This window comes from Ruegeria sp. YTSA108 (genome assembly GCF_059610185.1).
Map to the genome: position 1 here is coordinate 55,933 of NZ_JBXWND010000001.1, position 112,087 is coordinate 168,019.

The 112,087-nt window shown below is 55.1% G+C and carries 116 protein-coding genes and 3 tRNA genes (2 of these 119 running past the window's edge); 68 read left to right on the top strand and 51 right to left on the bottom strand.

Annotation, left to right across the window (positions count from 1 at the left end; genetic code table 11):
• Positions 1-561 carry the 5' portion of an ABC transporter ATP-binding protein gene (locus tag AC2FHW_RS00280; RefSeq protein ID WP_496704569.1) on the bottom strand. The gene continues 87 nt to the left of window position 1, outside the view, so 561 of the gene's 648 nt are visible here — the first part of the coding sequence; the start codon lies at positions 559-561; its stop codon lies beyond the left edge, outside the window.
• Positions 562-721: 160 nt separating this feature from the next.
• On the opposite strand from AC2FHW_RS00280, the gene AC2FHW_RS00285 reads away from it, so the two are divergent.
• Positions 722-1,156 (top strand): ion channel, encoded by a 435-nt coding sequence (locus AC2FHW_RS00285; RefSeq protein ID WP_271947221.1) that lies wholly within the window; start codon positions 722-724, stop codon positions 1,154-1,156.
• Here the strand turns inward: AC2FHW_RS00285 and cls are convergent.
• Positions 1,153-2,565, bottom strand: a complete 1,413-nt coding sequence (gene cls / locus AC2FHW_RS00290; RefSeq protein ID WP_496821294.1) for a cardiolipin synthase — start codon at positions 2,563-2,565, stop codon at positions 1,153-1,155. The two genes, AC2FHW_RS00285 and cls, sit on opposite strands and share 4 nt — an antisense overlap.
• A 59-nt stretch (positions 2,566-2,624) precedes the next feature.
• Positions 2,625-3,713, bottom strand: coding sequence for an AI-2E family transporter (locus AC2FHW_RS00295; protein ID WP_496691208.1), 1,089 nt, complete (start codon positions 3,711-3,713; stop codon positions 2,625-2,627).
• Positions 3,714-3,860: 147 nt separating this feature from the next.
• On the opposite strand from AC2FHW_RS00295, the gene AC2FHW_RS00300 reads away from it, so the two are divergent.
• Together AC2FHW_RS00300 and AC2FHW_RS00305 are read left to right on the top strand one after the other, a co-directional pair.
• The gene (locus AC2FHW_RS00300) at positions 3,861-4,724 is read left to right on the top strand and encodes a YihY/virulence factor BrkB family protein (protein WP_496821295.1); all 864 of its coding nucleotides are present in this window, start codon (positions 3,861-3,863) and stop codon (positions 4,722-4,724) included.
• A 120-nt stretch (positions 4,725-4,844) separates the two neighbouring features.
• Positions 4,845-5,030, top strand: coding sequence for a hypothetical protein (locus AC2FHW_RS00305; protein WP_142633690.1), 186 nt, complete (start codon positions 4,845-4,847; stop codon positions 5,028-5,030).
• Positions 5,031-5,032: 2 nt separating this feature from the next.
• Here AC2FHW_RS00305 and AC2FHW_RS00310 read toward each other — a convergent pair whose 3' ends face one another.
• Positions 5,033-5,749, bottom strand: a complete 717-nt coding sequence (locus AC2FHW_RS00310) for an RlmE family RNA methyltransferase (protein ID WP_142633692.1) — start codon at positions 5,747-5,749, stop codon at positions 5,033-5,035.
• Positions 5,749-6,861, bottom strand: coding sequence for a Ppx/GppA phosphatase family protein (locus tag AC2FHW_RS00315; RefSeq protein WP_142633694.1), 1,113 nt, complete (start codon positions 6,859-6,861; stop codon positions 5,749-5,751). Before AC2FHW_RS00315 ends, AC2FHW_RS00310 begins: the two co-directional genes overlap by 1 nt.
• Positions 6,862-7,102: 241 nt before the next feature.
• Here AC2FHW_RS00315 and AC2FHW_RS00320 point away from each other — a divergent pair, with 241 nt between their 5' ends.
• From AC2FHW_RS00320 to AC2FHW_RS00335, 4 genes are all read left to right on the top strand, one after another.
• Positions 7,103-7,399: a virulence factor gene (locus AC2FHW_RS00320; RefSeq protein WP_496728273.1), complete on the top strand. Its 297-nt coding sequence runs from the start codon at positions 7,103-7,105 to the stop codon at positions 7,397-7,399.
• A 26-nt stretch (positions 7,400-7,425) separates the two neighbouring features.
• Positions 7,426-8,352 carry a methylenetetrahydrofolate reductase gene (locus AC2FHW_RS00325; RefSeq protein ID WP_142635118.1) on the top strand — a complete coding sequence of 309 codons (927 nt, stop codon included), beginning with the start codon at positions 7,426-7,428 and terminating at the stop codon, positions 8,350-8,352.
• Between the two features lie 9 nt (positions 8,353-8,361).
• The gene (locus AC2FHW_RS00330; RefSeq protein ID WP_271947214.1) at positions 8,362-9,423 is read left to right on the top strand and encodes a methyltetrahydrofolate cobalamin methyltransferase; all 1,062 of its coding nucleotides are present in this window, start codon (positions 8,362-8,364) and stop codon (positions 9,421-9,423) included.
• A gap of 132 nt (positions 9,424-9,555) precedes the next feature.
• Positions 9,556-9,629, top strand: a tRNA-Gly gene (locus AC2FHW_RS00335).
• Position 9,630: 1 nt separating this feature from the next.
• On the opposite strand, the gene AC2FHW_RS00340 is transcribed toward AC2FHW_RS00335, so the two are convergent.
• Both AC2FHW_RS00340 and AC2FHW_RS00345 read right to left on the bottom strand, forming a co-directional pair.
• Complete coding sequence (locus tag AC2FHW_RS00340) at positions 9,631-10,488, bottom strand: class I SAM-dependent methyltransferase (protein WP_271947212.1); 858 nt, start codon at positions 10,486-10,488, stop codon at positions 9,631-9,633.
• A gap of 24 nt (positions 10,489-10,512) precedes the next feature.
• On the bottom strand, positions 10,513-12,558 hold the full coding sequence (locus AC2FHW_RS00345; RefSeq protein WP_496821296.1) for an ASKHA domain-containing protein: 2,046 nt from the start codon (positions 12,556-12,558) through the stop codon (positions 10,513-10,515).
• A 217-nt stretch (positions 12,559-12,775) separates the two neighbouring features.
• Here AC2FHW_RS00345 and guaB point away from each other — a divergent pair, with 217 nt between their 5' ends.
• The 3 genes from guaB (at position 12,776) to AC2FHW_RS00360 (ending at position 17,858) form a co-directional block, all read left to right on the top strand.
• Positions 12,776-14,224, top strand: coding sequence for an IMP dehydrogenase (gene guaB / locus AC2FHW_RS00350; protein ID WP_496821297.1), 1,449 nt, complete (start codon positions 12,776-12,778; stop codon positions 14,222-14,224).
• 78 nt (positions 14,225-14,302) lie between these two features.
• On the top strand, positions 14,303-15,460 hold the full coding sequence (locus AC2FHW_RS00355) for an RsmB/NOP family class I SAM-dependent RNA methyltransferase (RefSeq protein WP_142633706.1): 1,158 nt from the start codon (positions 14,303-14,305) through the stop codon (positions 15,458-15,460).
• Between the two features lie 106 nt (positions 15,461-15,566).
• Positions 15,567-17,858, top strand: coding sequence for a hybrid sensor histidine kinase/response regulator (locus AC2FHW_RS00360; RefSeq protein WP_271947207.1), 2,292 nt, complete (start codon positions 15,567-15,569; stop codon positions 17,856-17,858).
• Between the two features lie 4 nt (positions 17,859-17,862).
• Here the strand turns inward: AC2FHW_RS00360 and AC2FHW_RS00365 are convergent, their stop codons facing one another.
• Positions 17,863-18,456, bottom strand: coding sequence for a sulfotransferase family 2 domain-containing protein (locus AC2FHW_RS00365; RefSeq protein ID WP_271947185.1), 594 nt, complete (start codon positions 18,454-18,456; stop codon positions 17,863-17,865).
• Positions 18,457-18,648: 192 nt separating this feature from the next.
• Between AC2FHW_RS00365 and recA the strand changes: the two genes are divergently transcribed.
• The 6 genes from recA to AC2FHW_RS00395 all read left to right on the top strand — a co-directional run bounded on the left by recA (position 18,649) and on the right by AC2FHW_RS00395 (position 24,811).
• The gene (recA, locus tag AC2FHW_RS00370) at positions 18,649-19,713 is read left to right on the top strand and encodes a recombinase RecA (protein WP_142633714.1); all 1,065 of its coding nucleotides are present in this window, start codon (positions 18,649-18,651) and stop codon (positions 19,711-19,713) included.
• 175 nt (positions 19,714-19,888) lie between these two features.
• A complete protein-coding gene (gene alaS, locus AC2FHW_RS00375; protein ID WP_271947183.1) occupies positions 19,889-22,561 on the top strand; it encodes an alanine--tRNA ligase in 2,673 nt (890 codons plus the stop codon).
• A gap of 4 nt (positions 22,562-22,565) precedes the next feature.
• The gene (locus AC2FHW_RS00380; RefSeq protein WP_142633718.1) at positions 22,566-22,853 is read left to right on the top strand and encodes a DUF1330 domain-containing protein; all 288 of its coding nucleotides are present in this window, start codon (positions 22,566-22,568) and stop codon (positions 22,851-22,853) included.
• A 469-nt stretch (positions 22,854-23,322) separates the two neighbouring features.
• Positions 23,323-23,844 carry a transglutaminase-like cysteine peptidase gene (locus AC2FHW_RS00385; protein WP_246097162.1) on the top strand — a complete coding sequence of 174 codons (522 nt, stop codon included), beginning with the start codon at positions 23,323-23,325 and terminating at the stop codon, positions 23,842-23,844.
• Positions 23,845-23,967: 123 nt separating this feature from the next.
• The gene (locus tag AC2FHW_RS00390) at positions 23,968-24,438 is read left to right on the top strand and encodes a hypothetical protein (protein ID WP_496821298.1); all 471 of its coding nucleotides are present in this window, start codon (positions 23,968-23,970) and stop codon (positions 24,436-24,438) included.
• 202 nt (positions 24,439-24,640) lie between these two features.
• The gene (locus AC2FHW_RS00395) at positions 24,641-24,811 is read left to right on the top strand and encodes a hypothetical protein (protein ID WP_185956608.1); all 171 of its coding nucleotides are present in this window, start codon (positions 24,641-24,643) and stop codon (positions 24,809-24,811) included.
• 190 nt (positions 24,812-25,001) lie between these two features.
• Here AC2FHW_RS00395 and typA read toward each other — a convergent pair whose 3' ends face one another.
• Together typA and AC2FHW_RS00405 are read right to left on the bottom strand one after the other, a co-directional pair.
• Entirely contained in the window at positions 25,002-26,819 is a 1,818-nt protein-coding gene (gene typA, locus AC2FHW_RS00400) for a translational GTPase TypA (protein WP_271947178.1), read from the bottom strand.
• A gap of 76 nt (positions 26,820-26,895) precedes the next feature.
• Complete coding sequence (locus AC2FHW_RS00405) at positions 26,896-27,231, bottom strand: DMT family transporter (RefSeq protein WP_142633723.1); 336 nt, start codon at positions 27,229-27,231, stop codon at positions 26,896-26,898.
• 175 nt (positions 27,232-27,406) lie between these two features.
• On the opposite strand from AC2FHW_RS00405, the gene AC2FHW_RS00410 reads away from it, so the two are divergent.
• Complete coding sequence (locus tag AC2FHW_RS00410) at positions 27,407-27,538, top strand: hypothetical protein (protein WP_496675658.1); 132 nt, start codon at positions 27,407-27,409, stop codon at positions 27,536-27,538.
• A 54-nt stretch (positions 27,539-27,592) separates the two neighbouring features.
• Here AC2FHW_RS00410 and AC2FHW_RS00415 read toward each other — a convergent pair whose 3' ends face one another.
• The 3 genes from AC2FHW_RS00415 to AC2FHW_RS00425 are packed head-to-tail and all read right to left on the bottom strand — an operon-like array spanning position 27,593 to position 29,645.
• The gene (locus AC2FHW_RS00415; RefSeq protein WP_496675654.1) at positions 27,593-28,750 is read right to left on the bottom strand and encodes an HD domain-containing protein; all 1,158 of its coding nucleotides are present in this window, start codon (positions 28,748-28,750) and stop codon (positions 27,593-27,595) included.
• On the bottom strand, positions 28,747-28,992 hold the full coding sequence (locus AC2FHW_RS00420) for a hypothetical protein (protein WP_142633727.1): 246 nt from the start codon (positions 28,990-28,992) through the stop codon (positions 28,747-28,749). The genes AC2FHW_RS00415 and AC2FHW_RS00420 overlap by 4 nt, the downstream gene beginning before the upstream one ends.
• Positions 28,992-29,645 carry an alpha/beta hydrolase gene (locus AC2FHW_RS00425; protein ID WP_142633729.1) on the bottom strand — a complete coding sequence of 218 codons (654 nt, stop codon included), beginning with the start codon at positions 29,643-29,645 and terminating at the stop codon, positions 28,992-28,994. Before AC2FHW_RS00425 ends, AC2FHW_RS00420 begins: the two co-directional genes overlap by 1 nt.
• A gap of 178 nt (positions 29,646-29,823) precedes the next feature.
• Between AC2FHW_RS00425 and iscR the strand changes: the two genes are divergently transcribed.
• The 9 genes from iscR (at position 29,824) to AC2FHW_RS00470 (ending at position 37,481) form a co-directional block, all read left to right on the top strand.
• Positions 29,824-30,282 (top strand): Fe-S cluster assembly transcriptional regulator IscR, encoded by a 459-nt coding sequence (iscR, locus tag AC2FHW_RS00430; RefSeq protein WP_142633731.1) that lies wholly within the window; start codon positions 29,824-29,826, stop codon positions 30,280-30,282.
• A gap of 48 nt (positions 30,283-30,330) precedes the next feature.
• A complete protein-coding gene (locus AC2FHW_RS00435; protein ID WP_271947168.1) occupies positions 30,331-31,410 on the top strand; it encodes a cysteine desulfurase family protein in 1,080 nt (359 codons plus the stop codon).
• An 18-nt stretch (positions 31,411-31,428) separates the two neighbouring features.
• Positions 31,429-32,949, top strand: coding sequence for a Fe-S cluster assembly protein SufB (sufB, locus tag AC2FHW_RS00440; protein ID WP_142633735.1), 1,521 nt, complete (start codon positions 31,429-31,431; stop codon positions 32,947-32,949).
• A 70-nt stretch (positions 32,950-33,019) separates the two neighbouring features.
• Positions 33,020-33,775, top strand: coding sequence for a Fe-S cluster assembly ATPase SufC (sufC, locus tag AC2FHW_RS00445; protein ID WP_142633737.1), 756 nt, complete (start codon positions 33,020-33,022; stop codon positions 33,773-33,775).
• Positions 33,775-35,055 carry a Fe-S cluster assembly protein SufD gene (gene sufD / locus AC2FHW_RS00450; protein WP_142633739.1) on the top strand — a complete coding sequence of 427 codons (1,281 nt, stop codon included), beginning with the start codon at positions 33,775-33,777 and terminating at the stop codon, positions 35,053-35,055. The genes sufC and sufD overlap by 1 nt, the downstream gene beginning before the upstream one ends.
• Positions 35,055-35,540: a YIP1 family protein gene (locus tag AC2FHW_RS00455; RefSeq protein ID WP_142633741.1), complete on the top strand. Its 486-nt coding sequence runs from the start codon at positions 35,055-35,057 to the stop codon at positions 35,538-35,540. The genes sufD and AC2FHW_RS00455 overlap by 1 nt, the downstream gene beginning before the upstream one ends.
• Positions 35,537-36,103, top strand: a complete 567-nt coding sequence (locus AC2FHW_RS00460; protein ID WP_496695491.1) for a YIP1 family protein — start codon at positions 35,537-35,539, stop codon at positions 36,101-36,103. Before AC2FHW_RS00455 ends, AC2FHW_RS00460 begins: the two co-directional genes overlap by 4 nt.
• A gap of 14 nt (positions 36,104-36,117) precedes the next feature.
• Positions 36,118-37,338, top strand: a complete 1,221-nt coding sequence (locus AC2FHW_RS00465; protein ID WP_496821299.1) for a cysteine desulfurase — start codon at positions 36,118-36,120, stop codon at positions 37,336-37,338.
• A 66-nt stretch (positions 37,339-37,404) separates the two neighbouring features.
• A tRNA-Arg gene (locus tag AC2FHW_RS00470) sits at positions 37,405-37,481 on the top strand.
• A 165-nt stretch (positions 37,482-37,646) separates the two neighbouring features.
• Here AC2FHW_RS00470 and mepK read toward each other — a convergent pair.
• Entirely contained in the window at positions 37,647-38,216 is a 570-nt protein-coding gene (gene mepK / locus AC2FHW_RS00475; RefSeq protein ID WP_142633747.1) for a peptidoglycan L,D-endopeptidase MepK, read from the bottom strand.
• Between the two features lie 421 nt (positions 38,217-38,637).
• On the opposite strand from mepK, the gene AC2FHW_RS00480 reads away from it, so the two are divergent.
• From AC2FHW_RS00480 to AC2FHW_RS00495, 4 genes are read left to right on the top strand one after another with little or no spacing between them, the layout of a single operon-like run.
• Entirely contained in the window at positions 38,638-40,176 is a 1,539-nt protein-coding gene (locus AC2FHW_RS00480; protein ID WP_496708461.1) for a L,D-transpeptidase family protein, read from the top strand.
• Positions 40,177-40,212: 36 nt separating this feature from the next.
• Positions 40,213-41,304 carry a UDP-3-O-(3-hydroxymyristoyl)glucosamine N-acyltransferase gene (gene lpxD / locus AC2FHW_RS00485; RefSeq protein ID WP_271947158.1) on the top strand — a complete coding sequence of 364 codons (1,092 nt, stop codon included), beginning with the start codon at positions 40,213-40,215 and terminating at the stop codon, positions 41,302-41,304.
• A gap of 32 nt (positions 41,305-41,336) precedes the next feature.
• Positions 41,337-41,594, top strand: a complete 258-nt coding sequence (locus AC2FHW_RS00490) for an acyl carrier protein (protein ID WP_142633752.1) — start codon at positions 41,337-41,339, stop codon at positions 41,592-41,594.
• Positions 41,595-41,603: 9 nt separating this feature from the next.
• Positions 41,604-42,812 (top strand): beta-ketoacyl-[acyl-carrier-protein] synthase family protein, encoded by a 1,209-nt coding sequence (locus tag AC2FHW_RS00495; RefSeq protein ID WP_271947157.1) that lies wholly within the window; start codon positions 41,604-41,606, stop codon positions 42,810-42,812.
• Between the two features lie 40 nt (positions 42,813-42,852).
• Here AC2FHW_RS00495 and AC2FHW_RS00500 read toward each other — a convergent pair whose 3' ends face one another.
• The gene (locus AC2FHW_RS00500; RefSeq protein ID WP_496821300.1) at positions 42,853-43,470 is read right to left on the bottom strand and encodes an invasion associated locus B family protein; all 618 of its coding nucleotides are present in this window, start codon (positions 43,468-43,470) and stop codon (positions 42,853-42,855) included.
• Between the two features lie 433 nt (positions 43,471-43,903).
• Between AC2FHW_RS00500 and AC2FHW_RS00505 the strand changes: the two genes are divergently transcribed.
• Positions 43,904-45,445, top strand: a complete 1,542-nt coding sequence (locus tag AC2FHW_RS00505; RefSeq protein ID WP_496728264.1) for a helicase HerA-like domain-containing protein — start codon at positions 43,904-43,906, stop codon at positions 45,443-45,445.
• A 36-nt stretch (positions 45,446-45,481) separates the two neighbouring features.
• On the opposite strand, the gene AC2FHW_RS00510 is transcribed toward AC2FHW_RS00505, so the two are convergent.
• The 7 genes from AC2FHW_RS00510 to AC2FHW_RS00540 all read right to left on the bottom strand — a co-directional run bounded on the left by AC2FHW_RS00510 (position 45,482) and on the right by AC2FHW_RS00540 (position 51,633).
• A complete protein-coding gene (locus AC2FHW_RS00510) occupies positions 45,482-45,733 on the bottom strand; it encodes a hypothetical protein (protein WP_142633761.1) in 252 nt (83 codons plus the stop codon).
• Between the two features lie 176 nt (positions 45,734-45,909).
• Positions 45,910-47,223 (bottom strand): branched-chain amino acid ABC transporter permease, encoded by a 1,314-nt coding sequence (locus AC2FHW_RS00515; RefSeq protein WP_496821301.1) that lies wholly within the window; start codon positions 47,221-47,223, stop codon positions 45,910-45,912.
• Positions 47,220-48,230, bottom strand: a complete 1,011-nt coding sequence (locus AC2FHW_RS00520; RefSeq protein ID WP_282021241.1) for a branched-chain amino acid ABC transporter permease — start codon at positions 48,228-48,230, stop codon at positions 47,220-47,222. The genes AC2FHW_RS00515 and AC2FHW_RS00520 overlap by 4 nt, the downstream gene beginning before the upstream one ends.
• Entirely contained in the window at positions 48,230-48,607 is a 378-nt protein-coding gene (locus AC2FHW_RS00525) for a hypothetical protein (protein WP_496821302.1), read from the bottom strand. The genes AC2FHW_RS00520 and AC2FHW_RS00525 overlap by 1 nt, the downstream gene beginning before the upstream one ends.
• 98 nt (positions 48,608-48,705) lie before the next feature.
• On the bottom strand, positions 48,706-49,536 hold the full coding sequence (locus tag AC2FHW_RS00530) for an ABC transporter ATP-binding protein (RefSeq protein ID WP_142633769.1): 831 nt from the start codon (positions 49,534-49,536) through the stop codon (positions 48,706-48,708).
• Positions 49,533-50,321: an ABC transporter ATP-binding protein gene (locus tag AC2FHW_RS00535; protein WP_271947144.1), complete on the bottom strand. Its 789-nt coding sequence runs from the start codon at positions 50,319-50,321 to the stop codon at positions 49,533-49,535. The genes AC2FHW_RS00530 and AC2FHW_RS00535 overlap by 4 nt, the downstream gene beginning before the upstream one ends.
• A 130-nt stretch (positions 50,322-50,451) precedes the next feature.
• Entirely contained in the window at positions 50,452-51,633 is a 1,182-nt protein-coding gene (locus AC2FHW_RS00540; protein WP_142633772.1) for an ABC transporter substrate-binding protein, read from the bottom strand.
• A gap of 153 nt (positions 51,634-51,786) precedes the next feature.
• On the opposite strand from AC2FHW_RS00540, the gene AC2FHW_RS00545 reads away from it, so the two are divergent.
• The gene (locus AC2FHW_RS00545; protein WP_496821303.1) at positions 51,787-52,884 is read left to right on the top strand and encodes a PQQ-dependent sugar dehydrogenase; all 1,098 of its coding nucleotides are present in this window, start codon (positions 51,787-51,789) and stop codon (positions 52,882-52,884) included.
• On the opposite strand, the gene AC2FHW_RS00550 is transcribed toward AC2FHW_RS00545, so the two are convergent.
• Complete coding sequence (locus AC2FHW_RS00550; protein ID WP_271947140.1) at positions 52,881-53,885, bottom strand: GlxA family transcriptional regulator; 1,005 nt, start codon at positions 53,883-53,885, stop codon at positions 52,881-52,883. The two genes, AC2FHW_RS00545 and AC2FHW_RS00550, sit on opposite strands and share 4 nt — an antisense overlap.
• A 169-nt stretch (positions 53,886-54,054) precedes the next feature.
• On the opposite strand from AC2FHW_RS00550, the gene AC2FHW_RS00555 reads away from it, so the two are divergent.
• Positions 54,055-55,425 (top strand): class II 3-deoxy-7-phosphoheptulonate synthase, encoded by a 1,371-nt coding sequence (locus AC2FHW_RS00555; protein ID WP_142633778.1) that lies wholly within the window; start codon positions 54,055-54,057, stop codon positions 55,423-55,425.
• Between the two features lie 73 nt (positions 55,426-55,498).
• Here AC2FHW_RS00555 and AC2FHW_RS00560 read toward each other — a convergent pair whose 3' ends face one another.
• Positions 55,499-56,173, bottom strand: coding sequence for a PAS domain-containing protein (locus AC2FHW_RS00560; RefSeq protein ID WP_416383910.1), 675 nt, complete (start codon positions 56,171-56,173; stop codon positions 55,499-55,501).
• 243 nt (positions 56,174-56,416) lie between these two features.
• Here AC2FHW_RS00560 and AC2FHW_RS00565 point away from each other — a divergent pair, with 243 nt between their 5' ends.
• From AC2FHW_RS00565 to AC2FHW_RS00620, 12 genes are all read left to right on the top strand, one after another.
• Positions 56,417-57,307 carry a YicC/YloC family endoribonuclease gene (locus tag AC2FHW_RS00565; protein ID WP_271947135.1) on the top strand — a complete coding sequence of 297 codons (891 nt, stop codon included), beginning with the start codon at positions 56,417-56,419 and terminating at the stop codon, positions 57,305-57,307.
• A 16-nt stretch (positions 57,308-57,323) separates the two neighbouring features.
• Positions 57,324-57,965, top strand: coding sequence for a guanylate kinase (gene gmk, locus AC2FHW_RS00570; RefSeq protein WP_142633784.1), 642 nt, complete (start codon positions 57,324-57,326; stop codon positions 57,963-57,965).
• The gene (locus AC2FHW_RS00575) at positions 57,962-58,486 is read left to right on the top strand and encodes a gamma carbonic anhydrase family protein (RefSeq protein WP_142633786.1); all 525 of its coding nucleotides are present in this window, start codon (positions 57,962-57,964) and stop codon (positions 58,484-58,486) included. Before gmk ends, AC2FHW_RS00575 begins: the two co-directional genes overlap by 4 nt.
• Before the next feature lie 34 nt (positions 58,487-58,520).
• The gene (locus AC2FHW_RS00580) at positions 58,521-59,567 is read left to right on the top strand and encodes a sensor histidine kinase (protein WP_142633788.1); all 1,047 of its coding nucleotides are present in this window, start codon (positions 58,521-58,523) and stop codon (positions 59,565-59,567) included.
• Between the two features lie 195 nt (positions 59,568-59,762).
• A complete protein-coding gene (locus AC2FHW_RS00585) occupies positions 59,763-60,803 on the top strand; it encodes a substrate-binding domain-containing protein (protein WP_496821304.1) in 1,041 nt (346 codons plus the stop codon).
• Positions 60,804-60,881: 78 nt separating this feature from the next.
• Entirely contained in the window at positions 60,882-62,354 is a 1,473-nt protein-coding gene (gene pstC / locus AC2FHW_RS00590) for a phosphate ABC transporter permease subunit PstC (RefSeq protein WP_142633792.1), read from the top strand.
• Positions 62,351-63,712: a phosphate ABC transporter permease PstA gene (gene pstA, locus AC2FHW_RS00595; RefSeq protein ID WP_496821305.1), complete on the top strand. Its 1,362-nt coding sequence runs from the start codon at positions 62,351-62,353 to the stop codon at positions 63,710-63,712. The genes pstC and pstA overlap by 4 nt, the downstream gene beginning before the upstream one ends.
• A 12-nt stretch (positions 63,713-63,724) precedes the next feature.
• Complete coding sequence (gene pstB / locus AC2FHW_RS00600; RefSeq protein WP_142633794.1) at positions 63,725-64,522, top strand: phosphate ABC transporter ATP-binding protein PstB; 798 nt, start codon at positions 63,725-63,727, stop codon at positions 64,520-64,522.
• Between the two features lie 16 nt (positions 64,523-64,538).
• Complete coding sequence (gene phoU / locus AC2FHW_RS00605) at positions 64,539-65,240, top strand: phosphate signaling complex protein PhoU (protein ID WP_271947126.1); 702 nt, start codon at positions 64,539-64,541, stop codon at positions 65,238-65,240.
• A gap of 11 nt (positions 65,241-65,251) precedes the next feature.
• Positions 65,252-65,941 carry a phosphate regulon transcriptional regulator PhoB gene (phoB, locus tag AC2FHW_RS00610; protein ID WP_142633798.1) on the top strand — a complete coding sequence of 230 codons (690 nt, stop codon included), beginning with the start codon at positions 65,252-65,254 and terminating at the stop codon, positions 65,939-65,941.
• A 121-nt stretch (positions 65,942-66,062) separates the two neighbouring features.
• Positions 66,063-67,292, top strand: a complete 1,230-nt coding sequence (locus tag AC2FHW_RS00615) for an acyl-CoA dehydrogenase (protein ID WP_271947124.1) — start codon at positions 66,063-66,065, stop codon at positions 67,290-67,292.
• Positions 67,293-67,413: 121 nt separating this feature from the next.
• Positions 67,414-68,181: an SDR family oxidoreductase gene (locus AC2FHW_RS00620; protein WP_271947122.1), complete on the top strand. Its 768-nt coding sequence runs from the start codon at positions 67,414-67,416 to the stop codon at positions 68,179-68,181.
• On the opposite strand, the gene AC2FHW_RS00625 is transcribed toward AC2FHW_RS00620, so the two are convergent.
• Complete coding sequence (locus tag AC2FHW_RS00625; RefSeq protein ID WP_271947120.1) at positions 68,178-69,047, bottom strand: acyl-CoA thioesterase; 870 nt, start codon at positions 69,045-69,047, stop codon at positions 68,178-68,180. The genes AC2FHW_RS00620 and AC2FHW_RS00625 overlap by 4 nt on opposite strands.
• A 49-nt stretch (positions 69,048-69,096) precedes the next feature.
• Positions 69,097-70,314, bottom strand: a complete 1,218-nt coding sequence (locus AC2FHW_RS00630; protein ID WP_271947118.1) for a serine hydrolase domain-containing protein — start codon at positions 70,312-70,314, stop codon at positions 69,097-69,099.
• Positions 70,315-70,497: 183 nt separating this feature from the next.
• Between AC2FHW_RS00630 and AC2FHW_RS00635 the strand changes: the two genes are divergently transcribed.
• On the top strand, positions 70,498-71,109 hold the full coding sequence (locus tag AC2FHW_RS00635) for a 2-hydroxychromene-2-carboxylate isomerase (protein ID WP_496675600.1): 612 nt from the start codon (positions 70,498-70,500) through the stop codon (positions 71,107-71,109).
• Positions 71,110-71,115: 6 nt separating this feature from the next.
• Here AC2FHW_RS00635 and AC2FHW_RS00640 read toward each other — a convergent pair whose 3' ends face one another.
• Positions 71,116-72,141 (bottom strand): phosphotransferase family protein, encoded by a 1,026-nt coding sequence (locus AC2FHW_RS00640; protein ID WP_271947114.1) that lies wholly within the window; start codon positions 72,139-72,141, stop codon positions 71,116-71,118.
• Between the two features lie 25 nt (positions 72,142-72,166).
• Positions 72,167-72,985, bottom strand: a complete 819-nt coding sequence (locus AC2FHW_RS00645) for an SDR family NAD(P)-dependent oxidoreductase (protein ID WP_271947112.1) — start codon at positions 72,983-72,985, stop codon at positions 72,167-72,169.
• 151 nt (positions 72,986-73,136) lie between these two features.
• Between AC2FHW_RS00645 and AC2FHW_RS00650 the strand changes: the two genes are divergently transcribed.
• The 3 genes from AC2FHW_RS00650 to AC2FHW_RS00660 all read left to right on the top strand — a co-directional run bounded on the left by AC2FHW_RS00650 (position 73,137) and on the right by AC2FHW_RS00660 (position 75,434).
• The gene (locus tag AC2FHW_RS00650; RefSeq protein ID WP_496821306.1) at positions 73,137-74,132 is read left to right on the top strand and encodes an NADPH:quinone oxidoreductase family protein; all 996 of its coding nucleotides are present in this window, start codon (positions 73,137-73,139) and stop codon (positions 74,130-74,132) included.
• A 100-nt stretch (positions 74,133-74,232) separates the two neighbouring features.
• Entirely contained in the window at positions 74,233-74,673 is a 441-nt protein-coding gene (gene aroQ / locus AC2FHW_RS00655; RefSeq protein WP_271947108.1) for a type II 3-dehydroquinate dehydratase, read from the top strand.
• 5 nt (positions 74,674-74,678) lie between these two features.
• Entirely contained in the window at positions 74,679-75,434 is a 756-nt protein-coding gene (locus AC2FHW_RS00660; RefSeq protein ID WP_142633818.1) for a LuxR family transcriptional regulator, read from the top strand.
• 394 nt (positions 75,435-75,828) lie between these two features.
• On the opposite strand, the gene tsf is transcribed toward AC2FHW_RS00660, so the two are convergent.
• The 5 genes from tsf to AC2FHW_RS00685 form a co-directional block, all read right to left on the bottom strand.
• Positions 75,829-76,704 (bottom strand): translation elongation factor Ts, encoded by an 876-nt coding sequence (gene tsf / locus AC2FHW_RS00665; protein WP_142633819.1) that lies wholly within the window; start codon positions 76,702-76,704, stop codon positions 75,829-75,831.
• Between the two features lie 77 nt (positions 76,705-76,781).
• Complete coding sequence (rpsB, locus tag AC2FHW_RS00670; RefSeq protein WP_142633821.1) at positions 76,782-77,573, bottom strand: 30S ribosomal protein S2; 792 nt, start codon at positions 77,571-77,573, stop codon at positions 76,782-76,784.
• Positions 77,574-77,740: 167 nt separating this feature from the next.
• On the bottom strand, positions 77,741-78,577 hold the full coding sequence (gene olsA, locus AC2FHW_RS00675) for a lyso-ornithine lipid O-acyltransferase (RefSeq protein ID WP_496821388.1): 837 nt from the start codon (positions 78,575-78,577) through the stop codon (positions 77,741-77,743).
• A gap of 4 nt (positions 78,578-78,581) precedes the next feature.
• On the bottom strand, positions 78,582-79,337 hold the full coding sequence (olsB, locus tag AC2FHW_RS00680) for an L-ornithine N(alpha)-acyltransferase (protein WP_496675580.1): 756 nt from the start codon (positions 79,335-79,337) through the stop codon (positions 78,582-78,584).
• Between the two features lie 97 nt (positions 79,338-79,434).
• Positions 79,435-79,617 (bottom strand): DUF3553 domain-containing protein, encoded by a 183-nt coding sequence (locus AC2FHW_RS00685; protein ID WP_008756567.1) that lies wholly within the window; start codon positions 79,615-79,617, stop codon positions 79,435-79,437.
• Between the two features lie 42 nt (positions 79,618-79,659).
• Between AC2FHW_RS00685 and AC2FHW_RS00690 the strand changes: the two genes are divergently transcribed.
• Entirely contained in the window at positions 79,660-80,256 is a 597-nt protein-coding gene (locus AC2FHW_RS00690; RefSeq protein ID WP_271947100.1) for a histidine phosphotransferase family protein, read from the top strand.
• Here the strand turns inward: AC2FHW_RS00690 and AC2FHW_RS00695 are convergent.
• From AC2FHW_RS00695 to AC2FHW_RS00735, 9 genes are all read right to left on the bottom strand, one after another.
• The gene (locus AC2FHW_RS00695; RefSeq protein WP_271947099.1) at positions 80,253-81,515 is read right to left on the bottom strand and encodes a glutamate-5-semialdehyde dehydrogenase; all 1,263 of its coding nucleotides are present in this window, start codon (positions 81,513-81,515) and stop codon (positions 80,253-80,255) included. The genes AC2FHW_RS00690 and AC2FHW_RS00695 overlap by 4 nt on opposite strands.
• 25 nt (positions 81,516-81,540) lie before the next feature.
• Positions 81,541-82,647: a glutamate 5-kinase gene (gene proB, locus AC2FHW_RS00700; protein WP_496821307.1), complete on the bottom strand. Its 1,107-nt coding sequence runs from the start codon at positions 82,645-82,647 to the stop codon at positions 81,541-81,543.
• A complete protein-coding gene (gene obgE, locus AC2FHW_RS00705; RefSeq protein WP_496821308.1) occupies positions 82,635-83,669 on the bottom strand; it encodes a GTPase ObgE in 1,035 nt (344 codons plus the stop codon). The genes proB and obgE overlap by 13 nt, the downstream gene beginning before the upstream one ends.
• Before the next feature lie 37 nt (positions 83,670-83,706).
• Positions 83,707-84,243, bottom strand: coding sequence for a GNAT family N-acetyltransferase (locus AC2FHW_RS00710; RefSeq protein WP_142633834.1), 537 nt, complete (start codon positions 84,241-84,243; stop codon positions 83,707-83,709).
• A complete protein-coding gene (locus AC2FHW_RS00715; protein WP_271947094.1) occupies positions 84,240-84,848 on the bottom strand; it encodes a LysE family translocator in 609 nt (202 codons plus the stop codon). Before AC2FHW_RS00715 ends, AC2FHW_RS00710 begins: the two co-directional genes overlap by 4 nt.
• 93 nt (positions 84,849-84,941) lie before the next feature.
• Entirely contained in the window at positions 84,942-85,211 is a 270-nt protein-coding gene (gene rpmA / locus AC2FHW_RS00720; RefSeq protein ID WP_120635433.1) for a 50S ribosomal protein L27, read from the bottom strand.
• 11 nt (positions 85,212-85,222) lie between these two features.
• A complete protein-coding gene (locus AC2FHW_RS00725) occupies positions 85,223-85,840 on the bottom strand; it encodes a 50S ribosomal protein L21 (RefSeq protein ID WP_271947092.1) in 618 nt (205 codons plus the stop codon).
• Positions 85,841-86,049: 209 nt separating this feature from the next.
• Entirely contained in the window at positions 86,050-86,847 is a 798-nt protein-coding gene (locus AC2FHW_RS00730; protein WP_142633840.1) for a DUF2059 domain-containing protein, read from the bottom strand.
• Positions 86,847-87,629 carry a DUF2059 domain-containing protein gene (locus AC2FHW_RS00735; RefSeq protein WP_281972398.1) on the bottom strand — a complete coding sequence of 261 codons (783 nt, stop codon included), beginning with the start codon at positions 87,627-87,629 and terminating at the stop codon, positions 86,847-86,849. Before AC2FHW_RS00735 ends, AC2FHW_RS00730 begins: the two co-directional genes overlap by 1 nt.
• Positions 87,630-87,812: 183 nt before the next feature.
• Between AC2FHW_RS00735 and AC2FHW_RS00740 the strand changes: the two genes are divergently transcribed.
• The 11 genes from AC2FHW_RS00740 to AC2FHW_RS00790 all read left to right on the top strand — a co-directional run bounded on the left by AC2FHW_RS00740 (position 87,813) and on the right by AC2FHW_RS00790 (position 98,714).
• Positions 87,813-87,902 (top strand) — tRNA-Ser (locus tag AC2FHW_RS00740).
• A gap of 344 nt (positions 87,903-88,246) precedes the next feature.
• A complete protein-coding gene (locus AC2FHW_RS00745; protein WP_281972111.1) occupies positions 88,247-88,768 on the top strand; it encodes a hypothetical protein in 522 nt (173 codons plus the stop codon).
• A 201-nt stretch (positions 88,769-88,969) separates the two neighbouring features.
• The gene (locus tag AC2FHW_RS00750; RefSeq protein ID WP_496728242.1) at positions 88,970-89,998 is read left to right on the top strand and encodes a zinc-binding dehydrogenase; all 1,029 of its coding nucleotides are present in this window, start codon (positions 88,970-88,972) and stop codon (positions 89,996-89,998) included.
• Positions 89,999-90,072: 74 nt separating this feature from the next.
• Positions 90,073-90,948 carry a branched-chain amino acid ABC transporter permease gene (locus tag AC2FHW_RS00755; RefSeq protein WP_496821309.1) on the top strand — a complete coding sequence of 292 codons (876 nt, stop codon included), beginning with the start codon at positions 90,073-90,075 and terminating at the stop codon, positions 90,946-90,948.
• Positions 90,949-90,951: 3 nt separating this feature from the next.
• Positions 90,952-92,049 (top strand): branched-chain amino acid ABC transporter permease, encoded by a 1,098-nt coding sequence (locus AC2FHW_RS00760; RefSeq protein WP_142633851.1) that lies wholly within the window; start codon positions 90,952-90,954, stop codon positions 92,047-92,049.
• Positions 92,046-92,810, top strand: coding sequence for an ABC transporter ATP-binding protein (locus tag AC2FHW_RS00765; protein WP_496728238.1), 765 nt, complete (start codon positions 92,046-92,048; stop codon positions 92,808-92,810). Before AC2FHW_RS00760 ends, AC2FHW_RS00765 begins: the two co-directional genes overlap by 4 nt.
• Complete coding sequence (locus tag AC2FHW_RS00770; protein ID WP_271947083.1) at positions 92,807-93,580, top strand: ABC transporter ATP-binding protein; 774 nt, start codon at positions 92,807-92,809, stop codon at positions 93,578-93,580. Before AC2FHW_RS00765 ends, AC2FHW_RS00770 begins: the two co-directional genes overlap by 4 nt.
• 5 nt (positions 93,581-93,585) lie before the next feature.
• Positions 93,586-95,472, top strand: coding sequence for an AMP-dependent synthetase/ligase (locus AC2FHW_RS00775; protein WP_271947081.1), 1,887 nt, complete (start codon positions 93,586-93,588; stop codon positions 95,470-95,472).
• 29 nt (positions 95,473-95,501) lie between these two features.
• The gene (locus tag AC2FHW_RS00780) at positions 95,502-96,662 is read left to right on the top strand and encodes an ABC transporter substrate-binding protein (protein WP_271947079.1); all 1,161 of its coding nucleotides are present in this window, start codon (positions 95,502-95,504) and stop codon (positions 96,660-96,662) included.
• Positions 96,663-96,806: 144 nt separating this feature from the next.
• A complete protein-coding gene (locus tag AC2FHW_RS00785) occupies positions 96,807-97,472 on the top strand; it encodes a YrbL family protein (RefSeq protein WP_271947077.1) in 666 nt (221 codons plus the stop codon).
• Positions 97,473-97,625: 153 nt separating this feature from the next.
• Positions 97,626-98,714, top strand: coding sequence for an SGNH/GDSL hydrolase family protein (locus AC2FHW_RS00790; protein WP_281972116.1), 1,089 nt, complete (start codon positions 97,626-97,628; stop codon positions 98,712-98,714).
• A 103-nt stretch (positions 98,715-98,817) separates the two neighbouring features.
• Here AC2FHW_RS00790 and rpsI read toward each other — a convergent pair whose 3' ends face one another.
• From rpsI to AC2FHW_RS00810, 4 genes are all read right to left on the bottom strand, one after another.
• A complete protein-coding gene (rpsI, locus tag AC2FHW_RS00795; RefSeq protein WP_058271904.1) occupies positions 98,818-99,303 on the bottom strand; it encodes a 30S ribosomal protein S9 in 486 nt (161 codons plus the stop codon).
• A 5-nt stretch (positions 99,304-99,308) separates the two neighbouring features.
• On the bottom strand, positions 99,309-99,767 hold the full coding sequence (gene rplM, locus AC2FHW_RS00800; RefSeq protein ID WP_496722805.1) for a 50S ribosomal protein L13: 459 nt from the start codon (positions 99,765-99,767) through the stop codon (positions 99,309-99,311).
• A gap of 147 nt (positions 99,768-99,914) precedes the next feature.
• Positions 99,915-100,445 carry a GNAT family N-acetyltransferase gene (locus tag AC2FHW_RS00805; RefSeq protein WP_142633867.1) on the bottom strand — a complete coding sequence of 177 codons (531 nt, stop codon included), beginning with the start codon at positions 100,443-100,445 and terminating at the stop codon, positions 99,915-99,917.
• An 11-nt stretch (positions 100,446-100,456) separates the two neighbouring features.
• Positions 100,457-101,860 (bottom strand): aminotransferase-like domain-containing protein, encoded by a 1,404-nt coding sequence (locus AC2FHW_RS00810; protein WP_271947069.1) that lies wholly within the window; start codon positions 101,858-101,860, stop codon positions 100,457-100,459.
• A gap of 99 nt (positions 101,861-101,959) precedes the next feature.
• Between AC2FHW_RS00810 and AC2FHW_RS00815 the strand changes: the two genes are divergently transcribed.
• Positions 101,960-102,187, top strand: coding sequence for a DUF1127 domain-containing protein (locus AC2FHW_RS00815; RefSeq protein ID WP_496675550.1), 228 nt, complete (start codon positions 101,960-101,962; stop codon positions 102,185-102,187).
• A gap of 59 nt (positions 102,188-102,246) precedes the next feature.
• Here AC2FHW_RS00815 and AC2FHW_RS00820 read toward each other — a convergent pair whose 3' ends face one another.
• Positions 102,247-102,690, bottom strand: a complete 444-nt coding sequence (locus AC2FHW_RS00820) for a PaaI family thioesterase (RefSeq protein WP_496675548.1) — start codon at positions 102,688-102,690, stop codon at positions 102,247-102,249.
• Positions 102,691-102,748: 58 nt separating this feature from the next.
• Here AC2FHW_RS00820 and AC2FHW_RS00825 point away from each other — a divergent pair, with 58 nt between their 5' ends.
• The 4 genes from AC2FHW_RS00825 to gluQRS all read left to right on the top strand — a co-directional run bounded on the left by AC2FHW_RS00825 (position 102,749) and on the right by gluQRS (position 106,681).
• Positions 102,749-103,534, top strand: coding sequence for an enoyl-CoA hydratase (locus AC2FHW_RS00825; protein WP_496821310.1), 786 nt, complete (start codon positions 102,749-102,751; stop codon positions 103,532-103,534).
• Between the two features lie 261 nt (positions 103,535-103,795).
• Positions 103,796-105,136: a methylenetetrahydrofolate--tRNA-(uracil(54)-C(5))-methyltransferase (FADH(2)-oxidizing) TrmFO gene (gene trmFO, locus AC2FHW_RS00830; protein ID WP_142633876.1), complete on the top strand. Its 1,341-nt coding sequence runs from the start codon at positions 103,796-103,798 to the stop codon at positions 105,134-105,136.
• A gap of 37 nt (positions 105,137-105,173) precedes the next feature.
• Complete coding sequence (locus tag AC2FHW_RS00835) at positions 105,174-105,788, top strand: class I SAM-dependent DNA methyltransferase (RefSeq protein WP_496821311.1); 615 nt, start codon at positions 105,174-105,176, stop codon at positions 105,786-105,788.
• Positions 105,785-106,681, top strand: a complete 897-nt coding sequence (gene gluQRS / locus AC2FHW_RS00840) for a tRNA glutamyl-Q(34) synthetase GluQRS (RefSeq protein ID WP_496675543.1) — start codon at positions 105,785-105,787, stop codon at positions 106,679-106,681. Before AC2FHW_RS00835 ends, gluQRS begins: the two co-directional genes overlap by 4 nt.
• A 4-nt stretch (positions 106,682-106,685) precedes the next feature.
• Here gluQRS and hisI read toward each other — a convergent pair whose 3' ends face one another.
• Entirely contained in the window at positions 106,686-107,075 is a 390-nt protein-coding gene (hisI, locus tag AC2FHW_RS00845) for a phosphoribosyl-AMP cyclohydrolase (RefSeq protein ID WP_271947063.1), read from the bottom strand.
• Positions 107,076-107,123: 48 nt separating this feature from the next.
• On the opposite strand from hisI, the gene AC2FHW_RS00850 reads away from it, so the two are divergent.
• Both AC2FHW_RS00850 and AC2FHW_RS00855 read left to right on the top strand, forming a co-directional pair.
• Positions 107,124-107,576: an iron-sulfur cluster assembly scaffold protein gene (locus tag AC2FHW_RS00850; protein WP_142633884.1), complete on the top strand. Its 453-nt coding sequence runs from the start codon at positions 107,124-107,126 to the stop codon at positions 107,574-107,576.
• A 60-nt stretch (positions 107,577-107,636) separates the two neighbouring features.
• A complete protein-coding gene (locus tag AC2FHW_RS00855) occupies positions 107,637-108,275 on the top strand; it encodes a MarC family protein (RefSeq protein WP_271947061.1) in 639 nt (212 codons plus the stop codon).
• A 186-nt stretch (positions 108,276-108,461) separates the two neighbouring features.
• Here AC2FHW_RS00855 and AC2FHW_RS00860 read toward each other — a convergent pair whose 3' ends face one another.
• The 3 genes in view from AC2FHW_RS00860 to ligA are tightly spaced (each overlapping or abutting the next) and all read right to left on the bottom strand, a layout consistent with a single transcriptional unit that may run on beyond the window.
• Positions 108,462-108,746: a hypothetical protein gene (locus tag AC2FHW_RS00860; protein WP_142633888.1), complete on the bottom strand. Its 285-nt coding sequence runs from the start codon at positions 108,744-108,746 to the stop codon at positions 108,462-108,464.
• On the bottom strand, positions 108,698-110,788 hold the full coding sequence (recG, locus tag AC2FHW_RS00865) for an ATP-dependent DNA helicase RecG (RefSeq protein ID WP_496821312.1): 2,091 nt from the start codon (positions 110,786-110,788) through the stop codon (positions 108,698-108,700). The genes AC2FHW_RS00860 and recG overlap by 49 nt, the downstream gene beginning before the upstream one ends.
• On the bottom strand, positions 110,785-112,087 hold the 3' portion of the coding sequence (gene ligA / locus AC2FHW_RS00870; protein WP_496728226.1) for an NAD-dependent DNA ligase LigA. Its footprint extends 824 nt past the window's final position; only the last 1,303 of its 2,127 coding nucleotides appear in the window; the start codon falls outside the window, past its right edge — the gene reads right to left on this strand; its stop codon occupies positions 110,785-110,787. The genes recG and ligA overlap by 4 nt, the downstream gene beginning before the upstream one ends.

A 112,087-nucleotide genomic window follows, 5' to 3' on the forward strand; every position in this document is an offset into this window, starting at 1 on the left:
GCTGGTTTCGGCGACCAGCGCAAGCATCAAATCCAATACATTGGTACTTGCGACCTCATCCAGATTTCCTGTTGGTTCATCCGCGAGCAAAAGACTGGGGCGCGGCGCAAGCGCGCGCCCGATGGCAACGCGTTGCTGCTGGCCGCCTGACAGGTTCTCGGGAAAGCGGTCCAGCAGGTCCCGCAATCCCAGTTTGTCAGCAAGATGATCGCACCAGTCCGGATCATGTTTACTGGCAAGCCTGGCATGGAAGGACAGGTTTTGGCCGACCGTCAACGACGGGATCAGATTGAACTGTTGGAATACCAGCGCCACACGCTCGCGCCGAAGGGCTGCGCGCCCGGTATCGTCTAGTGTGGACAGGTTGGTTCCGCCCAGTGAGATTTCGCCCGCATCGAATATGTCCAGCGCACCTGCGAGATTTAGAAGCGTGCTTTTGCCACTGCCACTTTCCCCGGTTAGGGCAAGCGTTTGGCCATGGTCTAACGACAGAGATACTCCGTTCAAAATCGGTCGACCGTTTGCATATGATTTTTGGACATCAGTTATTGTAAGCAGCATTCATAGGCGCCCTGTATTCTGCCACTCACAATTTGCAGCCGACCGAAGCGGTGTCCAGTTCAATGGCGCTATCGTTTCCATTCGTCGCAGACGCAGGGTTGCCCAATCCTGCATTTGAAGCGATTGTGACGAGACTTAAAAACAGAGGGGATGGGCGCCGGTGACCTTATCCGAGCAGATTATCTGGGGAAGCGTTTATTTGGGTATCTGCTTTTTGATCGAAATTGCCCTGCTGACCTGGTGCATGCAGATCATCCGGGTGATGTCGATCAAACTGGAAAAAAGCAAAAGGTTCGTCACCATTGCAAGCCCGCTGACTATCGCGCTGATTTTTATCGTGATGATCCATACCTTTCAGGTCTGGCTTTGGGCGATTGTCTGGGTCTTTGGGGATGTTCTGGCGGACTGGAACTCGGCGCTGTATTTCTCTCTGGTTACGTTCACAACGCTGGGCTACGGCGACATTGTTCTGGACGACGGGCTGCGCATTTTTGGTGCCTTTGCCTCGGTCACCGGGCTTTTGGCATTTGGGCTGTCCACAGCCTTTTTGGTCGCGGTCATGTCGCGGGTGCTGCAGGAAGAGTCGATCCTTTAAAGGATTGGTGCGAACAACCGCGCCAGAGGCGAGCCGAACCGAATATAGGCCGGTTGTTCGGGCAAGGTTTTGTCCAGCTCATAGCTGGATTCAAAGTCCATCAGCAGCATGTTGTGAACCGCATGGGCCGCGTCCTTGTCAAAGAACAGGGCCATCGCCTCAAAATTCAGGCGGAAAGAACGATTGTCCAGATTGGTGGTGCCAACAGCGGTCAGAGTGTCGTCCACCAGAAATACTTTTTGATGCATGAATCCATCAGTGTACCGGTAGACCCGCGCGCCGCATTCCCTGATCTCGTCGAAATAGGCAAAGGCCGCCAGCCAAGGCAAGCGGTGATCAATCACGTCGGGAACCAGAATGCGAACATCTACCCCGCGCATTGCAGCGTGGCGTAGTGCGGTCATGATGTCGATATCAGGAACGAAATAGGGGGATGCGATCCACAATCGTTCCTTTGCTTCCGTGATTGCAGAAAAGAACATCATGGCGCCGGTTTCGGTTTCGTCCCCCGGACCTGTGGCGACGAGAAGGGCGTTCATGTCCTGATCAGATTCCTGACCCGCCCAGGCCAGTTGATCTATCAGGTCTTCTTGATGCGCCCAGTACCAGTCCTCTGTAAAGATCAGTTGTAGTTGGCGCACGATATGTCCAGTCAGCCTTATGTGTGTGTCCCGCCAATGTCCGAACTTTGCGGACTGACCGAGATATTCGTCGCCGACATTGTGGCCGCCGATAAAGCCGATTTCACCGTCTATGATCACCGTTTTCCTGTGATTGCGATAGTTTAGCTGAAATCGCTGTCCTGGATGACGCTTTTCATGCTGACCGGCAACGTGAATTCCCGCCGCGCGCAGCGACGTGATGTAGCTTGTCGGTAGGCCATAACTGCCTACGGCGTCGGTCATAAAGCGAACTAGCACGCCGCGCTCTGCGGCAGCGATCAGTTTGCTTTGCAGTTGCCGCCCCAATCCGTCATCACGCACGATGTAGAACTGGACAAGCACATAGTCCTGAGCCGCGTCGATAGCCTGAAAGATAGCGTCAAAGGTTGCCTGCCCATCGACAAGCAAATCTGCACCGTTGCCGCGTGATATGGGAAGATGCGCAAGCTCTTCGAAAGGGAGCGGATTGATCGTGATCATGCCCGGATCTGGGCGCGAAAAATCCGCAAAGCTTTTTATCCCTTCGACAACAGTCTCAGCGTGCTTTCGGGCCAGGCGATACCCGCGAAAACGATGATGTCCCAGAAACAAGTACAGCGGTACGCCAGCTATCGGCGCCGAGATCAAAAACACCACCCATCCCACGGCACCCTGCGGTGTGCGCGCTGTTTGAGCCGCGCGTATCGAAAAGACCGCGGCAGTCAGGTACAAACATAGGACAAAGAGGGAAACAAAGAGTGTCAGCATGGAGGATTCGATCCTGGCATTTTCCTTAGTGTTTCAAGTTGCATTGGGGATTGGCCTGTTCAGACTGTATTCCCCGATGGCGGCCCTTCGTCGCCGAGTTCACCATTCAGGGACATCAAAATTGCGATCGGGCGCAATGCGGGTATATGGCTGAAGATGATCAGGATGCAGACGGTCAGCGGAACGCTCAGGAAGGCTCCGATCAGACCCCAGACCGTGGTCCAGAACATAAGTGCCAGAATGACCAGAAATGTCGACATGTTCAGCGATCGGCCCAGCATGGCCGGGTCCAGAAAATTACCGATCATGAACTGAAGTGTGCCACAGCCGAAAACTATGATCAGAAACGGCCCGATACTTTCAAATTGAACCAGTGCAATCGCCGCTGGAAACAGAACCGCAATAATTGACCCAATCGAGGGTATGAAATTCAAGGCAAAGGTCAGCACGGCCCATGTCTCGGAATACTCAAGACCAAGGGTTTTGAAGACCACATAGCTGATTCCAGCCGTTATCAGGCTGATAAAGGTCTTCACTCCGACATAACGCTGCAGACTAAAGGAAATCGCGTCCAGAACCAAAGCGAACTCGGCACCGGTTTTAGGGTCACCGGCGGCCATACGGATCTTTTTGCGGAACGCCAGACGTTCGGCCATCAGGAAGGCAACGTAAAGGCTGATGAGGAAAAACTGGTTCAGCAAGGACGTCGCGCTGCCCAGCAACATCCGGGCGACGAAAGACATATCAATGTTGACCAGATTGTCCCGGATGAAGGCCGTGATATCGTTGCCCACAAGGTCGTTTATGCGGTTAACGGCCTCGTCGAACTGGCTTTCGTATGTATTGATCGAGCGTGCAAACTGCGTCGCCTGATTGCCCAGAATATACATGATCATGAACAACCCGACCAAAACCACGGTCACTCCAGCCAGGTTAGCCAACCAGACCGGAGCTTTGGTCAGCGCAATAACCCGGTCACTCAGCGCGATGATCAGGACGTTGATCAGCAAGGCCATGGTCAGCGGGATCAGAAAAGCGGAACCTGCATAAAGCCCCAATACGATCAGTGACACGACAATCGCGGTGTCGCGGACAACCGAAAGGCGCAACCTGTTCGGTATGCTTGGGTTCTGGTCGCTGGTTGGCATTTTTCGCCCGGCTTTGTGTAGGTTCCGTTTCGATCCTGCACGGGACAAAGGGATTATGCAATGCAACCAAACATTTGGAGTTGGTTAATTGCGTCCAGTCGGGTTTTGCCGGTTCTGGTTCGAATACAGTCAGGGTAGAGTTTTCGGATGACGACAAGTTTGATTCCCCTAACTGGAAGAGTAATTCGAGCCCTTTGGCTGGCCTTGGGTCGATTTGGGGCCAAAAACGGCATGGTCATGAGCAGCCACGTTGCCATGTCCCTGATGCTGGCCCTGTTTCCGTTTGTTCTGTTCACTGTGGCACTGGCTGGTACGCTGTCTCAGGATTATGTCACGGACGAGCTGATCGAACTGATCTTTGGCGCCTGGCCAAAAGATGTCGCCGGCCCGATTGTGGGAGAGTTGCGCTCGGTCCTGGCGGAATCAGGTTCGGGGGTAATCACCCTGGGCGGTTTGCTGGCCATTTTCTTTGCCTCAAACGGCGTAGTTGCGGTGCGGGCGGCCATGAACCAGGCCTATCATGATCATGACGCCTGGCCATTCTGGAAGACACGCTTGCTGTGCCTGGGATTGGTGATTGTTGGCGGGGCGGCCATTCTGGCCATCGCCGCCGTCGAAGTCGTCTTGCCGGTCTACACGCGCCTCGTGTCCGAAAAGACGGATGTTAACGTGTCAGACTGGTTGTCTGTGGATCGATTGCGCTGGACCTTTACTGTCGCGGTTCCTGCGGGCACGGTTATCGTTGCACATCTTGTGCTGCCGACGCGCCGCCATCGGCTGTGGCAAATCCTTCCGGGCGTTGTTCTGACACTCGCTCTGTGGGCGTTGGGCGGTTGGGGCTTTTCGATCTATATCGGACAGTTCGCCTCGTACAGCGCTACTTATGCTGGCCTTGCTGGGGCGATGGCTGCGTTGATTTTCCTGTATCTATGCGCGGCCATCCTGATTCTGGGCGCTGAATTCAACGGCGCGCTGATGGATTTGCAGGATCAAAGTAACGGACAAACCTGAAGGGCAGGGTGGCTGGGGCTGTAAAATAGCAATTCAAAGCCCGGTTTACGTCATGAAATCGGCACGTTTCTTACCCAAACTGCATGGACTGTGACCCCATACGCATCAAGGTGAGGCCTCATGACCAAACTGCCCGAAAGCGCGAAATCGCAAAATCCATCGTCGCTGACCCGGCGGATTGAAGAATTACGGGCCAAACCGGCGACGGATATCAGTCACGGTGAAGCATTGTTGTTGCAAGGAAACGCAATATCTTCGCTGCGTGAACAGCGCCTTGCGCGTTCTCTGGCTGACTTCGCAGATTAACTTCAGCCGCGAAATCCTGTTGCCACAACGAATTTTTCCGAACTGTCGGCGCGGGATGCCGGTGGTTTAACATGCGCTACCTTGTCAAACTTCTGTTTCAGTATCTTCTGCAGATCCCCTTCGGCCCCTCCGGCCAGAACCTTGGCGACAAACGTGCCGCCCTGTTCAAGCACATCAAAGGCGAAATAGGCGGCGGTTTCGCACAAGGCCATGATCCGCAAATGGTCGGTTTGTTTATGCCCCGAGGACGCAGCAGCCATATCTGACATCACCACGTCAGCTTTGCCACCCAACCAGTCTTTGACCTTCTGGTCGGCATCGTCCTCCATAAAGTCCAACTGGTGAACCTCGGACCCGGCCACCGGTTCGACCTCTTGTATGTCGACACCCAGAACAGTGCCGATTTTCTTACCGCTTTTCTCACCCAATGCATTAACGCGCTGGACCGCAACCTGCAGCCAGCCGCCTGGGGCGCAACCCAGATCGACGATGCGCGCACCTGGAACCAGGAAGCGGAATTTATCGTCCAGTTCCAATATCTTGAACGCCGCCCGCCCTCGATAGCCTTCGACCTGCGCGCGCTTGACATAGGGGTCATTCAGCTGACGTTCCAACCACCGGGTCGAGCTGATTTTGCGCCCGCGGGCGGTTTTGACCTTAACCTTCAGGTCGCGCTGCCCGCGGCCTGAATTGTTTTTGCCAGTAGGTGTCTTCGCCATCAGAACGGTCCGTCTTCCAATACACCGTCCGCGCTCATCTGCGCATAAAGCAGGCCTTCGCGCAGCCCCCGGTCCGCCACTGAAAGACGGTCGGTTGGCCAACATCGTAACAAAGCCTGCAATATGGCCGAGCCGGACATGATCAGGGCCTGGCGGTCATCGCCGATACGCGGATCTCTCCGCCGCCCCAGTGGGCCGAGTTCTAGATACCCGCGTATCACTTTGTCAATCTGATCGCTTGTCATGCGCAAACCGTCTACCTTGGTCCGGTCATACCGCTTCAATCCCAGATGTGAGGCTGCGACTGTCGTAACCGTGCCACTGGTGCCGACGATCTGAAAACCTTCGCGGGCTTGCTCATCCTTATAAGGCGCAAAATCGGCCAGGTTTTCTTCGAAAAACCAGCTCATCAAAGCAAACCGCGCCGCATCATCTTCGACATCATGGAACTGATCGCGCAGCGTCGCAACGCCGAGGGGAACACTGATCCAATCCACAACCTTGGCTGCAGGAAACGGGCTGTCTGTTGTATGAAATCCATTATGCAGACGCATAATCGCCGCCGGGCGATCCCGACGCGGAAGCGAGGATATGTCGATCCAGACAAGCTCTGTCGAACCGCCGCCAATATCCACAACCAACAACTGTTCTGTCTTAGTGGACACCAGCGGGGCACAGGATATTACGGCCAGGCGCGCTTCTTCCTCGGGCTGGATGATCTCAAGCGTCAACCCTGTTTCACCCTTTACCTGGCGAATGAATTCACGTGAATTTTTTGCACGGCGACAAGCCTCGGTTGCGACTAGACGCATCCGCTTGACCTTGTTGCGTTTCAGCTTTTGCTGGCAAATGCGCAACGCCTGAATGGTGCGCGCCATCGACGACCGAGACAAACGCCCCGTCCGCTCTAAGCCCGCGCCCAACTGCACGGATTTAGAAAAACTGTCCACCACATGAAACCCGCTGCCCTTGGGCTGGGCAATTAACATGCGACAGCTATTTGTTCCCAAATCCAGCGCGGCATAAAGCGCATCAGGATCGGGTCTTGCCGGCGCGGGGCTTTCGACCGCCTTCGGGAACGCGCCCGCACCTTTGGGACGCTTGGGCGCCATCTTCAACGCCCTCCGATTTACGAGTTACCCCGACCATAGGTCGGCCTTTTGGTTCGTGCAAGATACTCATTAAAGTGATGAGAATTTTGAGGTGAGGTTTACAGGAACAATTCGTTACAAGCCGTGTAACCCGTTGTAGGTGAAAACGTCGTTTGAAATGCGCCTTGTGTCGAAAATCGACCGACCTGCGACCACATTGAAGTTTAGAACCGGTCCATCTGGTTAGGAGGAATCAAAGCAGATGCCTGACGTCACCATCGTATACTGGCGCGACATTCCCGCCCAAGTCATCGTCGGCAAGGGCCGCCGGGGCGCAAAACGGCAGTTGGAAGAACGGTTCGAGCAAGCCATTGACCGCGCCGCCATGAAGGTGAACGCCAAGGACAGCGATGCCTATCTGGCCGAATGGCGCAAGGCCGTGCCTTTTGCGGTTGAGGGCGATCCGTCCGAAATTGCCGAACAGCAGGCTGTGCGTTTGGAAACGGAATATGATCAGGACCGTATCAAGGCTCTGATCGCCAATGACGGTTGGGCATGAGCTCGAAATCTATATGGGAGGCCGCTATGGCTTTGCTGAACTTCAAGAAACGTGATGCCGCCGAAAACGGTCCGGTAAGTCCAACCGTCGAAGCCTTCCTGCAGGGCTATTCGATTGAGGTGATGCCGCGCACCGCCGAGAAGGTCGAGGATTTTCGCGCTTTGTTGCCTGAAGGCACACGCGTCTATATTGCCCATATCGAAGGCACTCCGATCGAAGACATGGTCAAGACCGCCAAGCGCATCGCGGCGGACGGCTATCCTGTTATGCCGCATTTCCCGGCGCGGATCATTAAAGACACGGCGACGCTGGAAAACTGGATTTCCATGTACCAGGGTGAAGCAGGTGTGGATCAGGCGCTGCTGCTGGCCGGTGGTGTCGCGAATCCTCATGGTGATTTCGACAGCTCGATGCAGCTGCTGGAATCCGGCATGTTCGACAAAGCGGGCTTCAAGCGTCTGCACGTCGCTGGCCACCCCGAGGGCAACAAGGACATCGATCCCGACGGCTCGACCAAGAATGTCGATGACGCGCTACGCTGGAAACAGAAGTTCTCTGAGACCACAGATGCCGAAATGGCGCTGGCCACTCAGTTTGCCTTTGACGCCAAACCGATCATCGCCTGGGCCGACAGCCTGAAAGAGGCGGGGATCGACATTCCGGTTCATATCGGCATCGCCGGTCCGGCCAAGCTGCAAACGCTGATCAAATTCGCCATCGCTTGCGGCGTTGGCCCGTCACTGAAGGTCCTGCAAAAGCGCGCTATGGATGTGTCCAAGCTGCTGCTGCCTTATGAGCCCACGGATGTGATCACCGAATTGGCCAACCACAAAGCAGCCAACCCTGATTTCAATATCACAAACGTACACTTCTTCCCGCTTGGTGGCATCAAGACAAACGCCAACTGGGCCATCAACAACGGCGGCGCTTCGGCAAAGCCTGTAAACTCCTAAGGATCGGACATGACCCGTACAGTCGTAGAATCAAAAACAAAAACCGCCGTCCTGGGCTTTGACGAACCGTTCTGCGTGATCGGTGAGCGGATTAACCCGACAGGCCGCAAGAAACTGGCGGCGGAACTGGAAGCAGGCGATTTTTCGACCGTTGAAAAGGACGCCATCGCGCAGGTAGCTGCTGGCGCGACCGTTCTGGATATCAACGCGGGCGTTGTCTACAACTCGAACCCCAACCCGAACGAGACCGAACCGCCGCTGATGCGTAAGATCGTTGAAATGGTGCAGGGGCTGGTCGAAGTGCCGCTGTGTATCGATTCATCGGTTCCGGGAGCTCTGGAAGCGGGTCTTGAGGCGGCAGAGGGCCGTCCTCTGTTGAATTCGGTCACGGGTGAAGAAGATCGTCTGGAGCTGGTTCTGCCGCTGGTCAAGAAATACAATGTCCCTGTGGTGGCGATCTCAAATGACGATACGGGGATTTCGGAAGATCCCGATGTGCGGTTCGAAGTGGCCAAAAAGATTGTCGAACGGGCCGCTGATTTCGGCATCCCGGCCCATGACATCGTGGTCGATCCGCTGGTGATGCCTATCGGCGCAATGGCAACTGCCGGTCAGCAGGTGTTTGCTCTGGTTCGTCGTTTGCGTGAGGAACTGGGCGTGAACACCACTTGCGGGGCGTCCAATGTCTCGTTCGGTCTGCCGAACCGCCATGGTATCAACAACGCCTTCCTGCCAATGGCTATGGGCGCCGGCATGACCTCAGCGATCATGAACCCGGTGGCTCTGCCGGTTGGTCCCAAGAAACTGGCCGAGAAGAAGGCTGAAGTTGAAGCAAAGGGCATCATCCTGCCTGCGGACATGGATGATGAGACCTTCTGCCAGCTGTTTGGCCTGGGTTCGACCTTGCCGCGCGCCGGTAAAGAGATGGAGGCCATCCGCGCCGCCAACTTGCTGACCAATAACGATCCGCATGGCGGGGCTTGGATCAAATTCAACAAAGCCCCCAGCGAAGCCGGTGCCGAAGGAACTGGAGGTGGTCGTCGCGGCGGTGGCCGTCGCCGTCGCGCATAAGCGTTATAAAACAACATGCTGGCCGGGTCTTTTGATCCGGCCTTTTTTGTCTTCGCCGTCGCAAATAGCCTGACGGTTTGGATCAAAACCGCTTGAACCTGATCTTGTACCAGTGATATTCAGCTAGCAGCGGCGGGTATGATGTAATGGTAGCCTGTCAGCTTCCCAAGCTGAACGCGCGGGTTCGATTCCCGCTACCCGCTCCATTCAGTTCGATCGACGCGCTTGGTACAGGTTTATCACCGCCGGGATGTGCAGGCCGGTTTCGGATGTGAACTGGGCGAATTCCTGACAGACCTCGTGCTGGATTGCTGCTGCGTCCTGTTCGGTGCCTTCGAAATGCGCGATGGTTCGCGCGGCGGGGCCGACGCGGGTGCACAAGGCGGCTATTTCCTCTGACCCGCCAGCGCCGGGCAGGTTTAGGGAGATGGCTTGGGCCTGAATGTCCGACAGCCCCGCCTGTTGCATCATGCCGGTGACGTGATCCAGATCGTGAAACGCCAGCGGACCCGGCGCATAACGATCTACCCGAGGCGGCTGCCCAAGGCGTTTTACCGCAGCAATATGGGGTATTTTGAACCACGGGTTGTCATCCAATGGCCCCCAAGCTGCAAAGGTCATCTGCCCGCCGGGTTTAAGTGCGCGGGCGATATTGGCGAATGCAGCAACCGTATCGTCAAAGAACATCACGCCGAACCGTGAAATCGCGGAGTCCAACTGATTGGCAGGAAACCCGAATATCTGCGCGTCAGCATGTTGGAAGCTGATGTTGCTCAGCCCGTTTTCCGAGGCTCGGGCGCTGGCACGATCAAGAAACGCTTGCGATATATCGGCGGCCAGAACATCGCCATCCGGCCCGACCAATCGCGCGGCTGCAAGAGAGCTTTCGCCAGTGCCACAGCCGATGTCGAGCACATGCATTCCTAGTTTAAGCTGGGCATTCTCCAGCACAAGGTCCAGAACCGAAGCCATCAGTTGATCCAACTGATCCTGATATGTCAGCCATTTGGCTCCGGATTCGGATTTTCCCCAGTATTCTGCCTGTTCCTCATTCACCGACTGCATCGTACCCCTCCGTGGTTGCCGCGACTATGACCTCCGGCGACGGCGGCGGCCAGAGTTTTCCTGATCTCCACCACCGGTGTTGAACGAGGGCGCGGGCAGGGTCGTCACTTTTGCCAATTCCGGGAATGGATCCGTCTTGTGGGGGATCGCGTTCGCTGCCACGAAATGATCCTGAAACTTGGGCTCGATGGCAGTTTCAACCTTGGTGATTTCGCGTACTACGCGTTCAATTTCACTCCGCGATCCGATATTGCACAGTGCGATCCGGGCACCTGTACCGGCGGCGTTGCCCGCGCTTGAGACCTTGTTCAAGGGCGCATCTGGGATCATTCCCAGAACCATGGCATGTTTGGTCGAGATATGCGCGCCGAAGGCACCAGCAAGAACAATGCGGTCGACAGTATCCACGTTCATTTCGTCCATCAAAAGCCGCGCGCCTGCATAAAGCGCGGATTTTGCCAGTTGAATCGCGCGAATATCGCCCTGAGTGACTGTGATACGTGGGCCGCCTTCGGCGCTTGCGTCGTGGATCAGATAGGAATGGGTGCGCCCCTCGGGGACGTTGCGTGATGTGCCCGTTTGTTCTGCGGATCCGATCAGGCCGCTTTCATCCAGCAAACCCGCCATACGCATTTCCGCCACCGCTTCAATAATGCCTGATCCACAGATGCCGCTGATGCCAGTGGTTGCGATGTCTTGATCAAAACCCTCTTCATCCGACCATTTCTCGGACCCGATGACGCGAAAACGGGGTTCTTTAGTGACAGGATCAATCTCGATCCGTTCAATCGCACCGGGGGCGGCACGCTGACCAGAGCTGATCTGCGCGCCTTCAAAGGCCGGACCAGTCGGTGAGGAGCACGCCAGAACCCGGCTGGTATTGCCCAGCAGAATTTCGGCGTTCGTACCGACATCGACGATCAGAACCAGATCTTCGGATTTACCGGGCTCTTCCGACAAGGCAACCGCCGCACAATCCGCACCCACATGACCCGCAATGCAGGGCAGGATGTAGACCTGCGCACGTGGGTTCATGTTGGTCAGATTCATTTCGCGCGCGGGCAAAGACATGCTTTCGGACGTAGCCAAGGCAAAGGGCGCTTGGCCCAGCTCGACCGGATCCAGCCCAAGCAGCAGATGGTGCATGACCGGGTTACAGACGAACACCGTTTCGACAATCAGGTTGGCGTCAATCCCGGCCTCATCCGCGATGGATGTTGTCAGATCGTTTATCGCTTCTCGAACGGCTCGGGTCATCTCTTTGTCGCCGCCGGGGTTCATCATCGAATAGGACACGCGGCTCATCAGGTCTTCGCCAAAGCGGATTTGGGGGTTCATAAGGCCCGAAGATGCCTTGACCTCGCCTGTGTCCAGATCGGTCAGGTGAGCTGCAATCGTGGTAGAGCCGAGGTCGATGGCCAGACCGAAAAGTCCGTTCTCGTGCAATCCAGGCCAGATTTCCACGATCCGTGCGACATCGTCCTTGTGACCTTTATGCACCGCAACGGTGACCTCCCACTTACCCTTGCGCAATATAGGCTGCAGTTTGGACAACAAGGAAAGATCAGCGGTTACGGCGTCGACGTTCCATTGCTCGCGCAGCGCGCGTTCCAGACGTTCCAGATCGCCGGTTGGTGAATGCATGTCGGGTTCTTCTACCGCAACAAAATACAGCCGGGTGGCCGGATCCATTGTGATGGTGCGTGCTGTGGCGGCCTTGCGTACGACCTGACGGTGCACCTGGCTTTCTGGTGGCACGTCGATCACCACATCCCCCTGAACCGTGGCCTGACATCCAAGACGGCGGCCGGGTTTCAATCCGCGCTTGTCGTCATAGCGCTGTTCAACCGCGTTCCATTCGCTTAGTGCACCGTCGGCTACGGTCACGCCGTGCTTGGGAAACTCGCCATAGCTTGGTGTGATCTGGCATTTCGAACAAATCCCGCGTCCACCGCAAACGGAATCCAGATCCACACCCAGTTGCCGTGCCGCAGTCAGAACCGGAGTGCCTACGGGAAAGTGCCCGCGTTTGCCCGATGGGGTAAAGACAACAAGAGGGTCGGTGGTCATGATTGGCCTGCCTTTTATATTCGCGCCTATGTCGGGCAAGATATGGTTTTGTACGCAAAGGGAAAGGCCATTCAGCGGCACGTTTTGTGTGCGTTGCGTCGTTTTTTGCCGCAGCACCGACCAGCAGGTAAAAACTAGTTTATGTCGGGGGCTTTTCCTTAGATGCAATCCATGCAATAGGGTCACCGTCAAACGGGCTTTTGCATGGGGTTAACAAATGCAGATTCGTGAGGCACTCACCTTTGACGACGTTCTTCTGGTTCCGGGCGCATCTTCTGTGCTGCCGGCCACGGCGGATACGACCACGCGCGTGACGCGGGAAATCACCATGAACATCCCGCTGCTCAGCTCGGCGATGGACACGGTGACCGAGGCGCGCATGGCCATCGCCATGGCGCAGGCGGGCGGCATCGGCGTGGTGCACAAGAACCTGTCGATCGAAGAACAGGCCCGAGAGGTTCGGCGGGTCAAGAGATTTGAATCCGGTATTGTTTACAACCCGGTGACACTGCGGGTGGATCAGACGCTGGCGGACGCCAACGCGTTGGTGCAGCGTTATAACTTCACCGGCTTTCCCGTGGTGGACGAAGAAGGCCGCGTGGTCGGTATTCTGACCAACCGTGATATGCGTTTTGCGACTTCGGATGATACGCCGGTTCACGCGATGATGACCTCGGACAATCTGGCGATGCTTCAGGAACCCGCCGATCTGGAAGAGGCCAAAAGCCTGATGCGCGCGCGTCGGATCGAAAAGCTTCTGGTTGTGGACGGGGCGGGCAAGCTGACGGGTCTGCTGACTTTGAAAGATACCGAACAGGCGGTGCTGAACCCAACGGCCTGCAAGGATCGGCTGGGCCGGTTGCGAGTCGCGGCAGCGACGTCGGTTGGTGACTCTGGTTTCGAACGATCCGAACAACTGGTGGATTCCGGTGTCGACATTATCGTTGTAGACACCGCTCATGGGCATTCTCAAGGGGTGCTGGACGCGGTGAAGCGGGTCAAGACCCTGTCGAACGAGGTGCAGATCATTGCCGGTAACGTCGCCACTGGGGACGCAACCAAGGCGCTGATCGACGCAGGCGCGGATGCCATCAAGGTGGGGATAGGGCCGGGTTCGATCTGTACTACGCGGATGGTTGCCGGTGTGGGCGTGCCGCAGCTGACTGCGATCTTGGATTGCGCCGCGGCCGCCGGCGATGTGCCGGTTATCGCAGATGGTGGTATCAAATTCTCGGGCGATTTTGCCAAGGCGATTGCTGCGGGTGCGTCCTGTGCCATGGTTGGCTCAATGATCGCCGGAACAGATGAAAGCCCGGGCGAAGTGATCCTGTATCAGGGCCGGTCGTTCAAATCTTATCGCGGCATGGGCAGCCTAGGCGCGATGGCACGTGGCTCTGCGGATCGCTATTTCCAGAAGGATGCCGCCAGCGACAAGCTGGTGCCCGAAGGGATCGAAGGGCAGGTGCCTTACAAGGGCTCGGCCAGCGCGGTTGTGCATCAACTGGTCGGCGGCCTGCGCGCAGCCATGGGTTATACCGGCTGCGCCACGGTCGAAGAGATGCGAAAGAACTGCAACTTCGTCAGAATCACAGGGGCTGGCCTGAAGGAGAGCCATGTGCATGACGTGCAAATCACACGCGAAAGCCCGAATTATCGAGTGATGTAAATTGCCGGAACCTGAACTGCGGCGCCCCGGTGAGGGCGCCGCTTTGCGTTTTTGCCCTGCACTATAACGGAGAATGAAATGACCCCCGCCGCACGTGTTCAGGCCTCCATCGAAATTCTTGATCAGATTCTTTCGGGTGCCCCGGTCGAAAAGGCCCTGACCGGTTGGGCGCGGCGCAGCCGTTTCGCCGGTTCCAAAGACAGGGCTGCTATTCGCGACCACGTGTTTGGTGCTTTGCGGTGCAAAAGGTCATTTGCGGCGGCAGGTGGGGTGGAAACCGGTCGGGGGTTGATGATCGGCGCGATGCGCATGCAAGAAGTCGATCTGGATCAGATATTCAATGGCGAAGGGTACGCTCCGGCCAGTTTGGAAGAACACGAACAGGCTAAACCATGTGAATCCGACGCCCAGAAATACGACATACCGGAATGGCTTTGGCCAACCTTTCAAGAGTCTTTGGGTGATTTGACCCTTCCAGTGGCCGAGGCATTGCGAGCTCGGGCCCCGGTTCATTTGCGGGTCAATCTGATTAAGTCGAGTGTCGATCAGGCGGTCTCGGTCTTGCTGGCGGACGGCATCCAAGCGAGGCCACATCCCGCTTGTTCGACCGCACTCGAAGTTGTCGAGGGCGAGCGGAAAATCTCAGGAAGCCGCGCCTATACTGATGGGTTGGTCGAACTGCAGGATGCGGCGAGCCAGGCCGTCGTTGAATCATTGGACCTAAACCCCGGAATACGGGTTCTGGACTATTGTTCCGGCGGCGGCGGCAAAGCCTTGTCCTTGGCCGCGCATCACGGTGTAGATGTTTTCGCGCATGACGTTAATGCGGCGCGAATGCGTGATTTGCCCGCCCGGGCCGAAAGAGCGGGTGCACAGATAACGCTCCTGACCAATGACGAGATCTCTGCGCAGGCCCCATTCGACATTGTGCTGACGGATGCCCCCTGTTCAGGCAGCGGATCCTGGCGTCGCGCCCCGGCGGGAAAATGGTCTCTTACACAAGAAGGACTGAACCGGCTTACGGAAACGCAGCGGACGATCCTTGATGATGTCGCGCCTTTGGTGGGGCCAGCGGGTGTTCTTGCCTATGCAACCTGTTCCATGCTCGAGGTCGAAAACGGTGCAGTGATCGATGCGTTCGTGGCCGCGCACTCCGAATGGACCGAGACGTTTCGCAAAACGTGGTATGTATCACACGGTACTGACGGGTTTTTCACGTCACACTTGACGCGGTAGTCGGCGGACAAATAGCAACCTAAAGGAGAATTGCTCACTTTGTTGGTTAAGTGGGCGTTAACCCTTTTGCGTTGGGTTACACCTAGCCCGGCAAGTTGAGTATTTAATGTCCGATACCGCAGATTTCTATTCTGACCCAAAGTTACGAAATTCACCAAGCGGTTTGCGTCTAGCACCATTGGTTGCGATAGGGGTGTTGCTGTCACTGCTGCCGCTGGCAGAAATCATTCCCCAAGCCTGGAATCTCGGCCTTGTGGTGGCAGGTGTGTCTTTGCTTGCTGCATCACTGTTGGTCGTGGCGAGGGCGCTGATTTCCGACGACTCGGTACGTCGTGAGCTTAGGGTTATGGAGGTTTTTGCCGAAGAAGAGCTGTACCCCTGCGCGATTGCCAATGCACAGGGTGATGTTCTGATTTGCAATTCTCATGCCCGGGCTCAGCTCCATGTTTTTCCCGGCAACCGGCTGGATGAAGGTCTAAAGTCTATTTTTGCGAACCCGTCGGCAATTTTGCTGCGCCTACAGTCTTTGGCCGAGATCCATGGCCGTGCAAGAGAAGACGTTGTCACTTTAGAGACAACCGTACCGATTTCTGTTCTCGGTGTTGGGAAAAACTTTTTCTTTTGGCGGTTTCATCTGGATGGAACAGGTCAGTGGGATGCTGTGCCTGTGCCCATTTTGACTGAAGGCAGAAACGGAGCATTGCTGCGGATCAACGGGGCGGCGGAACAAATCCTGGGGCAACGACCCGACAACCTTGCACAGGTTCTGACTGGCGCGCAGCCCGAATTGGGTGAGGTTGTGCAGGTACAGACGGCACAGGGGCCAATTCCGGCTACGATGGCCGAACTGTCTCGGTCGGGAACCACGCGCGATTTGCTTGTTCTACCGCTTGATCGTGCACAGGAAAGTGGAATTGGCGCGTCATTTGTGGATCTTCCGGTCCCGGTAATGACCCTGTCTCCCGACGGGAGCATCCTTGAGGCCAACAGGCTGGCAACGCGTCTTGTCGGAAACATAGAGCCCGGAGAATCCAATGTTGTGCATATCATGCATGGTCTGGGGTATCCGGTTCTGGACTGGCTGACGCTGGCTTCAAATGAGGGCGCCGTTTCACGATCTGAATTCCTGAGGCTGACACGGGAAGACCGCGAGATATTCGTACAGGTCACATTGAAACGTGTGCTGAGCGAGGGAGAAGTCAGACTGATTGCGGTTCTGAATGATGCTACCGAACTCAAGACTTTAGAGGCGCAATTTGTGCAGGGACAAAAAATGCAAGCCGTTGGCCAACTGGCTGGGGGTGTAGCGCATGATTTCAACAATTTGCTAACGGCGATTTCCGGACATTGCGATCTTCTGCTTTTGCGGCACGACCAGAATGACCCTGACTACGGGGATCTTGTACAAATCAATCAGAACGCAAACCGTGCTGCAGCTTTGGTGAGCCAACTGCTGGCCTTTTCGCGCAAACAGACTTTGCAGCCGGAAATTCTGGATCTCAGAGATACGATCTCAGACCTTATTCATCTGCTAAATCGTCTGGTCGGAGAAAAGATTAAGCTGACACTCAGCCACGATCCCGTTCTGAAAGCGGTTCGTGCGGATAAACGCCAGCTAGAGCAGGTGTTGATGAACCTTGTCGTAAATGCCCGCGATGCAATGCCTGAAGGTGGTGAGGTCAGGATCGAAACCGAAGTGGTCGTGCTGACAGAACGCTTCACAAGGGATCGCGCTACGGTACAACCTGGTGAATACGTCACCGTCAAAGTCATTGATAGCGGAACGGGGATTGCCCCCGATAAGCTACAGAAAGTGTTCGAGCCTTTCTTTACAACCAAACGCACGGGTGAGGGGACAGGTTTGGGCCTGTCGACTGTCTACGGAATTGTAAAGCAAACCGGCGGTTATATTTTTGTCGACAGCATTCAGGGGAGAGGGACCGAGTTTATTATGTACCTGCCGGTTTCAACAGCCCCCAAAAAAACCGAGGCAGCGCCTGTGCAATCCCCTGAGAATCCAACGGTTCGCCAGGGTGAGGGTGTCGTGCTGCTGGTCGAAGACGAAGCCCCGGTTCGGGCCTTTGCTACCCGCGCATTGAGGTTGAAAGGCTACACTGTGCTCGAGGCCGATTCGGGAGAAGAGGCTCTGAGGCTTCTCGAAGATGGCACATTGAATGTTGACGCATTCGTCACCGATGTGGTCATGCCCGGATTGGATGGTCCGACCTGGGTTCGTATGGCTAAGCAGAACAGGCCAGATGTCCGGGTCATATTCATGTCTGGATACACAGAGGGTGCGTTTGGCGATTCCGGACCAGAGATTTCCGATTCAACTTTCCTGCCCAAACCATTTTCACTAAACCAACTGACCGAAGCTGTTTTTCAGCAGATCAATTAGGGTTTCAAAGTGCCGAGGCGTGGCAATCGAATTCCGCGGAGTGTGTGTTGCGGAACTTGGTCAATGTCTCTGCGCCCAGTGTTAGGTCTCGTGTGGGTGACACGTTTTCGCGTTGCAGCCGGATATCCATATTCAAGCGGTTTTGCAGGAAATCGAGAATTTTGTCCTGGTTTTCATATTTGAAGACATGGGTGGCGCCACGCCCGTTGTTGCGGGTGCGAAAAAATTGGCTCTGACTGCCGACATCGGCAAATTCAGGTCGGGGTGTGCGCATATAGGCCTGGATGAAATCATCAAAGCTCAGGTCATGTGTTGAATGCGGGTGGTCAAGACGCTCTTGGCGGCCGCGAAACCTGTACCAACTGCCCAGCCAATCGACCGGTTCACGAACAACCGCCATGATTTCCATCTCAGTATCGTACATTTTACGGAAAATGTTCTGGAAAAACCGATCATACCGGCGGACAGGTACGTGTTTCAGATCTGGCGGATCGGTGACAACCAGATCGGCACGGTCCCGCAAAGCCGTATGATAAGCGGTGCTGCCGGTTTTTGGGACAGCCAGAAACGCAAGGCGTTCTTCATAAAAAACAAGCATTTATTCGTCCATCGGCAGTAATTATCTCCAGCTCAGATTGGCGTAAACGACTCTTTAATACAATTACAGAACAGTAAGTAATGTAAGTTTTAGTTGAAATGTTCTCTTTTTGGTCCCATAAGGAACAAGAGGCGAACAAAGCAGCGATTGCCGCCCGTTCAAGGGTGTGACAAAAGGGAAGGCGACAGGACAATGGCGGATCTTCTGACGATGAGCGACAAGAAAAACGCAGATAAGCAAAAGGCGCTCGACAGCGCGCTGGCACAGATCGAACGGCAGTTCGGCAAAGGCTCGATCATGAAGCTGGGCGAGGATTCCAAGCAGGACATCGACGCCAGTTCGACCGGATCGCTGGGTCTGGATATCGCTCTGGGAATCGGCGGCCTGCCGATGGGCCGGATCGTTGAAATCTATGGCCCGGAAAGTTCAGGCAAAACTACGCTGACACTGCACTGCATCGCAGAACAGCAGAAACATGGCGGTGTATGCGCATTTGTCGATGCGGAACATGCGTTGGACCCGCAATATGCGCGCAAACTGGGCGTCGATCTGGACGAGTTGCTGATTTCGCAACCCGACACTGGCGAACAGGCGCTTGAGATTACCGATACGCTGGTCCGTTCGGGCGCCGTGAACATGGTCGTGGTTGACTCGGTCGCGGCGCTGACGCCGAAATCTGAACTCGAAGGCGATATGGGCGACAGCAGCGTTGGTGTGCAGGCCCGGCTGATGAGCCAGGCAATGCGTAAACTGACGGGTTCGATCAGCCGCTCGAACTGTATGGTGATCTTCATCAACCAAATCCGGATGAAAATCGGCGTGATGTTCGGCAGCCCGGAAACCACCACCGGTGGTAACGCCCTGAAATTCTACAGCTCGGTCCGTTTGGATATTCGTCGGATCGGTGCGATCAAGGACCGGGATGAGGTTGTTGGCAACCAGACCCGTGTGAAGGTCGTTAAAAACAAAGTGGCACCGCCCTTCAAGCAAGTTGAATTCGACATCATGTATGGCGAAGGCATCAGTAAAATGGGCGAGCTGCTGGATCTGGGCGTCAAGGCCGGTGTGGTCGAGAAGTCGGGCTCATGGTTCAGCTATGGTGATGAGCGGATCGGGCAGGGGCGTGAGAATGCCAAGCAGTATCTGCGCGACAACAACCGCATCGCGTTTGAGATCGAGGACAAGATTCGCGCGGCACATGGGCTGGAATTCGATGTGCCGCCCGGCGCGGAAGAGGATGATATCCTCGAGGCATAAGTGGTTCGGGAAGAAAGCGATTTTCGCTGCTCTTTCCTAAGAACGAACCATATTCCGAACAAGGCGGTCCGTCGGGGCCGCCTTGTTCCGTTCTGCGACGCTCGCCTGTGGACTATCCCGGGGGAGGCGGATAAACCCTTTTTGAAACAAACTGATCGCGCGCCGAGAGAGCCCTATGTCAACGTTGAACGAAATCCGATCGACCTTTTTGAACTACTTTGCCAAACAGGGGCACGAAGTAGTGGCATCCAGTCCCCTTGTGCCACGCAACGACCCGACATTGATGTTCGTCAACTCGGGTATGGTGCAGTTCAAAAACCTGTTCACCGGGGTCGAAACCCGTGACTATCAGCGCGCGACGACAGCACAGAAATGTGTTCGGGCCGGTGGCAAGCACAACGACTTGGACAATGTCGGCTATACTGCGCGTCACCACACATTCTTTGAGATGTTGGGCAATTTTTCGTTCGGCGATTACTTCAAGCCCGAAGCAATTCCATTCGCATGGGAATTGATCACCAAGGAATTCGGAGTCGATAAAAACCGCCTTCTGACAACGGTTTACCACACCGATGACGAGGCGTTCGAGATGTGGAAGAAGGTGGGCGTCCCCGAAGATCGGATCATCCGTATCGCAACCAATGACAATTTCTGGCAGATGGGCCCGACCGGCCCGTGCGGTCCCTGCACCGAGATTTTCTACGACCACGGGGATCATATCTGGGGCGGCCCTCCGGGTTCGCCTGAGGAAGACGGTGACCGGTTCATCGAGATCTGGAACATAGTTTTCATGCAGAACGAACAGTTCGAGGACGGCTCGATGGTCGAGCTCGACATGCAGTCTATCGACACCGGGATGGGGCTGGAGCGGATTGGTGCCCTATTGCAAGGAAGCCATGACAATTATGACACCGATCTGTTCAAGACCCTGATCGAGGCCTCGGCGAGTGCCACAAATGTCGATCCCTATGGGGATCAAAACGTACATCACCGCGTGATTGCGGATCACCTGCGGTCGACCTCGTTCCTGATTGCAGACGGGGTAATGCCCAGTAATGACGGGCGCGGCTATGTGCTGCGGCGGATCATGCGTCGTGCGATGCGGCATGCGCATCTGTTGGGTGCGAAGGATCCGGTGATGTATAAGCTGGTGCCGACATTGGTCCAACTGATGGGTGCTCAGTACACCGAACTTGGCCAGGCTCAGTCGCTGATCGAAGAGACGCTGTTGCTGGAAGAAACCCGCTTTAAGCAAACATTGGATCGCGGCCTGAAGTTGTTGGATGACGAGGTCTCTGACCTGCCAGAGGGTGCGGCACTGTCTGGAGAGGCCGCTTTCAAGCTGTATGATACATACGGTTTTCCGCTTGATCTGACACAAGATGCACTGCGTGAAAAAGGCCGGACGGTTGATACCGACGGGTTTGATACGGCGATGGCCGAGCAAAAGGCCAAGGCACGCGCTGCCTGGGCTGGATCAGGGGAAGCAGCGGACCAAGCCGTTTGGTTTGACGTTCTGGATATCGCGGGCGCTACGGATTTTCTTGGATACGATACAGAAAAGGCTGAAGGACAGGTCGCGGCAATGGTCGTGGATGGCGCTTTGGTCGACAAGATCGAGACAGGTTGTTCCGGCTGGGTCGTTGTGAACCAAACCCCGTTTTATGGTGAATCCGGTGGTCAGATAGGAGACACCGGCGAAATTCGTCGTCTGGAAGAGCGTGATGATGTCGCGCGGGTCGAGGACACCCGGAAATTTGCGGATGGCAAAATCTATGCGCATCGGGTCACGGTCGATCACGGTACCTTGTCCAAGGGAGACGCAGTTGAGCTTGAGGTAGACCATGTTCGCCGCACCGCCATCCGGGCCAACCATTCGGCCACACATTTGCTGCACGAAGCATTGCGGGAAACATTGGGTGACCACGTTGCGCAGCGCGGTTCTTTGAATGCGGCTGACCGGCTGCGATTCGACTTTAGCCACGCGAAGGCGATGAGCCCCGAGGAAATTCGGCAAGTTGAACGCTCGGTCAACGCTTTCATCCGCCAGAACTCGAACGTCGAGACCCGGATCATGACACCGGATGATGCCCGGGAACTGGGTGCGCAGGCCCTTTTCGGTGAGAAATACGGCGACGAAGTTCGCGTGGTTTCGATGGGCAAAGCGCCAACCGGCAAAGGCCAGGATGGTGAGACTTGGTCGATCGAACTGTGTGGTGGAACGCATGTTCGCCAGACCGGTGATATTGGCGCGCTTGTTGTATTGGGGGATAGCGCCAGCAGTGCCGGTGTCCGGCGGATCGAAGCGCTTACCGGTGATGAAGCCCTGGTTTACCTGACCGACCAGGACCAACGTTTGGGGCAGATCGCATCTGAACTGAAAGCACAACCGGATGACGTTGTATCTCGTGTCAAAGCTCTGTTGGATGAACGTAAATCCCTTCAAAATGAAGTTGCGCAGCTGCGCCGCGATCTCGCGATGGCTGGTGGTTCAGGGCAGGGCGGTAGCGCTGAGGCCAAAACGGTAAATGGTATAGCGTTCCTGGCTCAGTCCCTTACTGGCGTATCTGGCAAGGACTTACCCGCGCTGATCGACGAACACAAAAGCCGACTTGGATCGGGTGCTGTGTTGCTGATAGCGGATACGGGCGGCAAAGCAGCCGTCGCGGCCGGTGTCACAGCTGATCTGACGGATGCAATCTCGGCCGTGGATCTGGTTCGGGCGGCGGTTGCTGAACTTGGTGGAAAAGGTGGCGGTGGACGCCCTGACATGGCGCAAGGTGGTGGCAAGGACGCTTCGAATGCTGATGCCGCGATCAAGGCTGCAGAGAATATTCTTGGAGGTTAACAAAATGTCCGCACTTTGGATTGCACATGTCAGTGTTACTGACGCCGAATCCTATGGAAAATATGCCGAGCTCGCCGGGCCAGCGATTGCCAAACACGGTGGTGCGTTTATCGCGCGTGCTGCGCGATACGTGCAGTTGGAAGGCAAAGAACGGCCGCGCAACGTTGTCGCCAAATTCCCCTCATTGGAAGCCGCTGTAGAGTGTTATAATTCGGTGGAATATCAGCAAGCACTGGATCACGCGCGTGGTGCAAGTGAGCGGGAATTGGTGGTCGTAGAGATCACAGATTAGAATCACCCCGTGCGATCAAGGATTTAATACCCCTGTCAGCTTATTCATTGGGCGGTTTTCAGCCAAAAGATGGCCGCCCAATTATGACGTTGCGGCAAGCGTCGACCTGAAGTCCCATAAATTTTTTATTTACAAGTAGTTAGCGGGTCTTGATGTCGGGCCTGCCAAGGGGTTCGTGTTTCGAATGTGGCGAGCAGCGCCAGATTCTTACCCAAAAATGCCATTTTCAATGACGGAATTCCGCCTCTTTTAGTTGCAAGATTTGAGACAGATTGCACAATTAGGCGTGTTTACCGATAGTTTCGGAAAACGGAATATGGTCCTGTTTTGCGGCAATCGCAGGGAAAACACGGATCGAGGGACAGGCATGGCGACCATGGGTACGGAATTTAGGGCCGTTAATGCGCGGATCTGGACTGGTTTTGGTAGAACTTTAGGAATCCTCGCATTGGCGTTGGGCTCCTCGGTTATGGCACCAGATGCGCAAGCGCGGGAAGGCAACTTCATCCGCACAGTCGCATCTTCGCCCCCGCCGTCTGGAGCGCGGCAACTGTGCCGTCAATACTCTTGGGCATGTTCCAGCAAGGCTTCGAATTCAATGTCGAGCCAGCAAGAGATGCAGATCATCAAAAAGGTCAACCGGCAGGTAAACGCAACCACCCGCTCGGTTACTGACCAAGCCCAATATAGAACTCGGGAACGTTGGGCACTGCCGACTTCGCGCGGTGGGGATTGCGAAGACTTTGCTCTGCTGAAGAAAAGGGATCTTATCCGTGCGGGCGTCGATCCGAGCAAACTTTTGATCGCAACTGTACTGGATACGCAGCGAAATTCTCATGCGGTTTTGGTTTATCGCTCGGCCAGTGGCGATCTGGTTCTGGATAACTTGACCAACCGCATCAAACCCTGGTCGGCGACGCGATATCTGTTTCTGCGGATGCAGGACCCTCGGCGGCCCAGTAAATGGGTCGGGGTCTTCGGCAGAAGCTGAGGAAAGCTAATCTCAGCTGGTTAGAATGCAAAAATGGCGAAGCAGCAGCTTCGCCATTTTCTGTAGTACTAAATTAGCTTACTTAGGGTTGCCCGGATTGTTGGTACCGTTCGGGTTCTGAGATTGGCCGCCTGGATTGGTTCCGTCGCTATGGCCAGAACGGTTGCCCTTGGGTCCACCGTCACCACCTTCGCCGCCGTCACCACCTTCGCCGCCGTCGCCACCTTCGCCGCCGTCACCACCTTCGCCGCCGTCGCCACCTTCGCCGCCGTCACCGCCTTCGCCGCCGTCACCGCCGTCACCACCTTCGCCGCCGTCGCCGCCGTCGCCACCTTCGCCGCCGTCGCCACCTTCGCCGCCGTCACCACCTTCGCCGCCGTCGCCACCTTCGCCGCCGTCGCCACCTTCGCCGCCGTCACCACCGTCGCCGCCGTCACCACCGTCGTCATCATCGTTGCCGTCACCATTGCCGCCACCGCCGCCGCGGGTATCACCGCCGCCGCCGCCGCCACCGCCGCCGCCGGTACCACCGCCGCCGCCACCGCCGCCGCCGGAACCACCACCGCCATTTTCATCAGCAGCGCCGTCTCCTGATCGTTGCTCATTTCCGAGAATAGATGCGGTTGGAAAGTCAGTCAGAACTGCTGCAAAAGCTGGGCAACTCTCCAATGTACGGGACAAGATGTCCTCGAAATCTGAGCGTCGCTGCAAATAGCGCAGCATCCGGGCGTCTACGACAGAACATGCACAAAGCGTTTCAGTCGATACCGACTGTTTGGCTGTTCGTATTGTACACATGTCTGAAGCTGAAGCGGATACAGCTGAAATAACTGGGAATGTTGCTGAAACAAATACTATTGAAAGTAAGCGAGACTTAATGCGCATGGCGCTACTCCTTGATACTCATTACTCAAAACTTGGCAGGCAAACAGGTGCCATACTTTGGACACAAATACATCCCTTTTGAGCCAGAATTACAAGTTTCCTAAAATTGTGAATGTTAAAAGTGAAACAACTTAAAGAGGAAAGTGTAGGTAAAACAAAAAGAAGGCCCGCTTTGAGAGCGAGCCTTCCAGGATGGGCCTTAATACGCGTGTGCGCAAATATGTCACGATTGTGTTATTGTTTCCAATCTGTGAACTGCATCACTGCAATGATCAGGCAGATCTTGCCATACGCTTGCGCTCGTGCGGATCCAGAAAGCGTTTGCGCAGACGGATTGCGTTCGGGGTCACTTCGACAAGTTCGTCATCGTCGATATAGGCGATCGCCTCTTCCAACGAGAACTGAATATGGGGTGTCAGGCGCACAGCGTCATCCGATCCGCTGGCCCGGACGTTGGTCAGCTTTTTCCCCTTCAGCGGGTTAACCTCAAGATCGTTGTCGCGCGAATGCTCGCCGATAACCATACCCTGATATACATCGGTCTGAGGGCCAACAAACATGCGGCCACGCTCTTCGAGGTTCCAAAGGGCATAGGCAACTGCTTGTCCGTTCTCCATCGAGATCAGAACGCCTGCGCGGCGGCCCGGAATTTGTCCTTTATGCGGTGCCCAGTCGTGGAACACACGGTTCAAAACGCCAGTACCGCGTGTATCTGTCAGGAATTCACCGTGATAACCGATCAACCCGCGTGACGGCACATGGGCGATGATGCGGGTTTTACCTGTACCAGCAGGCCGCATCTCGGCCAGTTCACCTTTGCGGACACCTGTTATCTTTTCAATGACCGAGCCGGAATACTCGTCGTCCACGTCAATGGTGACTTCTTCGATGGGCTCCAGGCGCTGACCGTCTTCTTCGCGGAACAGGACCTGTGGGCGAGAGATACTCAGCTCGAACCCTTCGCGGCGCATGTTTTCGATCAGAACACCCATCTGCAATTCGCCGCGTCCCGCAACTTCGAAGGCCTCACCGCCCGGAGTGTCGGTAATGCGAATGGCGACGTTTGATTCTGCTTCTTTCATCAAACGGTCGCGAATGACACGGGACTGAACCTTTTTACCGTCTCGGCCGGCAAGGGGCGAATCGTTGATACCAAAGGTCACTGTGATGGTCGGCGGGTCGATCGGCTGCGCCGGCAGAGCGTCTTCGACCTGTGGGGCAACAAGCGAATCTGCCACGGTCGCTTTGCTCATACCTGCGATGGTGACGATATCGCCCGCCTCGGCCACATCAATGGGTTGCTGCCCCAGACCGCGGAAAGCCAGGATTTTTGAGGCGCGAAAGTTCTCGATAAGTGTTCCGTCCCGGCTGAGCGCCTTGAGGGTGTCACCTGCCTTGAGCGTACCACTTTCGACACGGCCAGTCAGAATGCGGCCGATGAACGGGTCGCTGCCCAGTGTCGTGGCAAGCATCCGGAAGGGTTCGTCCTTGCGTTCGATCTGTTTGGGAGCAGGGACGTGGTCAACGATCAGGTCGAACAGTGCTGACAGATCCTTGCGGGGTCCTTCCAGCTCCATATCTGCCCAGCCCGACCGGCCTGAGGCGTACATTGAAGGGAAATCAAGCTGATCGTCATCCGCACCGAGGTTTGCGAACAGATCAAAGCATTCGTCCAGCGCACGGTCTGGTTCGGCGTCGGGTTTGTCGACTTTGTTCAGCACCACAATCGGACGCAGACCCAGCGCCAGCGCCTTGGAGGTCACGAATTTGGTCTGCGGCATTGGACCTTCGGCAGCATCGACCAGCAGGACAACGCCGTCGACCATGCTGAGGATGCGTTCAACCTCGCCGCCGAAATCGGCGTGGCCCGGCGTGTCGACAATATTGATCCGCGTGCCTTTCCACTCCACCGAAGTGGCCTTTGCAAGGATGGTGATACCACGCTCACGCTCGAGGTCATTGCTGTCCATGGCGCGTTCTGCGACAGCCTGATTTTCCCGGAACGCACCGGATTGTTTTAGCAGCTCATCGACCAGCGTTGTTTTGCCGTGGTCCACGTGAGCGATGATTGCGATATTGCGCAGGTCCATGAGAGGTCAGCCTTTGAACGGGAAGTTGACGCGCGCATAACGCGGCTCGGCGAAATATGCCAGCCCTAACCGATCGTCAGTGTCCTGCTGTACCGGAAAAGAGGTGTATGATTAGTATTCCACCCAAAATCATGCTGAGTCCAGCGATCCCGGGTAAATCCAACCTCTGACCAAAGACAATGAAACCGATGATGGCAATCAGCACGATTCCAAGGCCGGACCAGATTGCATAGACGATACCAACCGGCATGTATTTGAGCGTGAGGGCCATCAGATAAAAGGCAATTCCATAGCCAACAACCACAAGCACTGACGGCCAGAACCGGCTGAATTGCTGGCTGGCCTGAAGTGCAGTTGTACCAATCGTTTCGGCAACAACTGCCAACAGCAGTAGAAGATATGCTTTGGGCACGGGGGTCTCGCATTCAATAAGGTTGCATTGGGTTGAGCACGAAATGACCGTTACCCGCAAGCGATAGCAGGAGTTTACTGGCATCCGTCAGGGGTCAGGATTACCCGACTATGTGGATTTTCGGCAATGTGATACTTTGTCCGCGTTTTATCGTGTTTATTTTATGAGTATCGCCATGACGAAATTTGCAAAATACGTCATCGCTCTTTCGGCACTTGTTGTTGCGCTTGGGTGGCTTGCTGGCGGGGGGTCCGTCGAAACAAAAGCAGCCCGAAATGTTGAGCGATTGATTGGTACATCGGTTTAAGCGACTGCCGAATACAGGAAAAAGGGGTGTTATGCTCCTTTTTCCGCTGTGTTTTCAGCCTTCTGCAGTCTCAGAAAAGTAACCCCGAAGCAACGGATCCAGCCATGCCCACAGGGCTGGTGCACCGGGAATAATCACCGTGCCGACACGGCTTTGGATTTGTTCGTATGTGACGTTGTAATCAATCCAGGAACCGCCTCCTGTCTCGAGGTTGCCAAGCGGGGTTTGGAAGCGATCAATCGCTTTGGCGAAACAGGCATCGGGGCTTTCGGCCTGTTCAAACTCCTGCCAGATCGACATGAATTCTTGATTTTGGACCTCTGGGAGCATTCCAAACAACCTTTGCGCCGCAGCAAGTTCCTCGGCGGCTTGTGCCGCGTGGTCGACCTGCCCATGAATTGGGTGATCACCCGCGTCAATTTCAACAATGTCGTGCAGCAAAAGCATCCTGAGGGCGCGGTTTACAGAAACGGAAGGGGCTGCATATTCGGACAGGACCCAGGCAAAAAGCATGATGTGCCAGGAATGTTCGGCTGAATTCTCAAACCGGTTATCATAGAGCAGACGCGATGCGCGCTGAACCGATTTGAGTTGGTCAGTTTCGGACAAGAAACCCAAACGCAAAGAAAGCTCGGAGGTTTCGAGTTTGCCTCCATTCAGCAGTGCTTGGGCAAGATTATATGCGTCCGGGAAAGCTTGTTGCAGATAGGCAGCGCGACCTTGTTTCAGGTTGTCATTCACGACAGCTAAATGCTCTGGGTTTGGCCGTTCTGCACACAGCACCTGAAACATCGGTTGCGACCGATCCAGAATCTTGGCGAATTTCGCGTCCGGAGTGGTGTCGGCCTCGAATTCTTGCCAAAGAGCCAGAAACGTCGTGGCCTGATCAGCAGGCAGCATGCCAAACAGCTCTTCAGCAGCTGTTTGTTCCGCCAATTCCAGTGCTTTCCAATCTGTTTTCAGGTGAATCGGGTGATCGCCTACGATGATTTCGACCAGATCATGCAGCAGTAGCATTTTGATCACGCGGTCGATATTCACGTCTGGCCCGGCAACCGGTTCCAAAACCAGGGCCCAAAGCGCCAGTTGCCAACTATGCTCAGCCGCGTTCTCTGGGCGAGACTGATCCAACAAGGCGTTGGCACGATTGACAGATTTCAACCTGTCCGCGCGTTTAAGAAAGTCGATTTGCGCGGACAGTCTTTGCGTCATTGTTTTTCTATAGCTTTCAGTTTTGACCGATGTTCGGTCAATTTCTCGACGACAAACTTGCGGGCCTTACGTTCGGCCATCCGGACACGGATCTCGGTCAGGAATGCTTCTTCCAATGTTTGTGAGGACGCCCCGATCACTTCGCCAACTTCCATGAAGAAGCGGTCGTTACCGGTTTCGTCCATCACTTTCATTGTGTCTTCGGCCAGCTTGGAAGCAAGCCTGATGATCGTGTCGGACATTAGCGCGTGTTCTCTGTCAGCCGCCGTTTCACATAGTCACTTACATCAGTGATCAGCGTATCCATGTGGCGATCCTGAAAGAAGTGGTCAGCACCCTCAACTTCGTTATGGGTGATTGTGATGCCCTTCTGTTCATGCAGCTTGTTAACCAATGCAGTGGTGTCTGCAGGCGGGGCTACCCGATCAGAGGATCCGTTGATAATCAGACCCGAAGAGGGGCAGGGCGCCAGGAACGAGAAATCATACATGTTGGCTGGCGGAGAAACGCTGATGAAACCGGTAATCTCAGGGCGGCGCATAAGCAGTTGCATCCCGATCCAGGCTCCGAACGAGAACCCTGCGACCCAGCAGTGTTTCGAATTGTTGTTCATCGACTGCAGGTAGTCCAGTGCCGATGCCGCATCACTCAGCTCGCCTACGCCCTGGTCATATTCTCCCTGGCTGCGGCCAACACCGCGGAAGTTGAACCGCAAGACAGTGAAACCCATGTTGTAGAACGCATAGTGCAGATTATAGACCACCTTGTTGTTCATGGTCCCGCCAAATTGAGGATGCGGGTGCAACACGATGGCGATCGGTGCGTCTTTTTCCTTTTGCGGGTGGTAGCGGCCTTCCAGGCGGCCTTCGGGTCCGGGAAAAATCACCTCGGGCATGTGTGCATAGGTCCTGTCTTTTTCTTCTGGGTGTCCGGAAATACTTGACGATAATCGTCGGACACCTTAGAACGGTTCTAATTGTGATAGTCGGCGCAAGGGCGCTGTCAGTCGGAGATACGCACTGGCAGCGGCGGCGTCAATGATTTCGCGCGTTAACTGCCATAAGGGAATGAGAATGAAGCTTTCGACCAAGGGTCGTTACGCGATGGTGGCCTTGGCTGATATCGCTCTTCAGTCTTCTGACGGACTGGTAACGCTGAGCGAAATTTCCGAACGGCAGGACATCTCGTTGCCTTATCTTGAACAGCTGTTCGTAAAGCTGCGCCGGGCCGAGCTTGTCTCGTCAGTGCGCGGTCCAGGCGGAGGTTATCGGTTGGCGCGCCCTGCGTCGGAAATCCGTGTAGTCGAAATTCTGTCCGCCGTCGACGAAACTGTAGACGCGTTGAAAAAAGGGGCAGGGGCTTCGGGGGCCTCATCGGGCAGTCGTGCGCAATCGCTGACCAACCGATTGTGGGAAGGGCTGAGTGCCCATGTTTATGTGTTTCTGCATCAAACGCGGCTTTCTGATGTGATCAGGAACGACTTGGCGCCCTGTCCGGCTGTTCCTAATCTGTTTGCGGTCGTGGACGAGTAAGATGAATTTGCTTTGTCCAAGTCCCTTTGGCTGCCAAAAGGTGCATCCATGAATCGTGTTTATCTGGATCATAACGCCACAACGCCAATTCGCCCCGAAGCGCGCGATGCGATGATCACGTCAATGGATCAGATCGGTAACCCTTCCTCGGTTCACGCTGAAGGACGAGCGGCAAAGGCCATGGTCGAGCGTGCACGGGCGCAGGTGGCCGAAGCTGTCGGGTGCCGACCGCAGGAAGTTATTTTCACCTCTGGTGCGACCGAAGCGGCTCGGGTCCTGCAGAATAGACCGAATAATTGCGATGTGTTCGTCGATGCAACGGCGCATGACGCGCTTTGGTCGCATCTTGATCTATCGAACTGCAACGAACGCCCGTTCGGTCCTGGTCACATCTTAGCAATGGGGTTGGCGAATTCGGAAACAGGTATCGTTACCTTGCCACCGAAAAAGGTCGAAGGTCAGTGGCCCTATGGCGCACGGCGCGCCGATTGGTTGTTGCTGGATATTACACAGGCTGTTGGCCGTATTCCCTTTTCCTTCGCCTGGAGCGATGCGGATATGGCGGTTCTTTCGGCGCATAAAATCGGCGGTCCTAAGGGTGTTGGCGCTCTGATCCTAAAACAAGGGCTGGACATCAACCCGCTTGCGGTTGGTGGCGGGCAGGAAATGGGCCGGCGCTCCGGGACGGAAAACGTTGTTGGAATCGCGGGTTTTGGTGCCGCTGCCGAGGCCGCAGTGAAAGATCTGGCTAACGGTGTTTGGGAAAATGTTGCTAAATTTAGAAATATTCTAGAGAACGCACTTGAGGCCGGATCGAAAGCGACTATTTTTGTCGGGAAAGATCAGGAGCGACTCCCCAACACTTTGTGTTTTGCAACTCCCGGATGGAAAGGGGAGACGCAGGTTATGCAGATGGATCTGGCTGGATTTGCGATCAGCGCAGGTTCGGCCTGTTCAAGTGGCAAGGTAAAGACCAGCCGAGTTCTGACGGCAATGGGATATGACGAGGTAACGGCAGCCAGCGCAATTCGCGTATCGCTCGGCCCTTGGACGACAGAAGATGATGTGCTGCGTTTCGCGGATACGTGGCTGGAAAAAGAGAAAAAGCATCGCGCGCGTGCCGCGTGATCTGACGGAGGATAAGTCATGGCCGCTTTGGACCAGACTCAGGTAAAAGAAGGTGTCGATCAGGAAACCGTTGATGCGGTGCGCGAGGCCGGAACCTATAAATACGGCTGGAACACCGATATTGAGATGGAATACGCCCCAAAAGGCGTGAACCCCGATATCGTCCGTCTGATCTCGGACAAGAATGAAGAACCGGAATGGATGACCGAATGGCGTCTGGCCGCGTTCGAACGCTGGACCAAGATGGAAGAGCCGAAATGGGCGATGGTCAGCTATCCCGAAATCGACTTTCAGAACCAGTATTACTATGCCCGTCCGAAATCGATGGAGGTAAAGCCGAAATCGCTGGATGAAGTGGATCCGAAGCTGCTGGCCACTTACGAAAAGCTCGGTATCCCACTGAAAGAACAGATGATTCTGGCTGGCGTCGAAGGCGCCGAGGATATGCCTGCTGAGGGCCGCAAGGTGGCCGTGGATGCGGTGTTCGACTCGGTGTCCGTTGGCACAACTTTTCAGGCCGAACTGAAAAAGGCAGGTGTGATCTTCTGTTCGATTTCTGAAGCGATCAGGGAACACCCCGAGCTGGTCAAGAAATACCTGGGCACTGTGGTTCCGGTATCCGATAATTTCTATGCCACGCTGAACTCGGCCGTGTTCTCGGACGGGTCATTTGTCTACATCCCGCCGGGCGTACGCTGCCCGATGGAGCTGAGCACCTATTTCCGCATCAATGCGGAGAACACCGGTCAGTTTGAACGCACCCTGATCATCGCCGATAAAGGCAGCTATGTCAGCTACTTGGAAGGCTGTACTGCGCCTCAGCGCGACACTGCGCAGCTGCATGCTGCCGTGGTCGAAATCATCATCGAGGAAGATGCCGAGGTAAAATACTCGACCGTTCAGAACTGGTACCCCGGGGATGAGAATGGCAAGGGCGGCATCTATAACTTTGTGACCAAGCGCGCGGATTGCCGCGGCGACCGGTCCAAGGTGATGTGGACGCAGGTGGAGACCGGCTCTGCCGTGACATGGAAATACCCGTCCTGCATCCTGCGCGGCAATGAAAGCCAAGGTGAGTTCTATTCGATCGCGATTGCCAATAACTATCAGCAGGCCGACACTGGCACCAAGATGATCCACCTCGGCAAGAACACCAAGTCTCGGATCGTTTCGAAAGGGATCAGCGCGGGCAAGGCGCAGAACACCTATCGCGGGTTGGTCTCGATGCATCCAAAAGCCAAGGACAGCCGCAATTACACCCAGTGTGACAGCTTGCTGATCGGCGACAAATGCGGGGCGCATACGGTGCCCTATATCGAGGTCAAGAACAACTCATCGCGCGTCGAGCATGAAGCGACGACGTCGAAGGTCGATGATGATCAGCTGTTCTATTGCCGTCAGCGCGGAATGGACGAGGAAGAGGCCGTGGCCCTTGTTGTCAACGGGTTCTGCAAGGACGTGCTACAGGCACTGCCAATGGAATTTGCGATGGAGGCCCAGCAGTTGGTGGCCATCAGTCTCGAAGGATCTGTGGGTTAATCCCGACTTTCCCTGAATTCAGAACATACAGGGGGCATGACCCTCTTGCGATACGCCAAAGGAAATAAACATGCTGGAAATCAAAAACCTGCACGTCAAACTTGAAGAAGAAGACAAGCAAATCCTCAAAGGTGTCGACCTGAAGGTTGAGGCTGGCAAGGTACATGCGATCATGGGGCCAAATGGCTCGGGCAAATCGACGCTCAGCTATGTGCTGTCCGGTCGGGATGGGTATGAAGTGACCGAAGGCTCGGCGACCCTTGGTGGTGAGAACCTGTTCGAGATGGAACCGGAAGAGCGCGCAGCAGCCGGTGTTTTCCTGGCGTTCCAATATCCGGTTGAAATCCCGGGCGTTGGCAACATGACCTTTCTGCGCACCGCTGTGAACTCACAGCGCAAGGCCCGCGGGGAAGAAGAGCTTTCAGCAGCCGATTTCCTGAAAGAGGTGCGCGCCAAGGCCAAATCGTTAAAGATCGATGCGGATATGCTGAAGCGCCCTGTGAATGTTGGCTTTTCTGGCGGTGAGAAAAAGCGCAACGAAATACTGCAAATGGCCATGCTCGAGCCCAAAATGTGCATTCTGGACGAGACAGATTCCGGTTTGGATGTAGACGCGATGAAACTGGTTGCCGAGGGCGTGAACGCGCTGCGCGACGAAGCGCGTGGTTTCCTTGTTATCACGCATTATCAGCGCCTTCTGGACCACATCAAACCTGATGTCGTGCATATCATGGCCGATGGGCGGATTGTAAAAACTGGCGGTCCCGAGTTGGCACTTGAGGTTGAAAACAACGGTTATGCCGACATTCTGGCCGAGGTGAACTGATGGCGTTGCCCCAAGCAAAACAGACTGCGACGGAGGAGCGGTTGGCCGTCCTGTCGTTGCCCGATGCCGGATGTACTCGCGCTGCGCGCGAGGACGCGATTGCCCGTGTGCGTCAAATGGGCTTGCCCAGCCGGCGCGACGAATACTGGAAATACACCCAACCCGATACGCTCGTATCGGCTGATGCAGCGCATGCGGCGCTGTTCGAGTCGGACGAGCCGCAAATGTTCGATGAATTCGACCGCTTGAAGATTGTCTTCGTTGACGGAGTGTTCAATCCCGAAGAGTCCGATGATCTGACACTCGAAGGTGTTTCGATCGACCGGCTTGAAGATATTTGCTGCAAAGATATCCATTGGGCCAAAGACTTGTACGGCGTTCTTGAAGCAAATGGACAAGTCCCGGTTCAGCGCCCTCTGGCCGCATTGAACACCGCATTTGCATCAGACGGAGTGGCCATCCATGTGACCGGTAAGCCATCGAAACCGATCAGCCTGATCTATCGCCATGCGTCCGAGGATTCGGATGCGATCCTGCATCACGTAGTACGGGTCGAAACTGACGCCGAGGTTACCATTCTCGAAAACGGGCCGGCGGCATCGCGTTTCAACAAATGTATGGAAATTGACATTGCCGATGGTGGCTCGCTGCACCATGTGCGGGCCCAGGGTCGTGACCACGAGCGTCGTGCGGCGACGCATATGTTTACACGGTTGGGTGCCAAATCTGTCTACAAATCCTTCACCCTGACTATGAACGGTGTTCTGACCCGGAACGAACAGGTGATCGAATTGACCGGCGATGATGCGGTGGCGCACGTGGCCGGTGCCTGCGTCGGAGATGGCGATTTTCACCATGACGACACGGTGTTTGTCACCCATGACGCGGTTGGTTGCGAAAGCCGCCAGGTGTTCAAGAAGGTGCTGCGGAACGGCGCGACCGGCGTGTTTCAGGGCAAGATCCTTGTGAAAGAGGGCGCCCAGAAAACAGACGGGTATCAGATCAGCCAGTCTTTGCTGCTGGATGATGATAGTCAGTTCCTCGCCAAGCCCGAGCTTGAGATCTATGCCGATGACGTAGTCTGTTCGCACGGTTCGACATCAGGTGCGCTTGATGAAACGGCTCTGTTCTACCTGCGGTCTCGGGGTGTGCCCGTCAAAGAGGCAACAAATTTGCTGACTTTGTCGTTCCTAGCCGAGGCTGTGGAAGAGATCGAGGATGAAGGCCTTGCGGAGGCTATGGTTGACCGCCTTGAAGGCTGGCTTTCGCGGCGAAGCTGATGCCGGTAACGTCGGATATAGTGGCCACATACCGTGGACCAGGCCGGGTTGTAAGCCGGCTTCTGGATTTGGGCGAACGTGAGGACCGCGCTTTGGTCTTTGTAATGGCGTTCTGCGTGGTGGCATTCATTGCGCAACTGCCACGTTTGTCCCGGCGGGCGCATCTCGAAGACCTCGAACTTAACATGCTGTTGGGCGGTGCCTTGCTTGGAACTGTCATTATCTTGCCGCTGTTCTTTTACCTTCTGGCCTTCGTGTCCCACGGTGCGGCGCGTCTGTTCGGCGGAAAGGGGACTGCCTATGGCGCAAGGTTGGCTCTGTTCTGGGCGTTGCTATCCTCGACGCCGTTGATTTTGCTGAACGGCCTTGTCGCTGGTTTCATCGGTCCGGGGACAACCATGACCACTGTCGGGTTGGTCTGGTTCGTCGTATTCCTGTGGTTCTGGTTTTCGGGCCTTAGGCAAGCGCAAAGGTATGCGGAATGAATCCGGCTGTGCTGAGTCAGATTGCTGTTCTGACCCTGACCAACCCTGCCGAAGCGGCAAGACGGTTGCTGGATCTGCGTCCCGGGCGTGAAGTTGTCTGGCTGGCATTCTTTCTGGCTGTCGTTCTGAACGGTGCCATCCAAATTGGTATCGAACAGATGGTCCCTGTCCCGCAGGGTGAACCGCTTCCCGTTTCTGATCCTGTTATTCTGAACCTTCTACGTTCGTCAGGCGCGATGCTGCTCAGCGTGGTGGCTCTTCTTTTTGTTGGTCGTACTATCGGGGGCGTTGCGACATTCAAAGATATCCTGATCCTGACGATCTGGCTGCAATTCCTTCAGATCGCAGCGATGTCGGTGACGCTGATCGTTTCGATGGTTGTTCCATTTATGATGGTCATGTTTTTGCTGGCGACCGCACTTGTCAGCCTTTACGTCTCAATGCATTTCCTGAATGAAGCTCATAAGTTCAACTCGATGCTGAAATCTTTTGGGGTCATTCTGTTATCCGCACTGATTTCAATCTCATTTGTCCTCATGTTCACACCCAACGGCCCGGTCTAGGGAAGAAAAATACGATGTTCGATCTGCAGAAAATTCGCGCTGACTTTCCGATCCTGTCCCGAGAGGTAAACGGCAAGCCGCTGACCTATCTGGACAATGGAGCATCAGCTCAGAAGCCACAGGTTGTCATTGACGCTGTGACGCGGGCTTATACCGAAGAATATGCAAATGTGCATCGCGGGCTGCACTATCTGTCCAATCTGGCGACCGAGAAATACGAATCCGTTCGTGGAACTATTGCCCGATTTCTGGGCGTAACGGATGAAGATGAGATTGTTCTGAACTCGGGCACGACCGAAGGCATCAATCTGGTCGCCTATGGCTGGGCGATGCCGCGTCTTCAGGCCGGGGACGAGATCGTCCTGAGTGTGATGGAGCATCATGCAAACATCGTACCCTGGCATTTCCTGCGCGAGCGTCAGGGAGTAGTGCTGAAATGGGTGGATGTGGATGCGGATGGTGGGCTTGATCCGCAAGCTGTCATTGATGCCATCGGTCCAAAAACCAAGCTGGTCGCGGTGACCCATTGTTCGAACGTGTTGGGCACGGTTGTGGATGTCAAAGCCATCACCGAAGGCGCCCATGCCAAAGGCGTCCCGGTGCTGGTGGATGGCAGTCAAGGCGCCGTGCATATGCCGGTCGATGTCCAGGATATCGGCTGCGATTTCTACGCCATCACCGGGCATAAGCTTTATGGCCCATCGGGATCGGGAGCGATTTACATCAAATCTGACCGGATGGCCGAAATGCGCCCGTTTATCGGTGGCGGTGACATGATCAAAGAGGTCAGCAAGGATCAGGTGATCTACAATGATCCACCGATGAAATTCGAGGCGGGAACTCCTGGTATCGTGCAAACCATCGGACTGGGCGTCGCTCTGGACTATCTGATGGATTTGGGGATGGACAACGTTGCTGTTCATGAGGCCGGGATCAGAGACTATGCGATGCAGAGGTTTGCAGGGCTGAACTGGATTCAGCTTCAGGGGACACGGCCGGACAAAGCGGCGATCTTTAGCTTCACTTTGGACGGTGCAGGCCACGCGCATGACATTTCGACGATTTTGGATAAGAAGGGCGTCGCCGTTCGGGCCGGGCACCATTGTGCTGGACCATTGATGGATTTCCTCGGAGTCACCGCGACATGCCGCGCCAGTTTTGGTCTCTATAACTCGAAAGATGAGGTCGATACCCTGATCGAAGCGCTTGAACTTGCGCATGATCTGTTCGCGTGAAACCTGTTTGATCCGGGTCGATTTTCAGTTGCACCCGGCCCGGAACAAGGTTAGCTAACGGCTCAGGCACCTGTAGCTCAGCTGGATAGAGCGCTGCCCTCCGAAGGCAGAGGCCAGAGGTTCGAATCCTCTCAGGTGCGCCATTTCTTGAATATTTGGGCTCGTATTGAAGATCACCTGCAACAGCCGGTTTGCGCAGGATTTATGAGGCTGCCTGAGTAGAATGGCACCTCCACAATGGCAGATAAATCTGCTCATTCAAACGGTTACGTGACCGACAAACTTCTCTTGACGACGGGCGGGGCGGATCAACCGCCCCAGCTTCTTACTACACCGCAATCCATATGCACGAAGTTCGAGCGGTGGTATTTGCCAACACCACCAGCACGGCAAGACATCGCCGCTTTGGCCATTTGCGAGACCGAACGAGATGACAGGCGGAGGTCGGCTGCCTGGCCTTTCATGTGCAACGAATTCTTGGCAACACGGCGCGACCGTGACCGCAGCATCGCGTTGGTCTGCGGCGAGCGATAGCCCGACAGCAGCATATAGGGTTCGTTGACATCCAACAGATTATGCGACGCCGCCATGATGTCGATCGTGCGGAGGTCCATATCTTTGGCCTGGTCGGTGCGCCAATCGCGCATGAAGTGGTTCACTTCTTTGACCGCGTCTTTGATGTATTTACCGTCAACCCAATAGATCATATCGATCCGCTCGCCAGTGCGTCCGGAATACATGCGAATACGGCGAATATCACCACCGCCACGAAGGAATCCTGCTGCATTGGAGTAGGTTGGAGTTGCTACAACTGCTGTAGCTGCGAATGCGCCCAATAAAGCACGCCGGGTCAAACCCGAGGAACTGCTCGTCGTCATTTTGTGTTTCGTCCCGTACTGTTCCTGCCTGCACACGATGTTACGCGCGCTGTATTAATTTATTCCCATCCCAGATGAGGGATTTATGACACACTCGTGAAGGGCGGCCAAGAAGTCTTTCAAATTCATCTTTTCAAGGGGGAATTTTCGGCAGTTTTTTGCGCAGGTGGTGCAAAATGGCAAAGATCCAACGTCTTAGGCCGTCGCCGAAATCTGTCCGATGCAAACAAGCATCACGCTTGGGTATAAGCACGAAATTGATGCATTTGTGAATAGACAATGGGTTTCAAGCAAAACCATAATTGTTCGGCATTGCCTGAAACGGCGTATTATATTGAAAATTCAAGGGCTCCAAATGTTCTCTGTTCTTCGTGCAAGCACCGGTATTGCTTTGGCCGCATGTTTTCTAACGTCTTCGGCGATGGCGAACACTGAGGCCAAGCCTGACACCGCATTCCAGATGGCGGTTGCCGAATTTGCACCTTCCGGGTCTGAGATTGCCGATTTCTACCGTGAAAGAGGATTCGTGCCTGTTTGGGTTGGCGACACGGCTGCACATGCTGAACGTCGTCAACGGTTGATTGAGGGGCTTTCTGCGGTCGAATTACACGGGCTACCCGCGAACGCCTATGATGCGCAGGGCTTGGTTGACCGACTTCAATCAGCAAAATCAGCGCGTGAGCTTGGGGCCGTCGAGGTCGAGTTGACACGCGTTTTTGCAGCCTATGCTCAGGACATGAGGACAGGCCTTTTACGACCATCCGATATAGACGATGGATTAGTCAGGAAGGTCGAGCCGACCTCGACAGCAGGGCATCTGCGTGGACTGACGACCTCGGAGGATGCAGCCTATTTCGATCAGTTGGCGCCAAGCTCGACCCAGTACCGGGCTTTGATGAAGCAGAAACTTGCGCTGGAAGAATTGGTTCGCCAAGGCGGTTGGGGAACTACTGTTCCACAAGCAAAGCTAGAGCTGGGAGATACGGGACCCGCCGTAATAGCGATGCGTAACAGATTGGTTGAAATGGGTTTTATGAACCCAACAGCCAGCCCTGTTTTTGACGATGCCTTGCTGGCAGGTGTTCAACGGTTTCAAATCGCACATGGTCTTGCCGCAGATGGCGTCGCGGGTCCGGGCACAATTACTGAATTGAACCGCACTGCTTCGGATCGTCTGAAGGCCGTCTATGTCGCGCTGGAGCGTGAGCGCTGGTTGCCGCGCGAGCGCGGTGAACGCCACATTCTGGTCAATCAGGCTGATTTCTCAGCCAAGATTGTTGATGACGGCTTTATTACCTTTGAAACCCGCGCTGTGATCGGCAAGAACACCCATGATCGTCGGAGCCCCGAGTTTTCCGACAAGATGGAACATATGGTCATTAACCCCAGCTGGTATGTCCCACGCTCGATCATCACCAAGGAATACCTGCCGCAGCTGCAGTCCAACCCAAATGCCGTTGGGCATATTCAGATTACCGATCGCAGTGGTCGCCAGGTCAATCGCGGGGCAGTAGATTTCACTCAGTTCACCGCAAGCAACTTTCCTTTTGCGATGCGCCAACCGCCCAGCAAAAGCAATGCCCTGGGGCTGGTGAAGTTCATGTTCCCCAACAAGCACAACATCTATCTGCATGATACACCGCAGAAAAGTTTGTTTGCTCGGGAATCTCGTGCCTTCTCGCATGGTTGTATCAGATTGGCTCAGCCTTTCGAATTCGCTTACGCACTGTTGGCGAAGCAAGAAGAAAACCCAAAGGCATTTTTCCATCGGATTCTCGCGACTGGAAAAGAGACCACTGTGAAACTTGAGCAGCATGTTCCTGTCCACTTGATTTACCGCACTGCCTTTATTGGCCCGAAAGGTGAGGTACAGTACCGACGCGACGTCTATGGCCGTGATCAGAAAATCTGGAATGCTCTGCAGAAAGCAGGGGTGGCCCTGCCGGACGTTCAGGGGTAATCACCGGGGGCAGGTCCTAGTTCCGGGAAGCCCCACATGAAATATACAGTTCAACAAATCGCAGATGCCCTTGACGCTGAGTTCCAGGGCGATGCCAGCCTGGTCGTACATGCTGCTGCTGAACCGTCGGATGCAACTGCCACTGATCTGGCGATGGCGATGTCGCCGAAATATGCCGAGGATCTGGGATCGGGTTCGGCGCAGGTCGCCATCCTTTGGGAAGGTGCTGACTGGCAGGCGTTGGGGCTTAAGGCAGCAATATTCGTTCGGCGACCGCGGATGGCGATGGCCGGGATCACCTCCATGCTGGATAAAGGGCAGGGCTTTGGATCCGGGGTTCACCCTTCTGCAGTCATCGACCCGACTGCGGATGTGGCAGATGGGGTCTCAATCGGCCCTCTGGCAGTCATTGGTGCACGGGCCCGGGTCGGCAGAGGGGCGAATATCGGACCGCATTGCGTCATAGGCATGGATGCTGTGTTGGGCGAAGACGCCGTTCTGCGCGAAATGGTCAGCATTGGTGCCCGTGTGCAGATCGGGGATCGTTTTATCGCGCAACCAGGGGCAAGGATCGGTAGCGACGGGTTCAGTTTTGTTACGCCCGAAGTTTCGGGGGTAGAGAACGCGCGCAAGACCTTGGGGGATGCAGGAGACGCCAGCGCGCAAAGCTGGCTGCGCATTCATTCGCTTGGTTCTGTGGAAATTGGCGACGATGTCGAGATCGGTGCGAATTGTACGATCGACAACGGGACCATTCGTAATACTCGCATCGGGAATGGCACAAAACTGGATAATCAGGTCCATATCGGCCACAACACGCGCGTTGGTAATGACTGTCTGCTGTGTGGTCAGTCTGGTATTTCCGGTTCAGTTGAGCTTGGCAATAACGTGGTTCTGGGTGGGCAGTCAGGCGTTTCGGACAATATTTTCGTTGGCGACGGGGTGATTGTCGGCGGTGGTACCAAAATCCTGTCAAACGTACCTGCCGGTCGTGTGTTGATGGGCTACCCGGCTGTGAAGATGGAAACCTTTACTGATGTCTATAAGGCGCAGCGCAGATTGCCGCGGATGCTTCGTGACGTGGAGGCGTTGAAAAAGGCTGTTTCCAAACAGCCTCCGAGCGATTAAATCACATTCAACGTGATAATCAGAGGATCGATATGAGCATCACCGACCGCGTCATTGCCATCATTGCCGAACAAGCCGTGTTGGAGCCTTCGGATGTGACGCCCGAAAGTACGCTCGAAGATCTGGGGATCGACAGCCTTGGGCTGGTCGAGAGTATCTTTGCCATCGAAGAAGAGTTCGACATTACCGTTCCGTTCAATGCCAATGAACCAACGGCCAGTGACTTTGACATCTCAAATGTCGCCGCGATCATTGCTGGGATCGAAAAGCTTGTGGCAGAAAAGGTCTGACCCAAGCAAATGAAACGGGTAGTAATAACCGGGGCAGGCACGATCAATTCGCTTGGTCATTCAGTTCCAGATACGCTTGAGGCGATGCGGGAAGGCCGTTGTGGCATTTCGGAACTTGAATTTCGAGACGTCGACAGGTTGGCGATCAAGATCGGTGGGCAGGTCCGGGGGTTCGAAGCCGAGGGTCGGTTCAACCGCCAACAGATGACTCTGTATGACAGGTTTACACAGTTTACCCTGACCGCGGCCAAAGAGGCCATAGATCAGTCCGGGATCGAATTCCACGGCGAGTTGGCTGCACGATCTGGCGTGGTTCTGGGAACAGCAGGTGGTGGCGTTTCGACCTGGGACGACAACTACCGTTCAGTCTATGAGGACGGGAAGAACAGGGTTCATCCATTTGTTGTTCCTAAACTTATGAACAACGCGGCGGCAAGCCACGTATCGATGGAACATAACCTCAAAGGTCCCAGCTTTACCGTATCGACTGCTTGTGCCTCATCGAACCATGCGATGGCGCAAGCCTTTCAGATGGTGCGCAGCGGGGCGGCCCCTGCGATGATCACCGGCGGCTCAGAATCCATGTTGTGCTTTGGTGGCGTCAAGGCCTGGGAAGGGCTTCGGGTGATGTCCAAGGATGCCTGTCGTCCCTTTAGCGCCAACCGAAACGGTATGGTGCAAGGAGAGGGAGCGGGCATCTTCGTGTTCGAGGAATACGAACACGCGAAGGCGCGTGGGGCAGAAATTTTGTGCGAAGTTGTTGGTTTCGCGATGACCTCGGATGCATCAGACATTGTAATGCCCAGCAAGCAGGGCGCTGCCCGTGCGATGTCAGGGGCGTTGTCTGATGCTGGCCTGAATGCCAATCAGGTGGGTTATATCAACGCCCATGGCACAGGTACTGCGGCCAATGACAAAACGGAATGTGCCGCTGTAGCTGGCGTTTTCGGCCCGCATGCGGACGAACTTTTGATCTCATCCACCAAGTCGATGCATGGTCACTTGATTGGCGGAACCGGCGCGGTAGAGCTTTTGGCCTGTATCATGGCCCTGCGAGATGGGGTGATTGCACCGACGATTGGCTACGAAGAACCAGATCCGGAATGTGCTTTGGACGTTGTGCCCAACGAGGCACGCGATGCGAAAGTCGAGGTTGCGCTAAGCAACGCTTTCGCTTTCGGAGGTCTGAACGCAGTACTTGCCTTGAAGCGGGTTTGAGAAAGCCGTTGGGTTAAACGGCTTTCTCGAAATGTTGTCTTCAGTTGGTTGCGACATCAACAATGTCGTAGCCTGCAGTAAACCCGGTCAAAGATAGGTCAAGTTCGATCACCTGATCCGGCGCGGGCGCTGGAACGATGGTCAAAGTCGCCTTGCTGCCCTGCTTCATTGCGTCGATATCCCCTTGAGTCAGGCCGATTTGGGCAACGCAGCCAACAGGGTTACAAAACGAATAGTTGTAGCGTTTGGCAGGCGCCCCGTCGATTGAGAGGGTCAGCTGCGCTTGCAACAGTGTTTCAAGCGGAACCAAGATATTTGCTCCGGCTACGGCCGAACCACCTTCGGGTAGGCGGAACATGGAAAACTCAGCCATAGGCACATCTTGCGGGCCATTTATGACCTGCAGCAGAGAACACAGATCTTTGCCCGCGTTCATCTTCAAACAGTTCAAGCTCCAGTCGCCGAATTTTTCTTTGTCATAGCGCTGTCCAACCTTGACGGTTTCATCGACCGGTTGCCCCAGGTCGAGTCCATTGTCCACCTGCTCGGTCGTAGGGGATTCGGTGGCAGGTTCTGTCGTGTCGGTGGTCTCTTGCGCCAGGGCGGCGCCGTTGAAAAGAAAAGCTGCCGCAACAAGCTTTATCGGTGTCCTGAACATAATTGCCTCGTGATTGTTGATGTGGCTTTTCGCCGGGTCTAGCACCACTTGCGCGCAGTGTCAGGCATTATGCAGCGTAAAAAGACAGAAGTGATCGGAATCTCGCCTGAGGCCCCGTGGACAACACGTGTGGCCAAGATAAAAGGGAGCCGGTGGAGCGGCTCCCTTTCATGAATTTTTCTCCCCGTCGGACCGGCCGACTTATTTATGAGCAGACGTTACGAGAGGGCGGCGCGGTGGTCAACTGCTAACCTGAAAATTTAATTATGAAGCTATGGTGGAAAAAGGGCCGCGCGTGAACGCGCGGCCAGTCGACAGGGAGGAAGTTTGTTGACCGCGCAATTCTCATACACGAACAACCAGAAAACTATCGCAGCCAAAGGTTAACTTTGTATGCTGGGCAGAGATCGGTAGGAAACAGGGCCTTAAGCATATGAGTGAGAACATATTTCTTGGCGGTGGTGGCGCAGATTACAGCCAACCGCAGACGTTGTCGTTGAAATACGCCAACCGCCACGGCCTGATCGCCGGTGCGACCGGCACTGGCAAGACCGTGACGCTTCAGATCCTGGCCGAGGGGTTTTCCAAGGCCGGGGTGCCGGTGTTTCTGTCTGACGTCAAAGGTGATCTGTCTGGTTTGGCGCTGGCGGGCAGTGAAAGTCACAAGCTACATGGGGCATTTCAGAAGCGTGCCGAAACCATCGGATTCACGGATTACGAATATGCCGCTTGCCCGGTCACTTTCTGGGATCTGTTCGGTCAGCAAGGCCATCCGGTTCGAACCACAGTATCCGAGATGGGACCTTTGTTGTTGTCCAGGCTGATGGACCTGAGCGAAGCACAAGAAGGCATTGTAAACATTGCATTTCGGGTTGCCGATGAAGAAGGTATGCCCCTGTTGGATATGAAAGATCTGCAAGCCCTGTTGGTCTGGATCGGAGAGAACAGAGCAAATCTTTCGCTGCGCTATGGGAATGTCTCAACCGCCTCGATCGGTGCCATCCAGCGACGGTTGTTGGTTCTTGAAAATCAAGGGGGCACCAATCTGTTTGGCGAACCTGCCCTGGAACTGGCCGATCTTATGCGCACCGATGTCAACGGGAATGGCATGGTGAACATCCTGGCCTCTGACAAGCTGATGGGATCACCTCGTCTGTATGCGACGTTCTTGTTATGGCTGCTGAGCGAACTGTTTGAAGAGTTGCCCGAAGTCGGCGATCCGGACAAACCCAAGCTGGTATTTTTCTTTGACGAAGCGCATCTGTTGTTCGAAGACGCGCCCAAAGTTCTTGTGGACAAGGTCGAGCAGGTCGCCCGCCTTATCCGATCAAAGGGCGTAGGGGTCTATTTCATCTCGCAAAACCCGGCAGACATCCCAGAAGACATTCTGGGTCAGTTGGGTAACCGGGTACAGCATGCTTTGCGAGCCTTCACCGCCCGAGACAGGAAAAACCTTCGCCTTGCGGCCGAAACCTACCGCGAGAATCCGAACTTTGATACAGAGGCCGCCATCCGTGAGGTTGGCGTGGGCGAGGCGGTTACATCCATGCTGCAAAAGAAAGGGGTTCCGGGCATCGTCGAACGCACTTTGATCCGTCCCCCTGGGTCACAGTTGGGGCCGATTACCGCTGCCGAACGGCAAATGGTAATGAATGCGTCTCCGATGAAAGGCAAATACGAAACCCGCATAGATCGCAGATCAGCCTTTGAGATACTCCAGGCGCGGACTGATGCCGCAGCACAGGCCGCAGCCGAGGCAGAAGAACAGCTTGAGTCTCAATCGATTGCAGAACGCGAATTTGCCACGGCTCGCCGATACTCAGGTAGCAAAGTAACGCGGTCTTCTTCGCGGATCGTGCGAAAGAAAGACACCTTTGCCACCGCCATGAGCGAGGCCGTCATTAAAGAGCTTAAGGGAACAACCGGGCGCAGGATCGTCCGAGGCATTCTGGGCGGGTTATTTCGTAATCGTTGAATGGCGGGCCGGGCTGATTGCCCGGCCACACAACGGTCACTTCAGGCGGCGTTGGCCTTCTTGTCTGCAATATGCATCAGCCTCGGGGACGGACATTTTTGTTGCCGGAAAGTCGATTGCCCGGTCCCAGTCCACGCGGTTCTGCCGGTAGAGCTGGCATGTCACCACGCCCTTGGGGGTCTGGACTTTGACCGGAGTGGTTTCCAGATCTTTTGGTGACGGAATACATGCGGTCAAAGAGGCAAGAACCGGCAACAGAATGAGTGTCTTTGTAAGAGTGGTTTTCATCGGTGTTTTCTATTCCCTGCGGGCAAATGGTAGTAGTCTGCACAAAGGCAAATATTTGGTGAACACGACTGTGAAACTTGTCAGGCCGATGAGTTGCTCTAGTAAGTTCCTCACTCAAAAGCAAGAAACCGCACCAATTTCTTGACGCGGTTCCATATATTGGAGGTTCTGTGGCCCTATTTCTCGGGGATCAGCCCTCTTGGACTGAATCTAAGAACAATCAGCAGAATCAACCCCATCGTGAACAGTCGCATATGGGCCGCGCTGTCGATCAGATGCGTCTTGAGCGCACTGCCATCGGGCATTCCGGACGTGATCAGGTTCATAATCCACAACCCAATCGGTTCGACCTGGACCCACAGGAACCAGATGAGGAACGCGCCCAGCACAGCACCAAAGTTATTGCCCGATCCGCCCACGATCACCATGACCCAGACCAGAAATGTAAAGCGCAGAGGGTTGTAGGTACCCGGCGTCAACTGCCCGTCCAGCGTTGTCATCATCGCGCCCGCGATACCGCAGATGGCAGAGCCCAGAACGAAGATTTGCAAATGGCGGCGGGTGACATCTTTACCCATCGCCTCGGCTGCAACCTCGTTGTCACGGATGGCGCGCATCATGCGGCCCCAAGGGCTGCGCAGCGCCATCTGGGCCATCCACAGCAGGATCAGAAGAACAACCATGAACAGCAGGGAATAGCCCAGCTTGACCGACAGGGTCGAGGCGATGACAGGGTCCAGCCCAAACCAATCGGCACGGGCAATGAAGGAAGGATCCTGCTGTAGCTCAACCTCATAGCCGACCACGGGCGAAGGGCGTGGGATGCCGTAGACATTCTTGACACCTCGGGCCAGCCAGTCCTCGTTTTTCATGATTGCGATGATGATTTCGGCAATCCCAAGCGTCGCAATCGCCAGATAGTCCGAGCGCAGGCCAAGGGCTGTTTTGCCGATCAGCCACGCGGCACCGGCGGCTAGCACGCCACCCGCGGGCCAGGCCAACAGAACTGGCAGATTCAACCCGCCAAGGTTGCCCGCAACGGCTGGGTCAATGGCTTCGACACCAGCAACGCTGGGGTCAAACACCGCACGGTAAATGAAAAACCCGGCGATCAGAATCGCGACGATGGCAATCGTCTGCACACGGCCCCTCGGTATTTTTGTTGCCACCACAACCGCCGCAACGACGGTCGCAGCCCCCAACAGCAACGCAAGGACGATCCCGTATCCTCCGGATGACCACGCGCCGGGTGTCGGCGGGGTTGAGACAAGCACAACCGCCAGCCCGCCCAGCGCAACAAAGCCCATAACACCAACGTTAAACAGGCCCGCAAAGCCCCATTGCAAGTTCACCCCAAGCGCCATGATGGCCGAGATCAACCCCATGTTCAGGATCAGGATCGCCGAATTCCAGCTTTGCGTGAATCCGGTCAACAGGATCAGGCCGCCAACAACCACGAAAAGCAGCGTATTTTTGACAGTCTCGGTCATACCGCTTTCCCCTTAAACAGACCTGTGGGCTTAAACAGAAGCACGATAAGCAAGATAACAAAGCTGACCGCGAATTTGTAATCGGTGGAAAGGAATTGGACCAATCCCGATGGCTCCAGATGTTCCGGTGCCAGATAGGTCAGCACCTTTTTCCATGCATAGGTGATCGTCACCTCGGAAAACGCGATGATGAACCCGCCCGCGATAGCGCCCAGCGGGTTGCCGAGGCCGCCGACGATCGCCGAAGCGAAGATCGGCAGCAGAAGCTGGAAATAGACAAAGGGCTTAAAGCTCTTGTCCAACCCGTAAAGCACACCCGCAGTTGTCGCCAGCGCCGCGACAAGGATCCAAGTGATCATCACCACACGTTCAGGGTTGATGCCGGACAGCAGCGCCAGATCCTCGTTATCCGAATACGCGCGCATCGACTTGCCGGTGCGGGTTTTGTTCAAAAACCAGAACAAAAGTGCCACGGCGACTACGGCCACAACCACGGTGATGCCCTGAGAGGTCTTGATCGCCAACCCCTCACGCAGCCCGGTCATTGCCTTGAATTCCCGCGCTGAAACGATGAACCGCTCACCGTCCGAGAACCTTTGATCATCCGGCCCGATTATGAACCGCACCAGCCCGTTCATGATGAACATCACGCCCATCGAGACGATCACCAGAATGACCGGTTTGGCCTTTTGTTCCCGGTAGAAACGGTAAACCAGCCGATCCGTGATCAGAACCAGAACGATACAGCCCAGAATGGCAAAGGGCAGGGCCAGCAGAGCAGTCGGTAACGGCCCGAAACTGACCCCGGCGGCCTGCAGGCCCCATGTGACCAGCACGGCGATCATCGCACCAAAGGCCATCGTGTCGCCATGGGCAAAGTTCGAGAACCGCAGGATGCCATAGATCAGAGTGACCCCCAGAGCGCCCAGCGCCAACTGGCTGCCATAGGCGATTGCAGGAACGAGGACGAAGTTGGAGAGCGCCACTAGGGCGTTGAGGAAATCCATTATTCAATGACCTCACATGTACCGATGCTGGATTGAACTGAGAGATCACCGAGCGCGTTGTAAATCTGTGTACGTACGCTTCGGCCATCAGGAAACACCGTTATGGTCAATCCTGCAATTGGCCCCATTGAAGGGACCAGAAAATGCCGTGCCCCGCCAACCCCAATTTGCTCGATTGGGTTGTTCTGAATGGCGGTGTCAAGTTTGATGGGTTTGGAAGACGACGAATAAGCGAGTGTGGGTGTCCCAGAAAGCGTGCCGGCACTTTCAAGCGAATGGTCGTTAGACCAATCACATTCTATTTCGAATACCTGAGGTAAAGTGTTTGCTGCTTCGGCCAACGCAAAATTGTCTGTTAGACTGATTGCGCAAGCCATGGCAGTAATCCTAACGATCTGGTTCCTTGGCTTTTGAACCACGGCAGACCTATGCCAATCAAGTGAACGGGATGTTGAGCTCAAAATTTGCACTGTGCTCACCCCCCCAAGAAACTCTTACGAACCTCTGGATCGGCCAGCAGTTCCTTGCCCGTACCGGTATAGGCATTCCGCCCTTGAACCAGCACATATCCCTTGTCCGCGATCTCCAAAGCCTGACGGGCGTTCTGTTCCACCATCAGGATCGGCAGTCCGGTGCGGGAAACCTCGATAATCCGGTCGAACAGCTCATCCATCACGATGGGTGAAACACCGGCGGTGGGTTCGTCCAACATCAGCACTTTGGGCTGGGTCATCAGCGCGCGGCCCACGGCAACCTGTTGGCGCTGACCGCCCGACAGCTCTCCGGCGGCTTGGTTGCGTTTGTCACGGAGAATGGGAAAGAGGTCATAGACCTGTTCCATCGTGTCTGAAAAGTCGTCACGACGGATGAACGCGCCCATCTCAAGGTTTTCTTCGACCGTCATCGAAGTGAAGATGTTCGAGGTCTGCGGAACAAAGCCCATCCCCTTGATCACCCGATCCTGGGGCGACAGGTTGGTGATGTCTTCTCCGTCCAGTCGCACAGATCCCGCGCGAACATCCAGCATCCCAAACACGGCCTTCATTGCAGTGGATTTACCGGCGCCGTTGGGGCCAACGATTACAGCGATTTCACCGGCATCGACTGAAATCGTGCAATCATGCAGGATATCCGGGCCCTTGCCGTAGCCTCCGGTCATGGTGTCGCCGATCAGGAATGGGCCACCTTCGACGCGGTGCGTCTTTCCGCTTTTGCGATGTGCGGGCGTCATTGTGCCCATGCCGTGTGTATTGGTGATCGAGGCATCCTTGTTGCCGTGGTCATCCTGATAAGGATTATCGCTCATGCCCCGGCCTCCAGCTTGTCTTTGTTCTTGAGGCCGGTGCCCAGATAGGCTTCGATCACATGCTCATTGGCTTTGATCTCGTCCAGAGTGCCCTGGGCCAGAACCTTGCCCTCGGCCATACAAATGACCGGGTCGCAGATTTTGCCGATGAAATCCATGTCGTGTTCGATGACTACAAACGTATAGCCGCGTTCCTTGTTCAGGCGCAGGATTGTGTCGGCGATGGTCATCAGCAGGGTGCGGTTCACACCCGCGCCGACCTCGTCCAGAAATACGATCTTGGCGTCGACCATCATGGTGCGGCCAAGTTCCAGCAGTTTTTTCTGCCCGCCCGAGACCTGACCGGCCTTGTGATCGGCCAGATGTTCGATGGTAAGAAACTCCAGCACCTCATCGGCCTTGGCCTTTAACGCGCGCTCTTCATTGGCGATGCGTTTGCGGCCGAACCAGGTGTTCCACAGCGATTCCCCGGATTGCGCTCCGGGCACCATCATCAGGTTCTCTCGGCAACTCATCGAGGAAAACTCATGCGCGATCTGAAAAGTGCGCAGCAGACCTTTGTGAAACAGATCGTGTGGTGGCAAGCCGGTTATGTCCTCGCCATCCATGAACACGCGTCCAGAGGTGGGCGGGAGCACACCCGCGATCACGTTGAACAGAGTTGTCTTTCCGGCCCCGTTCGGCCCAATCAGGCCGGTGATCGAACCCTTCTGGATTTCCAGCGATGCCCCATCCACCGCATGAAACCCGCCGAAATGCTTATGCACGTCCTCGACGACGATCATCTTTTCCCCTAGCCGCCGTTTTCGGCGTTCTTGTTTTCACACCCTCATTGAAGAGGTGCGGTCTTTTTTCACTGAAGCAGCCCGGACACAAGGTCCGGGCTGCTTATTTTCAGGTCTTCTCAGGTCAAAATCAACGGAAGTTGACGGTCTTGTTTTCGCCGTCGGTGACTTCGATCTCGCGATACGAACCTGCGCTTTCGCCGGGGCCGATCAGCTCAACGCCGGACGCGCCGACATAGTCGATGTCCTGACCAGCGGCCAACAGTTCCAAACCTTTGGCCAGCTCACCCGGATAGATCTTCTCTCCTGGAGCGTTGGCAACATCTAGGATCTTGCTGCCGTAGTCGGCCGGGTTGGTCGAACCAGCGGCCTGCATCGCCAGCATGAACAGCGCTGCGGCGTCATAGCTTTCAGGCGAATAGGGCGACGATCCGTCAAAACCGGCGGCTTCGGCCATGGCAAAGTACTTTTCAGCACCTTCACCACCTGAACCGGCGATCTGACCGAACGAGCCGTTCAGGTCGGGGCCGACATTTGCGGGCAGCGAGTCACCGATCATGCCGCCGGGCAAGCCGAACGTGTCGAATGCACCGCTGTCCAGCGCCGACTGAATGATGCCCAATCCGCCCTGATCGAGATACCCGGCTACAACCAGAATGTCGCCACCGGCCGAGGCCAGCGCGCCAACTTCGGCCGAGTAGTCCGCTTTGCCATCCTCATGCGCTGCCACGATTGTGACTTCGCCGCCCGATGCCTCGAACGAGGACTGGATCGCGTCTGCCAGACCCTTGCCATAGTCGTTGTTGGTGTAGGTCAGTGCGATTGAAGTGATCCCGCGATCATTCAGGATATCTGCCATCACCTGACCTTCACGTGCATCCGACGGGGCGGTGCGGAAGAACAGGCCGTTATCCTCCATGGTCGACAGACCGGGCGAGGTGGCCGAGGGCGAGATCATGACCATCCCGTTCGGGATCGCGACATTCTGCAGGATCGCTCCGGTCACGCCAGAGCAGTCACCGCCAATGATGCCGGCAACGCCGTCGGCAATCATGCGTTCACCGTTCGAGGTGGACAGGCCGTTGTCGATACAGCCGGTATCAGCGCGCGATGCAGTGACGGTAGAGCCATCCAGCAATTTGCCGGATTCGGTGACTTCGGCCATCGCCATCTCGGCGCCTGAACCCATAGCGGGTGCCAGCGATTCAATCGGTCCGGTAAAGCCGAACAGAACACCCAATGTGACGTCTTCGGCCATAGCTGCGCCCGAAAGAAGGGCGGTTGCTGCAGTTGCTGTAAGCAGCTTTTTCATATGGTTACTCCCAGTTGTGAACGTATTCGTTCTGGGCACGACCCTAGGCAAGCTGTTCGAAAAAGAAAAGTCCTAACGCAAACGTGTTTTTGTGGCGCACAGTTCTAGTTGTTCAGATGTGCCCGGCGCGGTGTTTTCGGTAAGGAGAACGAGATGTTTAGACTAGCTTTGATCTTCATCTTTTCTGTTGTTTCAGGGTTGGCAGGGGCAGAATCGCTAACTACCAACTCCGGATCGGCGCGTGTGACGGCGATGGTGAAGGGGCTCGATACGCCCTGGGCAATCGGCATCCTGCCTGACATGTCCTTTCTGGTAACTGAGCGCGACGGTGATCTTCTGTTCGTGTCGGAGGGAAACATAGCTCGCGTCAAAGGCACTCCCAATGTGGTTGCAAAGGGGCAGGGCGGTTTGCTGGACGTAACCGTTGCCAGGGATTTTTCGCAAAGCCGTGAGGTTTTCCTGACCTATTCCAAGCCTCAACCAAAGGGGGCAGGCACTGCACTTGCGATTGCGCGCCTGTCCGAAGACGGATCAGAGCTGACCGATCTGCGCACGATTTTCGAAGCTGAAAATGGTTGGGATTCTGGGCGTCATTTTGGCTCTCGTATTGTCGAAGCAAAGGAGGGGACATTACTTGTCACTATCGGCGATCGTGGTGATCGCCCGACCGCCCAGGATCAATCGAGTCACAACGGCTCGGTGATCCGTGTGAACCGGGACGGCTCGGTGCCGGCTGATAATCCATTTGTCGGACAACCCGGAATTCAGCCTGAGATATTGTCTTATGGCCACCGGAATCCCCAAGGTGCAGGGCTGGATGCACGGGGGCGCCTATGGGTATCGGAACATGGAGCCAAGGGCGGTGATGAAGTGAACCTAATCCGGCCGGGGCGGAACTATGGCTGGCCGGTGATTTCCTATGGCAAGCACTATTCCGGGCAAACAATCGGCGAGGGGACGGCAAAACCGGGGATGGTGCAGCCTGAATTCTATTGGGACCCTTCCATCGCCCCATCCGGCCTTTTGATTTATTCAGGCAAGCTTTGGCCCGAATGGAAGGGTGATCTATTCGTCGGGTCGCTCAAATTCGACTACATTGCTCGGCTTGAAGGCACTCCATTGACTGAGGTCGAGCAGATCAAGGGCCCTCAGACGGAACGCGTCCGCGACATTGTCGAGGCACCGGATGGATCAATCTGGTTTATTTCCGTCGGGCAGGGCGCTGTCTTTCGCATGACCCCCAGCGATTAAACAGACAAGCGCCCGCTTTGCGCACCGCGCTCACGATAGGGCGTGGTGTTATAATGCGCCCGGTAGCATTTCGAGAAATGGCTAGGCGAGGCAAACCCGCATGCCAGCGCCACGTTGATCACGCTCATGTCGGTCTGCATCAGCAGGTTCCGGGCCTTATGCAGGCGCAGCTCCATATAATAGCGTTTAGGCGACCGGCTGAGGTAACGGCGAAACAGACGCTCTAGCTGCCGTGTGGACATGCCGACCTCTTTGGCCAGAATCGAAGGCGAGATCGGCTCTTCGATGTTTTTCTCCATCATCAGGATGACCTGGCTCAGCTTGGGATGGCGTACCCCAATCCGTGTTGGGGTCGACAAACGCTGTGTGTCCTGATCGGTGCGGATCGAGGAATAGATCAACTGATCGGCCACCGCGTTCGCAAGATCTTCGCCAAAATCCTCGGCGATGATTTTCAGCATCAGGTCGATAGAGGAAGTACCACCGGCTGTTGTCATCCGGTTTCCGTCAATCTGGAATACGGATTTGGTCAGTTCGACCTCATCAAATTCTTCGGTGAAACTGTCCGAGTTTTCCCAGTGGATCGTCGCACGCTTGCCATCCAGCAAACCCGCCTTGGCTAGGGTGTAAGCCGCGGTACACAGCCCACCGATACGCAATCCCCGGCGCGCTTCGCGGCGGACCCAATTCAGAATTTTCTTGGTGGTAGCGGCTTGAACATCGACACCGCCACAGATCAGCACGACGTCATCGCGCTGCAGCTCGGCTAGATCAGCGTCCAGTTTGAACTCGGTTCCTGCGGAACATCTGATTGTCTCGCCGCCTTCTCCAGACAGACTCCAACTGTAAAGCTCTTTGTCGGCCATTCGGTTTGCGATGCGCAGGCTATCCAGCGCAGAGGCAAAACACAGCAGCGAGAATTTGTCCAACAGGACAAACACGAAATGACGAGGGCTGGCCGCAGTGGTTTCCACCGTGACAACTTGGCGTTGCTCTTGCATGGCGAGGTGTCCTTGATTCGGCGCCGTTTGACCCTACGTCCGGCGACAGATTTGACCGCCACCATGATCAAAGCTTGTTTGCGACGTCAAGAGGTCCAAATCGTATATGGCCTCTCACCAAACGTTTTTGTATAGAGGCGACTTGAATACTTCAGCGGAGATCAAAGCTATGACCGAATGGCAAAAAACGAACTGGCGCAACAAGCCCCGGGTTCAGATGCCAGACTATACCGACGCAGCCGCGCTGGCAAAAGTCGAGGCTCAGCTTTCGCAGTATCCGCCGCTGGTGTTTGCAGGTGAGGCACGTCGGCTCAAGCAACATCTTGGTGCTGCGGGGCGGGGTGAGGCTTTCCTGCTGCAGGGCGGCGACTGTGCTGAAAGCTTTGAACAATTCAGCGCGGATGCGATCCGCGACACCTTTAAGGTGATGCTGCAGATGGCCATGGTTCTGACTTATGGCGCAAAGGTGCCGGTGGTCAAAGTGGGCCGTATGGCTGGACAGTTCGCCAAACCGCGCAGCGCACCGACAGAGGTGGTGGATGGCATTGAGCTGCCCAGCTATCGCGGCGATATCATCAACGAGCTGGATTTCACGCCCGAGGCGCGGATTCCGAATCCGTCCAAGATGTTGCAAGCCTATACGCAGGCAGCGGCAACATTGAACTTGTTGCGCGCCTTTTCGACCGGTGGTTTCGCCGATATGAGCCATGTGCATTCGTGGACACTCGGCTTTGCCGATGGCCAGGATGTTCAGAAATACTCTGAAATTGCTGACCGAATTCAGGATTCGATTGATTTCATGGGGGCTGCGGGCATCACCGCGGACACAACGCATGAATTCTCGTCGGTTGAATTCTATACCAGCCACGAAGGTCTGCTGCTTGAATACGAAGAGGCGCTAACCCGTCTTGATTCTACATCGGGCAACTGGTTGGCCGGGTCCGGCCACATGATCTGGATTGGCGACCGCACCCGTCAGCCTGATGGCGCGCATGTTGAATTCTGTTCCGGCGTTCTGAACCCGATCGGTCTGAAATGCGGTCCGACGACATCTGCCGAAGACCTCAAAGTTCTGATGGCCAAACTGAACCCGGAAAACGAAGAAGGGCGTCTGACCCTGATCGCGCGGTTTGGTGCAGGCAAGGCGGGAGAGCATCTGCCGCGTTTGGTCAAAGCCGTCAAGGAAGAGGGCGCCAAGGTGACCTGGGTCTGTGACCCTATGCACGGCAATACGATCAAATCGGCCACCGGCTATAAGACCCGGCCCTTTGATTCCGTGCTGCGCGAAGTTCGCGACTTCTTTGGTGTGCATCAGGCCGAGGGCACGATCCCCGGCGGTGTGCATTTTGAGATGACCGGGCTAGACGTGACCGAATGCACTGGAGGTGTACGCGCTGTAACAGAAGAAGATCTGTCAGACCGTTACCACACTGCCTGCGATCCACGTTTGAACGCGTCGCAGTCGTTGGAACTGGCCTTCCTTGTTGCGGAAGAACTGACAGATCTGCGCCGGAACCGCGGCAAACGCGCAGCCTCCTAACCACTTGGTCAGACGGTTTTAAAAAGGCGGGTCTAATAGGCCCGCCTTCTTTACATTTAATACGCGTTACTCGTTACTTATCCCGTGATACGACCAATCGAAGGTGAAATCCGGGACGTTTGAACTCTTGTTGTTCTTCGGCAAATCCTTCGACAACAGGCTGAACCGGTTGTTGAGGCGCCTGTATTTCTGACACAGCACGCAGTTTATGATGGCTTACATCAAAGCGCCGGGGGGTTGCCCCAATCGCCCCGACACTGACCATGACGCCCAGAACACGGCTGACATCGCCCAATTCGCTTTTCAGCGGTAAAAGGATCATTCGCGCCTGAAGATCCGTGCGCCCAAACCCACCGGTCGAGGCCAATTCAAGTTCAGCAATGGCAGGACCGGCAAAAACCTGTTCAAGGATTTCGTTAACCTGAGTTCGCGCGCTGGGTTCGAAAAAAGCGGTCAGAGGCATTCCCCGAACCTCCATACCCGCCAGTGTGTTCAAGTGACTGCCGGCCAGACGAAACCGGGCCAGACCGGGTGCAATGCGTTCAAGGATGAAGGTGTTAGGCAGGATATTCTCAAGCCCGCGCGGGTCGATCTGAGATCGCATAGGAACACCATCGCCGGGCAGCAAGGCTGTCCAGTACGCTTCGGCCTGTTGTATGGGCGATAGACTGCGCCCACTGTCAAAACGATCCATTGCGACGATCTTTCCAAATTTAGTCCCGGAACCGTTACCGAAAAAGATCTTCATTTTCATCACCCTAACTGCAATCGACCGTCATTTTCATAAAATGCAAGATACCGGGAGCTTTTGCGCCTTGTCGGTACTTGCCTAGACGAGATTGGCACGGGTTGAGTCAATTTTGGAGTAATTCTTTAATGAATGGTTAACCTCTGTCCGACGCTGTCATTCTCAGCAAACTCTTGCCCTGCACACGAGGATGGCATTAGGTGCGGACAAGAACACTGGGCGGGCAAAGCGGAGAAGATAGGCATGATCAGATCCATGACCGGATTTGCCTCGGGCAAGGGAACACATGGTCCACATAGCTGGACCTGGGAGTTGCGCAGCGTAAACGGCAAAGGGCTGGATATGCGTCTGCGGGTGCCTGAATGGCTCACCGGGCTCGAAGCCGCGCTTCGTTCGCGGATTTCGAAAAGCCTGGGCCGGGGGAATGTGACGCTTTCGCTCAAGCTGAGCCGCGAGGAAACGACAGCCGATCTTGTGCTGAATCCAGTTGCGATGGCCGCTGCTCTGGATGCTCTGGCGCGAACGCAGACGATGGCAGAAGAACGGGGACTAGCGCTGGCCCCGTCGACGGCGGCCGAGCTTATTGCTGTCAAAGGCATGTTGGAAACCGGTGGGGATGCGGATGACCCGGCCCCCTTGGTCAAACATCTGATCGGCGCGTTTGACGATTTGCTGAGCGATTTCATTAAGATGCGTGAATCCGAAGGCCGGGCCCTGGCCGATGTGCTTGAGGCGCAGCTATCGCAGGTTTCAAGCCTTACGGAGCAAGCCGCCAAGCTCGCTGAAGAGCGCCGGGATAAAATCGCTGAAAACTTACAAGAAAACCTGCAGCGCGTGATGGATAATGCGCAAGGCGCGGATCCGGATCGGGTTGCACAGGAGCTGGCTCTGATCGCAGTCAAGTCGGATATAACGGAAGAAATTGACAGGCTGAAAGCCCATGTCACTGCCGCACGCGATTTGCTTGCACAGGATGCTGCCGTGGGGCGCAAGCTTGATTTTCTGATGCAAGAGTTCAACCGCGAGGCCAATACGCTGTGTTCCAAGGCACAAAGCGCCGATTTGACATCGGTTGGGCTTGAGTTGAAGGCGGTAATAGATCAGATGCGCGAGCAAGTGCAGAACGTAGAATAATGACAGGAGCGCCCTGATGGCGGATCGACGCGGCCTATTAATCATTCTGTCCTCGCCTTCGGGCGCAGGGAAATCCACGTTGGCCAAGCGTCTGATGCAATGGGACACGGATCTGGAGTTCTCGGTTTCGGCCACAACACGCGCGCCCCGGCCTGGGGAAGAACATGGGCGTGAGTATTATTTCCTGACAGAAGATACCTTTCGACAGCAGGTGTCCGAGGGACAGATGCTGGAACATGCCCATGTGTTTGGCAATTTCTACGGCTCTCCGGCTGGGCCAGTTCGCGAGTCCATCAATGACGGCAAGGACGTTCTGTTCGATGTCGACTGGCAGGGCGAGGTGCAGATTAGGAACTCGGATCTGGGCAAACACGCCCTGTCGATTTTCATCCTGCCACCGTCGATCCCCGAATTGCGCCGCCGATTGGAAAGCCGCGGTCAGGACAGTGAAGAGGTTATTTCCAAGCGGATGCTCAAAAGCTGGGATGAGATCAGTCATTGGGGATATTACGACTATGTGCTGGTCAATGACGATCTGGACGAGACCGAAGAAAAGCTGAAAACCATCGTCAGTGCCGAGCGAATGCGGCGTATCCAGCAACCCAAGCTTCAGGATCATGTCCGTACGCTGCAAAACGAATTCGAGGATCAGTCATGACCATCTATGCCCTTGGCTCTGATGTACCGGAAATCCACGAGGACACCTGGGTCGCCCCAGACGCCAATCTGATCGGCAAAGTCGTGCTCGAGCAGGGGGCCTCGGTCTGGTTCGGCTGCACGATTCGCGCTGATCATGAAGAAATCCGGGTTGGTGAGGGCAGCAATGTTCAGGAAAACTGCGTGATGCATATTGATGCGGGGTATCCTCTGACCATCGGGAAGAACTGCACGATTGGGCATAAGGTCATGCTGCATGGCTGTACGATCGGGGATAATACCCTGATCGGAATGGGGGCCATCGTGTTGAACGGTGCCAAGATCGGCAAAAACTGTCTGATCGGGGCAGGGGCTTTGGTGACCGAAGGAAAAGAGATACCGGATAACTCTCTGGTCATGGGATCACCGGGCAAAGTGGTGCGCGAGATCGACGCTGCAACCGCCCAGAAACTGACCTTCAGCGCCTTGCATTATCAAGAAAACATGCGTCATTTTCGCGATACAATGCGAGAGCTATCCTAGCGTCCAACTGCGTTGCTAAGAGAACTGCCCCTTTATGACCAACGACCAACTTGAAGAAATTGTAACTGCCATCCCGATGCCCGCGCTGATGGTTGACCAGACGGAACGGATTATTGCGGTCAATACCGAAGCAAAGACGTTGTTGGGCCAGAATATCCTGCAGCGGCATTTCGCGACCATCCTCAGACAGCCGCAGGTTATCGAAGCGATTGAACAAAGCCTGCGCACGAAGGGAACGTCCAACACTCGGCACCTGTCCAATGACGGTGCCCAGGATACAACTTTCGAAGTTCAGTGCCGGTATATGAATGGGGTCGGTGCAGTATCCGGCGGTGCGTTGCTTGCTGTATTTCAGGACGTTACGCATGTTGAGCAAGCAAATCAGATGCGACGTGATTTCGTCGCGAATGTCAGCCATGAATTGCGGACCCCGCTGACGGCATTAATGGGCTTTATTGAAACCTTGCGCGGTCCGGCCCGAGATGACGAGGCTGCCCGGGATCGTTTTCTTCAGATCATGAACGACGAGGCAAATCGAATGAACCGGCTTGTCGGTGATCTTCTGTCTTTGAACCGCGTCGAAAGCGAAGAGCGGGTTCGCCCGAAAGAACAACTTGAGCTGACAGCACTTCTTAAATCGACCCTCAATTCTCTGCGCCCGTTGGCAGATGACGCGGATGTAGTGCTGAGCCTGGATGCGCCCGAAGACAAAATAATGCTAGTTGGCGACAGCGACCAGTTGCTCCAAGTATTCACCAACCTGATCGAGAACGGAATTAAATACGGCGGCAGCGGTGGTCGGGTAGAAGTTCGCGTCAAATCTTCGGATCACGATACTGCTATGCGTGGTCCCGGTGTTCGCGTTCAGATCGTGGATAGGGGACCTGGAATCGACCCGAAGCATGTATCGCGTTTGACCGAACGATTCTATCGCGCGGACAGTCATAGGTCACGGCAACTGGGTGGAACCGGGTTGGGCCTGGCGATTGTAAAACATATTCTAAACCGCCATCGCGGCAGATTGCGGGTGGAAAGCGATCTTGGAAAAGGCACTGTTTTTACAGTGATTTTGCCGCGCTGATCGCTTGGATCAAGCCAGTTGTCGGATCTGTTTTGTTTCTTTCACAGCATATGTTCTGTGGCGTATCGGCTGAAAATCCAAACATGTCATGAAACCGTTACACACTTGTCACAAAAGACTTACGCACGACTTTTAGAGGTTCGGCCAAGATCATCATGAGGATGATCCAGAAACATATTTCTCAAGGAGACTGAAATGTCCTTTGTAAAACTGTCGGCTTCGGTTCTGGCTATCGCTGCTGTTTCGGCCACTGCGGCCACCGCGCGTGATCAAGTTCAGGTTGCTGGTTCTTCCACCGTTCTGCCCTATGCTTCGATCGTTGCAGAAGCCTTTGGCGAAAACTTTGACTTCCAGACCCCGGTTGTTGAATCGGGCGGATCTTCGGCCGGCCTCAAGCGGTTCTGTGAAGGTGTTGGCGAAAACACCATCGACGTAGCGAACGCTTCGCGCCAGATCCGTGAAAAAGAGATCAAAGCCTGTGCCGAAAACGGCGTCACCGACATCATCGAAGTTCAGATCGGCTATGACGGCATCGTTTTCGCATCCGACATCAACGGCAACTCGTTCGAGTTCACGCCGGAAGATTGGTACAAAGCTCTGTCCGCTCAGATCGTGGTTGATGGCCAGCTGGTCGACAATCCCAACAAGACCTGGGCCGACGTGAACCCTGCATTCCCAGCGCAGCCGATTGCAGCCTTCATCCCCGGCACCAAGCACGGCACGCGTGAAGTGTTCGAAGACAAGGTGATCCTGGCCGGTTGTGAGCATCTGGGTGACTTTGATGTCTACAAAGCCACAAATGGCGACGACAAGAAAGCCGCTGAAAAAGCCTGTATCGCTCTGCGTACGGATGGCGTTTCGGTCGACATCGACGGTGACTATACCGAGACCCTGGCGCGTATCGACAGCAACAAAGACGGCATCGGCGTCTTTGGTCTGGCGTTCTACGAAAACAACACCGACAAACTGCAGGTTGCGACCATGGCAGGCATCGTGCCTTCGACCGAATCCATCGCAACTGGCGAATACCCGGTATCGCGCCCGCTGTTTTTCTATGTGAAAAAAGCGCATATCGGCGTTATCCCCGGGCTGAAAGAATATGCAGAGTTCTTCGTCGCTGACGAGGTTGCAGGCCCCGATGGCCCTCTGGCTGCATACGGTCTCGTATCAGACCCAGAGCTGGTCAAGGTTCAGGAAATCGTAGCCAGCGAAACCACTTTGGGCGGCGGTTCCTAAGCTTTCACACGACTGAACCGGGGCGGTGTCTACGCCCCGGTTTTCTTAAATCCACTCCTGCCGCTTGACGGAGTTCTCATGGCACTAACCTGGCTGCTGCTCATTTTGCTGGCGATTGCTGTTCTTGGCTATTTTGCGGGCCGGTCCCGCGCGATGGCCAGCGCGGACGGAAACCTGCGCAATCTGCACTCTCTTCCATCCTATTACGGCTATAACGTCGCACTGACGGCTCTGATACCGGGGTTCGTTTTGTTGGTCACCTGGTTGCTGGTGCAGCCCTTGATCGTTAGCAATTCTGCCTCTGGGTTGCTGCCGGACTCGGCAATCCCCGAGGGGTCGACCCGCGGCTTGCTGATGAGCGAAGTGCGCCGGGTCGCCAACGGCCTGGACGGCGCGGTTGCCGCAGGCACCATGACCGAAGACTTTGCCCGCAGCGCGCATGAGGATTTTGCCGATGTGACCGCGAGACTGAAAGAGGCTGGCCAGATCATTACGCAAGAGGTAACCGCACCCATTCTGCTGGCGGCGCAGAAATATCGCTCGATGAGCGCAAGCGGAAACATTGCGATGCAGATCGCGGTTTTGGTTGTGACGCTGATCGGGGCCTCATTTGCCTATATCCGCACTCATAAAGAATTTCGCGCCCGAAATGTTGTCGAACAAGGCATTCTGGCGCTGCTGCTGCTGGCCGCTTCGATCGCAGTTCTGACCACAGTCGGCATCGTCCTGTCCATGTTTTTTGAAACGATGAATTTCTTCGAACTTCATTCGTGGAAAGACTTTTTCTTTGGAAGCACCTGGGCCCCGAACTTCCGGGGCGGAAGTGAACTGTCGATCCTCCCACTGCTGTGGGGGACTTTGTATATTTCTCTGATCGCGTTGCTGGTTGCGGTTCCGATTGGGCTGTACGCTGCGATCTATCTTTCCGAATATGCCTCGAGCGTGGCAAGGTCTGTGGCCAAGCCTTTGCTGGAAATCCTCGCCGGTATCCCAACCATCGTTTACGGTCTTTTCGCGCTGCTGACGGTCGGTCCGGCACTGGTATCTGTGTTCGGGCAGGGGGGAGCTTTGGGCGTTGGTTGGATGGCCAGTTCGAACGCTGTACTCACGGCGGGTCTGGTCATGGGCATCATGCTCATCCCGTTCGTGTCGTCACTTTCTGACGACATCATCAACGCGGTGCCCCAGTCGATGCGAGACGGATCGCTAGGCCTAGGCGCAACGCATTCCGAAACTGTCAGGCAGGTCGTCCTGCCGGCAGCTTTGCCCGGGATCGTAGGGGCAATCTTGTTGGCCGCCAGCCGCGCAATCGGTGAGACGATGATTGTCGTGATGGCCGCCGGTGCGATTGCCAAATTCTCAGGAAACCCTTTCGAAGCCATGACCACAATCACCACTAGGATCGTCAGCCAGCTGACCGGGGATACTGATTTCGCAAGCCCGGAGACTCTTGTGGCCTTTGCCCTGGGTCTGACCCTGTTCATCATCACGCTGGGGCTGAACATCTTCGCCCTCTATATCGTGCGCAAATACCGGGAGCAGTATGAATGACTGACATGTCCCAAAAACAAGACGCAGCATCTGCCGCTAAACACAAAGGGGCTTCGCTGTTCAATCAGGACACACAAACCAAGCGTCGCAATGCGGCCGAAACCCGGTTCAAATTGTACGGTATCGCGGCCATTGGTATCGGTCTTGTGATGTTGATTGTGTTGGTGACTAATATCGTCACCGCCGGTACGGGCGCTTTTCAGCAAAGCTTCCTAGAGCTGACGGTTGAGCTGAAGGAAGACAAGCTCGACAAAAAGGGCAACCGTGACATCGCGGATATCAGCAAGGTTTCGACCTTCGGATACGCGCCTTTGATCGCCTCCGCACTGGAGGTTGAGGTGCAGAAACTGGGCATCCAGTCCGATCTGTCGCCCAAAGAGATGGGGCAAATCCTGTCCAAATCCGCACAGGCGGACCTGCGCAACTACGTCATTTCGAACCCGGATGAGATCGGTACGTCGGTCAGCTTCCGCTTTTTGGTGAACAGCCGCGTTGATGGCTATCTGAAGGGCCGTGTGACACGCCAGTCCATCGCAAATGACAAAAGCATCTCTGTCGCACAGCTGGACTTCGTGGATCAGTTGCGTGCTGCTGGTGTGCTGTACAAGGCGTTCAACCCTGACTTTATCTTCGGGGCGGACGCCTCCGATCAGCGGCCCGAGGCTGCCGGGATCGGAGTATCCATGCTGGGTTCTCTGTTCATGATGCTGGTCGTGTTGGCACTGGCCTTACCGATCGGGGTCGCCGCCTCGATCTATCTGGAAGAATTCGCGCCTCAGAACCGGTTTACCGATATCATCGAGGTGAACATCTCGAATCTGGCGGCCGTTCCTTCGATTGTATTTGGTATTCTGGGCCTGGCCGTGTTCATCAACTATATGCACCTGCCGACCTCGGCCCCGCTGGTGGGTGGTCTGGTTCTGACGCTGATGACGCTGCCGACGATCATCATTTCGACCCGCGCGTCGCTAAAGGCGGTGCCGCCGTCGATCCGGGACGCCGCGCTGGGGGTAGGGGCCTCGAAAATGCAGGCAGTGTTTCATCATGTGTTGCCACTGGCCGCACCTGGCATCCTGACGGGTACTATTATTGGCCTGGCGCAGGCGCTTGGTGAAACTGCGCCGTTGCTGCTGATCGGGATGGTGGGCTTTATCGCCTCGAACCCGCCGGATGGAATAGTGGACGGTTTTCTGTCTCCGAACTCGGCCATGCCAGCACAGATTTACGAATGGTCCAAGCGCGCCGACCCGGCCTTTTACGAACGCGCATGGGGGGGCATCATTATCCTTCTGCTTTTCCTGGTAACAATGAATGCAATCGCAGTCATCCTGCGCCGTCGCTTTGAACGCCGCTGGTAAATGGGGTCAATTATGAACGATATGACACGAGTGGAGAGAACCGTGGACGCCAAAGACATCAAGATCGCCGCGAACAAGGTTCAGGTTTATTACGGTGAAAATCACGCCATCAAAGACGTCGACGTCAGGATCGAAGACAAGACCGTCACCGCCTTTATTGGTCCCTCGGGTTGCGGAAAATCCACCTTCCTGCGCTGCCTGAACCGGATGAACGACACGATCGACATCTGCCGTGTCGAGGGCGATATCCTGCTGGATGGCGAAGATATCTATGACAAACGCGTCGACCCGGTTCAGCTGCGTGCCAAGGTCGGCATGGTGTTCCAGAAACCGAACCCGTTTCCCAAGTCGATCTATGACAATGTGGCCTACGGCCCGCGTATCCACGGGTTGGCCAGAAACAAAGCTGAACTGGACGAGATTGTTGAGAAATCACTGCGCCGCGGCGCCATCTGGGATGAGGTCAAAGACCGTCTGGATGCCCCCGGAACCGGCCTGTCCGGCGGTCAGCAACAGCGCCTGTGCATCGCCCGTGCGGTGGCTACGGAACCTGAGGTTCTGCTGATGGACGAGCCGTGCTCGGCCCTTGATCCGATTGCGACTGCGCAGGTCGAGGAACTGATCGACGAATTGCGGTCGCGATACTCGGTGGTGATCGTTACCCACTCGATGCAGCAGGCCGCTCGCGTCAGCCAGAAGACCGCGTTTTTCCATTTGGGCAACCTTGTCGAGTTTGGTGAAACCGGACAGATTTTCACCAACCCAGAAGATCCCCGCACCGAAAGCTACATCACCGGCCGTATCGGCTGAACATAGGTATTCAGAGATGACAGAACAACATATCGCATCCGCCTTCGACCGGGATCTGGAAGCCATTCAGGCGCATATCATGAAAATGGGCGGCCTCGTCGAAGCCGCAATCATGAGCGCGGCACGGTCGCTTGAGTCGCGCGATGTCGAACTCGCGCAAGAGGTGCGTCAGGGCGACAAGGCCATTGATGCGTTGGAAGAGCTGATCAACGAAGAAACGGCGCGTTTGATCGCGCTGCGTGCGCCAACAGCAAGCGATCTTCGTCTGGTCCTATCGGTATTGAAGGTTTCCGCCAACCTGGAACGTATCGGCGACTATTCAAAGAACATAGCCAAACGCACGACGGTCCTGGTCAATACCAGTGAGATCAATGGCAGTGCCGCCGCCTTGCGACGTATGGCACGTGAGGTCGAGCGGATGCTCAGGGACGCTTTGGACGCCTATGTCCAGCGCGACGCTGAGCTGGCGGCGGATGTCATCGAACGTGATGAGGAAGTCGACCAGATGTATAATGGTCTGTTCCGAGAATTCCTGACTTTCATGGCAGAAGACCCACGCAACATCTCATCCTGTATGCACCTGCATTTCATCGCCAAGAATATAGAACGTATGGGCGATCATGTGACGGCGATTGCCGAGCAGGTCGTTTATCTGGTGACCGGAGAGCGCCCGACAGAAGCGCGTCCCAAAGCCGATTTTACATCGCAATCCGTCTAGGAGATTTGAGAATGTCCGCTGATCAACCGACCGTTCTGGTTGTCGAGGATGAGCCGGCTCAGCGCGAAGTCCTGGCCTATAATCTCGAGGCAGAAGGCTTTCGCGTATCCAAAGCAGCCAATGGTGAAGAGGCCATGTTGCTGGTCGATGAAGACAGTCCGGACATTATCGTACTGGACTGGATGATGCCCAATCTCAGCGGGATCGAGGTTTGCCGCCGGCTGAAAACCCGCTCCGACACGCGGTCGATTCCAATTATCATGTTGTCGGCCCGGTCGGAAGAAATCGACAAAGTACGAGGTCTGGAAACCGGGGCTGATGACTATGTGGTCAAACCCTATTCGATTGTCGAGCTTATGGCCCGGGTACGCACCCAGTTGCGGCGTGTCCGGCCTGCGACTGTAGGAATTAGGCTGGAATTCGCAGACATCGTTTTGGATTCTGAAACTCATAAGGTCAGCCGCGACAGCAAACCACTAAAGCTTGGCCCAACCGAATTTCGCTTGCTGAGCACATTCATGGAAAAGCCGGGCCGCGTCTGGAGCCGAGAACAGCTATTGGATCGCGTCTGGGGGCGGGATATTTATGTCGATACACGAACGGTCGACGTTCATATCGGCCGCTTACGCAAAGCACTAACGCAGTATGGTGGAGATGATCCGGTTCGCACTGTTCGCGGTGCGGGATACGCGCTGGGTTGAACGCGTGGGGCAGGCGGATGCAAGCTATGAGTTTTACTCAAGGGTGGATGCGAAACTCTTACTGTTTTTTGACGGGCCGACGGGTTAGTTTGCCGCGAAGCTGACAAAGCGGAGACGCACCATGAATGCCCCTGACACCAAGCCGACATTACGCGCCAAAGATGTGCCTGACATGGGCCAGTTCGCCTGGGATGATCCGTTCCGCCTGTCAGACCAGCTAGACGAAGACGAACGTATGATTGCGGCCAGTGCGCAAGCCTATGCGCAGGAAAAGCTTCAGCCGCGGGTGACAGAAGCATTTCAGAACGAAGAAACTGACCCCGAGATTTTTCGTGAAATGGGTGAAATGGGTCTGCTGGGCACTACGATCCCGGAAGAATACGGCGGGCTAGGGGGCGGATATGTCTCTTACGGCCTTGTCGCCCGAGAAGTGGAACGCGTGGATTCGGGCTATCGCTCGATGATGTCTGTACAAAGCTCGTTGGTGATGTATCCGATCTATGCCTATGGCAGCGAGGAGCAGCGCCGGAAATACCTTCCGAAACTGGCCAGCGGCGAATGGATCGGATGTTTTGGTCTGACCGAACCTGATGCGGGCTCTGATCCGGCAGGTATGAAAACGCGTGCGGAAAAGATCGACGGTGGATATCGTCTATCTGGCAGCAAGATGTGGATATCGAACGCCCCGATTGCGGATGTGTTTGTTGTTTGGGCCAAATCTGATGCACATGACGGAAAGATCCGTGGTTTTGTCCTTGAAAAAGGCCTCAAAGGTCTGAGCGCGCCGAAAATCCAGAACAAGCTGAGCCTACGCGCCTCGATCACCGGTGAAATTGTGCTGGAGGGTGTCGAAGTCACCGAGGATGCTTTGCTGCCTCATGTTCAGGGCCTGAAAGGCCCGTTTGGATGTCTTAACCGCGCACGCTACGGAATCAGCTGGGGTGTTATGGGCGCTGCCGAAAGCTGTTGGCATGCGGCGCGCCAATATGGGTTGGACCGGAAACAATTTGACAAGCCATTGGCGCAGACGCAGCTTTTCCAGCGCAAATTGGCGGATATGCAGACAGAAATTGCTCTGGGTCTTCAGGCAAGCCTGCGTGTCGGGCGACTGATGGACAAGGCCGAAGCCGCGCCCGAGATGATATCGATCATTAAGCGCAACAATTGCGGCAAAGCCCTGGATATTTCACGTCATGCGCGTGACATGCACGGCGGCAACGGCATTTCGCTAGAGTTTCAGGTCATCCGACATATGGTGAACCTAGAAACGGTCAACACCTACGAGGGGACGCATGATGTTCACGCGTTGATCCTCGGGCGTGCACAGACGGGATTGCAGGCGTTTTACTAAGTTTCCAGAATACGTGTAATTGGTATTATGGTAAATTAATGCCAATGCGCTTGGGAAACTTTTCAAATCCTCACAATACCTTACGATCTGTTCCTGACACCTACTGCATCATGAGGATCGAATGGAATTGAACGGAAAGATCGTTGTTGTGACCGGTGCCGCTGATGGCATCGGAAAAGGTTTGGCACAGCGATTTGCTCGTGAAGGTGCCACGGTTGTCTGCGCTGATATCAACAAAACCGGCGCAGACGCTGTCGCAAAAGAGATTGGCGGCCATTCATTCCATTGTGATGTTTCGCTTGAGGCTAATACAGCCGAGTTGATCGAAGCTGTAGAAAGCTCGGTTGGCCCTATCGATCTGTATTGTGCAAATGCCGGGATATTGACGATTGGTGGTTTGGAGGTTCCGGATGAAGACTGGGATCGCATCTGGAAAATCAACGTGATGTCACATGTTTGGACCGCGCGGCATCTGGTGCCCAGAATGCTCGAACGTGGCGGCGGCTATATCATGACAACGGCCTCAGCCGCTGGATTGCTGAACCAGCCAGGTGCAGCTCCATATGGTGTCACAAAGCACGCAGCCGTTGGGTTTGCTGAATGGTTGTCGCTTACATATGGGCACAAAGGTTTGCGGGTCTCGGTACTTTGCCCACAAGCCGTACGGTCCGATATGACGCGCGGGCACGAAACTTCCGTGGCTTCGATTGACGGAATGTTGGAACCTGAAGATGTTGCCGAGGCTTGCGTAAAGGCAATATCTTCTGAGCAATTTCTGGTACTGCCGCATCCACAGGTTCTGGACTACATTCGCCATAAATCCGGAGATTATGACAGGTGGATTTCAGGAATGCAGAAGTTAAATCAAATGTTTATTGAAGAGACTTAACTTTTGTTCTGAGGGCGCCTCATCAGGCCTTCCTGGGCAACTGATGCGACCAGAACGCCATCTTCGGAATAGATTGATCCACGGTTGAAGTTGCGCCCTCGTCCGCTCCATGGCGAATCCATGGAATACAGATGCCAATTCTCGAACTTGAGCGGCGCGTGAAACCAAATCGCATGGTCCAGGCTGGCGCCGTTCACCTCACCAGTAAACCAGCTTAGGCCGTGCGGGCGCATTCCCGAGCTCATGAGATACATATCTGAAGCATAGGCCAGCAACAGATGCTGCGTGACCGCATCGGCATTGGCCGCGGCCCCCATCCGGAACCAGATCTGGTTGCGGTCATCCGATTTCTCTGGGTTGAAAGGATCCAGATGGCCGACCTCGCGGACTTCGATCGGGCGCTCGCGTGTTAGTTCTCCGCGAAAGCTGGGCGATACTTTGTCCAGATATTTCTTCTTGAGCTCTGATCTCGATGGGTAGGATTCGGGCGTTTCCATCTCAGGCATGTCGTGCTGATGATCCCAACCTTCGTCCTGAATGTGGAATGAGGCGGACATGTTTAAAATCTGCTTACCATGCTGAATTGCAACCACACGGCGCGTCGTGAAGGAACCTCCGTCACGGGCCCTATCAACTTGATAAATTACGGGAATGCTTGGGTCGCCTGGGCGGATGAAATAGGCGTGCAGGGAATGACATAGGCGGTTGTCGACGGTGCGATATGCGGCGGCTAGTGCTTGTGCGATGACCTGACCGCCGAAAATCCGCATAGGTGTTTCGCCGCCCGACCCTGTTCCCCGAAACAGGTCCACTTCCAGTCTTTCAACGTCCAGAAGATCCAGAAGAACTCTCTCTGCTTCGGTCATATGCGGTACTCCGATTAATCTTGGCGAATGGGTATCAGCGCGCCGAATGTCATTCAATGATTGACCCGAGGGTGAGCGCCTTCAATTCTGCGCGGGAGGGATAAGAGCTGGATGGTGACAGTTGGGTGAAAAAAATCGCTGTAAAATCGTTCTGACGATCAACCCAAAAGAAGGTCGATGCCATACCACCCCAGCTGAAATCCCCCATGCTGCTCGGAACACAGGTTCTGCCGGGGTTAATGATGACAGCGCCACCAAGGCCAAAGCCCATGCCCTCCATGGGTTGTTCCGCAAAACTCTGCGGTCCCATCGAGGCAATATCGCCGGGTAAGTGGTTGTGAAGCATGAATTCTACAGTTTTTGGTGCAAGAATCTGTTGATCACCGAACCTTCCGCGATTTCGGAGCATCTCTGAAAATCTAGCAAAGTCATCAATGGTTGAAACCAACCCTCCGCCCCCAGAGTACATTGTTGCCGATTCAAAGGGCGATGCTTCGGCATTGTCGACCAGACGCAATGTCTGCTCACCCGTACGGGCTTCGTTTAGAGCCATCGCATTGCCCGCCAAAGGCGTATAGAGCGAGGCAAACCGATCCCCTGCTCCCGCCGGAACCCTGAACCCGGTCTGGGACATGCCAAGAGGTTTGAAAATCTCTTCCGCAAGGAAATGCTCCAGAGATTGGCTAGAAATAACTTCTATCACGCGACCAATAACGTCTATCCCCACCGAATATTCCCATTGCGTTCCCGGCTGAAAGGCGAAAGGCAAAGTGGACAGCAAAGATACTCTTTCGGCTAAAGACCCTTCTTTAGGGCCGAAAACAAGATCAAGTTCGTCCATTGCCGATGCCAGGATTCCGGGGTTGAAAGGATAGCTCAGGCCACTTGTATGGGTCAGCAGCTGATGAAGCGTTGGTGCAGGTGCAGGTTCGATCTGATCCAACCTTGTGGCGCCGGGTACCAGCGCCTGTGTTGCGGTGAAATCAGATATATATTCAGACACTTGAGCGCCGAGGTGAACCTCACCTCGTTCGACAAGGATCATCAGGGCCGCAGTGGTTATCGGCTTGGTCATCGAATAGATGCGAACGACGGTATCCCGCTCGAATGGCAGATTGTTCTCAACGCTTCTAAGCCCGCAGGAATGAAACAGAACCTCCCTGCCCTGATGCATCATCAAGAATGAGCTTCCGGCATATTTGCGATCATCCACATAGGATTGCATCCAATCGCAAATACGATCTAGCCGGGCTTGTTCGAACTTCATCTGTGTGTGCTCAACTTTGAGAAATTAACGTATCTTTCCCGGATATTGCGGGGTTAAGCGGAAAAAGGACAGCTAAATCACCTCAATCCAACGATGTCCCTGTACGCCAAAAGGGTTTTGCCTGCTAATGTGGTCGCAGATAGATTCGTGTCCGGTTCGACTCTCGCCTGATGGAGGAGAAATATGCCGCAACATATAGAATTTGTTTATGATTTTTGTAGTCCGAACGCCTTCCTCGCGCAGAAGATGATATCTGATATCGCTGCAAAGCACGAAGTCGGTGTTACATATGTTCCGGTTCTGCTGGCCACTGTTTTCAAAGCCACCAATAACCAAAGCCCGTTTAAGGCTTTTTCAGAGAACCGGCAGAAGACGGCCTATTTGACCCGCGATCTCCATCGCTTTGCGCGTCACCGTGGGTTGAGCTTTCATATGAGCCCACATTTCCCGATGAACACCAAATTCGCCATGCGCGGGGCTTTGTTAGCATCCGGTAAACCATGGGAAAACAGATATATAGCGTCCATATTTGATGCTATTTGGGTGCACGGCCAAAAAGTGGATGATCTGGGTGTCCTTTGCGACATTCTTCAGGATAACGGCTTGCCTATACGAAAACTGCGCGAGGCCATGACCAATCTGAACGTAAAGCAAAACCTGAAAAACCAAACCAAGGCTATGGTCAAGCGAGGTGTTTTCGGTGTCCCCAGCATGTTTGTTGATACTGAGATGTTCTTTGGCAAAAACAGCCTGGCCAACCTTGAGCTTGAATTGTCGAGATTTCATACGCCCTAGGTGGTTTCACCCTCGGCCCAATGCAGTCAGCCCTCGTTGTGCAAACTTAGGAACGTAACTACCAAAAATCTGAGCTCTTTTCGGATCAGAGGCGTTTCCGTCAAGCGCCCGCTTATAAACACCCTGCAAGATCGCGGCCATTCGGAAGAAATTGAACGCCAGATAGAAACCAAAGTTATCAATTCCAGGAAGGTCGCGGCGCTCGCAGTATTGATCAATGAAAGCCTGATCGGATGGCAGGCCGAGCGAGGACCGGTCTATGCCAGCCAGACCCCGCCCCTCTTTTCCAGGTGGCATCTGCCATTGCATGATAACGGCTGCGAGATCGGCAAAGGGATGCCCGATTGTCGACAATTCCCAATCCAGTACGCCCAGACAGCGTGTGCCCTGCTTTTCGAACATCAGATTGTCGATGCGGTAATCGCCGTGAACCAGCGTTCTCTGACCATCATCCTTGGGGGTTGCGTTGGTCAAAGCCTCGATCAAGGCATCCATATCCGGAATCTGAGTGGTTTCGGACGCCCGAAATTGTTTCGTCCACCGCCCGATCTGACGCTCAAAATAGCTTCCCGGCGGGCCATAGTCGGACAGACCAACAGAATCGATGTCGACCTTATGCAGCGCCGCCAGAACGCGGTTCATCTCGTCGATAATTGCCGTGCGGGTTTCGGTTCTTTCACCAAGCATTGTGGGTTCAAGAAAAGTCCTGCCATCGAGATGCTCCATCACATAAAACGCCGACCCGATGACGTCATCATCCTCGCAAAGCAGCAGCATTTTGGGTACAGGCACATCGCTGTCGGCCAGAGCACTTTGAACCCTGAACTCGCGGTCAACGGCATGGGCGGATTTCAGCAACACTCCCGGCGGCTTGCGGCGCAGGACATAGGAATTCTCAGGCGTTTTTAACTCAAAAGTTGGGTTTGATTGGCCAACCTCGAATTTTTTCGCCTCCAACGGACCCCGATACCTTTTGAGATGCGTGCCGAGATAGGCATCGACGCGTTTCAGATCCAGAATTGCGTTGTCCATTTCGTGGCTCCCCTTGGCCGATGCTTCAGAGTGCTTCAGCAAAGATGTTGCCGGCGGTGACAACATTGATCCCGCCCGAAACCGGGATCACCGCGCCTGTGACATAGCTGCCGCCCAGACCGCACAGGAACAGCATACAGCCTGCGATATCCTCGTCACGTCCAACGCGACCCAAGGGCACGGATTTGCCGACTTTCTTGCGCGTCCCTTCGTCAGATGTGGCAAATGCCGTCATCCGAGAGACAAAGGGTCCAGGTGCCAGCGCATTGACGGTGATGTGATGCGGAGCAAGTTCTTTGGCCATGATTTTGGTTAGATGCAGCACAGCCGCCTTTGAGGCAGAGTAGCTATACGCACCGTCGCCCATAGGAACTTCGCCCATAACCGATCCAACATTGACGATGCGGGATGGATCTTCGGCAGTCCCGGAAGACATCAGAATCGGCAACAGTTTTTGGGTCAGTTCGAATATTCCTGTCACATTGATCGACATGACTTTTTCCCAGGCTTCGTAGGGAAACTGACCCATCGGTGCGCCCCAGGAAACACCGGCATTGTTCATGAGGATATCCAGCCGGTCCGTGCGCTTGAGCACTTCGGCCACCAGATTGCCGACACCCTCTTTTGATCCGACATCACCGGCAAACCCTTCGGCGGTTCCTGTGGCGCCCAGTGCGTTCAATTCGGCCGCGACCGCCTCGCACGCGTCACCTTTACGAGATGCCAACAGTACACGTGCACCCGCCCGGACCAGCGCCTCGGCCGCCATTCGGCCAATTCCGGTGGCCCCACCCGTGACCAGAGCGGTTTTGCCCTGCAATGAGAAAAGAGTTTCGGGGGTCATGACCTGCTCCTCGGTTTTTGATTTTGGCAAACTGTCTCATTTGTCGGTCAAGAGTAACGCCTAACCCGGTTGTGCCGGGTGGTTTCTTGACAACTCAGAACAGTAGGCCAAAAGTTCCTCCTTACCGAATAACAGGGACATTAGCGTAAACATGCAAGCCTTACTCAGCGTCGCTCCGGGCGGGCCGGAGACATTGGAACTGACCACCCTGCCCGATCCGTCGCCGGGCAAGGGCGAATTGCTTGTTCGCGTGCGGGCCGCAGGCGTTAATTTCCCGGATACACTGATGATACGCGACCTGTATCAGATAAAGCCACCAAGACCGTTTGCCCCCGGAGGTGAGATCGCTGGCGAGGTTATCGGGTTGGGCGAAGGTGTTTCGGGCTTTAACGTTGGCGACCGTGTGCTGGCCCTGACCGGACACGGAGGTTTTGCCACACATCTGGCGGTCAAAGCGGCGACAGCTGTTAAATTCCCGAGCTCAATGCCATTTGAAGACGCGGCGAGCTTTATCTTCACCTATGGCACCTCATATCACGCACTGAAGGACCGCGCTGCGCTGCAACAAAGGGAAACGGTCCTGATTCTGGGTGCAGCAGGCGGAGTTGGTACGGCTGCGATTGAGCTAGCTAATGCCATGGGGGCTCGGGTTATTGCGGCAGTCTCATCGCAGGACAAAGCAGATTTCTGTCGTCAGATCGGGGCGGACGAAACGATCATTTACGCGCGCGACATGGACAAACCGGCGCAGAAGGCCTTTGGATCGGACATCAAGGCCTTAGCCGGTAGTCAGGGCGTTGATGTCGTCTACGATGCCGTTGGCGGTGCCTATTCAGAGCCAGCGCTGCGCAGCTTGGGGTGGAAGGGGCGATTCCTGGTCATCGGTTTCCCAGCCGGAATCCCTCAGATACCATTGAACCTCCCTCTGCTTAAGGGTTGTCAAATTGTCGGTGTTTTCTGGGGCGCCTCGGTGTTTCGCGACCCGAAGGGACATGGCAAAAACATGAAAGATTTGTTCGGGTTATATGCCAAAGGTCAGATCAAACCACAGATCAGCGCGCAGTTCCCTCTGGACCAAGCGCAAGAAGCGCTAGAGCTTTTGGCCAGCCGAAAGGCCCTTGGGAAGATTGTCGTGACCATGGCATAGCCTCGTGTCCTAATGGCCGCGGTTCTGACGCATGATCCAGGTTCGGTGGACATCTCTACCTGTTCACGTTTAAGAACCTTGTTATGGGGACAGTATAACAATGCATAAAGCTCTTATTCTGAATGGTCCGAACCTCAATCTGCTGGGCACGCGACAGCCCGAGGTTTACGGAAGCACAACGCTGCAAATGGTCGAGGATATGTGCCTCGAACACGGTAAGTCTATCGGGATGGAAGTGATTCATTTCCAATCCAACCACGAAGGCGCGTTGATTGATGCCATTCATGCCGCCAAAGGTGTGCAGGACGGCATTGTTTTGAACGCAGGTGCCTATACGCACAGCTCGATTGCCCTGATGGACGCAATCGCCTCGGTTGAGCTGCCGGTCATCGAGGTTCATTTGTCTAATATCCACGCGCGTGAGGAGTTTCGACACCGATCCTATATCTCACGTGTGGCTGTAGGCATGATTTGCGGATTGGGCCCGCAGGGATATGTGCTGGCGCTGGATGCGTTGCGGTCCCATTTACAGGGTGAATGATCGCTATGAAGCTTTCTGAGTATCTGAATTTCCTCAGCTATACCAAAACCCTGGAAGAGCTCTGGGATGCCCATTGCCGGCAAATGGCAGAATATGGGTTCGATCGTTTGCTGTACGGATATACGCGATATCGCACCGAAACGTCGCTGGGGGATCCCGAGGATTTTGTAATCCTGACCAATCACAGCAAAGATTACCTGGATGGGTTTCTGGGAGGCGGGTTGTATTTCCATGCTCCAATGCTGAAATGGGCTTTGCATAATGAAGGGGCCGCAAGCTGGAGGATCGCCCAGGATCTGATGACTGATGGCACCCTGACCGCAAAAGAGCGAGACGTCATCGAGTTCAACAAAACCAAAGGTGTCGTCGCCGGCTATACGGTCAGTTTCGACTCGGTTTCGGTTCGGTCGAAAGGGGCAATTTCGCTTTCAGCGCATGGATCGCGTACACAAGACGATGTGGACGCTGTCTGGGAGGAATTTGGCCAGGATATTCTTCTGATGAACAACGTTGCTCATCTGAAAATCCTCACCCTGCCCTATAACGCACCAAATCGCGCCCTGACAAAACGTCAGCGTGAGGCGCTTGAGTGGGTCGGCGACGGCAAAACAACTCAGGACATTGCGATTCTGATGGGGCTGACTTCGGCCACTGTCGAAAAGCATCTGCGTCTGGCGCGCGAGGCCCTCGTAGTCGAGACAACGGCGCAGGCAGTTTTGAAAGCATCTCTTCAAAATCAGATGTTCATCGTTGGGGTTTGACTCAGGGAGTGACGCGAATATGCGTCAATTTACCTAGGGTAAGGAAAACATGACTTTCCGAATCTAACGCTAAAGTTGCAAAGTGGTATTGTTCCGTGAGTGGTGGCTTTAGCCTGGGAACATTTGGTCGGATCTTTGCAATAACAAAGCTCTCCGATCGCTCTGACAATAGGGCGCCTATTTGTCCGCGTCTCTTTGTCGGAATTTTGGGGGGCCTCGTCCATCCCCATCTTTGCGGGGCCCCTCATTCAAACTAGGTTTAACTTGTGGACGCTTTCGGCGTCCTTTTTCGTTTCTTGGCATCATTTCTACACTAAGGGCAAAGAAAAACCGGATACGCATGGCGTACCCGGTTTCTCTGATCGATACAGGCCCTGTTCAGGGCCTGTGATGCTTAGCCCTGAACTGCTTTTGCAACTTCAGCAGCAAAGTCTTCTTTTTCGACAACGATGCCTTCGCCAACTTCCAGACGCACGAATCCGGTGACAGTCGCGCCTGCTTCTTTGGCAGCGGCCTCAACGGTCAGGTCAGGGTTTACAACGAACTGCTGGTTCAACAGGGTCGATTCAGCGACGAACTTCTTCATGCGACCAACGATCATCTTTTCGATGACCTGCTCCGGCTTGCCGGATTCGCGCGCGATGTCCATCTGGACCTGCTTTTCTTTTTCGACGATCGCCGGGTCCATGTCTGCCTCGGACAGAGCTGCCGGGTTCACAGCCGCGATATGCATCGCAATCTGCTTGCCGATGGCTTCGTCACCGCCGGTCAGAGCGACCAGAACGCCGATCTTGCCCATGCCGTTGGTGGCTGCGTTATGGACGTAAGATACAACAGTGTCGCCCGACAGTTTTGACATACGGCGCACCGACATGTTCTCACCGATGGTGGCGATCTTGTCGGTCAGCGTTTCCGCAACGGTTTTGCCACCCAGATCAGCTGCCAGCAGAGCTTCGACATTGTCGACGCCTTCTGCGGCATATGCGATCTTACCAACCATTTCCTGGAATTCGGCGTTTTTCCCGACGAAGTCGGTTTCCGAGTTCACTTCAACTGCAACACCATTGTTGCCGTTTACGTGAACGGCAACCAGACCTTCCGCCGCGGTACGACCCGATTTCTTGGCCGCTTTGGCCAAGCCTTTGGTGCGCAGCCAATCAACGGCTTCGTCCATGTTGCCGCCGGTTTCGGTCAGCGCTTTTTTCGCGTCCATCATGCCTGCGCCAGTGGTGTCGCGCAGTTCTTTTACCATTGCTGCTGTGATTGCCATCTTTTGGCTCTCCTCAATTCAAACGGAATTGGGGCAGGTCATACCCTGCCCCAGATGTCATTTACGTGACGGGCAGCTTACGCTTCGGCAGGTGTTTCTGCTGCTGCGGGTGCTTCTTCCGCAACGACTTCTTCAACCGGTGCTTCTTCGAATGCGCCAAGATCAACGCCTGCTGCACCCATCTGAGCGGTCATGCCGTCCAGAGCGGCACGTGCTGCCAGATCGCAGTACAGCGAGATCGCGCGGGCTGCGTCATCGTTGCCAGGGATGATGTAATCGACACCATCGGGCGAGCAGTTGGTGTCGACAACTGCCACGACCGGGATACCCAGCTTGTTGGCTTCGGCGATGGCCAGTGCTTCTTTTTTGACGTCGATGACGAACAGCAGGTCCGGGACGCCGCCCATTTCGCGGATACCGCCCAACGAAGCCTGCAGTTTGCCCTGGTCACGTTCCATGCCCAGACGCTCTTTCTTGGTCAGGCCTTCGGCGCCCGATTCCATGGCTTCGTCAATCTGGTTCAGACGGTTGATCGACTGGGAAACGGTTTTCCAGTTGGTCAGGGTGCCGCCCAGCCAGCGGTGGTTCATGTAGTACTGGGCTGACTTTTCAGCTGCTTCGGCGATTGGGCCTGCGGCCTGACGCTTGGTGCCTACGAACAGAATGCGGCCGCCCTTGGCAACAGTGTCACGAACAGCCTGCAGAGCCTGGTCCAGCATCGGAACGGTCTGGGTCAGGTCCATGATGTGGATGCCATTGCGCGAGCCGTAGATGAACGGGCCCATGCGGGGATTCCAACGCTGTGTCTGGTGACCAAAGTGAACGCCAGCTTCCAACAGCTGACGCATGGAGAACTCGGGAAGAGCCATGCTTTATTTCCTTTTTCCGGTTTACGCCTCGGCGGGGGTGAAAGAAGCGGATGCTCCAACCGGCGGGCCAGATAAGGATGTCTCCCTTATAAAGCCCAAACCCCGCCTGCGGGTTTGAATGGCGCGCGTATACGGCAGGTTTTCAGGCAGTGCAAGGGCCAATCGCCCTATTTTTCAAGCCGCGCAAGGCTGTGCGCCTGACGCACGGTATCTTCGCAATAGGCGGCCAGGGCCTTTCGGTTCTCAAAGTCGCTGACCTTGGCTGGCGAATGATAAATTAGCTCTACGCCACCTTGGCGACGTGCTCCCAAAGTTTTTAACAGATGCGGTGCAAAATCCATGTCACCCCACCAGCCATAAAACCGGTCAGGCTCACCCTTAGGTGCATGGTAAACGACCGACACCGGTTGAACATACATGAAATCGCGTAGATCTTCGGTGAAGAATGCTGCAAAAAGTGTTGTTTTAAATGGTAAAATTCGTAGACCGTCGGTCGACGTACCCTCTGGAAAAAACAGAAGCTTGTGACCGGTTGTCAGGCGCTCCTGAAACAGAAGTGTCTGTTCGCGTGCCTTCTTGCGGTCGCGCTCGATGAAAACAGTACCTGTCGCTCGCGCCAGCCAGCCTATACCGGGCCATTTGGCTACCTCGGCCTTCGAGACAAAATAGATTCTTTTACGGGCATTCAGCGCAAAAATATCAAGCCACGAGGAATGGTTCGCAACAACCGCACCACGCTGGGTCATAAGCTCGCCGGTTGTACGGTAGCTAATCCCGAGAATCCGGAACGCATTACGGCATACGAACTGCGTGATGAAGGGCGTGACCGGACGGTGAACCCCATAGAGCGGGCGCTCGATCATGCGAAGGATCAGCAGGACAATCAGCCCGCTGAATACAAATACAGCAAGTGGTAAACCCCGAAGGAAGACCAATAGCCATCCGCAGACCCCCAGATTGATTGGGTCAGGTGCGTCTTCACTGTGCCAAGAGGCGTCACTCATCACGTTACGCTCCGCCATAGATGCGCCGTTGTCGCTCATTCATCCGCGCCGTGTCGAGGATAAGGCAAACATCGGTGGTATTGAACATATGGTCGATAAAGGCACCCTCGCCCACAAACCCGCCGAGACGCAGGTATGCTTTTATCAGTGCTGGAACCTGCACCATCGCTGCGCGCCGATCCAGTTTATCGCTATCCAGCATATCCATGGGCTGGAACACTTCGGGCTGAGCCCGAACCCGAAGGTCCGGAGGCGCAAGGTGATTGTGATGTAACATGGACAAAGGCTGAGCCAGAGCTTGAGGATCGGTGCCGTGGAAACTGGCGACGCCGAACAAGACCTCAATCTCGCGCTCGGCGACATAGGCGGCCAAGCCATTCCACAGGTGATACATTGCTGTGCCGCCGCGATAATCGGGATGTAGACATGAACGTCCCAACTCCAACAGCTTGCGTCCGCCTTGTTTCAAGATGGAAAGATCGTATTCATCTTCGGAATAGAACTGTCCGATTTCAGAAGCACGATCACCTGGTAACAGCCTGTAAACGCCAACAACTTTTCCAGATTGATCGTCAATCGCCAACATATGATCGAAATAGGGATCGAACCTGTCGCGCTCCAGCCCGGCATCGTGGTCGACCATTTCTCCACCGCCGCCCAGTTCACGTATGAACACGTCATAGCGTAACCGCTGTGCAGCCTGCAATTCGGTGTCATTTTCGGCGAGTTTGACGGTGAAAGAAGGGCCTGCGTCCGGCATCAGAGGTTCCGTGTTGTTTCCGCGCTGATACCGCAGGTTTCAGGGGAATGGCAACATAGAGCGCTTCGATCAAACGTTAACCTTTCTTAAACCAGTTTCACGGATCAAAGACCGGCATCAGGGCGATGCGTGTCCCGTCGATTACCACTTTTCCCTGCTCGCGGAAGTTTACGGTGATCTTACCTGCGATGTTGGATTGTACCTGTCCAACGCCCCAATCGGGGAAATCGGGGTGGCGGACATACATGCCCGGTGCAAGAATGGCATTCAGATCTGTCATCAAGGGGCTCCGGTCCGGTGGCAGATACAGCAGGAGGTACGCATGAGCGACTTGGACGTCAACCTGGCCGAACTGATCGGCTCGCGGATCTGCCACGATCTGATCAGCCCGATCGGGGCGATCACCAACGGCTTGGAGCTGCTTGAAATGGTTGGCGCGGTGCAAGGCCCCGAGATGGAACTGATCGCGGGAAGTGTCGGCAGCGCCGGCGCACGTATCCGCTTTTTCAGGGTCGCTTTTGGGTCGGCCAGCGATCATCCCCTTGGGCGGGCCGAGGTTTTAGAGCTGTTGAATGATGTCGAACGCGCAGGTCGTGTTCGCGTCAACTGGAACCTGACCGAAGCGGTACCGCGTAATCAGGTGAAACTGGCCTTTCTGGCGTTGATGTGCTGCGAAAGCGCGATGCCATTTGGCGGGGATGTAACGATCGTAAACGACGGGAAGAACTGGTCTGTGACAGGGACCGCGGACAAATTGAAGCTGGAAGCCGAGCTATGGAAGAACCTGCCCAGCGGACGGTTTACCAACAAGGTCACCCCTGCGCAGGTTCAATTTGCGCTGCTGCCTGAATCCGCATCGTCGATTGGACGGCGGGTCGCGACCGATACGGCCTCAACCCGCGTCGAAATCCGGTTTTAAGACCGAACAGTCCCTGAACCGCGCACCAGATACTGAAAACTGGTCAGTTGAGCCGCACCTACGGGGCCGCGCGCGTGCATCTTTCCGGTGGCGATGCCGATCTCGGCCCCCATGCCAAACTCACCGCCATCGGCGAATTGGGTTGAGGCGTTATGCATCAGGATCGCGCTATCAAGCCGTTCAAAGAAACGGGCAGCTGCAGCGGGATCCTCGGTCATGATGCAATCCGTATGGTTCGACCCAAACCTGCGGATATGCGCAATGGCGGAGTCGATATCAGCCACCGGCTTGGCCGCGATGATACTATCCAGAAACTCTTTGCCCCAGTCATCAGAAGTGGCCGCGATAGTGCCATCAACGGCCAAAGTACCTTCGGCGTGTACTTCGACACCTGCGGCCAACAGCGCCGATATGACATCCCGTCCGAGCGTTTCAGCGATATCCCGATGGATCAGCAGACATTCGGCAGCACCGCAGATTCCGGTACGACGGGTTTTGGCGTTTAAAACCACATCGAGCGTCTTTTGCGGATCAGCGGCCTTGTCGATATAGATATGCACAATGCCTTCCAGATGGGCAAATACCGGGACCCGGGCCTCGCGCTGGACTAGCCCGACCAGCCCTTTGCCCCCACGGGGAACGATTACGTCGACATAATCGGTCATGGTCAGCAGTTCCTGAACCGCCGCCCGGTCGCGGGTTGGGATAAGCTGAACGGCATCCTCGGGCAGGTTCGCCGATTTCAGACCCTGAACCAAACAGGCATGGATGGCTGACGAGGAATGAAAGCCTTCTGATCCACCGCGCAGGATGACCGCGTTCCCGGATTTCAGGCACAACGCCCCCGCATCCGCCGTGACATTCGGGCGGCTCTCATAGATCACGCCGATCACGCCCAGAGGCGTGCGCACGCGCTGAATGTTCAGGCCCGAGGGCATGTCCCATTCGGTCAGAACCTCACCAACAGGATCGGCCTGCTCTGCAACGGCGCGCAGCCCGTCGACCATGCCCTGAATGCGGGCCTCATCCAGCATCAGGCGATCCATCATCGCCGGGCTCAACCCTTTGTCGCGCCCGAATTCCATATCTTTCTTATTGGCCGCAATGATCTTTTCACGATTGGCCCAAACAGCCTCGGCGGCCCCAATCAGGGCTGCGTGTTTACGCTCGGCGCTTGCAAATGCCAGCTCGGCAGCGGCGGCCTTGGCGCGTTTCCCAAGATCGGTCATCAGGTCGGGGATGCTGTCGAAATCCTTCATCTCAGGTGCCTTTCAGTCAGTGTTGTCAAACAGCCAGATCATCGCGGTGGATCAACACCGCGCGGCCAGGATAGCCTAGAGTGGCTTCGATCTCGGTCGATTTGCGCCCCTTGATAGCGTCTGCTTCTTGCGCGGTATAGCGGCTGAGCCCCTGCGCAAGCCGTCGCGCCTGTGGGTCCATGATCGAAACAGGATCACCGCGCCCGAAATCTCCGGACACTTCGACTATTCCTGCTGGCAACAGGCTTTTGCCATTGCTCAGCGCCCGCGCGGCCCCCGCGTCTACAACTATCTCACCCCGGGGTTTCATCGCTGAAATCCAGCGTTTGCGTGCGGCATGCGGGTCAACTGTCGCGATGAACCATGTACAGTTCGCGCCGTTTTCAAGCGTTTTCAACGGGTTCAGAGGGGAGCCTTCGGTGATCGCCATGTCGCAACCAGCAGCCGTGGCCATTTTTCCCGCCAACAGTTTGGTCTTCATCCCGCCCTTTGATAGGCCGGAACCGGCATCACCCGCCATCGCCTCAATCTCGGGCGTGATGTCTTCGATGACGTCATACCGCCTGGCCGAGGCATCCTCATTTGGATTGGCCGAATAGAACCCATCAACATCTGACAGCAGGATCAGCTGATCCGCACCAACTGTGACGGCGATCTGAGCGGCCAGACGATCATTGTCTCCATACCGGATCTCATCCGTGGCCACTGTATCGTTTTCGTTGACAATCGGAACGACTCCAAGCCCCAGCAGCGTTTCCAAGGTGGCGCGTGAATTCAGATAGCGGCGACGATCCGCGCTATCCTCCAGCGTAACGAGCACTTGTGCAGTGGTAATCTTGTGAGGCGTCAGCGCTTCTTCATAGGCGCGGGCCAGCCGGATTTGCCCGACAGCGGCGGCGGCTTGAGACTGTTCCAACGGAAGCGTGGCCATGGGCAGACCCAAAACGCCACGCCCCAACGCGATTGACCCCGATGAGACCAGAATGACGTCGGTCCCCTGCCCCTTCAGCCATGCGACGTCCTGAGCAAGCGAATGTAACCAGTCCGAGCGCAACAACCCTGTGTTCCGATCCACCAGCAAGGCGGATCCGATCTTGACCACTAGGCGTTTGGCTGCGGTCAGGGTTGCCAAGGCAGTTCCTCCTCGGCGGGTTTCTGGCGCACGCGGTCATCGTCGATCTGACTTCGCAAGGCCCGCAGGACGTCGGTTACGCCAAGATGCGCGACACCTGACATGGCCATCACAGAGCCACCAACGGCCCCTTCTAGCTCGGATTTTGCCGACTCTCGTTCCTCGTCATCCAAGGCGTCGACCTTGTTCAGCACAGTGATGCGAGGCTTATCGGCCAATTCTCCACCATAGGCTTCGAGCTCGTGAATGATCGTACGGTAGTCTTCGGCCACTGTCTCGGAAGTGCCATCGACCAGATGCAGCAATACCGCGCAGCGTTCGACGTGGCCCAGAAAGCGGTCTCCGATCCCGCGTCCTTCATGTGCGCCCTCGATCAGACCGGGGATGTCGGCCACCACGAATTCCACATTGTCGACACCCACCACGCCCAAATTGGGGTGCAAGGTGGTAAAGGGGTAATCGGCAATTTTGGGGCGTGCGTTCGATGTCGCAGCAAGAAAGGTCGATTTGCCAGCATTAGGCATCCCCAACAGGCCGACATCGGCAATCAGTTTCAGGCGCAGCCAGATCGTGCGGTCGATACCTGCCTGACCCGGATTAGCCCGACGAGGGGCCTGGTTGGTGGCCGATTTGAAGTGCAGGTTGCCAAAACCGCCATTGCCGCCCTTGGCCAGAAGGACCCTTTGGCCCACCTCTGTCAGATCGCAGATGACGGTTTCTTCGTCTTCGTCCAGGATCTCAGTGCCGACCGGGACGCGCAGAATGATGTCATCACCATCTTTTCCGGTGCGCTGCTGCCCTCGGCCAGGCTGACCGTTCTTGGCAAAGAAATGCTGCTGGTAGCGAAAGTCGATCAGGGTATTCAACCCATCCACAACTTCGACCCAGACAGAGCCACCTTTACCGCCGTCGCCGCCATCGGGACCGCCGTATTCAATGTACTTTTCGCGCCGAAAACTGACGCAGCCGCCACCGCCGGCCCCGGACCGGATGTAGACCTTTGCAAGATCGAGAAATTTCATGACTGTCCCCTACTGCAAAGGCCCCACCGGCCACAAGTCAGAGTTTTTTACTGTATGTCCAAGTGGGCACGTTCGCATCACGCGCCACTGAATAGATTTCGGCATCACCCAGGTATTCGAAACCACAATGCGTCAGCACCCTGGCTGAGGCTGGATTGTCCTGAAATACGCTTGCGAACATCGACGTGTTTTCAAGCGGATTGGCGACAACCAGTGCTTCGACCGCCAGAGATGCGATCCCGGTGTTCCAATAGACAGGAGCCACCCAATAGCCGACCTCGGATTGGTTGCGATCCAGGCGTTCCAGAGAGATTAGGCCTATCAGCTCCGGACCGCCATCCTTGGTCGCGTCCATCGCCCAGACATCCTCGCTGCGGTCTTCGGCCATGGACCGGGTCACAAAGGCCTCAACCGCGCCGGGCGGCAAAGGATGCGCAATCCTTGTCGTCATACGCGCAACCCGCTCATCTCCGGCATAATGTTCGATGAGACCCAGATCCGACCGGCGCAGAGGGCGCAGATCGAACCGCTCGGTTTCTATGACCGGCTGGTTTATGATCGTCTCAAGTTTCATAGGTGCGTTCCTCCTCCGAACAACACAAAAAGTACAGACGCAACAGTGAGACCTGCTAACGTCCACATCAGATATTTTTCCATCGGCCGACCTTCAACCGCGTGGGCAATTCTATCCCCGGCAAATGTCCAGATTGGGTGAAGAATCACCTGACAAATCAACAAACAAGCCGCGATTGCGAGCGTTGCCTCAAAAGTTGGTGTTCCGATGGCGACAAACCCCGTGAACCCCGCAACGATCATGGCCCAGGCCTTGGGATTGAGCGGATGAACAATCAATCCAGCCAGAAACCCTGGCGCTGCGCCATCAGCCTCTTGCCGGGACAGCCGCGTGTTGGCGATCTTCCAGGCCAGCCACATGATATAGGCCGCCGAGGCGTATTTCAGAACAGCAAACACCGCCGGCGCCTGATCCGCCAATTGCAGCAATCCAAAGCCCACCGGCCAGATGATTAGCTGCTTGCCCAGAATGACGCCGCCCACAAAAGGCAGCGCTGCCCGAAACCCGTAACGCGCACCGGTTCCCAGCAGGACCATATTGGCCGGTCCCGGCGTGCCGACCTGACTGGCGGCAAAGATCAGGAAACTGGTGGTTGCGACTGTCATCGGACTGTTTGATCGAACCTGCGTTAAAACGAGAAAAGGGACCGGCATTTTCTGCCGGTCCCCCAAGAATTTTCAAACCTTATGGGTTTCGGCTTACTCTGCGGCCTCCGCCACTGGCAGGACCGAAATAAAGGTGCGGTTTTTGAGGCCTTTGTGGAACTTCACAGCGCCATCAACAGTTGCAAAGATGGTGTGATCTTTGCCAATGCCTACGCCTTCGCCCGGCCAGAACTTGGTGCCGCGCTGACGCACGATGATGTTGCCTGAAATGGCGGCCTGGCCACCATACAGTTTCACGCCAAGGCGGCGACCAGCTGAGTCGCGACCGTTACGGGAGGAACCGCCAGCTTTTTTATGTGCCATTCTCTCTCTCCTTAGCCTTTAGCAAGCTCTTTGGCCTGCTCAACCCATTCGGGCTTCACTTTGACCGTTTCGATAGCAGCAATCTGCTCGTCCGACAAGGCGGCCAGAGCGGCAAAGCTCTCGATACCGGCCTCGTTCAGCTTTTTGGCAGCGGCTGGGCCGACACCGTTCAGCGCGGTCAGATCGTCTGCAGCAGCAACAGCGGCGGGTGCCTCTGCTTTGGCTTCTGCTTTCTTGGCGGGCTTTTTTGCTGCGGGTGCAGCTTCGCCTGCCGGTGCAGAACCGGTTGCAGCTTTGATGCCCGACTTGTCAGCGCCCGACGACAGGATGTCGGTGATCTTGACCAGAGTCAGCTTCTGACGGTGGCCAACGGTACGCTTCGAGCTGTGCTTACGACGGCGCTTGACGAAGTTGATGACCTTGTCACCCTTGATCTGTTCGATCACGTCGGCCTGAACGGCTGCACCATCTACAAACGGTGCACCAACAACCGGAGCGTCACCGCCCAGCATCAGAACATCGTTGAATTGAACTTTTTCACCTGCGTCGGCAGCCAATTTTTCAACACGGAGGATATCACCCGCCTGAACCTTGTACTGCTTGCCGCCAGTCTTGAGGACCGCAAACATGCGTCTTTCCTTTGTCTAACCCGCGTTCTGTGGTCCCCTTGCGGGTGTTTTCGGCCTCAGCCACCTCGAACAGCGCGCCCTTTTCGGGCTGTGTGAATGACCCATGGATCAGCCCCTTGGGTCAACAATAACGATACCCGGCGCGGAGATTCCGGCCGGGATGGGCGCTTATCCAAAGATTGCAGGGGAAAGTCAACATGAAATGGCGACTAAAGATCAGAGCCCTGTAAGACAGCCGCAACCGCCTTTCCCAGATCGTAATAGATCTGATCATACATACTGTCGAAGCTCTCGAACAGTGAGCTGTTCAGCGCTTGCCCTGTATCCGTTCGAGAAAACGCGATGTTCTTGCGCATCTGGGCGTTGCTCAGAGGGTTATAGGCCATCAACAGAAAGGAATACAGCCAGGTTTCTGTCTCTTGCTCGATCCCGTCCTTTTGCAGCAGAAGGTTGTCCAGAAGGTCGCTGTTATCGAGAACCTGGCCGTCATTTATCCCCCTGAAAAAGTTGTAATCCGCGCTCAAAGCGCTCCGCACGTTCTGTTGGATCAGGTCGTTGGCCAGTATGTACTCTTCGACCAGTTTGAACTGCATGCTGGCTTTGGTGTTTTCGAAATAGGCCTGTTTTGCCAAGTCTTCGATTGCCGGATCAACAAATGCAAGCCGTGCGGAATTCTCAAGGGAAACGATGGTCTGGCCAAGATCGCTTTCAAAAAAGGCGATGGCGCGTTCCAAATGCACTTCATCCAGGCTTTGCCGGAATCCCTGGACCAACTGATCATACATCCAATCGGGATCATAAATCGCCTCGACCCGAGTTTCGAACAGAGCACCACCGTTGCCATCCAACAAAGTGGCGTCCATCTCTTGGCTCATCTTTCCGCCTTCGGACAGGAGAATTTCGATCAGGTTCTCCAGACGCATTGCCTGCGCCAGCCGATCCGCTTTTTCCACGGCGCCGGATGATGTGGCCCAGAAGATCAGGGCAAAAACGATCAGAATGCGCATCAGATGTCCTGTGCGGGGTGAAGCTCGGCCATTTTGGTTGCCAGGACTTCGAATTTCATAGCCATTATCTCATACTGAATGGCGTTCAAAAGTTCGTAGACTTCCTGCATTAGAGGCTGTTCCAACGCTTCGACATAGGTGATGACATCCGCATCCGAGAAATCCTGATAGGTATAAGCAGCACCGGCAAGTGCGGAGAGCTGTAAGGCCTGTCGCATCCCGGTTTCGTTCTGTTTCATCATTGCGCGCAATTCATCTGCATCCAACTGCAGTTCGATCACACCTGAAGCGCTGGCGGCGAGGAGGAACCGGATTTGTATTTCCTGAAGGGCGCGCAAAGAAGTACCGCTTGAGTCGATGGCAGTGTTCATCCTTTTTAGACTCTCAACACGTTGAGAGCCTTCCCGGACAAGGTGAGCGACTATCTCTTGCCCCTGCTGTTGTTTCGCTTCGTCATCCTCGATCAGATGGGAAGCGTTTTCAGCAGAGACCAGTCTTTGACCCAGATCTGATGCATAGAATTCTACCGCGTGATTCAGCGCCTGATCGCTGAGCGTCTGCTCTAAAATCGAAACTGCAGTTTCATGCATGTCTTTGGTATCGAAAACTTCTTCGGTCAGCCGCGCCCAGTCCGACCCGAATCCATCGGGGTCAAAACCCAACATCTGAGGTGCCGAGGCCGAGGCCAGAGCAATACTTTCAAGGGCAACGTCGAAACCGGTCGTGGTCAAGAATGCCTCGATCCTATCGCGCCCGGCAGCGGATGCCGGGATTGGCAGCATGAATACTGTGAAAAGAAACAGCGAAAGGGCGGTGGTGATGTGGTGCGTAAAATGTCTCATGTACAGAAGCCTAGGGGTTTTGCGGCATCTGGCAACGGAAAATCCTGGGATTGATAAATTATGAAACTTTCTGCTTGCACCCCCGGGTGTTCATCACTAAATCCCCCCCTCACAGACCCCCGCGGAGAGGTGCCGGAGTGGTCGAACGGGGCGGTCTCGAAAACCGTTGTGGGTGCAAGCCCACCCAGGGTTCGAATCCCTGTCTCTCCGCCATCAGCCATTCAGCGCATGATTGGTAACCAGCTTTCCGGAATTTAGCTCAAGCACCTGAAATGCAGGCCTTTGTCGCCTTATTCGCTTTGCGCGCGTTCCTACGAGAATTCTTAGTTTCTGTGCTTCCCTGCTGAACAGGCATTTGTGCGACCCTGTGGGTCGGTTGACAACAATGGCATCTCGGCCACTGGTTGTTCAACGTTGGCGTGTTATTGCCATGGGATCGGCCCAGATCGGCGTACACTGGCTCAATCCCTTGTTCTGAGAGGATGTTCCACGAATTCCCCTTTCCAGTCCGCTAGTTTCCCCCCATCTCGGCGACACATATTTCAAAGGAGAATCCCATGTCGCGTATAATCTTGCTAGGGGTCGTCGTCGCCGGCGTTGGCGCCGCAATCTATTACTATCTGAATCAACCTGCCGCTCCGGTCGAACAGCCGCAAGCCGCCGCTGAAGAAACCGGAAACGCCGTGTCCGAAGCCGTAGAATCGGTTACCGAACAGGCTGGCGAAGCTGCGTCTTCCGTTACGGAACAGGCGGCTGAAATCGTCGAACAGTCCAGCGAAGCCGCGTCTGACTTAGCCACTCAAGCTGGTGAAACAGCGACTGAGCTGGCTGATCAGGCTGGAGAAGAGGTCGCTGCCCTCACCAACCAGGGGCAAGAGCTGCTGAATTCCTGGGTTGAGAGCGGCGCTATGAGTGTTGATAACTTTGACTATGACGCCATGGTGGCCTCAGTTCAGGAAAGCACACTGGCAGAAGAACTGAAGGTAAAAGCGGTTGGTATTCTCGATGATATCAAAGCCTCACCTGCAACAATCGCGCTGAAAATTCAGGAACTTCAGGCCCTGTTGACTGGTCAGTAAGAATTAGAAAGACCGCCGAAACAGGCGGTCTTTCCCTACGTCAAAGAATAGTTCGATTGACGCGCCTTTGGCCATTTGCTTGGCTGATCTGAACACATATGCCACGGTTGATGTCGATCATGGCCATTATTTTCGAAATAGTTGGTTCGATGCAGTCAAGCAGGACCCGACAGTTTCCAATCGTTCAGAAAAGGTACGTTCATGACCCCCCTTCCCTCTTCCATGTTTGCGATCGTTCAAACTCATGATGGGTATTCGGGCAAAGCCACTAGTCCCAGCATCCAAAATGCGTCTGATTGGCTGGCCGAAACGGAAATGCCTGTGCCCGAGCCGGGCGCAGGACAGGTTCTGATCCGCCTGAGGGCATCATCGGTTAATCCGTCCGACCTGCATTTTATCAAGGGTGAATACGGGCAGCCTAGGGTAAAGGGATCTCCGGCCGGATTTGAGGGATGTGGAGACGTCGTCGCCACCGGTGCCGGTGCCGAGGGTTTGCAGGGACAGCGCGTGGCATTCATGGCCACTCATTCCGGTGCCTGGGCCGAGTACGCTCTGACCGATGCACAAATGTGTATTCCACTGCGCCCGGATATCTCGGATGACGATGGGTCAGCACAGATTGTGAACCCGATGACGGCCATGGCGATGGTCGATCTGGCGCGTCAGGCCGGAGATGCTTTTATCGTATCTGCCGCAACCAGTCAGTTGGGCAAGCTTATGTGCAGCCTCGGTCGCGATCTTGGGCTCAAGCCGATTGCGATCGTGAGACGCGCTGAGACCGTTGCTGCACTGAAAGAGCTGGGCGCGCATGACGTGCTGGTAACATCAGACCCCGACATGCTGCAGAAATTCGCAGCGCTTAGCAAACAGCTTAAACCTCGGGTCTTTTTGGATGCCGTCGCCGACCAGATTTCCGAACAGATTTTCTGTGCGATGCCGAAAGGTGCGCGCTGGGTGTGTTATGGCAAGCTCAGCCCTGAACTGCCCAAACTAACGCAGACGGGACAGCTCATCTTTATGGGTAAGAAAATCGAAGGGTTTTGGCTGACACAATGGATGACAGCGACGCCTCGCGAAGATGTGGTACGTGTCGTTGCCGAGGTTCAGGCCCGTTTTGCGGACAGGCGTTGGAAAACAGATGTTTCAGAAAAGCTTACATTAAAAAATGTTATGTCCGGACTGGTTGATGCACTGCAAAAGAGTGACGGAAAGGTAATTATCACGCCATAGTAGTACAAACCCCGGGCTAAGGAGGAGGCCCGGGATCTAAATGAACCCGGAGCAACCGGTATAGGGAGGTGAGTTTGGATAATGCGCAGCTGCTGATTAGCGGGCTGGCGAATGGCTGTGTCTATGGGCTGATCGCGCTCGGATTTGTTCTGATTTACAAGGCGACTGAGGCAGTGAACTTCGCACAGGGTGACCTCATGATGCTGGGCGCCTTTGTTACCATCGGGCTTACAAATGCCGAATATATGGGGCTGCCTTTTTGGCTGGCCTTGCCGATCTCGTTGGGGATCATGGGCGTGCTGGGGTACTTACTGGACCGGTTGATCATTCGGCGACTTTTCGGGGAAAGCCAGACGGCTGTGGTCATTCTGACCATCGCCCTGGGCTTTGTAATCCGATTTGTCGCTGGTCTGATTTGGGGGCACGAACCGCAGACGCTGCAGAATCCACTGGCCGGAAAAGAAGTGCGTTTTGGTGGCCTTGTACTGGGGATGGAGGACGTGGCGGTTATTGTCGTTACCCTTCTGCTGACCTGGGGGCTGTACCAGTTCTTCAGTCGCACCAAGCTTGGGCTTGCAATGCAGGGTGCCTCACAAAATCAGCTGGCGGCCTATTATATGGGAATCCCGGTAAAACGCGTGCAGGGTTTCATCTGGGCGTTGGCCGGCATGGTTGCGGGTATCGCAGGCATTTTGTTTGCCGCCAAAGGATCCGTGGACCCGGCAACCGGACTTCTGGGCATTAAGGCCTTCGCCGCTGCGGTCATTGGCGGATTCGGAAGTTTACCTGGAGCATTGGCCGGAGGTTTGATCGTTGGCGTAATCGAACCGTTTGCCAGTCGGTATATCGCTGCTGGGTACAGTCAGATTGCACCTTATGCGCTGTTGTTGGCTGTCCTGATCTTTCGCCCCAATGGGCTGTTCAGCCAAGTTAGGGTCAAAAAGGTTTAAGCGATGCGGATCATTTTCAAGACCAGTTACATGCAAGATATCCGGCCTTGGAAAGACCGGTATCAACTGAGCCTATACCTGATCCTTCTAGGCGTCGTGATCGCTGCTCCGTGGTGGTTGGACGCATTCTATCTGGGTGAGCTGACAAATGTTCTGATCTGGGCGATTGCAGGTCTTGGGTTGATGATACTGACCGGCCATACCGGACAGGTCAGCCTTGGGCATGCGGCTTTTCTGGCCTTTGGGTGCTATGCGAATATCATCTTGATTGAGGCAGGCTTGCCATTCCTGCTGGCCTTCCCGATCGCCGGTATCCTGACCGGGATAGCAGGGGTGACCGTTGCTATCCCGGCCCTGCGCCTTCACGGTATCTACCTGGCAATCTTTACCATGGCCCTGTCGATCCTGATGGATGACGTGATTGTCCTGGCCGAGCCGATCACCGGCGGGGTCGCCGGTAAATATATCGGCGGGGTCGAGATATTTGGATTCATGGTCGATCGCTGGGCTACGCCGGTCCAATTCTTCTGGCTGGTGCTTGCAGTCGCGGTTCTGGTCACTCTGGGCTATATCAACCTGCTGCGCGCACCGCTTGGGCGCAGTTTCATCGCCGTGCGAGATTCTGAGGTCTCGGCCCAGGCGATGGGTGTTGATATTGCGCAGACCAAGATGATCTCATTTGCCCTGTCCTGCGCTGTGACCGGCTGGGCGGGTGCTCTGATGGGGATGTTCTCGGGCGCGTTCAATAACGAGACATTCAGCGTCCTAATCTCAATTCAGTTGCTGATGATGATCGTGATCGGTGGTCTGGGCTCAATCCACGGGGCATTCCTGGGTGCTGTCGTCATTGGGTTTCTGCCGCAATTTTTGTCGATCGCAAAAGAGTATGTCGGCGCAGTTTTCGGGGGCAGCACCGTCGCAATTCCGGGATTGGAATTTGGTATCTTCGGCATGATCCTGATTGCCTTTATCCTGTTCGAACCCATGGGGATGTATGGACGTTGGCTGAAGATCCGGACATGGTTCGAACTGTTTCCCTTCTATCGCAAGGACATGTTCAAACGTCAGAAATCCTATCTCAAGACGGAGCGTCTGAGATGAGCCTGCTTGAATTTAAGAATGTCACCTTGAAATTTGGTGGCGTCACGGCTGTGAACGACCTGTCCTTTTCGGTCGAAGACGGCGAGGTTTTTGCCATAGTCGGCCCCAATGGCGCGGGTAAATCGACCGTTTTCAATCTGATCTCGCGCTTTTATGAACCAATAGAGGGTTCAATCCGGTATGACGGGCATAACTTGCTGCAGGTGAAACCGTCAGGCGTTGCAGCTTTTAGTGTTGCGCGGACGTTTCAGAATATCGAACTGTTCGAACACGCCACTGTTTTGCAGAACCTGCTGGTCGGGCGTCATCGGCACCGCAAGACAAAACTTTTATCCGAGGTGCTGTTCCTGCCGTCGGCCCGGCGGCAAGAGATCGAAAACCGTGAAAAGGTTGAAGAAATCATCGATTTTCTTGATCTGCAGGCCTATCGCGACAAGATGATATCAGGCCTACCTTACGGTGTGCGCAAAGTGGTTGAAGTTGCCCGGGCCCTGGCCACCGATCCCAAGTTGTTACTGCTGGATGAACCGGCCTCGGGGCTGTCGGTCGAGGAAACGACCGATATGCGCTGGTGGATAGATGATATCCGGCGGCAGATGGGGATTACGGTGCTGATGGTCGAACATGACATGGCTTTGGTCTCGGGCGTCTCGGATCGGGTCCTTGCAATGGCGGATGGGGCTATGCTCGCACTGGGAACCCCTGCGCAGGTACAGTCACACCCGGCAGTGGTTGAGGCCTATCTGGGGAAAGTTTCATGAGCGATCCGATCCTGACCATTCGCAATGTCGAAAGTTTTTACGGGCCAATCATGGCAATCCGGGGCGTGTCGCTGGATGTGCATCCGGGTAAAATCGTGTCGATCCTTGGGGCTAATGGGGCCGGCAAGACTACTTTGATGAAAACCGTGTCCGGCGTAATGGACCCGGAAAAGGGCAAGATCAGCTTTAACGGGGTCGAAATTCAAGGGGCCGAGCCGCATAAAGTCGTGCAGAAAGGCGTCGTCCACGTACCCGAAGGGCGCGAAGTATTTCCCCTTTTGACCGTGGAGGAGAACCTGAGTCTCGGGGCCTATACCTCGTCGGACCGGGGGCAAATTGATCATGATCGCGATCTGGTTTTTTCATACTTCCCGATCCTGAAAGAACGCCGCAATCAAGAGGCGGGGACCTTATCCGGCGGCCAACAACAGATGTTGGCAATCGGGAGGGGGTTGATGGCAAATCCAAGGATCATGTTACTGGACGAGCCCTCGCTGGGCCTGTCTCCTTTGCTTGTGCAAGAGATTTTCGGAATCCTGAAGCGCCTGAATGATGAACAGAACATGACGATGATGCTGGTTGAACAGAACGCCAATGCTGCGCTGGAACTGGCGCATCACGGCTATGTCATGGAGGTCGGGCGCATCGTCATGGATGGCCCCGCGGATGAGCTGATGCAGTCAGAAGACATCCAGAATTTCTATCTGGGCGTGCAGGAAGAAGGTTCGCGTGAAAACCGTCGCTGGAAACGCAAGAAGACGTGGAGGTGAGCAGCATGAATATAAGCACCCTGCCCTCTCAGATCATGATCAACGGTGTTCAGTACAACGCAAATCCCGGTCAGCGACCGGTCTATGTAGATGAATGCACAACCATCGGGCAACTATTTCAAAAGCGTTGTGCCGATTTGGGCGCGCGTACGGCGCATCGTGAAAAGGATTTAGGTATCTGGAAATCCTATTCCTGGGCAGATTACTGGCAGCACGCGAAATGGATAGGCCTCGCCCTGCAAAAGCTCGGTTTGAAACGCGGTGAGGTCGTATCGATCCTGTCCGAGGACCGAAAAGAATGGGCTTGGTTCGATATGGGCATTCAGGGCGCCGGGGGGATCGCCTCGGGCATCTATACGACGGATTCGGCCGCGCAACTGAAATATCTGATCAATGACAGTGACAGCCGTTTTCTGGTGGTCGAAAATGAAGAGCAGTTGGACAAGTTCCTTGAGGTCGAAGGTGATCTTTCCAATCTTTTGAAGGTTATCATCCTTGAGGATGAAGGTCTGCATGACCTGGACCATGACCGCTGCATGTTGATCGGCGATCTTTATGAGCTAGGTCAGCAAACCGAGCGTGAAGAGCCGAACCGCTTTGACGCCGAAATCGCGCTTGCATCCCCGCAGGATACCGCCCTTCTTGTCTATACGTCCGGCACGACCGGCATGCCAAAAGGCGCAATGCTGAGCCACGAGAACATCCTGGCCGCAATCGAAGCCGGCGCCCATTCCTTGCCCGCATTGGAAACAGATGAACAGCTGTGCTTTTTGCCGCTCTGCCACATCCTCGAGCGTGATGTTTCCATATATTTCCCGCTGGCAACGAAATCTGTCGTCAACTTTGCCGAAAGCCCCGAGACTGTTTTCGCAAATCTGCAAGAGGTTTCTCCTTCGACGTTTACGGCGGTCCCGCGTGTATGGGAAAAGATCTATTCTCAGGTTCAGATCATGGCCCAGGATGCAACCTCGACCGGGCGCGCGGCCTTTGGAATGGCGGTAAAGGCGGGTCTGGCACGTGCCGAATATATCCTGGCGGGCAAGCCGGTCCCGGCCAGTGTTGCCGCGCAGTACTGGCTTTGGGACCGTTTGGTTCTGCGTAACCTGCGCCGGATGCTGGGGTTGGACAATATGCGGCGCGGTGGAAGCGGCGCCGCTCCGATTTCGGCGGACTTGCTGAAATGGTACTGGGCCATTGGTGTACCTCTGGTCGAAGGTTTTGGTATGACCGAAACATCGGGCCTGGCGACATTGAATACACTTGGAAACAACAGGATCGGAACCATTGGAAAGGCTGTGCCGGTCAATGACGTCCGTATTTCCGAAGGCGGAGAGATTCAGCTTAAAGGGTTGAACATCTTTCAGGGTTACTGGCGAAACAACGCCAAAACAGCCGAGACTTTCACTGCCGATGGTTGGTTGCGTACTGGTGATATGGGCGAGATCGACCAAGACGGTTTCGTGACCATTACGGGTCGCCTCAAAGATCTTATCATCACGGCGGGCGGCAAAAATATAGCCCCGGCCGAGATTGAAAGCCGTCTCAAGTTCAGCCCCTTTATCTCGGACGCAGTTGTAATTGGCGATAAGCGCAAGTTCCTGACTGCACTAATCATGATTGATCAGGAAAACGTGGAGAAATTTGCGCAGGATCGAAAGGTTCCCTTCTCGAATTTCGCCTCTCTTTGTGCCTCCGCCGAGGTTCGGGACCAGATCAAAGACGAAGTTGGTGCCGCAAACAAGGATTTCGCACGGGTTGAGCAGATCAAGGATTTCCGCCTGATAGATGTTCTGCTGACGGCAGATGATGACGAACTGACGGCCACAATGAAGCTCAAGCGCAGCTTTGTGGAAAAGAAACACGAACATCTTATCGAAGACATGTACAATTAGACAAAACGTTATCCAAAGGGAGGATTATAATGAGGAATCTGATTAAACGGCTGTCCGCTGCCACAGTTTTGACGGCTGTCGCGACACTCTCCAGCGCTCAGACACAGGGTGTTACGGATGATGAGATCGTAATCGGGTCGGTCAATGATCTGAGCGGTATCTTCGCCGCCGTTGGTGTCCCAGCCACCAAAGGCGCCAATGTGGTGTTCGACCGCGTAAACGCTGCAGGTGGTGTTCACGGTCGGACCATCCGTTTTGTGGTTGAGGATAATGGCTATCAGATGCCGCGCGCGATGCAGGGCTACAACAAGCTGCTGAACCGCGACAAGGTGTTTGCGATGTTGCAATCTCTGGGTACGCCGATGAACCTGGCCGGATTCAAACTGCTGGATCCCAAGGGCATTCCGAATGTCGCGCCTCTGACATCGTCGCAGAAAATGCTGCAAGACCCGGTGCGCAACAAATTCACGTCCTTTTCCACCTATTTCGATCAGGCGCGTGTCGGCGTGAACTATCTGGCCAGCGAATTCGGATCGCAAACAGTCTGCACCATGTATCTGCCCACCGATTTCGGCGAGGAGATTCTGGAAGGCAGCAAGGCGGGTGCCGAAGAGGCTGGGATCGGTTTTGGCACAGAAACCACCCACAAGCCCGATGAGACCGATTTCGTGGGCTCTCTGAGCAAGCTCAGAGATGAAGGCTGCGACATCGTCACCATGGCCCTTGGGGTTCGGCAGGCGATCACTGTGGTTGGCACCGCCAAAAAGATGGGTCTAACGGATATGAAATTCTTGGGAACATCAGCCAGCTTCCTGACCGTCGTTGCCCAGGTGCCGGGTGGCGTGACGGATGGTTTTTATGCCGCCGCCTCATGGCTGGACTTGTGGGCCCGCGCGGATCAACCGGCCCCTGCAGCCTTCATCGAAGAGTATAAGGCTGCAACAGGCGAAGACCCCGTTGGATTTGCGATGTTGGGCTATTCTGCGGCTGAAATGATGGTTAAGGCGCTGGACGCCGCCGGCCCCGATCTGACTCATGACAGTTTTATCGCTGCGATGGAGACACTCGACTACAACGACGAACTGGTTGGAAACCACATCTCGTTTTCGCCGGACGACCACCAAGGTGCCGATACTGTGTTTGTGAGCGTTGTTGAAAACGGTGCTTGGAAGCTGGTCCACGAAGAGTAACGACTGAAAAACAGAGTTTGATCAGCATTCAGGCGTTAGAAACCACGAGCCGTCCGTTCCAATACGGACGGCTTTTTCATTTTGTTTTGAGCTATCCACCTGCGGATAATTGGTTCCAATGCAAAACCGCTATAGTTAAGCCAAATGGAAAAAACTCGAATCGAAAATCTGTTGTCGTTGAAAGATCGTAAGATCATCGCGCAGGGTAATCGGCAATTTGTCTATCAACACCCTGATCTGCCGGACACTCTGCTGAAGATCCCGCAACCTCAGACGATAGATGACGAAGCTCATCTTGTGACGGATACCTGGTTTGATCGGATGTTTCGACGCTCGACGGCGTTCAAAGGATTTCTGCGCGAGTTTCACGAGTCGTTTGATCTTATGGTGCGTCACCAGAAATCCGCTGCCCCTATCCCCGTATGTGAGGTGCGAGGTGTGGTTCAGACGGACCTGGGTCTGGCGCTTATGTACGAGCGGATTTCCGAGCCTGACGGACAGCTATCGCCCAGCCTTATTGGCTTGGTCCAAAGCCGTCGCCTTAAGCCGCATCACTTGGATTCGTTGAACGCGCATTTTGATATTTTGGTCAAAGAGAACGTTTTGGTCAGTAACCAGAACCCCGGCAACATCGTCTATCAGACGCTGGCCGACGGCTCAGGACGATGGGTCTGGATAGACAGTTTCGGAAATAAGCAGGCGATCCCAGTTCGCAGGTGGTTCCCAAGCCTGAATAAACGAAAAATCGACCAGACTCGGCAGAAATTCCTTGCTTTGGCTCAACAGGCTTTAGGACGTGAAACGGACTGACAAATCCGTGCTGGAGTGACTTTCTTTTCGTCTCACGCTTGACGTGTGCGGGCTGTTAATCTCAACATTCAGAAATGTGTTTTGTGCGTCCTCGTCATTACCACGAAAACGGGACCAATTCAGTAAATGGTATTCTAGGTAGTTAGATAAAAAATGCGGTCAAAAATTCTGAACTTTCTGATCATCGTGATGATCTCTGCAACGCTTCTTGCTGGTGTGGAGCTGGGCATCCGTTGGCTGTCACCACAAGGCGTTCTGACAACATATCCAGAGGGTGGTCCACTTGGATTGAAGGACCCGGTCGTCGGGCATACGAACAGGCCAAACACTGTCGTCGCCATCAATGCACCAGAGTTCACGGTCGAGTATAAAGTCGACGAAAACGGGTTTCGTGAAACGCGTTTTCCAGCCAATGCCGCAGACGATGGAAGCACCATCAAGATCCTGCTGCTGGGGGATTCATTTACCTTCGGCGCTTCAAACGAGCTGGGCGATATCTGGCCTGAACTTTTGGCCCAGAAATTCCTGGATGAAGGCATGTCTGTGCAGCTGATCAACGCAGGCGTGCCGGGATATAACACATCTCAACAGGCGCTGTATCTTGAGCGGTTAAGCGAAAAATATAACCCCGATATTGTGCTGGTGACCTTTCTTCCCAACGATATGTTTGCAAATGAGCCTATTCGGACCGTTGATGGCGTTGATGTCGCTTACAGCGATGTCAGCTCGGTTGTGGGGTCCGGGAATATCAAGAAATCCTCGCTGCACTCGGTCACGATGTTAAAGCGAATGCTGATGGCCAACGATCAGAGCTATACCCAACTGTACCTGATGACGCCGCGAAAGGCGTTTTTCACCACCCCGATGAGCGAGCTGTTTCAGGCCAAAGTCGAGACGACAAAGCAGGTGTTTACCCGCATGGCCACCTTCACGCAGTCGCAGGGATCCGAGCTTGTGGTCGTGTCTGTCCCACAGTTGTTTCAGGTTCTCCAGGCCGCAAAAACATCTTCTGATCCCGAGGTTGATCCCGGCCTACCCGACCGCCTGATGGAGGGTGTGGTGGCCGAGCAAGGATTTCAGTGGCACGAAGCGTTGCCCTACCTCACCGAAGAATACAGCTCCACAGGTAAAGATCTGTATTTCAGATACGATGGTCATCTGAATGCCGACGGCAACAGGGTTCTGTCTGATTTCATGTTCCAGATTCTGGCCCCGCTGATCGAAACCAAAGCAGCTGGCTGAGTTCGAAAACAGATTCGGCAAACCAAATCCCAATCAACAAAAGAAAAACGGCCGCAACATTGTGCGGCCGTTTGAAACAGTCTTGAAGGTTCGTGCCAGCGAATTAACGCTTCGAGAACTGGAACGAACGACGCGCTTTGCGCTTACCGTATTTCTTACGTTCCACAACGCGGCTGTCGCGGGTCAGGAAGCCAGCAGCTTTCAGAGCACCACGCAGCGACGGATCGTACAGTTGCAGCGCTTTCGAGATGCCGTGCTTGACCGCACCGGCCTGACCGGTCAGGCCACCGCCTTTGACGGTTGCAACAACGTCGAATTCACCTTCAACACCGGCAACCTGAAACGGCTGGCGCAGGATCAGCTGCAGAACGGGACGCGCAAAATACTTGTCCTGGTCCTTGCCGTTCACGGTGACCTTGCCGGAACCCGGCTTGATCCAAACGCGGGCAACAGCGTCTTTACGCTTGCCGGTGGCATAAGAACGACCCAGCTCGTCACGTACGGGTTCACGCACGATGACTTCTTCGGCCACAACCTCAACGCCTGCAACGGCGCTCAGCTCTTCGAGAGTATTGATCTGATCAGCCATGGTCATTAGCTCCGGGTGTTTTTCTTGTTCATGGATGCAACATCCAGAACTTCGGGCGCTTGCGCCTCATGGGGATGCTCGGCACCGGCATAAACGCGCAGATTGGTCATCTGCTGACGTGCCAGACGGTTGCCCGGCAGCATGCGCTTGACCGCTTGGGTCACGACGCGCTCGGGGTGCTTGCCTTCAAGGATCTGCTGCTTGGTGCGCGACTTGATGCCGCCCGGGTGGCCAGTGTGCCAGTAGAAGTTCTCTTCGCGCTTCTTGCCGGTCATCTGGATTTTGTCAGCGTTGATCACGATGACATTGTCGCCCATGTCCATGTTCGGGGTGAACGACGCTTTGTGCTTGCCACGCAGACGCATGGCGACGATCGAAGCAAGACGGCCCAGAACAACGCCCTCGGCGTCGATCAGGATCCATTTCTTGTCGATGTCTGCAGGTGTTGCAGAAAAGGTTTTCATGGCAGGATAGTCCTGTTTGATGTGAAAGACCGCCCCCATACGGAGCGGTCCGAATTCGATGGATGGGGTTTAAACCCACGCGAAAGGCGGGTCAATACACGCAAATCAGTTTTAACTTAGCAAAAACAATGTATTACAAAATAGGTATTATTTTACCCCATGTTTTTGCCAATCTTTTTCCGTCAATACCCAACGCATCCACTGCCCAGCCCCGGTACCAAGAACAAGTTGCCGGGTATCAACGTACCGCGCCCCAAGTTTCGCGGTCCCTTTTTGTGATCGCAAGTTGGTTGGGTCGATATGAAACCAGACCTCATCAAGTTCGCCGAACACCTGATTTACCATCAGCGATTTGATCGTCCGATTGCTGGCTCCGCCCCAGTGATCACGGGTGATAAAGCTGTATCCGATGCCGATGCCCCCGGGAACTTCGGGAGGCTCATAATAGCGAGAGCACCCTATGACCCGGCCTGTCGCCTCTTCGCGTACTGTCACTGACCCACCTGCGCTCAACAGAAAATCGAAATAAGGGGCGAAAACTTCTTTCTGATGGCGGGATTTGGCGGGATGCCCGGCCCAAATCAACGGATCGCTGGCTGCAAGGTGCAGGTCTTCGAAGTCACTTTTGAGCATCGGTGTGACGACAAATCCCCTGCCCCGCATTTCCCGAATATCCATTAAGCGTCCCCTTACACCGAAATCTGTTCGGGTGGATTATCCAGCAGACGCCTGAGACGCTGCATTGCGTCCTCGAATTGATCCAACGATACATGCCCGTTCATGGCAATGCGCACCGCATTGGGCGCGCGCCCGTCACGCAAAGCAAACTCATCGGCAGACCGCAGTTGAATTCCCTCTCGCTCGGCTGCGCGGCTGAACGCAGCCGCTCGCCAACCAGAAGGCAAGTTCAGCCAGACAAAAGGTACATCTGAGGCCCAGTTCAGGTCGAACCCACCCAGGGCGTTTACGGCCACGCGCACATATTCCCCCATCCGGGTCCGGACATCTTTTGCGATTTGGCGCGTCCGCGGATCAGACAACATCAGCCGCGCCAGTTCGGCAAGCGGCTGAGCAAGGCCAAAATAGCCATATTCCGCTGAACGGCGCAGATCAACGCTGCGCTCGCGCGGCGCTATGGCAAACCCGACACGCAGTGCGGGCGTCAAAATCTTCGAGATCGACGACACATGCCATCCCCTTTCCGGCGCCAGGGCGCGATAGCTGGGCGCTCTTGCATCACCCATGCGGTAGCAGTCGTCCTCGATTATCTGGACGCCAAACCGCCGCGCGATTTCCACAACTTCTTTGCGGCGTTCCAGTGGTGTATGTGAGCCGGTCGGATTTTGAACCTCGGGTGAGACACATATGGCCTGCGCCGCCGACTGGCGAAGGACATGCTCCATAGCGTTGGGATCCACGCCCCATTTGTCCATCTTTACGCCAATGACCTCTGCACGCATCAACTCACCGGCGCGTCGGAACCCTGCATATGACAGATCTTCGACCAGAACAATCGGCTTTGGTCCACGTAATATTGTCTGAAATACAAGGCAAAGACCGTTTTGTCCGCCGTGGGTCAGAACGATATCGTCCTGCGAAATTGGTCCCAATGGCAAATCGGAAAGCCAATCTACAACAGCCTGTCGCATAGGTTTATACGCATCGCGGGTTGGATAGTTCATAAACAGGCGTGGATCGGATTGTGCCACTTTCTGCATACATTCGCGGATCAGGGCCACCTGCCCCATATCGGCAAGCCTCGGGCTGAACAGGCTGACATTGGCTTCATATTTGTCATCTCTGAGATGAAGTTGCCGAGCCCAGACATCATCGAGCAGAGGCGCCTTGGGCGGGGCCACAAATGTACCACGTCCTACTTCGGCGCTGAGCAGACCTTCGTCTGTGAGTATCGTATAGGCGCGCGCAACGGTGCCCGGTGTGATTTGTAACCTATAGGCAAGTTCCCGCACCGGCGGCAGCTTTGTACCGACTTCCAAAAGATTGTTATCTATAGCTTTTCGAATTGTATCGGCGACCAGTGTATATTTTGGCCCTTTGGATTTAGGCAGTGACTCTGGCCAAATTGTATCCATTACAATTCTTCCTTTGATTGCAGCACAATTATGAATGTATCAAATGTTCATACCGAACATATTACGTTTGTGTCAATACAATTAGAAAGGAACCCCAAGATGACACGCGCAATGCACAACCCCGCCCTGATAGCGCTTAACGACAGCCCCCGGCTGCCGCTGATTGCCGCACTGGCCGTGCGGTTTGCGGCGACGGTCACAAAATGGGAGCGGCAACGCCGCAGCCGAATTAACTTGTCCAATCTCGATGACAGGCTGCTGAAGGATGTGGGCCTGACTAATTATCAGGCCAGACGAGAGATCGAACGCCCTTTTTGGCAGAGCTAGGTAATCCCCAGTCTCAATATGGGACCTTTTCCTTGGCCGGGTTTATCCCGGCCATTTTTTCACCCAAAAGCTGCCGCAGCTGACCCCTCTGGTGGTAAAGAATAGGTCATCGTTGCGCGAGCGACGGGTTTGTCTGACCCTTCCGAAAATATTAGAACGTCACCTACGGCAAGGGTTTTTCCTAGCTTCAGCAAGGTACAGCGCGCAATCAAATCTGCATTTCCATCCGGTTTACGCATGAAGTCCATTGAACAACCGGTTGTCACGGCCAGAGACTGCTGGCCCCTGCGCGCCAGGATCAGTGCGTAAACGCTTACATCAGCTAATCCAAACATAGACGGCCCCGAGACAGTCCCACCGGGGCGCAAATGACGGTCGCCAACGGCAAGTCTCATGACGATGGACGCTTCGGTCAGATCCTGGACCGAATAATCCTGACTGACCTGGGGGAAGATTTGGCTCATATAATCCTCCAGTTCCTCCCGATTCATTGCCAATGACATACTTCCCCTCCTGGATTTGCCGACCTAGAGTTGGCCTCACATCAGATCGGAGGGCAAGATGGGAATTCTGGAACGAAATGACGCAGACGCCGTGGCTAGGCTTACAATGAATGCGCCAGACCGGCTCAACGCCCTAAGTGACGAAATGCTGGCTGCGCTACAGACTGAACTTGATGCTCTGCGCGAAGACAGTTCCATCCGGGCGGTGATCCTTTCTGGTAAAGGCAAAGCTTTTTGTGCGGGTCATGATCTGAAACAGATGACAGCAGGGCGCCAATCTGAAGACGGCGGCAAAGCCTATTTTCAGGACCTTTTCAATCGCTGTGCGAAAATGATGCTTTCGATTCAGTCGCTTCCGCAGCCGGTTATTGCCCAGGTGCACGGCATTGCTACGGCGGCCGGATGCCAGTTGGTTGCAACCTGCGATCTTGCTGTAGCTGCCGAAGGGACGCGGTTTGGCGTAAACGGTGTGAATATCGGGCTGTTCTGTTCGACCCCAATGGTTGCTCTTAGCCGAAACATTCCACGCAAACACGCCTTCGAGATGTTGACGACCGGGGATTTCATTCCGGCGTCACGAGCTGCTGAGCTGGGTCTTGTCAATCGCGTGGTGCCAGAAATGCTGTTGGAGCATGAGGCTGTTTCACTGGCCGAGCAGCTTGCCTCAAAACTGGGATCTGCATTGAAAGTCGGAAAACAGGCCTTCTACCGCCAGTTGGATATGCCATTGGATCAGGCCTATTCCTATACCGGCGAGGTAATGGCTCAGAATATGATGCATCGGGATACCGAAGAAGGAATATCTGCATTTATCGGAAAAAGAGATCCAAATTGGAGCCAATAAGGAATTTGTCATGCATATTTTTCCGCAATGTCGCCATTTTTGGACTTTTCAAATGGGCGTTACTGTGGCAATGCTGAGACGAGGCTAAGGCCTTGAACACTTTTTGGGTCGCCGTGGGCGGAAGGTCCCTCCGAGCTGGTTTCTCTCACTGGCGCAGACATTCCCGCATCGGCGACCCCAAAAATCCCTTGAAAACATGATTTCCCGTGCGCCATCGCTGCTGTGTTGCGTTGCGATCTTCTGTGCCCTATGTGGCAGCTTATGACACAGAAATTGCATATCGTGGGCGGCGGCATGGCCGGGTCCGAGGCTGCCTGGCAGGCGGCGGAAATGGGCGTCGAGGTCGTGATTCACGAAATGCGCCCAAAAGTCGGAACTTTTGCGCATCAGACCGGCAACTTGGCCGAGATGGTCTGCTCGAACTCATTCCGGTCGGATGATGACGAACAGAACGCCGTTGGACTGCTGCATTGGGAAATGCGCGAGGCCGAAGGGTTGATCTTGAAAACGGCAGATGCGCACCGACTGCCGGCCGGGGGCGCATTGGCTGTGGATCGCGATCCGTTTGCGGAATCTGTGACGGCCAAGTTAAAGGCTCACCCCCTTGTCGAAATCACTGGCGAAGAAGTGACCGCCCTGCCCTCTGACGGCCAATGGATATTTGCCACCGGCCCTCTGACGTCTGCTGGATTGGGAGAAGCAATCCGCGCGGAAACCGGCGCCGAGTCGTTGGCGTTCTTTGATGCCATTGCACCAATTGTCTATGCAGACAGCATCGACATGAGCAAAGCTTGGATGCAATCTCGGTATGACAAGGGTGAGACCGAAGAAGAACGCACCGCTTACCTGAATTGTCCGATGGACCGAGAACAGTACGACGCCTTCATCGACGCCCTGCTGGCCGCCGACAAGACCGAGTTCCATGAAGGAGAGACCGCAGGCTATTTCGATGGCTGTCTTCCGATAGAGGTTATGTCCGAGCGCGGTCGTGAAACGTTGCGCCACGGACCGATGAAGCCGGTCGGCCTGACGAACCCGCATCAGCCCGAGGTAAAGCCTCACGCGGTGGTTCAACTGCGCCGGGATAACGCCCTGGGAACATTGTTCAATATCGTCGGTTTTCAGACCAAGATGAAATACGGAGCCCAAACCGATGTATTCCGCATGATTCCTGGGTTGGAGAATGCCAGTTTTGCGCGGCTGGGCGGTATTCATCGCAATACGTTCATCAATTCTCCGACATTGCTGGATTCCCAGATGCGGCTGAAATCAAAGCCCAATATCAGGTTCGCTGGTCAGATTACCGGTGTCGAAGGTTATGTGGAAAGCGCCGCGATGGGTCTTTTGGCCGGACGTCTGGCTGCTGCCGAGATGTTGGGCCGTACCGTTCCCGAAGTTCCGCAGGACAGTGCCATGGGCGCTTTGATCCACCACATTACTGGCGGTGCCGAGGCAAAGACATTCCAGCCCATGAACGTGAATTTCGGTCTGTTCCGTCCTGTCGATGGGTTAAAAGGCGGTCGGCGTGGCCGAAAAGACCGCTACAAGGCCTATACTGACCGGGCCAAGGAAGAATGGACCAAGTGGTTGGCGCATTGGTGACTGGACGGGTCCGGCCCCGACGTCCTAACATATCGGTATGAGCGATAAATTCCTAAAGGATGTCTATGGGCTGGATTCGCCTCAGGCGACCAAAGCACATTATCAAAAATGGGCCTCGTCTTATGATGATGAGGTTGGGTCAAACGGTTATGCGACCCCGGGACGTATCGCCCGGGCTCTCTGGTCGCAACTGCCAGAGCCCAAAACCCCAATTCTGGACTATGGCTGCGGTACCGGTCTGTCGGGTGTCGCACTGAACGCGGTAGGATTTGAGGTCGTCGATGGAATAGACCCCACCCCGCAGATGTTAGAGGGCGCTCTGGCAAAGGGGGTTTATCGCAACCTAACCAGTTTCGACATCACAGATCCCAACCCTCTGCAAGCTGGCGCATATAAAGTAATCACAGCGATCGGAGTCATCGGCGTCGGCGCCGCACCGCCAGAGACATTGGATATGCTGATAAACGCATTGCCATCACACGGTCTTTTAGCTTTTTCTTATAATGATCAGACGCTTGAAGATCACAGCTATACCGTTCGCCTAAGTGAGTGGCTGGATATGGGCGCAGCACGATTGCTGTTCCGGGAATATGGCCCGCACCTTCCGGGAATGGACATGAAGTCTGACGTTTATATTGTTGAAAAAGTGTGACTTTAGTAACCAGATTTGCACCATCACCTACAGGACCGCTGCATCTCGGCCACGCTTATTCGGCGATGTTGGCCCATGATTTTGCAAAGTCGAATAATGGGCTGTTTTTGCTGAGAATCGAGGACATCGACCGATCTCGCTCGCGCCCGGCATGGGAAACCCAGATTTACGATGATTTGCATTGGCTTGGCCTGTCTTGGCCTGAACCGGTGCTGTGCCAATCCACGCGAACCGCAATCTATGATGCCGCGCTAGACGATCTGTGGTCGCGGGGGCTGCTGTACCCGTGCAGCTGCAACCGAAAAGACATCGCCAACGCGGCCAGCGCCCCTCAGGAAGGGGTACCACTTCACGGACCAGACGGGCTTATCTATCCGGGGACCTGTCGTGTACGCTGGGAACAACAGGGTTCAACGGAGCAACCGCGCCCTCTGGATGTTCCGTTGCGGTTGGATATGGCGGCAGCTGTAGAACAAGCTAAAAGTCTGTTTCAGAACGATAATAACACCGCATCGTTTCAAGAGATCGGAGAAGGCCCGGGCGCGGAATCCGGTAAAGTCCGGTTCACCCAGGCCGAGATGTTGGACACGATCGGGGATGTCGTTCTGGCGCGTCGGGATATGGGGACGTCATATCATCTGTCGGTCGTTCTGGATGACGCTTCTCAGAAGATAACGCATGTGGTTCGTGGTCAGGATCTGTTCGAAGCCACACGTATCCACGTTCTGCTGCAGACGCTGTTGAGTTTGCCGACACCGATCTACCTGCATCACCGCCTGATCCGCGATCAGGCCGGCAAACGGCTGGCCAAACGCGACGATGCGCGCGCCATTGCCAAGTTCCGCGAGGAAGGTGCGACGCCCGAAGATATTCGGGCGATGGTGGGGCTTTGACCAATTAGGTCATGGGGTGCATGATTTCGACCTCATCCCCGTCTCTGACCGCTGTGTAGAAACAAGATCGACGGTTGGTGTGGCAGGCCGGACCGGTCTGGCGCACAAGGACAAGCAGGCAATCCCGGTCGCAATCCACGCGGAGATCAACCAATTCCTGCACATGGCCCGAGCTTTCGCCCTTGATCCAGAATGACTGGCGCGAGCGGGACCAAAAGGTAACGCGTCTGGTTTCAAGCGTCTTTTCAATGGCGCTCTGGTTCATCCAGGCCATCATCAATACCTCGCCCGTATTTTCGTCCTGAGCGATGGCTGGAATCAGCCCGGCCTCGTTGAATTTCAAACTCGATGCATCGAACGCGACTGAGGAAGACATGACAAAAACCTTTTGCATCCCGGTGGATGGCCACTATGTATTGGGAACATTCAACGAGGGAAAGCCATGTCCGGCGAGAATGACCTGATAAAGCTATACTCTGGCCGAATTCTGGCCCTTGCTGCTGACATTCCACATCTAAGCCGGCTTGATGACGCTGACGCTACGGTGAAAAAACGCTCGCCCCTATGCGGGTCGACCATCACGGTTGATGTCAAAGTTCAGGATGGCAGAATTTCAGAGTTCGGTCAGGACGTGAAAGCCTGCGCTTTGGGACAGGCCTCCGCTTCGGTTGTTGGCGGGGCAATCGTCGGAACAACGCGTGCCCAGGTCGAAAAGGCGCGCGAGCAACTGTCCGCGATGCTGAAAAAGGATGGATCGGCACCCGAGGCCCCATTTGATGGGCTAGAGGTTTTGATGCCCGCACGGGAATATAAGAACCGCCATGCCTCGATCCTGCTGGTTCTTGATGCAACCGCAGAGGCGTTTGAACAGGCGGAACGTGCAAATTGCGCCTAAACATGGTTTTGACGGGCAAAACGTTATAGCCTTTCGGAATAAACGAAGGGAATTTCAGTTTTGAACGGTTTACTTGAGCATTTTGTCACGCTTTGGGTTGTTATTGATCCTATTGGAACAATCCCGGTCTTCATCGCTGTTACTGCAGGGCTTGGGGCCGCCACACGCCGCAAAATGGCGCTTGTGGCCTCGCTTATCAGCGCCGGGATTCTGTTGTTTTTCCTGGTCTTCGGGCAACTGCTGATCGAGGCACTGGATATCGGCCTGAACTCTTTTCAAGTCGCCGGCGGCATTATCCTTTTCCTGTTCGCGCTGACCATGATTTTTGGCGAGCCCAAACAGGAAGTCGAACAGCGCGCCGCCAAGGACGACATCAAAGACGAACTCCACAAACACAACCCAGCGATCTTTCCTCTTGCCGTCCCCTCGCTTGCCTCACCAGGTGCGATGCTGGCCATCGTCATCTTGACCGATAACAACAGGTACAGTGTTGCTGATCAGGGGATCACGGCTTTGGTCATGCTGTCGGTTGTTGCGATTGCCTTTGTCCTGATGTTGCTGGCCGAGCCGATCATTCGGCTGATCGGCCATTCAGGCGCCGCCATCATCAGCCGTGTCATGGGGATGATCCTGGCATCGGTCGCAGTGAACTCGGTTCTGTCGGCGTTGTTGGAAATTATGAAAACCGGTCAGCTCTAAAAAAAACCGCCGCACCTTTCGGGCGGAAAGGGCGGCGGCAGGTAATGCGTTTCTCATGTGGGGTCCGGATATCCGCGCGGGGCCGAGGCATGGCCCTTCAAGGGTATTGGGACAGGCAGGTCACCCTTGATTGAAATGGGGATGACAAGCGCGGCGTGATCGGCATGAGATCGCAGGCAGAAAGACTTAATACGTTCCGGGAAGATGAAGTGCGACCATAAGTATGACCACCAGTGCAACCGCACCTGCTGCGTCCTGCAGCAGCGTCGACTGGGAACGATTTAGGGTGGTCTTGATCTGGGTCAGCATATGGGTTCCTCCGGTCAGGGTTTTAATCCTTTGTTGACCTTTTGTTCTCATATTTTGCTGTCTTGGTAAAGAACTTTTTGAGAACATTTGTGAACTAATGTTCCTGTTTTCGTCTAACCAACTGATATCAAACGGATTGCCTGATCCTGTTTCATCAGCCACAAAAGAACATGAGCCGCCTTGCCCCTTTGCGTTTCAAGTTTGGCGTCCACGCCCAGCAGAGCCCTTGCGTCAGACTGCGCAACTGCCATCAAACCGGCCTGCCTTTCCAAATCGGCGATACGGAACTTCGGCAGACCTGACTGCGCAGTACCGATCAGATCGCCCGCTCCGCGCATTTGCAGGTCTGTCTCAGAGATTTTGAACCCGTCTTCGGTTTCGCGCAGAACTTCCAGCCTTTTGCGCCCCCCTTCGCCGAGGGGTGGCTGATACATCAGCAGACATGTCGAATCTGCCTCGCCTCGCCCAACACGACCGCGAAGCTGATGCAGCTGCGCCAGGCCAAAAATCTCGGCCCTTTCGATAACCATGATCGAGGCATTTGGAACATTCACGCCAACCTCGATTACCGTGGTCGCCACCAGAACTTTGGTTTGCCCCTGCTGAAATGCCTTCATCGCAGCGTCTTTGTCGGCGGGCGGCATTTGGCCGTGAACCAGCCCTACGACCCCGTCCCCCAAAATGGCACGCAGCCTTTTGAACCGTTCCTCGGCAGCGGTCAGATCCGATACTTCGGATTCATCGACAAGCGGGCAGACCCAATAGCACTGACGGCCCTCAGCAATAGCTTTTTGCAGATGCGAGACGACTTCTTGAATCCGTTCAGTGCTCACAACCGCTGTTTTGACAGGTTTTCGCCCCGGCGGCTTTTCATCAAGTACGGACACGTCCATGTCACCGTATTGAGTCAGGGCCAGACTGCGTGGGATCGGCGTTGCGGTCATGACCAGAACATCTGCTCCCTTGCCTTTTTCCGAAAGCTCCATGCGTTGACGGACCCCAAATCGGTGCTGTTCGTCGACGATTGCCAGCCGTAATTCCTGAAACGCGACATCGCTTTGAAATACGGCGTGAGTGCCCACCAAAATGTGAATATCCCCCCGTTGAAGCGCCAACAGCTTGGCACGCCGATCCGCCCCCTTGTCACGACCGGTCAGGATTTCCAGAACCACGCCCGCCTCTTCGGCGAGGGGGCGCAACCCTTCCAGATGCTGCTGAGCGAGTATCTCGGTAGGGGCCATCATGACGCCCTGCCCGCCCGCCTCGACCGCGACCAGCAGTGCCATGAACGCAACCAGAGTCTTGCCGGACCCAACATCCCCCTGAAGCAATCTGTTCATGCGCGTATCGGAGGCCATATCCCCTGCGATCTCTTGAATTGCGCGCTGTTGGGCGTTGGTGGGCTTGTATGGCAGGTTCGACAACACACGGGATTGCAGCTTGCCCGTACCAGCGCTGGCGATCCCCTTGACCCTGCGCTCTCGTTGGCGGGCCAATGCCAAGGTCAGTTGATGCGCGAACAGCTCATCATAGGCCAAACGCTCATGCGCTGGAGAAAAAGACGCTACATCATCCGCACCCTGCGGATTATGCGCTGCTTGTATAGCGCTCAGCCAGTCTGGCCAGTTCTCTTTTGCGACCTGCGCGGGATCAATCCATTCCATCAATTCCGGCGAGAGTGCAACCGCGCTGCGCGCCGCCTTGAAGGCAGTTTTCTGGGTCAGCCCCTGGGTCAAATGATAGACAGGTTCAAACTCAGGGATATCCTTCGCATCCGCTGGCGGCAGCATGTGATCCGGGTGGACCATCTGAGCGATCCCGTCGAACAGCTCTAACTTGCCAGAAATCACCCTGCGCGCGCCCTGAGGGAGCACTTTTTGCAAGTAATCGCCGCGGGCATGAAAGAACACCAACTGAAATTCAGCCTGGCTGTCTTCAACATGGACACGATACGCACCGCCCTTGTTTCTAGGGGGGCGATGGATGCCAACGGTGACTTCTACGGTCAGCGTCGAGGGCAAATCGACGCCTTGAATGGTATCGCGCCTGCGCCGATCAATCACCGCATAAGGCAGCCCGAACAAGACGTCGCGCGGGGTCTCGACACCTGACTGCGCCAAGACCTGAGCCGTTTTCGGCCCCACGCCGTCAAGCGTTTCCAGCCGCGAAAACAGCGGGAACAGAGATTCGGGCCGACCACTCATTTGCCGTCGATCAGCTGCAACCAGCCATCTTCGTCGAACGTCTCGATCCCAAGTTCAGCCGCCTTTTTCGCCTTTGATCCAGCACCCGGTCCTGCAACCAAAAGATCGGTTTTCTTGCTGACCGACCCCGACACTTTGGCGCCCAATGCCTCGGCACGAGCCTTGGCCTCGGCGCGGGTCATCTTTTCAAGCGTTCCCGTAAAAACCACGGTCTTCCCCGCAACAGGGCTGCCCGAGGTATCGGGCCGTTTCGCGTCTTGGACATCAAGCTGAGCCACAAGATCGTCGATACTCTGCCGTTCGGCAGGTTGGGCGAAGGCTGAAACCAATGCGCGGGCCATAACCTCACCAACACCGTCAACGTTCAGCAGCTCATCCCATTCTGACCCGGTCTGACTATGCGCTATGGTAACCGCTTTCTCCAGCTCATCCCATGATCCGTAATGCGTTGCGATTAGGTTCGACGCTGCCTCGCCGACATGTCGAATGCCCAGTGCAAACAGTAACCGACCCAGTGGAATAACTCGTTTTTCATCAATCGCTTGCCACAGATTGGTGGCGCTTTGCGCCCCCCATCCCTTGCGATTAGCCAGCCTGTTCAGGTTCGCACTATCTCGTTGTTTCAGAGTAAAAATATCAGCCGGGGCACGAACTGGCAGATCGGGATCATCATAGAACATCTCAATCTGCTTTGCTCCAAACCCTTCGATGTCAAAGGCCTTGCGTGAGACGAAATGCTTCAATTTCTCAACGGCTTGCGCAGGGCAGATAACGCCGCCGGTACAGCGACGGACCGCGTCACCTTCCTCGCGGATCGCATCGCTGTGACATTCAGGGCATTTTTCCGGGAAGATGAACTTTTCGGCATCATCCGGGCGTTTCGAAATGTCGACATCGGCAACCTTCGGGATCACATCGCCGGCGCGATAAACCTGAACCCAGTCGCCGATCCGAATGTCTTTGCCTTCGCGTATCTCGCCGCCTTTTGCGTCTTTACCAGAAATGTAATCTTCGTTGTGCAACGTTGCATTCGACACGACCACACCGCCGACAGTAACCGGGTGCAGCCTGGCCACCGGGCTCAGCGCGCCGGTTCGGCCAACCTGAATGTCGATCGCTTCAAGACGGGTCCAGGCAAGCTCGGCCGGAAATTTATGCGCAATTGCCCAGCGGGGTGTGCTGGACCGGAACCCAAGCCGTGATTGCAGCGCAAGATCGTTTACCTTGTAGACCACACCATCAATGTCATATCCAAGCGTCGCACGCTGCAGCTCGATGCTGCGATAGTGATCCAGAATC

Bases quoted from the DNA above. Each gene is read 5' to 3' on its own strand.
- cls (WP_496821294.1), bottom strand. From the start codon at position 2,565: ATGCTGACACTCTTTGTTTCCCTCTTTGTCCTATGTTTGTACCTGACT.
- AC2FHW_RS00750 (WP_496728242.1), top strand. From the start codon at position 88,970: ATGACCCCCCTTCCCTCTTCCATGTTTGCGATCGTTCAAACTCATGAT.
- AC2FHW_RS00525 (WP_496821302.1), bottom strand. From the start codon at position 48,607: ATGGCTTGCGCAATCAGTCTAACAGACAATTTTGCGTTGGCCGAAGCA.
- pstA (WP_496821305.1), top strand. From the start codon at position 62,351: ATGACTGACATGTCCCAAAAACAAGACGCAGCATCTGCCGCTAAACAC.
- sufD (WP_142633739.1), top strand. From the start codon at position 33,775: ATGGCGTTGCCCCAAGCAAAACAGACTGCGACGGAGGAGCGGTTGGCC.
- pstC (WP_142633792.1), top strand. From the start codon at position 60,882: ATGGCACTAACCTGGCTGCTGCTCATTTTGCTGGCGATTGCTGTTCTT.
- AC2FHW_RS00835 (WP_496821311.1), top strand. From the start codon at position 105,174: ATGAGCGATAAATTCCTAAAGGATGTCTATGGGCTGGATTCGCCTCAG.
- AC2FHW_RS00625 (WP_271947120.1), bottom strand. From the start codon at position 69,047: ATGACCGAAGCAGAGAGAGTTCTTCTGGATCTTCTGGACGTTGAAAGA.
- AC2FHW_RS00580 (WP_142633788.1), top strand. From the start codon at position 58,521: ATGACCAACGACCAACTTGAAGAAATTGTAACTGCCATCCCGATGCCC.
- AC2FHW_RS00650 (WP_496821306.1), top strand. From the start codon at position 73,137: ATGCAAGCCTTACTCAGCGTCGCTCCGGGCGGGCCGGAGACATTGGAA.
- AC2FHW_RS00645 (WP_271947112.1), bottom strand. From the start codon at position 72,985: ATGACCCCCGAAACTCTTTTCTCATTGCAGGGCAAAACCGCTCTGGTC.
- AC2FHW_RS00565 (WP_271947135.1), top strand. From the start codon at position 56,417: ATGATCAGATCCATGACCGGATTTGCCTCGGGCAAGGGAACACATGGT.
- AC2FHW_RS00340 (WP_271947212.1), bottom strand. From the start codon at position 10,488: ATGCAGTCGGTGAATGAGGAACAGGCAGAATACTGGGGAAAATCCGAA.
- AC2FHW_RS00420 (WP_142633727.1), bottom strand. From the start codon at position 28,992: ATGTCCGACACGATCATCAGGCTTGCTTCCAAGCTGGCCGAAGACACA.
- rpsI (WP_058271904.1), bottom strand. From the start codon at position 99,303: ATGGCTGATCAGATCAATACTCTCGAAGAGCTGAGCGCCGTTGCAGGC.
- guaB (WP_496821297.1), top strand. From the start codon at position 12,776: ATGCAGATTCGTGAGGCACTCACCTTTGACGACGTTCTTCTGGTTCCG.
- AC2FHW_RS00555 (WP_142633778.1), top strand. From the start codon at position 54,055: ATGACCGAATGGCAAAAAACGAACTGGCGCAACAAGCCCCGGGTTCAG.
- olsA (WP_496821388.1), bottom strand. From the start codon at position 78,577: ATGAGTGACGCCTCTTGGCACAGTGAAGACGCACCTGACCCAATCAAT.
- AC2FHW_RS00805 (WP_142633867.1), bottom strand. From the start codon at position 100,445: ATGGATATTCGGGAAATGCGGGGCAGGGGATTTGTCGTCACACCGATG.
- AC2FHW_RS00325 (WP_142635118.1), top strand. From the start codon at position 7,426: ATGGCTTTGCTGAACTTCAAGAAACGTGATGCCGCCGAAAACGGTCCG.
- recG (WP_496821312.1), bottom strand. From the start codon at position 110,788: ATGAGTGGTCGGCCCGAATCTCTGTTCCCGCTGTTTTCGCGGCTGGAA.
- AC2FHW_RS00355 (WP_142633706.1), top strand. From the start codon at position 14,303: ATGACCCCCGCCGCACGTGTTCAGGCCTCCATCGAAATTCTTGATCAG.
- AC2FHW_RS00850 (WP_142633884.1), top strand. From the start codon at position 107,124: ATGTCCGGCGAGAATGACCTGATAAAGCTATACTCTGGCCGAATTCTG.
- sufB (WP_142633735.1), top strand. From the start codon at position 31,429: ATGGCCGCTTTGGACCAGACTCAGGTAAAAGAAGGTGTCGATCAGGAA.
- AC2FHW_RS00640 (WP_271947114.1), bottom strand. From the start codon at position 72,141: ATGGACAACGCAATTCTGGATCTGAAACGCGTCGATGCCTATCTCGGC.
- AC2FHW_RS00790 (WP_281972116.1), top strand. From the start codon at position 97,626: ATGCGGTCAAAAATTCTGAACTTTCTGATCATCGTGATGATCTCTGCA.
- AC2FHW_RS00540 (WP_142633772.1), bottom strand. From the start codon at position 51,633: ATGAAAAAGCTGCTTACAGCAACTGCAGCAACCGCCCTTCTTTCGGGC.
- AC2FHW_RS00380 (WP_142633718.1), top strand. From the start codon at position 22,566: ATGTCCGCACTTTGGATTGCACATGTCAGTGTTACTGACGCCGAATCC.
- phoB (WP_142633798.1), top strand. From the start codon at position 65,252: ATGTCCGCTGATCAACCGACCGTTCTGGTTGTCGAGGATGAGCCGGCT.
- AC2FHW_RS00785 (WP_271947077.1), top strand. From the start codon at position 96,807: ATGGAAAAAACTCGAATCGAAAATCTGTTGTCGTTGAAAGATCGTAAG.
- AC2FHW_RS00425 (WP_142633729.1), bottom strand. From the start codon at position 29,645: ATGCCCGAGGTGATTTTTCCCGGACCCGAAGGCCGCCTGGAAGGCCGC.
- gmk (WP_142633784.1), top strand. From the start codon at position 57,324: ATGGCGGATCGACGCGGCCTATTAATCATTCTGTCCTCGCCTTCGGGC.
- rplM (WP_496722805.1), bottom strand. From the start codon at position 99,767: ATGAAAACCTTTTCTGCAACACCTGCAGACATCGACAAGAAATGGATC.
- obgE (WP_496821308.1), bottom strand. From the start codon at position 83,669: ATGAAATTTCTCGATCTTGCAAAGGTCTACATCCGGTCCGGGGCCGGC.
- AC2FHW_RS00715 (WP_271947094.1), bottom strand. From the start codon at position 84,848: ATGACAGTCGCAACCACCAGTTTCCTGATCTTTGCCGCCAGTCAGGTC.
- AC2FHW_RS00780 (WP_271947079.1), top strand. From the start codon at position 95,502: ATGAGGAATCTGATTAAACGGCTGTCCGCTGCCACAGTTTTGACGGCT.
- AC2FHW_RS00730 (WP_142633840.1), bottom strand. From the start codon at position 86,847: ATGCGCATTCTGATCGTTTTTGCCCTGATCTTCTGGGCCACATCATCC.
- pstB (WP_142633794.1), top strand. From the start codon at position 63,725: ATGAACGATATGACACGAGTGGAGAGAACCGTGGACGCCAAAGACATC.
- AC2FHW_RS00770 (WP_271947083.1), top strand. From the start codon at position 92,807: ATGAGCGATCCGATCCTGACCATTCGCAATGTCGAAAGTTTTTACGGG.
- AC2FHW_RS00465 (WP_496821299.1), top strand. From the start codon at position 36,118: ATGTTCGATCTGCAGAAAATTCGCGCTGACTTTCCGATCCTGTCCCGA.
- AC2FHW_RS00460 (WP_496695491.1), top strand. From the start codon at position 35,537: ATGAATCCGGCTGTGCTGAGTCAGATTGCTGTTCTGACCCTGACCAAC.
- AC2FHW_RS00695 (WP_271947099.1), bottom strand. From the start codon at position 81,515: ATGAAGGATTTCGACAGCATCCCCGACCTGATGACCGATCTTGGGAAA.
- AC2FHW_RS00365 (WP_271947185.1), bottom strand. From the start codon at position 18,456: ATGCTTGTTTTTTATGAAGAACGCCTTGCGTTTCTGGCTGTCCCAAAA.
- AC2FHW_RS00345 (WP_496821296.1), bottom strand. From the start codon at position 12,558: ATGACCACCGACCCTCTTGTTGTCTTTACCCCATCGGGCAAACGCGGG.
- AC2FHW_RS00620 (WP_271947122.1), top strand. From the start codon at position 67,414: ATGGAATTGAACGGAAAGATCGTTGTTGTGACCGGTGCCGCTGATGGC.
- AC2FHW_RS00300 (WP_496821295.1), top strand. From the start codon at position 3,861: ATGACGACAAGTTTGATTCCCCTAACTGGAAGAGTAATTCGAGCCCTT.
- AC2FHW_RS00815 (WP_496675550.1), top strand. From the start codon at position 101,960: ATGACACGCGCAATGCACAACCCCGCCCTGATAGCGCTTAACGACAGC.
- trmFO (WP_142633876.1), top strand. From the start codon at position 103,796: ATGACACAGAAATTGCATATCGTGGGCGGCGGCATGGCCGGGTCCGAG.
- AC2FHW_RS00735 (WP_281972398.1), bottom strand. From the start codon at position 87,629: ATGCTGCCAATCCCGGCATCCGCTGCCGGGCGCGATAGGATCGAGGCA.
- AC2FHW_RS00330 (WP_271947214.1), top strand. From the start codon at position 8,362: ATGACCCGTACAGTCGTAGAATCAAAAACAAAAACCGCCGTCCTGGGC.
- hisI (WP_271947063.1), bottom strand. From the start codon at position 107,075: ATGCAAAAGGTTTTTGTCATGTCTTCCTCAGTCGCGTTCGATGCATCG.
- AC2FHW_RS00690 (WP_271947100.1), top strand. From the start codon at position 79,660: ATGAGCGACTTGGACGTCAACCTGGCCGAACTGATCGGCTCGCGGATC.
- AC2FHW_RS00510 (WP_142633761.1), bottom strand. From the start codon at position 45,733: ATGAAAACCACTCTTACAAAGACACTCATTCTGTTGCCGGTTCTTGCC.
- AC2FHW_RS00630 (WP_271947118.1), bottom strand. From the start codon at position 70,314: ATGAAGTTCGAACAAGCCCGGCTAGATCGTATTTGCGATTGGATGCAA.
- AC2FHW_RS00810 (WP_271947069.1), bottom strand. From the start codon at position 101,860: ATGGATACAATTTGGCCAGAGTCACTGCCTAAATCCAAAGGGCCAAAA.
- AC2FHW_RS00435 (WP_271947168.1), top strand. From the start codon at position 30,331: ATGAATCGTGTTTATCTGGATCATAACGCCACAACGCCAATTCGCCCC.
- AC2FHW_RS00305 (WP_142633690.1), top strand. From the start codon at position 4,845: ATGACCAAACTGCCCGAAAGCGCGAAATCGCAAAATCCATCGTCGCTG.
- AC2FHW_RS00455 (WP_142633741.1), top strand. From the start codon at position 35,055: ATGCCGGTAACGTCGGATATAGTGGCCACATACCGTGGACCAGGCCGG.
- AC2FHW_RS00545 (WP_496821303.1), top strand. From the start codon at position 51,787: ATGTTTAGACTAGCTTTGATCTTCATCTTTTCTGTTGTTTCAGGGTTG.
- AC2FHW_RS00395 (WP_185956608.1), top strand. From the start codon at position 24,641: ATGTCTGAAGCTGAAGCGGATACAGCTGAAATAACTGGGAATGTTGCT.
- AC2FHW_RS00495 (WP_271947157.1), top strand. From the start codon at position 41,604: ATGAAACGGGTAGTAATAACCGGGGCAGGCACGATCAATTCGCTTGGT.
- recA (WP_142633714.1), top strand. From the start codon at position 18,649: ATGGCGGATCTTCTGACGATGAGCGACAAGAAAAACGCAGATAAGCAA.
- AC2FHW_RS00635 (WP_496675600.1), top strand. From the start codon at position 70,498: ATGCCGCAACATATAGAATTTGTTTATGATTTTTGTAGTCCGAACGCC.
- AC2FHW_RS00480 (WP_496708461.1), top strand. From the start codon at position 38,638: ATGGCGAACACTGAGGCCAAGCCTGACACCGCATTCCAGATGGCGGTT.
- AC2FHW_RS00385 (WP_246097162.1), top strand. From the start codon at position 23,323: ATGGCACCAGATGCGCAAGCGCGGGAAGGCAACTTCATCCGCACAGTC.
- AC2FHW_RS00615 (WP_271947124.1), top strand. From the start codon at position 66,063: ATGAATGCCCCTGACACCAAGCCGACATTACGCGCCAAAGATGTGCCT.
- olsB (WP_496675580.1), bottom strand. From the start codon at position 79,337: ATGCCGGACGCAGGCCCTTCTTTCACCGTCAAACTCGCCGAAAATGAC.
- AC2FHW_RS00360 (WP_271947207.1), top strand. From the start codon at position 15,567: ATGTCCGATACCGCAGATTTCTATTCTGACCCAAAGTTACGAAATTCA.
- AC2FHW_RS00490 (WP_142633752.1), top strand. From the start codon at position 41,337: ATGAGCATCACCGACCGCGTCATTGCCATCATTGCCGAACAAGCCGTG.
- AC2FHW_RS00410 (WP_496675658.1), top strand. From the start codon at position 27,407: ATGACGAAATTTGCAAAATACGTCATCGCTCTTTCGGCACTTGTTGTT.
- AC2FHW_RS00415 (WP_496675654.1), bottom strand. From the start codon at position 28,750: ATGACGCAAAGACTGTCCGCGCAAATCGACTTTCTTAAACGCGCGGAC.
- AC2FHW_RS00310 (WP_142633692.1), bottom strand. From the start codon at position 5,749: ATGGCGAAGACACCTACTGGCAAAAACAATTCAGGCCGCGGGCAGCGC.
- tsf (WP_142633819.1), bottom strand. From the start codon at position 76,704: ATGGCAATCACAGCAGCAATGGTAAAAGAACTGCGCGACACCACTGGC.
- AC2FHW_RS00820 (WP_496675548.1), bottom strand. From the start codon at position 102,690: ATGTCATTGGCAATGAATCGGGAGGAACTGGAGGATTATATGAGCCAA.
- phoU (WP_271947126.1), top strand. From the start codon at position 64,539: ATGACAGAACAACATATCGCATCCGCCTTCGACCGGGATCTGGAAGCC.
- aroQ (WP_271947108.1), top strand. From the start codon at position 74,233: ATGCATAAAGCTCTTATTCTGAATGGTCCGAACCTCAATCTGCTGGGC.
- AC2FHW_RS00550 (WP_271947140.1), bottom strand. From the start codon at position 53,885: ATGCAAGAGCAACGCCAAGTTGTCACGGTGGAAACCACTGCGGCCAGC.
- lpxD (WP_271947158.1), top strand. From the start codon at position 40,213: ATGAAATATACAGTTCAACAAATCGCAGATGCCCTTGACGCTGAGTTC.
- AC2FHW_RS00315 (WP_142633694.1), bottom strand. From the start codon at position 6,861: ATGGCGCCCAAGCGTCCCAAAGGTGCGGGCGCGTTCCCGAAGGCGGTC.
- AC2FHW_RS00560 (WP_416383910.1), bottom strand. From the start codon at position 56,173: ATGAAGATCTTTTTCGGTAACGGTTCCGGGACTAAATTTGGAAAGATC.
- AC2FHW_RS00685 (WP_008756567.1), bottom strand. From the start codon at position 79,617: ATGACAGATCTGAATGCCATTCTTGCACCGGGCATGTATGTCCGCCAC.
- rpsB (WP_142633821.1), bottom strand. From the start codon at position 77,573: ATGGCTCTTCCCGAGTTCTCCATGCGTCAGCTGTTGGAAGCTGGCGTT.
- AC2FHW_RS00530 (WP_142633769.1), bottom strand. From the start codon at position 49,536: ATGAGCGATAATCCTTATCAGGATGACCACGGCAACAAGGATGCCTCG.
- AC2FHW_RS00775 (WP_271947081.1), top strand. From the start codon at position 93,586: ATGAATATAAGCACCCTGCCCTCTCAGATCATGATCAACGGTGTTCAG.
- AC2FHW_RS00825 (WP_496821310.1), top strand. From the start codon at position 102,749: ATGGGAATTCTGGAACGAAATGACGCAGACGCCGTGGCTAGGCTTACA.
- AC2FHW_RS00515 (WP_496821301.1), bottom strand. From the start codon at position 47,223: ATGACCGAGACTGTCAAAAATACGCTGCTTTTCGTGGTTGTTGGCGGC.
- AC2FHW_RS00745 (WP_281972111.1), top strand. From the start codon at position 88,247: ATGTCGCGTATAATCTTGCTAGGGGTCGTCGTCGCCGGCGTTGGCGCC.
- AC2FHW_RS00295 (WP_496691208.1), bottom strand. From the start codon at position 3,713: ATGCCAACCAGCGACCAGAACCCAAGCATACCGAACAGGTTGCGCCTT.
- iscR (WP_142633731.1), top strand. From the start codon at position 29,824: ATGAAGCTTTCGACCAAGGGTCGTTACGCGATGGTGGCCTTGGCTGAT.
- AC2FHW_RS00500 (WP_496821300.1), bottom strand. From the start codon at position 43,470: ATGTTCAGGACACCGATAAAGCTTGTTGCGGCAGCTTTTCTTTTCAAC.
- AC2FHW_RS00520 (WP_282021241.1), bottom strand. From the start codon at position 48,230: ATGGATTTCCTCAACGCCCTAGTGGCGCTCTCCAACTTCGTCCTCGTT.
- typA (WP_271947178.1), bottom strand. From the start codon at position 26,819: ATGGACCTGCGCAATATCGCAATCATCGCTCACGTGGACCACGGCAAA.
- AC2FHW_RS00725 (WP_271947092.1), bottom strand. From the start codon at position 85,840: ATGTTTGCGGTCCTCAAGACTGGCGGCAAGCAGTACAAGGTTCAGGCG.
- AC2FHW_RS00585 (WP_496821304.1), top strand. From the start codon at position 59,763: ATGTCCTTTGTAAAACTGTCGGCTTCGGTTCTGGCTATCGCTGCTGTT.
- rpmA (WP_120635433.1), bottom strand. From the start codon at position 85,211: ATGGCACATAAAAAAGCTGGCGGTTCCTCCCGTAACGGTCGCGACTCA.
- AC2FHW_RS00575 (WP_142633786.1), top strand. From the start codon at position 57,962: ATGACCATCTATGCCCTTGGCTCTGATGTACCGGAAATCCACGAGGAC.
- mepK (WP_142633747.1), bottom strand. From the start codon at position 38,216: ATGACGACGAGCAGTTCCTCGGGTTTGACCCGGCGTGCTTTATTGGGC.
- AC2FHW_RS00320 (WP_496728273.1), top strand. From the start codon at position 7,103: ATGCCTGACGTCACCATCGTATACTGGCGCGACATTCCCGCCCAAGTC.
- AC2FHW_RS00765 (WP_496728238.1), top strand. From the start codon at position 92,046: ATGAGCCTGCTTGAATTTAAGAATGTCACCTTGAAATTTGGTGGCGTC.
- AC2FHW_RS00535 (WP_271947144.1), bottom strand. From the start codon at position 50,321: ATGATCGTCGTCGAGGACGTGCATAAGCATTTCGGCGGGTTTCATGCG.
- AC2FHW_RS00505 (WP_496728264.1), top strand. From the start codon at position 43,904: ATGAGTGAGAACATATTTCTTGGCGGTGGTGGCGCAGATTACAGCCAA.
- AC2FHW_RS00660 (WP_142633818.1), top strand. From the start codon at position 74,679: ATGAAGCTTTCTGAGTATCTGAATTTCCTCAGCTATACCAAAACCCTG.
- sufC (WP_142633737.1), top strand. From the start codon at position 33,020: ATGCTGGAAATCAAAAACCTGCACGTCAAACTTGAAGAAGAAGACAAG.
- AC2FHW_RS00710 (WP_142633834.1), bottom strand. From the start codon at position 84,243: ATGAAACTTGAGACGATCATAAACCAGCCGGTCATAGAAACCGAGCGG.
- alaS (WP_271947183.1), top strand. From the start codon at position 19,889: ATGTCAACGTTGAACGAAATCCGATCGACCTTTTTGAACTACTTTGCC.
- AC2FHW_RS00760 (WP_142633851.1), top strand. From the start codon at position 90,952: ATGCGGATCATTTTCAAGACCAGTTACATGCAAGATATCCGGCCTTGG.